The 114,824-nt window shown below is 54.0% G+C and carries 103 protein-coding genes, 2 tRNA genes, 2 pseudogenes and 1 riboswitch; of the genes and pseudogenes, 50 read left to right on the top strand and 57 right to left on the bottom strand.

All coding sequences use genetic code 11. The features are described from left to right. Window positions 1-206 precede the first annotated feature (206 nt). Together CKL79_RS08365 and CKL79_RS08360 are read left to right on the top strand one after the other, a co-directional pair. On the top strand, window positions 207-1,694 hold the full coding sequence (locus CKL79_RS08365) for a GAF domain-containing sensor histidine kinase (RefSeq protein ID WP_121969123.1): 1,488 nt from the start codon (window positions 207-209) through the stop codon (window positions 1,692-1,694). 14 nt (window positions 1,695-1,708) lie between these two features. After that, window positions 1,709-2,059 (top strand): annotated as a pseudogene (locus CKL79_RS08360) (transposase); the annotation flags it as partial. Between the two features lie 9 nt (window positions 2,060-2,068). On the opposite strand, the gene CKL79_RS08355 reads toward CKL79_RS08360, so the two are convergent. Beyond that, window positions 2,069-2,761 carry a DUF389 domain-containing protein gene (locus CKL79_RS08355; protein ID WP_121969122.1) on the bottom strand — a complete coding sequence of 231 codons (693 nt, stop codon included), beginning with the start codon at window positions 2,759-2,761 and terminating at the stop codon, window positions 2,069-2,071. Between the two features lie 204 nt (window positions 2,762-2,965). Here CKL79_RS08355 and CKL79_RS08350 point away from each other — a divergent pair, with 204 nt between their 5' ends. The 3 genes from CKL79_RS08350 to CKL79_RS08340 all read left to right on the top strand — a co-directional run bounded on the left by CKL79_RS08350 (window position 2,966) and on the right by CKL79_RS08340 (window position 7,930). Next, complete coding sequence (locus tag CKL79_RS08350) at window positions 2,966-3,796, top strand: MOSC N-terminal beta barrel domain-containing protein (RefSeq protein WP_121969121.1); 831 nt, start codon at window positions 2,966-2,968, stop codon at window positions 3,794-3,796. A gap of 126 nt (window positions 3,797-3,922) precedes the next feature. Continuing rightward, window positions 3,923-5,554 (top strand): alpha-D-glucose phosphate-specific phosphoglucomutase, encoded by a 1,632-nt coding sequence (locus CKL79_RS08345; protein WP_121969120.1) that lies wholly within the window; start codon window positions 3,923-3,925, stop codon window positions 5,552-5,554. A gap of 273 nt (window positions 5,555-5,827) precedes the next feature. Beyond that, window positions 5,828-7,930: a hypothetical protein gene (locus CKL79_RS08340; RefSeq protein WP_121969119.1), complete on the top strand. Its 2,103-nt coding sequence runs from the start codon at window positions 5,828-5,830 to the stop codon at window positions 7,928-7,930. Window positions 7,931-8,051: 121 nt separating this feature from the next. On the opposite strand, the gene CKL79_RS08335 is transcribed toward CKL79_RS08340, so the two are convergent. Next, window positions 8,052-8,351, bottom strand: a complete 300-nt coding sequence (locus CKL79_RS08335) for a hypothetical protein (protein WP_121969118.1) — start codon at window positions 8,349-8,351, stop codon at window positions 8,052-8,054. 155 nt (window positions 8,352-8,506) lie between these two features. On the opposite strand from CKL79_RS08335, the gene CKL79_RS08330 reads away from it, so the two are divergent. Then, entirely contained in the window at window positions 8,507-8,902 is a 396-nt protein-coding gene (locus CKL79_RS08330) for a VOC family protein (protein ID WP_121969117.1), read from the top strand. 12 nt (window positions 8,903-8,914) lie between these two features. On the opposite strand, the gene CKL79_RS08325 is transcribed toward CKL79_RS08330, so the two are convergent. Next, window positions 8,915-10,396, bottom strand: coding sequence for a leucyl aminopeptidase (locus CKL79_RS08325; protein ID WP_121969116.1), 1,482 nt, complete (start codon window positions 10,394-10,396; stop codon window positions 8,915-8,917). 295 nt (window positions 10,397-10,691) lie between these two features. Between CKL79_RS08325 and CKL79_RS08320 the strand changes: the two genes are divergently transcribed. From CKL79_RS08320 to tatC, 3 genes are all read left to right on the top strand, one after another. After that, the gene (locus tag CKL79_RS08320; protein ID WP_121969115.1) at window positions 10,692-12,914 is read left to right on the top strand and encodes a transglycosylase SLT domain-containing protein; all 2,223 of its coding nucleotides are present in this window, start codon (window positions 10,692-10,694) and stop codon (window positions 12,912-12,914) included. Window positions 12,915-13,279: 365 nt separating this feature from the next. Continuing rightward, window positions 13,280-14,800 carry a helix-turn-helix domain-containing protein gene (locus CKL79_RS08315; RefSeq protein WP_170944002.1) on the top strand — a complete coding sequence of 507 codons (1,521 nt, stop codon included), beginning with the start codon at window positions 13,280-13,282 and terminating at the stop codon, window positions 14,798-14,800. A gap of 178 nt (window positions 14,801-14,978) precedes the next feature. Further along, entirely contained in the window at window positions 14,979-15,767 is a 789-nt protein-coding gene (gene tatC / locus CKL79_RS08310; RefSeq protein WP_121969113.1) for a twin-arginine translocase subunit TatC, read from the top strand. Window positions 15,768-16,027: 260 nt separating this feature from the next. Here the strand turns inward: tatC and CKL79_RS08305 are convergent, their stop codons facing one another. Beyond that, window positions 16,028-16,261 carry a DUF2811 domain-containing protein gene (locus CKL79_RS08305; RefSeq protein WP_121969112.1) on the bottom strand — a complete coding sequence of 78 codons (234 nt, stop codon included), beginning with the start codon at window positions 16,259-16,261 and terminating at the stop codon, window positions 16,028-16,030. Between the two features lie 531 nt (window positions 16,262-16,792). Continuing rightward, a complete protein-coding gene (locus CKL79_RS08300) occupies window positions 16,793-17,266 on the bottom strand; it encodes a thioesterase family protein (protein ID WP_121969111.1) in 474 nt (157 codons plus the stop codon). 112 nt (window positions 17,267-17,378) lie between these two features. On the opposite strand from CKL79_RS08300, the gene CKL79_RS08295 reads away from it, so the two are divergent. Further along, complete coding sequence (locus CKL79_RS08295; RefSeq protein WP_121969147.1) at window positions 17,379-18,233, top strand: universal stress protein; 855 nt, start codon at window positions 17,379-17,381, stop codon at window positions 18,231-18,233. A gap of 26 nt (window positions 18,234-18,259) precedes the next feature. Here CKL79_RS08295 and aat read toward each other — a convergent pair whose 3' ends face one another. Further along, window positions 18,260-18,838 carry a leucyl/phenylalanyl-tRNA--protein transferase gene (gene aat / locus CKL79_RS08290; RefSeq protein ID WP_121969110.1) on the bottom strand — a complete coding sequence of 193 codons (579 nt, stop codon included), beginning with the start codon at window positions 18,836-18,838 and terminating at the stop codon, window positions 18,260-18,262. Window positions 18,839-19,090: 252 nt separating this feature from the next. Here aat and CKL79_RS08285 point away from each other — a divergent pair, with 252 nt between their 5' ends. Then, window positions 19,091-19,495: a hypothetical protein gene (locus CKL79_RS08285; RefSeq protein ID WP_121969146.1), complete on the top strand. Its 405-nt coding sequence runs from the start codon at window positions 19,091-19,093 to the stop codon at window positions 19,493-19,495. A 174-nt stretch (window positions 19,496-19,669) separates the two neighbouring features. Here the strand turns inward: CKL79_RS08285 and rpsN are convergent, their stop codons facing one another. The 6 genes from rpsN to CKL79_RS08255 all read right to left on the bottom strand — a co-directional run bounded on the left by rpsN (window position 19,670) and on the right by CKL79_RS08255 (window position 24,440). Beyond that, complete coding sequence (gene rpsN / locus CKL79_RS08280; protein ID WP_121969109.1) at window positions 19,670-19,972, bottom strand: 30S ribosomal protein S14; 303 nt, start codon at window positions 19,970-19,972, stop codon at window positions 19,670-19,672. An 81-nt stretch (window positions 19,973-20,053) separates the two neighbouring features. Beyond that, entirely contained in the window at window positions 20,054-20,833 is a 780-nt protein-coding gene (nth, locus tag CKL79_RS08275; protein WP_240518745.1) for an endonuclease III, read from the bottom strand. A 56-nt stretch (window positions 20,834-20,889) separates the two neighbouring features. Beyond that, window positions 20,890-21,981, bottom strand: a complete 1,092-nt coding sequence (gene rseP, locus CKL79_RS08270) for an RIP metalloprotease RseP (protein ID WP_121969107.1) — start codon at window positions 21,979-21,981, stop codon at window positions 20,890-20,892. 157 nt (window positions 21,982-22,138) lie between these two features. After that, on the bottom strand, window positions 22,139-23,428 hold the full coding sequence (serS, locus tag CKL79_RS08265; protein ID WP_121969106.1) for a serine--tRNA ligase: 1,290 nt from the start codon (window positions 23,426-23,428) through the stop codon (window positions 22,139-22,141). A gap of 135 nt (window positions 23,429-23,563) precedes the next feature. Beyond that, on the bottom strand, window positions 23,564-23,803 hold the full coding sequence (locus CKL79_RS08260) for a NifU family protein (RefSeq protein ID WP_121969105.1): 240 nt from the start codon (window positions 23,801-23,803) through the stop codon (window positions 23,564-23,566). An 82-nt stretch (window positions 23,804-23,885) separates the two neighbouring features. Next, a complete protein-coding gene (locus tag CKL79_RS08255; protein ID WP_121969104.1) occupies window positions 23,886-24,440 on the bottom strand; it encodes a peroxiredoxin in 555 nt (184 codons plus the stop codon). A gap of 35 nt (window positions 24,441-24,475) precedes the next feature. Here CKL79_RS08255 and CKL79_RS08250 point away from each other — a divergent pair, with 35 nt between their 5' ends. After that, window positions 24,476-25,279, top strand: a complete 804-nt coding sequence (locus CKL79_RS08250; RefSeq protein WP_121969103.1) for an ABC transporter permease — start codon at window positions 24,476-24,478, stop codon at window positions 25,277-25,279. Between the two features lie 44 nt (window positions 25,280-25,323). On the opposite strand, the gene CKL79_RS08245 is transcribed toward CKL79_RS08250, so the two are convergent. Beyond that, a complete protein-coding gene (locus CKL79_RS08245; RefSeq protein ID WP_121969102.1) occupies window positions 25,324-26,154 on the bottom strand; it encodes a CAP domain-containing protein in 831 nt (276 codons plus the stop codon). Window positions 26,155-26,794: 640 nt separating this feature from the next. On the opposite strand from CKL79_RS08245, the pseudogene msrA reads away from it, so the two are divergent. After that, window positions 26,795-27,109: pseudogene (msrA, locus tag CKL79_RS23800) on the top strand (peptide-methionine (S)-S-oxide reductase MsrA); the annotation flags it as partial. On the opposite strand, the gene CKL79_RS23795 reads toward msrA, so the two are convergent. After that, on the bottom strand, window positions 27,099-27,623 hold the full coding sequence (locus CKL79_RS23795) for a hypothetical protein (RefSeq protein WP_240518747.1): 525 nt from the start codon (window positions 27,621-27,623) through the stop codon (window positions 27,099-27,101). The pseudogene msrA and the gene CKL79_RS23795 overlap by 11 nt on opposite strands. Before the next feature lie 157 nt (window positions 27,624-27,780). Beyond that, window positions 27,781-28,026, bottom strand: coding sequence for a hypothetical protein (locus tag CKL79_RS08230; RefSeq protein WP_121969099.1), 246 nt, complete (start codon window positions 28,024-28,026; stop codon window positions 27,781-27,783). Window positions 28,027-28,291: 265 nt separating this feature from the next. On the opposite strand from CKL79_RS08230, the gene thrC reads away from it, so the two are divergent. Beyond that, entirely contained in the window at window positions 28,292-29,503 is a 1,212-nt protein-coding gene (gene thrC / locus CKL79_RS08225; RefSeq protein ID WP_240518744.1) for a threonine synthase, read from the top strand. Here the strand turns inward: thrC and CKL79_RS08220 are convergent. Then, on the bottom strand, window positions 29,500-29,946 hold the full coding sequence (locus tag CKL79_RS08220) for a hypothetical protein (protein ID WP_121969097.1): 447 nt from the start codon (window positions 29,944-29,946) through the stop codon (window positions 29,500-29,502). The genes thrC and CKL79_RS08220 overlap by 4 nt on opposite strands. Before the next feature lie 46 nt (window positions 29,947-29,992). Continuing rightward, window positions 29,993-31,567, bottom strand: a complete 1,575-nt coding sequence (locus CKL79_RS08215) for a site-2 protease family protein (RefSeq protein WP_121969096.1) — start codon at window positions 31,565-31,567, stop codon at window positions 29,993-29,995. Between the two features lie 280 nt (window positions 31,568-31,847). Here CKL79_RS08215 and CKL79_RS08210 point away from each other — a divergent pair, with 280 nt between their 5' ends. Beyond that, on the top strand, window positions 31,848-32,528 hold the full coding sequence (locus tag CKL79_RS08210) for an MBL fold metallo-hydrolase (RefSeq protein WP_121969095.1): 681 nt from the start codon (window positions 31,848-31,850) through the stop codon (window positions 32,526-32,528). A gap of 13 nt (window positions 32,529-32,541) precedes the next feature. Here the strand turns inward: CKL79_RS08210 and CKL79_RS08205 are convergent, their stop codons facing one another. After that, window positions 32,542-33,813, bottom strand: coding sequence for an HD domain-containing protein (locus CKL79_RS08205; protein ID WP_121969094.1), 1,272 nt, complete (start codon window positions 33,811-33,813; stop codon window positions 32,542-32,544). Between the two features lie 2 nt (window positions 33,814-33,815). After that, window positions 33,816-35,069: a carboxyl-terminal processing protease CtpA gene (ctpA, locus tag CKL79_RS08200; RefSeq protein ID WP_121969145.1), complete on the bottom strand. Its 1,254-nt coding sequence runs from the start codon at window positions 35,067-35,069 to the stop codon at window positions 33,816-33,818. A gap of 407 nt (window positions 35,070-35,476) precedes the next feature. Here ctpA and petB point away from each other — a divergent pair, with 407 nt between their 5' ends. The 6 genes from petB (at window position 35,477) to CKL79_RS08170 (ending at window position 40,444) form a co-directional block, all read left to right on the top strand. Beyond that, the gene (gene petB, locus CKL79_RS08195; RefSeq protein ID WP_121969093.1) at window positions 35,477-36,145 is read left to right on the top strand and encodes a cytochrome b6; all 669 of its coding nucleotides are present in this window, start codon (window positions 35,477-35,479) and stop codon (window positions 36,143-36,145) included. 253 nt (window positions 36,146-36,398) lie between these two features. After that, window positions 36,399-36,881 (top strand): cytochrome b6-f complex subunit IV, encoded by a 483-nt coding sequence (gene petD / locus CKL79_RS08190; protein ID WP_121969092.1) that lies wholly within the window; start codon window positions 36,399-36,401, stop codon window positions 36,879-36,881. 271 nt (window positions 36,882-37,152) lie between these two features. Further along, window positions 37,153-37,581: an anti-sigma regulatory factor gene (locus CKL79_RS08185; protein ID WP_121969091.1), complete on the top strand. Its 429-nt coding sequence runs from the start codon at window positions 37,153-37,155 to the stop codon at window positions 37,579-37,581. 86 nt (window positions 37,582-37,667) lie between these two features. Beyond that, the gene (locus tag CKL79_RS08180; RefSeq protein WP_121969090.1) at window positions 37,668-38,657 is read left to right on the top strand and encodes a GDP-mannose 4,6-dehydratase; all 990 of its coding nucleotides are present in this window, start codon (window positions 37,668-37,670) and stop codon (window positions 38,655-38,657) included. 49 nt (window positions 38,658-38,706) lie between these two features. After that, a complete protein-coding gene (locus CKL79_RS08175; RefSeq protein WP_121969089.1) occupies window positions 38,707-39,870 on the top strand; it encodes a glycosyltransferase in 1,164 nt (387 codons plus the stop codon). Between the two features lie 118 nt (window positions 39,871-39,988). Further along, a complete protein-coding gene (locus tag CKL79_RS08170; RefSeq protein WP_205879036.1) occupies window positions 39,989-40,444 on the top strand; it encodes a hypothetical protein in 456 nt (151 codons plus the stop codon). A 38-nt stretch (window positions 40,445-40,482) separates the two neighbouring features. Here the strand turns inward: CKL79_RS08170 and CKL79_RS08165 are convergent, their stop codons facing one another. Then, window positions 40,483-40,887: a hypothetical protein gene (locus CKL79_RS08165; protein ID WP_121969088.1), complete on the bottom strand. Its 405-nt coding sequence runs from the start codon at window positions 40,885-40,887 to the stop codon at window positions 40,483-40,485. A gap of 322 nt (window positions 40,888-41,209) precedes the next feature. Between CKL79_RS08165 and CKL79_RS08160 the strand changes: the two genes are divergently transcribed. Beyond that, a complete protein-coding gene (locus tag CKL79_RS08160) occupies window positions 41,210-41,650 on the top strand; it encodes a DUF565 domain-containing protein (RefSeq protein ID WP_121969087.1) in 441 nt (146 codons plus the stop codon). On the opposite strand, the gene CKL79_RS08155 is transcribed toward CKL79_RS08160, so the two are convergent. The 5 genes from CKL79_RS08155 to rpmI form a co-directional block, all read right to left on the bottom strand. Next, window positions 41,647-42,306 carry a bifunctional 4-hydroxy-2-oxoglutarate aldolase/2-dehydro-3-deoxy-phosphogluconate aldolase gene (locus CKL79_RS08155; RefSeq protein ID WP_121969086.1) on the bottom strand — a complete coding sequence of 220 codons (660 nt, stop codon included), beginning with the start codon at window positions 42,304-42,306 and terminating at the stop codon, window positions 41,647-41,649. The genes CKL79_RS08160 and CKL79_RS08155 overlap by 4 nt on opposite strands. 41 nt (window positions 42,307-42,347) lie before the next feature. Next, window positions 42,348-42,872, bottom strand: coding sequence for a tetratricopeptide repeat protein (locus CKL79_RS08150; protein WP_121969085.1), 525 nt, complete (start codon window positions 42,870-42,872; stop codon window positions 42,348-42,350). A gap of 75 nt (window positions 42,873-42,947) precedes the next feature. Continuing rightward, window positions 42,948-43,763, bottom strand: a complete 816-nt coding sequence (locus tag CKL79_RS08145) for a transporter substrate-binding domain-containing protein (protein ID WP_346427056.1) — start codon at window positions 43,761-43,763, stop codon at window positions 42,948-42,950. 76 nt (window positions 43,764-43,839) lie between these two features. Then, on the bottom strand, window positions 43,840-44,190 hold the full coding sequence (gene rplT / locus CKL79_RS08140) for a 50S ribosomal protein L20 (RefSeq protein WP_121969083.1): 351 nt from the start codon (window positions 44,188-44,190) through the stop codon (window positions 43,840-43,842). A gap of 56 nt (window positions 44,191-44,246) precedes the next feature. After that, window positions 44,247-44,444: a 50S ribosomal protein L35 gene (rpmI, locus tag CKL79_RS08135; RefSeq protein WP_121969082.1), complete on the bottom strand. Its 198-nt coding sequence runs from the start codon at window positions 44,442-44,444 to the stop codon at window positions 44,247-44,249. A 173-nt stretch (window positions 44,445-44,617) separates the two neighbouring features. On the opposite strand from rpmI, the gene CKL79_RS08130 reads away from it, so the two are divergent. Next, on the top strand, window positions 44,618-45,382 hold the full coding sequence (locus CKL79_RS08130; protein WP_121969081.1) for a DUF561 domain-containing protein: 765 nt from the start codon (window positions 44,618-44,620) through the stop codon (window positions 45,380-45,382). A gap of 1 nt (window position 45,383) precedes the next feature. Here CKL79_RS08130 and pyrE read toward each other — a convergent pair whose 3' ends face one another. After that, entirely contained in the window at window positions 45,384-45,980 is a 597-nt protein-coding gene (gene pyrE / locus CKL79_RS08125) for an orotate phosphoribosyltransferase (RefSeq protein WP_121969080.1), read from the bottom strand. Window positions 45,981-46,116: 136 nt separating this feature from the next. Here pyrE and CKL79_RS08120 point away from each other — a divergent pair, with 136 nt between their 5' ends. Beyond that, window positions 46,117-46,545 (top strand): hypothetical protein, encoded by a 429-nt coding sequence (locus CKL79_RS08120; protein WP_141242176.1) that lies wholly within the window; start codon window positions 46,117-46,119, stop codon window positions 46,543-46,545. Between the two features lie 143 nt (window positions 46,546-46,688). Here CKL79_RS08120 and CKL79_RS23135 read toward each other — a convergent pair. Continuing rightward, window positions 46,689-46,761 (bottom strand) — tRNA-Ile (locus CKL79_RS23135). A gap of 190 nt (window positions 46,762-46,951) precedes the next feature. On the opposite strand from CKL79_RS23135, the gene CKL79_RS08115 reads away from it, so the two are divergent. From CKL79_RS08115 to CKL79_RS08105, 3 genes are all read left to right on the top strand, one after another. Then, the gene (locus CKL79_RS08115; RefSeq protein ID WP_121969078.1) at window positions 46,952-47,200 is read left to right on the top strand and encodes a hypothetical protein; all 249 of its coding nucleotides are present in this window, start codon (window positions 46,952-46,954) and stop codon (window positions 47,198-47,200) included. 18 nt (window positions 47,201-47,218) lie between these two features. Then, entirely contained in the window at window positions 47,219-48,718 is a 1,500-nt protein-coding gene (locus CKL79_RS08110; RefSeq protein WP_240518742.1) for a hemolysin family protein, read from the top strand. Between the two features lie 440 nt (window positions 48,719-49,158). Continuing rightward, window positions 49,159-50,229: a Gfo/Idh/MocA family oxidoreductase gene (locus CKL79_RS08105; protein WP_121969077.1), complete on the top strand. Its 1,071-nt coding sequence runs from the start codon at window positions 49,159-49,161 to the stop codon at window positions 50,227-50,229. Window positions 50,230-50,245: 16 nt separating this feature from the next. Here CKL79_RS08105 and CKL79_RS08100 read toward each other — a convergent pair whose 3' ends face one another. Next, complete coding sequence (locus CKL79_RS08100) at window positions 50,246-51,187, bottom strand: SGNH/GDSL hydrolase family protein (RefSeq protein ID WP_121969076.1); 942 nt, start codon at window positions 51,185-51,187, stop codon at window positions 50,246-50,248. Between the two features lie 143 nt (window positions 51,188-51,330). On the opposite strand from CKL79_RS08100, the gene CKL79_RS08095 reads away from it, so the two are divergent. Further along, on the top strand, window positions 51,331-51,699 hold the full coding sequence (locus tag CKL79_RS08095; RefSeq protein WP_121969075.1) for a VOC family protein: 369 nt from the start codon (window positions 51,331-51,333) through the stop codon (window positions 51,697-51,699). Window positions 51,700-51,863: 164 nt separating this feature from the next. Beyond that, window positions 51,864-52,778 carry a response regulator gene (locus CKL79_RS08090; RefSeq protein WP_121969074.1) on the top strand — a complete coding sequence of 305 codons (915 nt, stop codon included), beginning with the start codon at window positions 51,864-51,866 and terminating at the stop codon, window positions 52,776-52,778. Window positions 52,779-52,822: 44 nt separating this feature from the next. Here CKL79_RS08090 and CKL79_RS08085 read toward each other — a convergent pair whose 3' ends face one another. Together CKL79_RS08085 and aspS are read right to left on the bottom strand one after the other, a co-directional pair. Further along, window positions 52,823-53,155, bottom strand: a complete 333-nt coding sequence (locus tag CKL79_RS08085; RefSeq protein WP_121969073.1) for a DUF6464 family protein — start codon at window positions 53,153-53,155, stop codon at window positions 52,823-52,825. Between the two features lie 129 nt (window positions 53,156-53,284). After that, on the bottom strand, window positions 53,285-55,084 hold the full coding sequence (gene aspS, locus CKL79_RS08080) for an aspartate--tRNA ligase (RefSeq protein ID WP_121969072.1): 1,800 nt from the start codon (window positions 55,082-55,084) through the stop codon (window positions 53,285-53,287). 231 nt (window positions 55,085-55,315) lie between these two features. Between aspS and CKL79_RS08075 the strand changes: the two genes are divergently transcribed. From CKL79_RS08075 to thiC, 3 genes are all read left to right on the top strand, one after another. Beyond that, complete coding sequence (locus CKL79_RS08075) at window positions 55,316-58,822, top strand: choice-of-anchor D domain-containing protein (RefSeq protein WP_121969071.1); 3,507 nt, start codon at window positions 55,316-55,318, stop codon at window positions 58,820-58,822. Between the two features lie 15 nt (window positions 58,823-58,837). Next, a riboswitch (TPP riboswitch) is annotated at window positions 58,838-58,930 on the top strand. A 54-nt stretch (window positions 58,931-58,984) separates the two neighbouring features. Continuing rightward, window positions 58,985-60,580 (top strand): Na+/proline symporter, encoded by a 1,596-nt coding sequence (locus CKL79_RS08070; RefSeq protein WP_121969070.1) that lies wholly within the window; start codon window positions 58,985-58,987, stop codon window positions 60,578-60,580. Between the two features lie 174 nt (window positions 60,581-60,754). Further along, window positions 60,755-62,125 carry a phosphomethylpyrimidine synthase gene (gene thiC / locus CKL79_RS08065; RefSeq protein WP_121969143.1) on the top strand — a complete coding sequence of 457 codons (1,371 nt, stop codon included), beginning with the start codon at window positions 60,755-60,757 and terminating at the stop codon, window positions 62,123-62,125. Window positions 62,126-62,257: 132 nt separating this feature from the next. Here the strand turns inward: thiC and CKL79_RS08060 are convergent, their stop codons facing one another. Together CKL79_RS08060 and CKL79_RS08055 are read right to left on the bottom strand one after the other, a co-directional pair. Then, entirely contained in the window at window positions 62,258-63,496 is a 1,239-nt protein-coding gene (locus tag CKL79_RS08060; protein WP_121969069.1) for a sensor histidine kinase, read from the bottom strand. 74 nt (window positions 63,497-63,570) lie between these two features. Next, window positions 63,571-67,698, bottom strand: coding sequence for a CheR family methyltransferase (locus tag CKL79_RS08055; RefSeq protein ID WP_121969068.1), 4,128 nt, complete (start codon window positions 67,696-67,698; stop codon window positions 63,571-63,573). A gap of 202 nt (window positions 67,699-67,900) precedes the next feature. Between CKL79_RS08055 and CKL79_RS08050 the strand changes: the two genes are divergently transcribed. Further along, the gene (locus tag CKL79_RS08050; RefSeq protein WP_240518741.1) at window positions 67,901-68,521 is read left to right on the top strand and encodes a DedA family protein; all 621 of its coding nucleotides are present in this window, start codon (window positions 67,901-67,903) and stop codon (window positions 68,519-68,521) included. Window positions 68,522-68,539: 18 nt separating this feature from the next. On the opposite strand, the gene CKL79_RS08045 is transcribed toward CKL79_RS08050, so the two are convergent. The 4 genes from CKL79_RS08045 to CKL79_RS08030 all read right to left on the bottom strand — a co-directional run bounded on the left by CKL79_RS08045 (window position 68,540) and on the right by CKL79_RS08030 (window position 75,195). Continuing rightward, window positions 68,540-68,977 carry a hypothetical protein gene (locus CKL79_RS08045; protein WP_121969067.1) on the bottom strand — a complete coding sequence of 146 codons (438 nt, stop codon included), beginning with the start codon at window positions 68,975-68,977 and terminating at the stop codon, window positions 68,540-68,542. Window positions 68,978-69,096: 119 nt separating this feature from the next. Further along, the gene (locus tag CKL79_RS08040; RefSeq protein WP_121969066.1) at window positions 69,097-70,710 is read right to left on the bottom strand and encodes a D-alanyl-D-alanine carboxypeptidase family protein; all 1,614 of its coding nucleotides are present in this window, start codon (window positions 70,708-70,710) and stop codon (window positions 69,097-69,099) included. A gap of 101 nt (window positions 70,711-70,811) precedes the next feature. Further along, complete coding sequence (locus CKL79_RS08035; RefSeq protein ID WP_121969065.1) at window positions 70,812-73,409, bottom strand: M1 family metallopeptidase; 2,598 nt, start codon at window positions 73,407-73,409, stop codon at window positions 70,812-70,814. 415 nt (window positions 73,410-73,824) lie between these two features. Continuing rightward, window positions 73,825-75,195, bottom strand: coding sequence for a hypothetical protein (locus CKL79_RS08030; protein WP_141242175.1), 1,371 nt, complete (start codon window positions 75,193-75,195; stop codon window positions 73,825-73,827). A gap of 441 nt (window positions 75,196-75,636) precedes the next feature. Between CKL79_RS08030 and CKL79_RS08025 the strand changes: the two genes are divergently transcribed. Beyond that, window positions 75,637-76,122 carry a hypothetical protein gene (locus CKL79_RS08025; protein ID WP_121969063.1) on the top strand — a complete coding sequence of 162 codons (486 nt, stop codon included), beginning with the start codon at window positions 75,637-75,639 and terminating at the stop codon, window positions 76,120-76,122. 4 nt (window positions 76,123-76,126) lie between these two features. Here the strand turns inward: CKL79_RS08025 and CKL79_RS08020 are convergent, their stop codons facing one another. Next, entirely contained in the window at window positions 76,127-76,750 is a 624-nt protein-coding gene (locus CKL79_RS08020) for a class I SAM-dependent methyltransferase (RefSeq protein ID WP_121969062.1), read from the bottom strand. Between the two features lie 148 nt (window positions 76,751-76,898). Here CKL79_RS08020 and argF point away from each other — a divergent pair, with 148 nt between their 5' ends. After that, a complete protein-coding gene (gene argF / locus CKL79_RS08015) occupies window positions 76,899-77,822 on the top strand; it encodes an ornithine carbamoyltransferase (RefSeq protein WP_121969061.1) in 924 nt (307 codons plus the stop codon). 9 nt (window positions 77,823-77,831) lie between these two features. Here the strand turns inward: argF and CKL79_RS08010 are convergent, their stop codons facing one another. Then, window positions 77,832-78,731: a type II CAAX endopeptidase family protein gene (locus CKL79_RS08010; RefSeq protein WP_121969060.1), complete on the bottom strand. Its 900-nt coding sequence runs from the start codon at window positions 78,729-78,731 to the stop codon at window positions 77,832-77,834. 36 nt (window positions 78,732-78,767) lie between these two features. Continuing rightward, on the bottom strand, window positions 78,768-79,064 hold the full coding sequence (clpS, locus tag CKL79_RS08005; RefSeq protein WP_121969141.1) for an ATP-dependent Clp protease adapter ClpS: 297 nt from the start codon (window positions 79,062-79,064) through the stop codon (window positions 78,768-78,770). A gap of 378 nt (window positions 79,065-79,442) precedes the next feature. Between clpS and CKL79_RS08000 the strand changes: the two genes are divergently transcribed. The 4 genes from CKL79_RS08000 (at window position 79,443) to CKL79_RS07985 (ending at window position 84,928) form a co-directional block, all read left to right on the top strand. Then, window positions 79,443-79,874: a hypothetical protein gene (locus tag CKL79_RS08000; RefSeq protein ID WP_121969059.1), complete on the top strand. Its 432-nt coding sequence runs from the start codon at window positions 79,443-79,445 to the stop codon at window positions 79,872-79,874. 1,071 nt (window positions 79,875-80,945) lie between these two features. Beyond that, window positions 80,946-81,269 carry an STAS domain-containing protein gene (locus CKL79_RS07995; protein ID WP_121969058.1) on the top strand — a complete coding sequence of 108 codons (324 nt, stop codon included), beginning with the start codon at window positions 80,946-80,948 and terminating at the stop codon, window positions 81,267-81,269. Between the two features lie 182 nt (window positions 81,270-81,451). After that, window positions 81,452-84,154, top strand: a complete 2,703-nt coding sequence (locus tag CKL79_RS07990) for a TIGR03960 family B12-binding radical SAM protein (protein WP_121969057.1) — start codon at window positions 81,452-81,454, stop codon at window positions 84,152-84,154. Window positions 84,155-84,271: 117 nt separating this feature from the next. Further along, entirely contained in the window at window positions 84,272-84,928 is a 657-nt protein-coding gene (locus CKL79_RS07985) for a hypothetical protein (protein ID WP_121969056.1), read from the top strand. Here the strand turns inward: CKL79_RS07985 and CKL79_RS07980 are convergent. The 6 genes from CKL79_RS07980 to leuB form a co-directional block, all read right to left on the bottom strand. Beyond that, on the bottom strand, window positions 84,915-86,087 hold the full coding sequence (locus tag CKL79_RS07980) for an extracellular solute-binding protein (protein ID WP_121969055.1): 1,173 nt from the start codon (window positions 86,085-86,087) through the stop codon (window positions 84,915-84,917). The genes CKL79_RS07985 and CKL79_RS07980 overlap by 14 nt on opposite strands. 160 nt (window positions 86,088-86,247) lie before the next feature. After that, window positions 86,248-86,733 carry a photosystem II cytochrome c-550 gene (gene psbV, locus CKL79_RS07975; RefSeq protein ID WP_346427055.1) on the bottom strand — a complete coding sequence of 162 codons (486 nt, stop codon included), beginning with the start codon at window positions 86,731-86,733 and terminating at the stop codon, window positions 86,248-86,250. Between the two features lie 245 nt (window positions 86,734-86,978). After that, window positions 86,979-87,962: an acetyl-CoA carboxylase, carboxyltransferase subunit beta gene (gene accD / locus CKL79_RS07970; protein WP_121969140.1), complete on the bottom strand. Its 984-nt coding sequence runs from the start codon at window positions 87,960-87,962 to the stop codon at window positions 86,979-86,981. Between the two features lie 184 nt (window positions 87,963-88,146). Next, the gene (locus CKL79_RS07965) at window positions 88,147-88,980 is read right to left on the bottom strand and encodes an A24 family peptidase (protein WP_121969053.1); all 834 of its coding nucleotides are present in this window, start codon (window positions 88,978-88,980) and stop codon (window positions 88,147-88,149) included. A 152-nt stretch (window positions 88,981-89,132) separates the two neighbouring features. Next, entirely contained in the window at window positions 89,133-89,384 is a 252-nt protein-coding gene (locus tag CKL79_RS07960) for a hypothetical protein (protein ID WP_121969139.1), read from the bottom strand. Between the two features lie 180 nt (window positions 89,385-89,564). Next, window positions 89,565-90,665, bottom strand: coding sequence for a 3-isopropylmalate dehydrogenase (leuB, locus tag CKL79_RS07955; RefSeq protein ID WP_121969052.1), 1,101 nt, complete (start codon window positions 90,663-90,665; stop codon window positions 89,565-89,567). Between the two features lie 66 nt (window positions 90,666-90,731). On the opposite strand from leuB, the gene CKL79_RS07950 reads away from it, so the two are divergent. Next, window positions 90,732-91,913 carry a histidinol-phosphate transaminase gene (locus CKL79_RS07950; protein WP_121969051.1) on the top strand — a complete coding sequence of 394 codons (1,182 nt, stop codon included), beginning with the start codon at window positions 90,732-90,734 and terminating at the stop codon, window positions 91,911-91,913. 24 nt (window positions 91,914-91,937) lie between these two features. Here the strand turns inward: CKL79_RS07950 and CKL79_RS23790 are convergent, their stop codons facing one another. Both CKL79_RS23790 and CKL79_RS07940 read right to left on the bottom strand, forming a co-directional pair. After that, window positions 91,938-92,702 (bottom strand): hypothetical protein, encoded by a 765-nt coding sequence (locus CKL79_RS23790; protein ID WP_240518738.1) that lies wholly within the window; start codon window positions 92,700-92,702, stop codon window positions 91,938-91,940. Window positions 92,703-92,929: 227 nt separating this feature from the next. Then, window positions 92,930-93,520 (bottom strand): GNAT family N-acetyltransferase, encoded by a 591-nt coding sequence (locus CKL79_RS07940; RefSeq protein ID WP_121969050.1) that lies wholly within the window; start codon window positions 93,518-93,520, stop codon window positions 92,930-92,932. A gap of 337 nt (window positions 93,521-93,857) precedes the next feature. On the opposite strand from CKL79_RS07940, the gene CKL79_RS07935 reads away from it, so the two are divergent. The 5 genes from CKL79_RS07935 to CKL79_RS07915 all read left to right on the top strand — a co-directional run bounded on the left by CKL79_RS07935 (window position 93,858) and on the right by CKL79_RS07915 (window position 100,139). Continuing rightward, window positions 93,858-97,241: a response regulator gene (locus CKL79_RS07935; protein WP_121969049.1), complete on the top strand. Its 3,384-nt coding sequence runs from the start codon at window positions 93,858-93,860 to the stop codon at window positions 97,239-97,241. 124 nt (window positions 97,242-97,365) lie between these two features. Then, the gene (locus CKL79_RS07930) at window positions 97,366-98,400 is read left to right on the top strand and encodes a hypothetical protein (RefSeq protein WP_121969048.1); all 1,035 of its coding nucleotides are present in this window, start codon (window positions 97,366-97,368) and stop codon (window positions 98,398-98,400) included. 70 nt (window positions 98,401-98,470) lie between these two features. Then, window positions 98,471-98,541 (top strand) — tRNA-Gly (locus CKL79_RS07925). Window positions 98,542-98,985: 444 nt separating this feature from the next. Continuing rightward, the gene (locus tag CKL79_RS07920; RefSeq protein ID WP_121969047.1) at window positions 98,986-99,675 is read left to right on the top strand and encodes a DUF5671 domain-containing protein; all 690 of its coding nucleotides are present in this window, start codon (window positions 98,986-98,988) and stop codon (window positions 99,673-99,675) included. Further along, entirely contained in the window at window positions 99,672-100,139 is a 468-nt protein-coding gene (locus CKL79_RS07915) for a hypothetical protein (protein ID WP_121969046.1), read from the top strand. The genes CKL79_RS07920 and CKL79_RS07915 overlap by 4 nt, the downstream gene beginning before the upstream one ends. A gap of 29 nt (window positions 100,140-100,168) precedes the next feature. Here CKL79_RS07915 and CKL79_RS07910 read toward each other — a convergent pair whose 3' ends face one another. Further along, window positions 100,169-100,774 carry a hypothetical protein gene (locus tag CKL79_RS07910; RefSeq protein WP_205879035.1) on the bottom strand — a complete coding sequence of 202 codons (606 nt, stop codon included), beginning with the start codon at window positions 100,772-100,774 and terminating at the stop codon, window positions 100,169-100,171. Between the two features lie 159 nt (window positions 100,775-100,933). Here CKL79_RS07910 and CKL79_RS07905 point away from each other — a divergent pair, with 159 nt between their 5' ends. Further along, window positions 100,934-101,713: a DUF475 domain-containing protein gene (locus tag CKL79_RS07905; protein WP_121969044.1), complete on the top strand. Its 780-nt coding sequence runs from the start codon at window positions 100,934-100,936 to the stop codon at window positions 101,711-101,713. A gap of 10 nt (window positions 101,714-101,723) precedes the next feature. Here the strand turns inward: CKL79_RS07905 and CKL79_RS07900 are convergent, their stop codons facing one another. The 7 genes from CKL79_RS07900 to CKL79_RS07870 all read right to left on the bottom strand — a co-directional run bounded on the left by CKL79_RS07900 (window position 101,724) and on the right by CKL79_RS07870 (window position 110,468). Beyond that, the gene (locus tag CKL79_RS07900; RefSeq protein WP_121969043.1) at window positions 101,724-102,125 is read right to left on the bottom strand and encodes a type II toxin-antitoxin system VapC family toxin; all 402 of its coding nucleotides are present in this window, start codon (window positions 102,123-102,125) and stop codon (window positions 101,724-101,726) included. Next, entirely contained in the window at window positions 102,113-102,340 is a 228-nt protein-coding gene (locus tag CKL79_RS07895; protein ID WP_121969042.1) for a hypothetical protein, read from the bottom strand. The genes CKL79_RS07900 and CKL79_RS07895 overlap by 13 nt, the downstream gene beginning before the upstream one ends. A 58-nt stretch (window positions 102,341-102,398) precedes the next feature. Beyond that, window positions 102,399-103,856, bottom strand: a complete 1,458-nt coding sequence (locus CKL79_RS07890) for a RecQ family ATP-dependent DNA helicase (protein ID WP_121969041.1) — start codon at window positions 103,854-103,856, stop codon at window positions 102,399-102,401. Between the two features lie 200 nt (window positions 103,857-104,056). Beyond that, entirely contained in the window at window positions 104,057-104,959 is a 903-nt protein-coding gene (locus tag CKL79_RS07885) for an outer membrane beta-barrel protein (RefSeq protein WP_121969040.1), read from the bottom strand. 271 nt (window positions 104,960-105,230) lie between these two features. Next, the gene (locus CKL79_RS07880; RefSeq protein ID WP_121969137.1) at window positions 105,231-107,357 is read right to left on the bottom strand and encodes a cation:proton antiporter; all 2,127 of its coding nucleotides are present in this window, start codon (window positions 107,355-107,357) and stop codon (window positions 105,231-105,233) included. 323 nt (window positions 107,358-107,680) lie between these two features. Beyond that, window positions 107,681-109,210, bottom strand: coding sequence for a YifB family Mg chelatase-like AAA ATPase (locus tag CKL79_RS07875; protein ID WP_121969039.1), 1,530 nt, complete (start codon window positions 109,208-109,210; stop codon window positions 107,681-107,683). After that, complete coding sequence (locus CKL79_RS07870; RefSeq protein WP_121969038.1) at window positions 109,170-110,468, bottom strand: hypothetical protein; 1,299 nt, start codon at window positions 110,466-110,468, stop codon at window positions 109,170-109,172. Before CKL79_RS07870 ends, CKL79_RS07875 begins: the two co-directional genes overlap by 41 nt. Window positions 110,469-110,833: 365 nt before the next feature. On the opposite strand from CKL79_RS07870, the gene CKL79_RS07865 reads away from it, so the two are divergent. The 4 genes from CKL79_RS07865 (at window position 110,834) to CKL79_RS07850 (ending at window position 113,781) form a co-directional block, all read left to right on the top strand. Further along, complete coding sequence (locus CKL79_RS07865) at window positions 110,834-111,457, top strand: PTPA-CTERM sorting domain-containing protein (protein ID WP_121969037.1); 624 nt, start codon at window positions 110,834-110,836, stop codon at window positions 111,455-111,457. Between the two features lie 142 nt (window positions 111,458-111,599). Beyond that, complete coding sequence (locus CKL79_RS07860) at window positions 111,600-112,244, top strand: HpsJ family protein (RefSeq protein ID WP_121969136.1); 645 nt, start codon at window positions 111,600-111,602, stop codon at window positions 112,242-112,244. Window positions 112,245-112,289: 45 nt separating this feature from the next. Continuing rightward, window positions 112,290-113,213 (top strand): cyanoexosortase C, encoded by a 924-nt coding sequence (gene crtC / locus CKL79_RS07855; RefSeq protein WP_121969036.1) that lies wholly within the window; start codon window positions 112,290-112,292, stop codon window positions 113,211-113,213. Between the two features lie 25 nt (window positions 113,214-113,238). Then, on the top strand, window positions 113,239-113,781 hold the full coding sequence (locus CKL79_RS07850; RefSeq protein ID WP_121969035.1) for a Uma2 family endonuclease: 543 nt from the start codon (window positions 113,239-113,241) through the stop codon (window positions 113,779-113,781). A 149-nt stretch (window positions 113,782-113,930) separates the two neighbouring features. Here the strand turns inward: CKL79_RS07850 and CKL79_RS07845 are convergent, their stop codons facing one another. After that, window positions 113,931-114,305: a hypothetical protein gene (locus CKL79_RS07845; RefSeq protein ID WP_121969034.1), complete on the bottom strand. Its 375-nt coding sequence runs from the start codon at window positions 114,303-114,305 to the stop codon at window positions 113,931-113,933. A gap of 117 nt (window positions 114,306-114,422) precedes the next feature. Further along, a partial coding sequence (locus CKL79_RS07840; RefSeq protein WP_240518737.1) for a transposase occupies window positions 114,423-114,824 on the bottom strand: 402 nt, incomplete at its 5' end.

Raw genomic sequence — 114,824 nt, 5'->3', positions numbered from 1 at the left:
GGCCCAGTCAGTTTGCGCCGGGCTGATTGGTCAGTTCGCACCATCAGTCTACTCTATGTTTTTACCGATAGGTGAGAGGCGTCAGCCACTCTGAGAACAGGCGGTAGAGCCTTTGTCCTGGCAGATTCTGTAAAGCTACGGGTTTATCTCTTTAGAGCCTCCGGGAATGCTGAATTCAGCTTATATCCCTATTCAGTGCGCAGCGCATGACTTACGGTACTTCTAAAATCACAGATCAGACCTCAGCTGGCGACAAAGCCATCCCCGTGAGGCTCTCTTGTCTCTTAGAAGGTCCTTCGCCCGAGCAGCGCGATCACAATCGCACCCGAGCCTTAATTCGCCTCAATTTACTAGGCAACGCTGCGATCCCGATCTTTGACGAAGCGACTCAGAGCATCTCCCGGCTGCTGGCCATGCCCATTTGCATACTCAGCGTCGTCGATGCCGAAATGCAGCGCTTCAAATCCGTTGTCGGGCTTTCCAGCCTCGGGCTGATGAACCAGCTTGCTGCCACCCGACGTCTTCCCCGATCAGAGTCTTTCTGTACCCAAGTGATCGACAGTGGCAAAGTTTTTGCCCTAGAAGATGCCACAGCCCACCCTGCCTTCTCCCGCAGTTTGCTGGTTCAGCAGTACGGCCTTCAGTCTTATCTAGGAGTGCCGCTAGTAACGACTGAAGGCTGCTGCATCGGCACGCTGTCCGTGATGGATCTACTCCCCCATCGGTTTACTCCACAAGAGATTGCCCTTTTGGAGCTAAGCGCTCGCTGGAGCATGAGCGAGTTTGAAAAGCAACAGGCGCTTACGGCCCTGGCAAAAGTTGCTTCTCCTTCGCACACAGCCGCTAACGCCCTAGAAAAATCGCTACTCTCAAAGATCAGTCGCGTTCGCTCTGACTTGGTGATTCAGCTCACGCAAGATCTGCACAATCCGTTGACTTCTATCGCTGGTATGGCCAATATGCTCAGCCGGGAAATCTATGGCCCTCTGAGCGAAAAGCAGCGAGAATATACCAAAATTGTTCTGAGCAGTAGTCAACAGCTGCTCAGCATAGTCGATGAAATTGTTGAGATTGGCAATCTCAACGAAGATAGCTATCAGCTGGTTTTGACTGCTGTAGACATTGAAATGCTTATTCAGCAGGTACTGGCTTCACTTGAAGAGCAAGCAAGCAAGCAAGACCTGAAGCTCAAACACACAGTAGAGCCCGGTTCTCGTATCTGGAATTTAGATAAGCGGATAGTCAAGCAGCTAATCTATCATCTGGTTTCAAGTTTGGCTGAAATGTCTACTGCCGGCAGTACTGTTCGCATGCATGTCTCTCGCAAAGAAGACAGTATCAATATTGCTTTTTGGGTTTCGAATCCCTGGCTAGGTGAGGATCTGCCTCAGGCAATCATGGCCTGGGAGCAAGGTAACTTTCTCACGCCGCTAGCCCGCCCGCCAGCAGCTTCTAAAATGACTTATGTCACCGCAGACGAAGGATTTGCAGACAGTGCGTTATCAAACGAGACAGCAGATGTCTGCGAAGCACCGGCCACTGTCAAAAAAGCAGATGTGTCTCGTCAAGAGTTGGGCCTTTTACTCAGTCGGCACTTAACCAAAATGCATGGTGGGGAGACATTTGTTCAAGGATCTGCGCCTACTGGCTATCGCTACATCATCAGCCTACCGGCTTTGGAATCGTTTAAGTAGGTGAAGATGCCTAATACGCTTTTTCACCCAAACTCGAACAAGCCTATACCCTGCGAGAGGAACTGACCGGGATCTTTGAGCAGGCTTACACCAAGCCGGGAGCAAAGTGCGCCATTCGGGCCTGGTGTAAGCGGGTGCGCAAGAGTGGGATAGAGGCATTTGGCACTTTCCTAGGCACGATTGAAACTCGGCTCGACCCAATCACCAACTACTTTCTTGAACGATTGACCAGTGGATTCGTTGAGGGATTTAACAATCGGGTGAAGGTGCTCAAGCGTCGATGCTACGGCATCTTTGATGTAGACCGACTTTTTCAACGGCTCACACTCGACACCAAGGGCTTTGAGTTATTCGGCTTTGCCTGAACGCTACATCTAGTGCCCACCACGGGAATTCCCGAAGAGCCCTGATTTTTCACTTCCAGCTATATCTGTCTGAACACTCGAATAAAACAGCAACAGGGTTGCAACGCCTGACGCCACAATCAAAGTGACATTTATGCCGAGGAGCGCAATGCCGCCCCATCCGCGAATAGGGTCGTGAGAGAGAAACGCGATCGCACCGGCTACTCCAGCCGGGACCAGTGCCAGAGCAGCAACCACGCCTACCAGCGTATCGGTTTTACGCTCAGTCAGCGCCACCATTCCGGCAATGCCCGCAGCAATTGCAGTGACGACGCTATACCAACCAGGACTGACTCGCTCCTGTAGCAGTGCTTTATTGAGCAGGCTAGTCTCTTCAGGTAGAACGTCAGTAACGTTTAGCAGCCAGGTAATGACTAGCGCTGCAGCCATCGCAATGCTCAAGCCCAGAATGGCAGAAATCGTCCCTTCAAGTGCTAGCCTCGGCTGACGGTTTACAACAGAAAATGAAATGAGGGCTAGAGGGGGAAGCGCTGGCGCAATCACCATCGAACCAATCAGTACCGGCACAGAATTAGTCAGTAGGGCGATCGCTGACAGCACCCCAGCGGTAGCCATTAGTACAATGTAGGAGGCATTGAACTCGCTGAGTTCAGCCACGTGTTGAACGGTTTCAGGCGCAACAATTTTGAGTCGAGAGGACATGTATACGAGGAGAAAGTAGCTTCCTCACTATAGGCTCTTTAACTTGTCTCCCTTTGAAACTTCTTAAGCTAGAGTGAGTCCTCATTTTGCATGATATCCCGTTTGAATTTTTTACCAATCCGCCCAGTATTCAACGGGTACAGGTCTAGAATGTGATGTCAGGTTGAAAAACAGATCCTGAGACCCTCTATAAGGAATCCTGCCATGATGGCCCTGACGTTAAGCGGCCTGTCTGTGTATCCGATCAAGTCGGCAGCCGGGATTGCTGTGAATGAGGCGCAAATGACGCCGCGCGGGTTGCAATATGACCGGCGATGGATGGTGGTAGACGATCAGGGTAAGTTCATCACTCAGCGGCGGTTTCCGCGCATGGCGCTGATTGGGGTAGCGATCGCCGATCAATTACAAATTACCGCGCCCGGCATGCCCGACCTATCGGTGCCGCTGACGGCAGAATCATCGGAGCGAGTGAAGGTAAAAGTGTGGGGAGACGGCTGTGAGGCGATCGCCCTTCCCCCAAAAACCAAACAATGGTTCACCCAGTTCATCGGTATCGACTGCCAGCTCGTGTACATGCCCGACAGTTCACACAGGCCCACCGATCACGGCAAATTTGGCAGCGAAAATTTGGTCAGCTTTGCCGACGCCTACCCTTACTTGCTCATTTCTGAAGCGTCTCTAGCAGGGCTGAATCGCAAACTATCAGAGCAGCGAAAGTCACTGGTTCCGATGAGCCGCTTTCGGCCCAACTTGGTGATTAAAGGCGACATTGCGCCTCACGCTGAAGACAGCTGGCAGCAGATACAGATGGGCGAGGCGGTGTTTGACTTGCCGAAGCTGTGTTCCCGCTGCTCGATTCCCAATGTAGATTTGCAAACCGGGCATCGCACCTCAGAACCCAGTCAAACTCTGGCTACCTACCGCGCCTGGGACAGAGGTATCTGGTTTGGCCAAAACTGCATTCAACAGGGCAACTCGGGCGTTACTTTGCGCATCGGCGACCCGGTAAAGGTATTACGGGCGATCGCAGATTAGGAGGTCACGTAGAATACTGAGAGAAATCTCCCATTCGTCTTAGAGTGCAGATACGGCAATATGAGATCATAGTCGCTAGCGCGTAGCGGCATTCATTCAGACGTAACCACTAAGAAATTATTCATAATGGCTATTCAAACGGTTTCCACCACTCCTTTTGACGACCAAAAGCCGGGCACCTCAGGTCTGCGTAAACAGGTACCCACCTTTCAAAAAGCCAACTATCTAGAAAATTTCGTTCAATCCACATTCAATAGCCTTGCCGACTATCAGGGCAAAACGCTGGTGCTCGGTGGCGATGGCCGCTACTTTAACCGCCCCGCCATTCAAACTATCTTAAAAATGGCCGCAGCCAACGGCGTGGGCAAAACTCTGGTCGGTCAGGGCGGCATTCTCTCTACACCCGCTGCCTCCTGCCTGATTCGCAAATACGACGCTTTCGGTGGCCTGATCCTCTCCGCCAGCCACAACCCCGGTGGCCCAGAAGGTGACTTTGGCGTCAAGTACAACGTTTCTAACGGCGGCCCGGCTCCCGAAAAAGTCACCAGCGCCATTTTTGAAAATACTAAATCCATCAGCGAATATAAGATCGTCGAGGCTGATGACGTTGATCTCGATACGCTGGGTAAGACTCAGCTCGGCGAAATGACTGTAGAGGTGGTCGATGCTGTTGCTGACTACGCTGATCTGATGGAAAAGCTATTCGACTTTGGCAAAATTCGTCAGCTCCTGAAAGGTGATTTCAGTATGTGTATGGATTCGCTCCATGCGGTCACTGGTCCCTATGCCAGGGCGATTTTTGAGCAGATGCTGGGCGCGAAAGCCGGTACCGTCACCAATGGCGAACCGCTAGAAGATTTTGGCGGCGGACACCCCGATCCAAACCTGGTGTATGCGCACGATTTGGTTGAGACTATGTTTTCGAGCAGTGCGCCTGACTTTGGGGCGGCTTCGGATGGGGACGGCGATCGCAACATGATCCTCGGCAACAATTTCTTCGTCAACCCCAGCGACAGCCTGGCGCTGATCGCCGCGAATGCCACCCTGGTACCGGGCTATAAAAACGGACTCTCCGGCGTTGCCCGCTCCATGCCGACCAGTCAAGCGGTTGACCGGGTAGCCGAAAAGCTAGATATAGACTGCTACGAAACGCCCACCGGATGGAAATTCTTCGGCAATCTGCTAGATGCGGATAAAATTACCATTTGCGGCGAAGAAAGCTTTGGCACGGGATCCAACCACGTCCGCGAAAAAGACGGGCTCTGGGCAGTGCTGTTCTGGCTGAATATTTTGGCGGAGCGTCAGCAGTCGGTTGAAGAAATCGTCACTGAGCACTGGAAAACTTACGGGCGCAACTTTTACTCGCGGCACGATTACGAAGGAGTCGATAGTGCTAAGGCGAATGAACTGATGGCGGGATTGCGATCGCAGCTCTCCGATCTCCCCGGCCAACCCCTCGGCGACTACACCGTGGACTACGCCGACGACTTCAGCTACACCGACCCCATTGACGGCAGCGTCAGCGACAAACAGGGTATTCGGATTGGCTTCACCGACGGCTCACGCATGGTCTTTCGCCTGTCGGGCACCGGCACCCAGGGGGCCACGCTGCGGCTGTATCTAGAAAGCTACGAACCAGACGAAGCCAAACACAGCCTCGATCCGCAAGAAGCGCTCAAACCGCTGATCGTCCTGGCCGATGAAGTCGCCAAAATTCAGGCCCTCACCGGACGTGACCAGCCTACGGTAATCACTTAGAGCAACTGCTTAGAATCGACGTTTTTTTAACCGGGTGAAGAGAAAGCTTACTTGAATCTCTTCGCCCGTTGGTGGCTTTAAACAGACAGCGATTATCCCGGAAAACTGCCAGATAACCGCCGCTCAACAGCGGTAGTGCGCGAGTGATTTTCGCAAATAGCGTGATGCGCCAAAATATGTCTGCTACGATTTCTCCTATACTGCTTGTTTAATAGATAAGTGACCTAAAGCTTTAGACAGCTTTGCTGCATTCTGGCCATCTGAGCGAGCGACATGAAATATTGGGAATTTCTGATCCAAAAAGAAGGCGACCAAACCTGGCTACCTCTGGCGTCCCAGCAGATTGATATTTTGGCCGGTCGCTACCGCGTGATTGCTCATACAGACCGCATCAGCGCCCCTTTAAGAATTCGGATCGCTCAGCTGCCCACAGACGATCTGTCTTCGCAACCAAAAATTCGCCAGCGAACAGATAAAACCAACGAGTCTGGGCTGGTCTTGGTGATGCCCTATGTCAATCTTCAGCCAGGCCAGTGGGCGCTGACGTGCAGCAGCCTCGGTCTGACCGGTGACACCGAGGCTGCAAGTGAAGACGGTTGGCAGTATGGCCTTAAGCTGCAGGTGTTTTCTGGAACTGATGAGGATGGGCCGATGGGATGGCCTGCTGGTTCGGCGGCGGCACACCGCAGCGCAGACTCTAATGGTTCAGCCATTCCCTTAGTTAATAGAGCTCTGCCCCTAGCTCAGGCTCAGCTGCACCAGCAGATGACTACCGCTGATTTTGCCCCGGCGAGTGAGATGACTAGCCCTAGCTACCGGGTTTCGCTCAGGCAGCAAGCCTATCTCGCTCAACAAAACCAGCCCATGACGATTATGGGACAGGTCAACGCGCTTTCGCAGCAGCATCAAGAAGATATTAGTGAGCTGTGGATTCGTCTCCAAGATCCGCAGACTGCAGCGGTGATCATGGAGGCGCATAGGCCGCTGAGCTTAGCCCGACTACCTGCCGACTTTAAGGTGCAGATACAGCTACCTGCCGAGGTGACAACGCAGCTGATCTTAGGTGAGGTCTCTCTTCGGGCCGCCGCCAACGCCGCAGGCAGTCCGTCCGTATTGGCGTCTACCGCTTTTACAATTACCGCAGGCATTGACCGACAGTTGGCGGCGATCGCCAGTCAAGATGCCGGCCCATTTGAAGAAGCCTCAGGCTTCTCAGATGCGACGCCACCGCTAGCCGAACAAAACAGCAGCGATGATATCTCCATACCTGCTCTAGATCCAACCCAAAGACCGAGTAATCCGGCCATCGGGGTTGTTCAACCGCCTGATCCAGATCGCAACTTTGGGCAACCGCCTCCCCTTCAGCCAGAGCTGCCCGACTTCGCTGCTTATCGTCCTGCTGCTGAACCGGCACCGTCTGGATCGCGCTCGTCTATGGTGTCGCAACCGGCTCAGTTTGTCGGTACCAGCATCGAGAACGACGATCTGGAGGCCGATGAGATTGCTGCTGTCTTAGAAGACATCGATCAGGATCTGCGCTTAGAAGATTCTGATCTAAATGCGTTCGAGCCGCCTGAAATAGATCTGCCTGCCGATCAGCCATCCGATACGTCTTTCGATCTGCCTGCCCCTGAGACAGAAAGCAAACCCTCTGGTCAACGGGCCAAGGCTCATATGGCCTTTCAATCGCTGAAGCTCAAAGATCATTTCTGGCAACGGCTCTCAGCGCTTACCCATGAGAGCCATCAAGAAGCCGCCAAGATCGCCGAGGGAATGGAGGCCGCTGGCATCAGCCGGCAGCGGTCAATTGATCTGCCGGTCACCTCAGAATTTTCCTTAGATGATGAAGTCGTTATCTATGACGATGAACCTACCGCGACTCAGTCAGCGGTAGCTGAGTCGCCTACTGTCCCCGTTGCCAACCGGCAGGAAAGCGTCCCAGCCTTCAATACTGATCGGTCTGTTCTGCCTAGTCCACCTGCTCAGACAGCTCAGTCATTTTCTCGATCTGATCAGCCTGAAATGGCGCTGCCCGTCATCAGTGTGCCAGTGGGAGATTTGGTGGCAGGAGAGTTGGTCACCGTTACAGTGCGAACTCGTCCGTCTGCCTATAAGCCTTTCATTAAGCTATGGATGGTAGATCGGCAGAGCCGCACGCTCGTGACCGAACCCCAGACGTTGACCGATTTGTTGCCCGATGCCCTCGGAGATTTGCAGTCAACGGCTCAATTGCAGGTACCAATGGACTGCTTAGATGTGCAGATTGCGGCGATCGCCATAGACATGGCCACTCGCGAGGAAAGTGGCAAAGCCGTCGTCAACCGGCACGTCGTTCCTGCTGGCCAATCATCGGGCAATAGCCGCTTCAGGCTTTAGGTCCAGGCTTTAGATCCAGACTTGAGCGATGCGACCAGGCCGCTGAGCCAGCCAGTAGCCCAAGGCAATGCCTGCTACGCTGCAGATCAGGTCTCCCATATCCAGGGTGCGATGGGGCGAACTACTGTAGCAGCTCTTCGGTAACGGTGAATAGGGTAAAGAGCCCGGGGAAACCCGGCAGTGAAATGCCCCCTAGCCAAGAAGAACCCTTGAAATGTTTTTGGCCACAGAGACGATGGCCCAGATAGCTCGCAGCGCAATACAGAACCACATGACCGACTTTATCGTAGTTAGGAAACTGAGCGAGCAGATCTAAGGGAAGGCGATCGCTATAGGCCGCCCACAGTACCCCCATAAAGCACAGACCGTAGCCCCCAGCTATAATCGCGATCTTCTTAGACGGACTAGCTGGTGCATTCATAAGGAAAGTTTGCAGACCTGAGGCTGCGGCGAGGGTTAGCCGGGCAAAACAGCGTAAAAGAAGGCTACAACCCGCAAAGAGGTCATTTCAGATATCATTTTGTAGTAACGCTGCTGATTGCCCAGCGGCCTGCCAAAACTCACCGCTAAGAATCTATGGACGTTCGATTTGCTCACACTCGCCTGTTTGTGTCTGATATTGCCACCTGCGCTGAGTTTTACCGCGATATCCTCAAGTTTAAGCCAGTGACCATTCAGATCGAAAAGGGCTACGCCGAGTTTGAAGTCGCCAATATGCGCCTTTCTCTCTTTCGCCAGCAGGAGATGTCGGAGATTTTGCGCACCAGTGACAAGCCCTACGCTGCCGACTGCCAGGATAAATTTGGCCTAATCTTTAGCGTCCACAACCTAGACGATATCTATCACGAACTGCGCCATGCTCAGATAGAGTTCGCAGAGCCGCCTACCCAAAATACCGAGTTTGCCCTCAAAGTAGCTTACTGCCGTGACCCCGAAGGCAATCTTATCGGTTTGTTTGAGCCGATGATGTAGCCCGGCTATCTATCACGATTGGCTATCTATCACCCATTGCACCAACAGTCTGACGCCGTAGCCGGTAGCGCCGGGGCTGTTGTAAGCATTTTCTTTCTCGGACCATACTGGGCCAGCAATATCTAGATGAGCCCAAGGCGTGTCTTTGACAAACTGCTTGAGGAATAGAGCAGCGGTGATTGATCCGCCAGCCCGAGGACCCGTGTTTTTCATATCAGCCACTACTGATTTGAGCCCTTCAAAGTATTTTTCTTCCATTGGCATTTGCCAGAGCTTTTCGCCAGAGAGCTTGGCCGCTGCTGTCAGCTTCCCAGAGAGGTCTTCATCCTGGCTAAAGAGCGCGCCGATGTCGTCGCCTAGCGCCACTACGCAAGCGCCGGTCAGGGTCGCCAGGTTGATCATGGCATCGACCCCAAGCTTGTCAGTAAATACCAGCGCATCGGCCAGCGTTAGTCGACCTTCGGCGTCGGTATTGTTGACCTCGATGGTTTTGCCGTTAGACGCAGTCAAAATGTCGCCGGGGCGCATGGCGTGACCGCTGATCATGTTTTCGGTCGCGGCGCTGATGAAGTGGACTTCGACATCGGGTTTGAGCTGGGCGATCGCCTTGGCCGCTCCCAGCACCGCCGCTGCACCGCCCATGTCGATTTTCATCATCTCAATGCCCGAGCCGCTGGGCTTGAGGTTCAGTCCGCCTGAGTCAAACGTCAGCCCTTTGCCAATGATGGCCAGTTTTCGCTGAGCGGTTTCAGCCGGTGAGTAGGTGAGGTGGATAAACTTGGGCGGCAAATCTGACGCCTGAGCTACGCCTAAGTAAGCGCCCATTCCCAGGGCTTCACACTGGTCGCGCTCTAACACCTCTAGCTTAAGGCCGTAATCGCGGGCCAGGTCAGCGGCAGTGTCGGCCAGCTTTGCGGGTGTAACGACGTTAGGCGGCGCAGCCACTAACTCACGAGCTAGAATCACGCCCTCGCAGATCATCTTGGCTTTTTGGATAGCTGCGTCTTCACCCGCAAAAGAGAGGAGCTCCACCTGGTCTAGCTCATTCGTGCTCTTGTCGGGTTCCGACTTAAAGCGCTGATCTCGGTTCATCGCCAAAATCATGCCTTCGGTAATTGCCTGAGCGGTCAGCGCCTGACTGTTGTTCCACACCGGAAAGCTGATGCCCAGGGTGCGGCATTTGGCTTTGGTAGCCGCCCGCGCTGCGATCGCAGCTCCCCGACGCAGCCCTTCTAGCTCCATCGCATCAGAACTGCCCAGGCCGACAACCCCAATCTTTTTGACCGGCGCATCCGGGCCTAATCGAGTGATAGCTGTAGTCCCGGCTTTGGCCTCAAACTCCTCTTCGTCAATCAGCGTTTGCAGCATCCCGGCTACCTTGTCGTTAAGCTCCGACAAGATTCCCGTCAGCGGCAGCGATTCTTCCGAGAGGCCGATTATCAGGCAATCTCCAGTCCAGTCCAGACAAGACCGATCCGACGCTATAAAATCCATTCCTTGGTTCATCAATTTAATATTCTCGTTCTATAGTATCCACTGATTCCGGGTGTTTTCCGAGCATTGCCTTTTTTTGCTGGGGTTTTGCTGAAGGTTGGCAGAGGCATTTTGCGACTTTCAACTCACCGCTATTCGAGTTTTCTGTTAAAACTTCAGAAGATAAGGACGTAAGGAAATCGATTTGAGGCCGACAGTAGGCAGCGCCAATTACTGTGTCAGCGTCGCCTGATCTCGACCGCAACCGCTGGGGTGGAACCCCCTTCACCCTTGAATATTTTTTTGAGAAGCAGATATGTTGAAAACGCTAAAGGATAGGCTGCCGCTGATAGCGCTTGTCGGCATCAGTGCCCTCTCGGTAGGGATGGCTGTCGCTTTTTTAAAGTCCACTGATGCCTTCAGCCCGCAGCGCGAGGTGGTTAGCTCAATATCACCTGAAGCAGCAGTGTCTTCGGCGGTGCTCAAGTTGGTTAATCAGCCTGCCGAAACCCGTAGCGCCGCGCTGCAGGCGATCGCTCAGCAGAAAGGCATAGAAGGCGATCGCGCCCGTTATCTGCTGGCGGTAGACCTGATAGATCAAGGCAAAGGCGGCAGCGCCCTGACCCTACTCGACAGCTTAGACAGCAGCTATGAGACTCTAGCGCCCTATGTCCTGCTCAAACGAGGACAGGCTGAAGCTGCTACCGGACAGGCCGAAGCTGTTCAAGCCATCTGGATGCAGCTCACCGAGCAGTACCCCGGCAACGCCGCTACCGCCGAAGCCCTCTATCAGCTAGGCGATCAGTCTGAAGAGTCGGCGGCTACCTACTGGAGTCCGCTGCTGCAAGATTTTCCTAGTCATCCCCGCAGCGTAGAGCTGGCCTTCAAACAGGTCTCGACCGCTGATCAGCCTGCTGCCAAAGTCGCTGAAACCGACGCCGGAGTTTTAGACTTCGATCAGCTGTCTTTGCTCAAACTCATTGCGCGTCACGGGCTGCATCACCCTGACTATGTGCAGATGCTGAACCGACTCACTGAGCAACACAGCAGCGCCCTCACGCCAGAAGACTGGGCCGCTGTCGGCTTTGGCTATTGGGAAACTCAAAACTACGGTCAGGCCGGTGAGGCTTACAGCAAGGCCCCGGCTACGCCGCTTAGCCAGTATCGCGCAGCCCGAGGCAAGGAGCTCAAAGGAAAAACAGTTGAGGCGATCGCTACCTACCGCCTGCTCAACCAGACCTTCCCAGACGCCCCAGAAACCGCCACCGGCCTGCTAAAGCTCGCTCAGCTTGTACCCAGATCAGATGCCGTCGCCACCCTCGACCAGGTGATCAATCGCTTCCCTGATCGGGCTGCCGAAGCTCTGGCCCAGCGGGCTGACTCACTCGATGCGCTCAAGAGTCCCGACTCTGCTAACCAGGCCAGGGCCTCCATTCTCTCTCAGTACAGCGACTCTGCCGCTGCCGCTAAGATTCGCCTGGCCAATGCTGAAGCCAATGCCAAAGCGGGTAACTATCCAGCGGCCATCGACTGGGCGCAGCAGCTGATCGCCGCCACCCCCGATGATGAACTAGCGGCTAAAGCGGGCTTCTGGCTAGGCAAATGGGCTCTCCAACAAAACCAGCCAGACGTTTCTCATCAAGCATTTGAGACTGTCATCCGCACTCATCCCGATTCATATTTTGCCTGGCGCTCAGCGGTTCATCTTGACTGGAATGTCGGCGACTTCGACACCGTTCGTAGCCTTGATACGCCTATTGCCCTGCCGCCTGAGCGATTGCCGCTACCGGCTGGCTCGGCTGCACTACAAGAGCTGCATTTGCTTGGCCAGGATCAGACAGCCTGGAGCCAGTGGCAGACTGAATTTGTCGATCAGCAGTCGCCTACCGTCGCTGAGCAGTTTACTGACGGCATATTACGGCTAGGCATAGGCGACAACCTGAACGGCATCTTTATGGCCTCTAGCCTGGCCTGGCGCGATCTGTCCGCAGAAAAAGACGAATACCTTCTCCTAAAAGAAAATCCGAGCTACTGGCAGGCCGTCTATCCGTTTCCCTTCTCGCAGCTGATCACCAGCTGGGCGCAGCTGCGGCAGCTCAATCCGCTGCTAGTCACCGCTTTAGTCCGGCAAGAATCCAGATTCCAGCCAGATATTCAGTCAGTCGTGGGGGCCACTGGTCTGATGCAGGTGATGCCAGAAACAGCCGCCTGGATCAGCGAGCAGCTAGGCGGAGAAAGCTACATTCTCGATCAGCCAGAGGACAATGTGAAACTAGGCACCTGGTACCTCGACTTTACCCATCAGCAGTACACCGACAACTCTCTATTTGCGGTTGCTAGCTATAACGCTGGCCCTGGCAGCGTTGCCGGCTGGATAGCAGAGGGCGGCTACGCCAATGCTGATGAGTTCGTAGCAAAAATTCCCTATCCAGAGACTAAAGACTACGTTGAATCTGTTTTCGGCGGCTATTGGAACTATCTGCGTCTGTATAATCCCGAAATTGCTGCTAAGGTTGCGGAATTACAAGCAGACCGCTGATGCCAAATTTCATGGCGGGGGACAAAGTCAAGGCTAGCTGGCGCTGATCTGCTGACCACACAATAGGCTCAGCCTGTCACAACTCAACCTGTCACAAACAGAGTCATAGGCTGTAAAATGCCTATCAACTAAGGATCTTTGGACAAGGGTCTTTGGATCGCTTAAGCGCTTGTAGGCTGAGTTACGCTCCGCCTATCCAATCATTGATAGGATAATCCTTGATACTATGATTAGGTAGACGTACGCAAACAGCAAAGATCTGGGTGCTATGTAAAAGCTCCGTAGGGATGGCGTCTGTGTTAATCTTTGGTCGTTGTTCAGGTATGTTGAAAGGCCCGTGGTAGTCGTTGGTTTCATGGAGTATCGTGACTAAATTTAGTGCCCCCCAGCAAAGTCAACTCGCACAAATTGGCGCTTTCCTGCGTGAAAATCGAGAAAAGCAGGAAAAGTCTCTAGAAGATATTGCCATTCGTACCTACATCAGACCGCAGCTGCTCAACGGCATCGAAAAAGGTGACCCAGACTTGCTGCCTGAGCCTATTTTCGTGCAGGGATTCATTCGTCGCTACGCCGAAGCCCTAGGTCTCAAAGGCACTGAGCTAGCTCAGCAATTTACCGTTACCTCGATTCCCTCTACCCCTCGGCCAGCTCAGCAGCCAGCACCGGCAAACTCAACGAGTACTCGGATCAGCCGCACGACGCCCAATCAGCCCCCCTCCCCTCAAAACAGCGCGACGACACCCATACTGAGCAAAGCAAGTTCGCCGCTCCCAAACGATCCTTTTTTCAATGGCAGTCAAATCAATGGCAGTCAAATCAATAGCAGTCAAAATCAACCTGATAGCAGCTCGTCGCCAGCAGCGGTAGCCCCGGCCTCAGAAGTCGAGAAAACAAAAGCAAAGGAGACTACAGAGCAAACTGTAGAAGTGCCGCCGGCCAAGCGTGAAGATTTACCGGCAGGCTCTTCTATAGTTACCAACGGTCGCAGTGCCGCCATCTCTCCAGAGACTAGCTCGTTCGATAACCTGCCAGAGACTGGCCCTTCAGGGAATGTCAATCTACTAGAGCAGATTGACGAGCAGCCTGACGAGCAGCAGCCTGACGAGCAGCAGCCTGTTAGCAACGGCGCTGCTCCGGCAGCGCTAGATACGCCGACTGAGCAGCACTCAGCGCCGATCGCCGCAGCAAATGCAGGCTCTGTGAGCGAGGTCGAGACCCCTGATACTTTTGATGAAGTCCTTTCAAACGGCACGCGCAGCTATCAGCCTGGCCCCGAAAGCAATGACTTTGACCGAGATCGCCCAGCGACGCCAACCACAGAGATGACGCCAGAGGCCGCACCTGTGCTGCCGGTCGGCCCGCTCGCTACCAATACAGGGCCGGTTGGTATAGAGCCTGTCGGCACAGAGCCTGGCAGCACAGGATATGAGAAGTCTTCTGCGCCTAATCTGAAGCCGTTTATTATCGGTGGGGTGGTCGCTGCACTCACAGCCGGGGTGGTAATTTTGGCGAGTCTGCTCGGGGTTGGCGATCGCCAACCGGAGACCAGCAGCAGTGTAGACACGACTGATCAGCCCGCTGACAGCACGCCCAATTCTGAAGCTTTTGGAGAAGATCCGGTAGAGGCCGAGCCGCCTGTCAGCACAGCGCCTGTATACGTTGAAGCCACGGCTACCGGTTCAGCCTGGATGAGCGTCATTGCCGATGGCAGCACCATTTTTGAGGGGACGCTCCAGCCCGGTGATACCCAGCTGTGGGAAGCTCAAGAAAATCTCAATATCTTTGCTGGTAACGCTGGGGCAGTCGAGCTAGCGCCTAATGGTGAGGCCGCCACCGTCATGGGTAGCAATGGCCAACAAGGCGAAAAGATTTTTACGCCTGAGTAGGCTATCGAGTAGGCTGATAGATTTTTGTGACTGAGCTGGCGATCGCCTCAGCAGAATTGATCCACTCAGCGAGCTAGTACAGCCGATACAATAAAATAGAAAACCGGGTAGTGTCCAGCGAGCTGATGCTGGCGACAGCTACTGGTTTACCGCTCACCTACTACCGTACGACCTGCTTATGACGCCTCCTGCTGATCTTGAGACGGCAACCGCCAACCTCTCGGTGCCAGATGAGCAGACCCGCGAGGTCTTCTTAGATGAGATTCCTGGTGATGTCGAGATGTCTCTGTTTGACCATCTTGACGAACTTAGGCAGCGGATTTTTCATGCGCTGATTGCGATCGTCATTGCCGTCGTCGGCTGCTTTACCAGCGTTCGGCAAATTGTCGAGCTGCTAGAGGTTCCGGCTCAGGGGGCAAAGTTTTTACAGCTTTCGCCCGGTGAATACTTTTTTGTATCGATCAAAGTAGCCGGCTACAGCGGCATTTTGCTAGCGAGTCCGTTCATTCTCTACCAGATTATTCAGTTCGTTTTACCAGGGCTGACTCGCCGCGAGCGTCGTCTGATTGCGCCGGTGGTGATCGGCTCTAGCGTCTTGTTTTTTGCTGGGCTGGGGTTCGCTTACATTGCCCTGGTGCCTGCGGCGCTCAACTTTTTTATCAACTACGGCGCTGATGTGGTTGAGCAGATGTGGTCAATTGATCGCTATTTTGAGTTTGTGCTGCTGCTGCTATTTAGCACGGGGCTAGCTTTTCAAATTCCTGTCATACAGCTGCTGCTAGGTCTCTTGGGCATCGTTGGCTCCAAGCAGATGCTCTCCGGTTGGCGCTATGTCTTATTGGGCGCTGCCATTCTAGGCGCGGTGCTGACGCCCTCTACCGATCCGATTACGCAAAGCCTGCTAGGGGGCGCAGTCCTCTTCCTTTATTTTGGCGGTATTGGGCTGGTGAAGGCGATCGGTCGGTAAGCGGTGGGCTATTGTCATCCGCCCATAAAAAGAAGCTGCTAGCCCTTCATCTCAATCGCAAACGGCTAACAGCTGTCTCTGTGAATTTAAGCTGAGTCAAATTTAAAAAAACGTCAACAGCACCTCAAGTCATTGATGATTGCGGGTGGTAGATACATTGAGCTGCTGGACTGTATAGGCTCTTTGATTGGCTTTTGGTCTAATGAATGGCTTTGCTTGTAATTTGCGATCGCCAACGGAAGCTGCTAGCCGCGACCGAGCTAGAATTTAGACCGAATCATTTCCTTATTGCTTTCGGGCTGCTGACCAAACAAGCTATCTAAGTAGATGCGGCTGACCTGACGCTGAGTCACCCCGTTCTGCATCAAAAATAGTGATATCGCGGCACAAAATAACCGATCCTGACTCCATCCAGAATGAACCTCTAAATAGTTCTGCACGGACGTGTGCAGGTCTTCAGGGATCTCAACCGATAAACTGACAGACTGCTGCATCGCAAAGGCTCCTCTCGCTAATCGCTTAACTATCTTTTGGCATGACAAACTCTCACGCTCTGTCTATCCTGAGTGGCTCGCAAACCAGGACAGACAGAGGGTTCGGCTGACGTGTTGTTCATTGTGGGACATGGCCTTAGAAATAGCAACGTGCCCGGTTGAGCTAGAGAGCTTTAGCAAAAATTCACGTTTGCTGGAAAGGTCTATTTCGCCCTACTTTTTGTTACATAAATTTACATTTAGTCCTTGATCACCGCACTCAGCAGTTCCTTTTTGATAATCCACAGAAATCGGTAGAATCCCCCACCCACGTTTTAGCCTGTGGAAAACCGCCCGGTGGCCTGTGGAAAACCTGTGGAAAGCCTGTGGAGAAAATCGCTGTAATACTAAGAATTGTAAACTTCTAAAATCTGTCTAATTTTGGTATTCGATCAAGTTTGCAAGTCCATTTTGTAGCAGGCGTTACAGCGATCCGGCACTACGGCGATTCGCTAGACCTTCGCAGCGGGCGCTTACCTCTAGCGTCACGGTTTAGGGTGCTTTTTCCACAGGCGCTATGGCCGGGTCCTCAAAGTAATCAGCAATCTGAGCGATCATGGCGGCGACTTCAGCAGGCAGGCGGCGCACTACTTTGCGATCGCGCATACTCACCGTCACTAGCGTCACCTGTCCGGTCAGACATAGCTGCGGCTGCGGGCCAACCGTCTCAATTTCGTATAGCCAGCTGAGGCGGATACCTGTCATCGGAGCCAAACGGGTTTTAACAATAGCTGACGTGCCCAGCGTCAGCGGCTGCCGGTAGCGAAGATCTAATGCCACCACTGGCAGGTCATATCCTAAGCTGACTAACTGCTCAAATGGGATGCCAACCGCTCGCAGGCACTCGATTCGCGCTGACTCTAGCCAGGTGACGTAAGTGCCATGCCAAACGACGCCCGCATAATCTGTATGGTGGGGCTGGACGCGAATTGGATATTCAAACCAGGCTGAAGGAGCAGGTGGCATAGACAGGTGTTTAAGTTTGTTTTGATGTTTAACAGTTTGTTTCTATCTGAGTGGGTTTTTATCGGTTTGTATCTAAGGTTTATACATGGGTTTATAAGGGACTTAAATGACTATGATTGAAAACATTTTGCTGGCTGACTCTGGCATTGGGAACACCCGAGACATGATGAAGGTGCTGATGCAGATACCCAGAATTAAGCGATCGCGCATCACCATTTTGCATGTGGTGCCCTCTCAAACCTCTGCATCAGCCATGACCGAGCGGTGGCAAACTGGCGGCAAGACCTTAGCTGAAGCAGTCAGTGAGCTGGATCTAGACCCCACCCGTGTCAACGCCCTACTGCGCGAAGGCGAGCCCAAAGACGTAGTGGGCAAAGTCGCCGATGAAATTAATGCCGATCTGATCGTCATGGGCTCTAGAGGGTTGAAAGGGCTGCAGGCGATTTTGGGTAACTCAGTTAGTCAGTACGTGTTTCAGCTCTCATCGCGACCCATGCTGCTGGTTAAAGACGATCTCTATGCCATTAAGCCGGTTAAGCGCATCCTGGTCGCGCTGGATAAATCTGACTCTGCCAAAGAGAGCTTGCGGGTCGCTATCGATCTTGCCCGTGACATTGAAGGCAGCGAGATTATTCTGGTCCACACCATTTCTAAGCTCAGCGGCAACCTGGAAGAAACCATTCGCGATCGCCCCGAAACCGATCCGGTGCTGGCCGACGCCGTTTCCAAAGTCCGTAGAATGGGTATCAACTACCGTTGCGAGGCCCCTGCCGGTAAGCCCGGTGCCCGCATTTGCGAACTCGCCGACGACCTCAATGTCGATCTGCTAATTTTGGGCTCGCCCGACCGCCGTCCGACGATTGCCAAAGCTATGCCCGACTTCGACCGGCTGCTGGGTGAATCCCTCTCTGACTACGTGCGCGTCTATGCCAGCTGTCCGGTCATGCTCACCCGCATTAATGCCTGACGGCTGCTCAGCCCTTTAGCGGCCTTCTAGACGAACTGACAGGGCCGCTGGATAGCGTCGTAAAGGGTGGCTTCGTAAACGGCCTGGTCTACTTCAAAAGCGCCGAACCGGGCCAGGTGAGGATTCATCATCTGCGCGTCGAACAGCAAGAAGTGGCGCGATCGCAAATGCGCTACCAGCATCACCATCGCCGCCTTTGATCCTTCGGGAATGCAATAAAACATCGATTCGCCAATGAACGCCCCGCCCAGCACGATGCCCAAAAACCCACCCGCTAGCTGGTCACCCTGCCAGGTTTCAAAGCTGTGAGCGTAGCCAGCCCGGTGCAGACGGAAGTAAACTTCCTTAAGCTCATCCGAAATCCAGGTAGTCTCCCGGTCGGCGCAGCCATCTACCACGGCTTCAAATGCCTGGTTGATGGCTGGCGTAAACTGCTGTTTATTCAGCACTCGTCGGAGGGATTTGGGATAGCGAAATCGCTCGTCTAAGGGCATCAGCGCTCGCTTTTTGCTGGAGTACCAGTTGAGCGTGTCGCTATCTTGCTCCGCCATCAAAAAATAGCCCTGAGCGTAGCACTGAAGAATTTGCGGAACGGAATAAACCATAGCGACCCAACCTGCCAACTAATTTAGCCAGCGACTTTAGCCAGCAACTACAGAGAGGGCTGGGGTAAGAGGTAAAGTAATTACAACTTTCACACCGCAGCTCGGCATAACCTTTTAGCCTGATAGCAATCGGCCTGCTTGCCTCCAACTGTTTTTTGACTTTTGGCAGCGATCGCCCCCACCACAGCAGTGAATGCTGACTCATATTGGCACTAAACAATAGACATGCCCGACCCTAAAGAGCCTGAATTTATTCAGCCTGATGCCACAGATCCTACCCCCAACGCTGAGTCCACTGGCACTGAGCCAGTTAGAGCTGTTAAGCTACCGCCGCCCGAAGACGCGGTTAAAGAAGGCCAGTGGCTCCAAACTACTCTGCACCAGTGGCTAGACAAAGAGTTCTTGCCAGAAATCATCAATGAGCATATCGCAGCTCGGGCTGCTCAGGTCTTTGTCCGCCAGCGCATGGAAGGCGAAAATGGCTTAAATGCCCTGGTGCTCGCCATTTTGACTGAAATGCAGGGCTACGACTTTTCCAAAAGCTTCTACAGCGAGTTTGCAGTGGCTAACGCCGTCGGTGACCTGCTGCTAGATAGCTTAGGAATCGAGCGCTGCTGCGGCAACACCGATAGCGACGATGAGACACCGGCTGGCTAAGTCAATCTGTCACCTCAGCATACAAAAAAGTACCCTACTCATCAGCAGGATACTTTTTTGCTTAGGATGCTTTTCTGCTACGACTTTTGTGCTGTAGAGGTAACTAGCAGCCAGGGATAGATTACCCGTGACTGAGTTGCCGGACTACAGTCTGAACACAGCTAGCCAGTAGAACTACCAGCTAGACTTGACGACGCCGGGCAGCAAGCCTTCGTGGGCCATACTGCGTAGCGCATTGCGGCACAGGCCGAAGTCGCGATAATAGCCCCGAGGACGGCCTGTCAGCCAGCATCGGTTGTTTAAACGAGTGGGAGCGCTGTTACGAGGCAGCTGCTGAATTTTGCGGTGGATTTCTAGCTTCTGTAGCTGATTGGGCGCTTCGTCAAACTCTTTGAGCAAAGCTTCCCGCTTAGCAGCGTACTTTTCAACTAGCTTTTGGCGCTTTTTCTCGCGCGCAACCATGCTTTTCTTAGCCATGAGGCAGGTTCTAGATTATTTATGACACAGTCTCTAATATTAGTAGATACTGCTGGTTTTGTGAACCCTCGCTTGCAAAGCTCAGGTGTCGGTGGGTTGAGCAGTCGGCTTTTTGGTTTTTTTAGCAGCTTTAGCTTTCATCCCTGGTGCAGCCTTGGCTTTGGCCGCCTTTGCTGCCGCTTCGCGAATTTTGGTCGCACCTGGGCAAATGTCTAGTAAATCGCATCGCATACACTGCGGGCTGCGCGCCGAGCAGATTGCCCGCCCGTGGTATACCAGCCGAATTGACCAGTTTTCCCAGTCGGGCTGAGGCAGCAGCTTCATCAAATCCTGCTCGATTTGTACCGGGTCAGTGTGCTTCGTCAGTCCTAGCCGCTCTGATATGCGCTTGACGTGAGTATCTACCGTGACGCCCTCATGCAAACCAAAGGCATGGGCCAAAACAACATTGGCTGTTTTGCGCGCTACGCCTGGCAGCGTCGTCAGCTCGGCCATCGTATGCGGCACTTCTCCGCCGTACTCGGTCGTAATTCTTTGGCAGGCCGCCTGAATATTTTTAGCCTTGTTGCGATAGAACCCGGTTGAGCGAATTAATTCTTCTAGTTCCGGTAGGTCAGCGGTGGCTAGCGCACCTGCATCCGGAAATCGCTCAAACAGGGCTGGCGTGACGATATTGACCCGGGCGTCAGTGCACTGCGCCGCTAGCATGGTGGCGACCATCAGCTGCACGGGCGAACTGTAGTCCAGAGAGCAGGGCGCTTCTGGATACATTGCCTTGAGCCGGGTGAGAATTTCTAGCGATCGCCCCTTCCTCGGCAGCTTTTGAAACGTCCTGAGCGGCGGCGGCGGTAGTCCTGGCAGCGGCAGCGGCACAGCCACGTAGCCATTCGCTTTACTAGGCGACTGACTCGAAGAACTCACTGCCGCAAATTTTGCAACACTTCAAGCTGGGTCGTATCGCGAATAATCAAGAAAATGCCCAGACCCAGCAGCAAAAAGATGCCCGTTTGCATCACGCTCTCTTGAAAGCGCATCGGCAGCGGTTTACCACGCAGCGCCTCAATCAGCAAAAAGGCAAGCTGACCACCATCGAGCGCAGGCAGCGGCAAAATGTTGATAATCGCCAGGTTAATGCTGATAATCGCGGCGAACGGAAACAGGCTTCTGCCATCGGCTTTAGCCAAACCTGCTCCCTGCTCGACGATCTTTACCGGGCTACCCACCTGCCCCGCCATCGAAGAGAAGTTGGTAAATAGGGCCACCATGCCGCCAGCCACTAGCTTAGTTTTGTCTTGAAATTCGCGAGCGGCGACGGTGAGCACCTCTACCGGATTTTTCGCCGGACGGTACTTAACAGTGCCGTTGGGCTGCAGCGCAACCCCAATCACCGCATCGCCAGTCGTCGGGCTAATCTGAGGTGTCACCGTGACTTCTAGCTCTCTATCAAACCGCTGCAGCGTCAGATCAACTGGCTGATTAGGGCTCGACTGAATGATTTTAATCAGCTCTTGCTGAACCGTATCTGCCTCACTCAAGCGCTGGTCATTAGCTGCCAAAATAATATCGCCAGCTTTAATGCCTGCTGCTGCCGCTGGCGTATCGGGCATCACCTCCGGAATGAAGACGCCCGGCTTGAGGTTGAAGCTGTCAGGCACGCCAATGCTGCCAAACTGCACTACAAACACCAGGTAGGCAAAGATCATATTGGCAATGACGCCAGCGCTAATCACGATCGCCCGATCTAGCACGGGGCGGTTGCGCAGCAAATTGGGGTCATCGGCAGGAATCTTGCTTTCCGGGTCGTCGTCGGGGAAGCCGACAAAGCCACCTAGCGGCACCGCTCGCAGCGCGTACTCCGTCTCGGGTCCCTGAAACTTCCACAAAATTGGCCCAAAGCCAATTGAGAAGCGGTTGACGTGAATGCCCTGTGCCCGAGCTGCCGTGAAGTGGCCAAGCTCGTGTACGAAGATCAAAAGGGCTAAAACTCCAATTACGGCCAGTACGGTCATAGAAGCGCTGCGTTAAGTTAACTTTTGTGATTGACTTTACTATTCTACAGGGCTAGCTAATGAATGCATGAGCCTAAGGATATGAAGGCGGTACGGTAAACCCATCCTCTATCTGTTTCTAGAGATTTGCTTCTAGAGATCAACTTCAGGCACCGACTCAGGCACCGATGACGGCTACGCCCATATATTTTTGGAGCACTTCCGGTACTTTTACTGTGCCGTCGGCCTGCTGGTAGTTTTCTAAAATGGCTGCCATTGTCCGCCCCACTGCCAGACCAGAGCCATTCAGCGTATGCACGTACTGCGTCCCTTTTTGACCCGATTCTTTGAAGCGAACGTTGGCCCGGCGACCCTGAAAATCTGTGCAGTTGGAGCAGCTAGAGATTTCTCGGTATTTGCCCGCAGAGGGTAGCCATACTTCCAAATCGTAGGTTTTAGCCGCGCTAAAGCCAATGTCACCGGTACAAAGCTCTAACACGCGGTAGGGCAGCTTAAGCTGCTGCAAAATATTTTCGGCGTCATGGGTGAGCTTTTCGAGTTCGTCAAAGGAGCTCCTCGGATGTACGAATTTGTACATCTCTACCTTGTTGAACTGATGCAGCCTGATCAGTCCTCGGGTATCGCGGCCATAGCTACCGGCTTCTCGGCGAAAGCAGGGAGTGTAGGCGCAGTAGTTAATTGGGATCTGGTCGGCGGTGAGAACTTCGTCGCGGTGCAGGTTGGTCAAAGGAACTTCGGCGGTGGGGGTGAGCCAGAGGTCATCGCGATCGCACTTAAACCCATCCTCGGCAAATTTAGGTAGCTGCCCTGAGCCCTGCATCGACTCAGAATTCACCAAAATCGGCGGCATCACTTCGGTATAGCCCGCCCCGGTATGGCGCTCTAGCATAAACGAAATCAAAGCTCGCTCCAGCGCCGCGCCGGCTCCCATCAGGGTGACAAACCGACTCTGCGCTATTTTTACAGAGCGCTCAAAATTCATGATGCCGAGCTTTTCGCCAATTTCGTAGTGAGGCAAATAGCCCTGGCGATCGCCCGCCGGAATCAGATCGTCACCCCAGCGCCGCACTTCGACATTGTCATCTTCGCTCTTACCCTCAGGCGTAGTCTCGCTAGGCAAGTTGGGAATCGTCAGTAAAATCGATTCAATCTGCGCCTTTAGCTCACGTTCGCGCGGCTCTAGTTCGCCAATCTGCTGCTTAATCTCGTTACCCTCAGCGCGCAAAGCTTTCACCTGCTCGCCATTAGGATCAGCGCCCTCGCGAATTTTTTGGCCAACAGACTTACCCACCTCATTACTGCGTGCCTGCAAGTCGGAGCGGGTTTTCTCGATTTCCCGCTGCTGAGCATCCAGCGCCAGCAGTGGCTGCAAGTCATAGGCACCTCGGCGCTCCAGGCTAGCCTGTACCTGAGAAGTCTGATCGCGAATTAGCTTGATGTCCAGCACGGTCTTGTTCCTTATTTTCTGGAGGGCTGCAGTATTCCCGTAGCCAGATTAACAGGCAAAGGGACGGCCAGGGTCACTGCCCCGCCGCCCCTTCATAGATTCGTTTTGCCTGAGCGTTTTACTTACCTAGAGCAACTACATGACCTGCTCAATCTCAGCGATTTCAGGAATAAATTCCCGCAGGCGACGCTCAATCCCCATGCGCAGGGTCATCGCCGAGCTGGGGCAGCTGCCGCAGGCACCTTGCAGACGGAGTTTTACAATAGGGCCATCGAGTTCTACGAGCTCTACGTTGCCGCCATCAGCCATCAGGTAAGGGCGCAGCTCATCAAGTATTTTTTCGACGTTCGGTTCGGTTAAGGCAAGCGTTGACATAGAGGAGTCTCCGGATAATATTTGGTCATTTGTCTAGTCTAGCGGTTCTGTCACCTATGTGGCCTGTCGTTCGTCCTGTAGTTTATCTAGCCTGCAGTTCATCTAGGCGGGCGAGCACTTCCTGGCTGTGAATGGCCGGGCGCACGCCTAAAAAGCGCTCTCTCAAAATGCCGTCCGGGTCAATTAGGTAAGTGTGCCGCCGGGACATTGGCTTGATCCAAGAGCCATAGACCCGGCTGACCTGCCCGTCAAGGTCAGAGAGCAGCGGAAAGACTAGCGCTTCGGCATCGCAAAATTCTGCGTGAGAGGCAACATCATCGGCACTGACGCCGATAACTTGCGCGTTGCGGGCCTGGTATTCTGGCAAGTCGCGCTGAAATCGCTGGGCTTCTAGCGTGCAGCCCGGGGTAAAGTCGCGGGGGTAAAAATATAGGACGACCCACTGACCGCTGTAGTCTGCTAAGGAAATTTCACCATCGCCATTATTGGTCGGTAAGGTAAATGAGGGCGCGGGCTGGTCGAGTGGGGGCTGCTGACCGCCGAGGGCATAGCTGATGGGCGTCAGGGGCGTCAGGGCCGCTACCAGGCTAAACAGTCCGCTTAAGCACAGTGCCAGAAATGAGCGACGAAACGTCATAAAACCGTTATTTACAGAACGCTTATTAAGTTTATATGCCAGCACTCCTGACCGGTTTGAAAAAATATTGGCGCGAAAGCTGCGCAGTGGCCCGGCGCATTCTGACCGAGCTGTTCCGCCGCCAGCGCAGTCTGATTTCCTGGATGATTTTCCCGGCGCTGATCTTGATGCTCAATGGGTTGATTACGGCTGAGCGCGCGGATACTACTGTGAGCACCGCCTTTGAAGTGGCTGCGCCACCGACGCTGGCAGGCGCGGCGCTGTTCTTTAGCTGTTTGGGAGGGGGAGTAGCCACAGTGGTCTCTGAGCGTGAGCAGCAGACACTCAAGCGGCTGTTTCTCTCACCGCTGAGCGGGGTGTCTTATTTTTTAGGAATCTTTTTGGCCCATAGCGTGATTGGCATTGGGCAGACGCTGGTAATTTTTGCGATCGCTATCTTCGCGGGGGCGACTTTCCCAGGCGCGGCCTGGCCGCTGGCCCTGCTGATTATCTGGCTAAGCATTTTGGCCTATGTCGGGCTAGGATTCATGCTGGGCACGCAGTTTGCCCGCCGGACTGAGGATGTCAGCGCTCTGATTGCCGCTTTTGGCGTCCCTCTCATGGTGCTGGGTGGGGCTTTTTTGCCAATCTCTCTGTTTCCAGACTCACTGCTGGATATCGCCCGGTTTAACCCGATCTATCACATGACAGAGGCGCTTAGCGATGCTTTACTTGATGCCGACGCTCCTTTGGGAGAGAACGGCGGTCACTTCTGGTTTTTGCTGGTTTTCGCTGCCGCGATGGTAGGCGTAGGCTGGCTTTCTTATCGGCGGATGCTGATGCTAGAGCGGCAGCTGTAGGAATGCACTATTTGTATCCGTGTCTGTCTGCTAGACAGATTCACTTAGCGGCGATGAGAGCGATCGCGCCACATGGCTACTCCCAGCGTCCCTAGCCCGAGTAGCAGGGCCGGTTCTGGTACGGATTCAGCCTGGCCGTTGCTGTTAACCGAGCTAACGACGCTGGCTGCGAGAGCCTCTATTGGAATCGAACCCTGACCTAATGGGAGCCTTGGGCGGGTTGCCTGCCTGACAAAAACGCCTGCCACCTGAGGCTGAACAGACTGGTCGGCGCTTGCCGTAAGTCCGCAGCTATCGGGAATGTAAGCCTCAGCGCGATGGCTGCCACTCTGAGGCTTGCCAAAGTTTTGCACCCAGTAGCGACCGTAGTCAGAGTTGCCAGTGGCATCGAATAGGCCAAAACCCACTTCAGTAAATTCTGACTGTAAAATATTCGCCCGGTGTCCGGGGCTGTTCATCCATCCCTGAAACACACTGTTGGCGCTCTGTTGCCCGGCAGCCAGATTTTCTCCGGCAGCAATAAACCGATAGCCCGAATCAGCCAGACGAGAGGGTAGCGTAGAGCCATCTTTACCCGTATGGCTAAAAAAGTTTTGCGTTGCCAGGTCTTCGGCGTAAGCCTGCGCAGATTGCCCTAACTCATACGAGAGATGCAGCTCACCAAGGCTTGCATTTTGACGAGCCTGATTAGTGAGGGTCAGGAGCTCTGAGAAAAAACCGCTGAGCTGAGCGCAGTCTCCCGACACGGCAACCACTGGCTGCGCTTTGAGAGAGTTGCTCATGACCGCTTTTTGGCCAGCTTCTTGGCCACTGTCGGCACAGCCAGTGGCAATTAGTCCGACTAGCGCAATACTCCACCAGGTAGTCCATTTCATGGAAAATACTCCTACGTCTAAATGACTTGCAAGGGCTCATCCACCTGCAGAACTGCACCACGACCTAGACAACCGGACACTCAGGTTCGTGCTCAAAGCGCAAAGCATTGAGCGCACCAAAGGAGGCTGATAAGCGTGGTAAACAGTAATGATTAAACGTTCAGGGGAACTTAGCCGTGATCGCTATTACAAGCACCCGTTCTGAACAGCAGCGGGCTAGCCAAGTGACGATAGTCGGAGCGATGCAAAACTTGTTGCTCAACCTTTGCGATCGCCCGGCCAACTCTATCAGCTAGTGCGCTTATAGCTTCATTAAATGTGAAGCGCCATACTTGGGTAGTAAGACCGCGAGCGGACTAGTTACTTAAGTAGATTGGCAAACTTATCAACACAAATTCATGACTCTGTTACAGACTTTAAGTGTTAGTAAAGCCGAATCACATCCGAATATGTAATGATTAATCAAAGAGACTTAATACAGGTATTAAACCCTACGTGCGCAGGTTGATGTACGGAGACCGAAAGACAGGCATACCCAAGTAAGCAACGCTTTCCTACGCTGTCAGTAAGTTAGAAATGTGGAATTTACTGACCTTTTTAGGCTTTAGTTTTCCCGCAATACTAATAACAAATTAACTTGATGAATGAACCGATAAAAGGCGTCATGGCCACTTTTGGCGCGGGCTGTTTTTGGCAAGCTGAAGCAGCTTTTGCTCAGCACCTGGGCATACTCAAAACTTCGGTAGGCTACATGGGCGGTCATTTTGCTAACCCTAGCTATCTCGATGTGCTCGCTCGGATTACTGGCCATGCCGAAGTCGCTCAAATCCACTACGAGCAGGCTACCGTCCGCTATGAAACGCTGCTAAATATCTTTTGGCGCTGCCACGATCCGACGACGCTAAACCGGCAAGGGCCTGACCGTGGTGAGCAATATCGCTCGGTCATTGGCTATCTGCGGCCCAGCGTTCCCGCCAGCGCTGCCAGCGCACTCTGTTGGCGATATACCAGGGCCAGCGATGATACTCCGCTAGCAGCCAGCCAGCCATCAGAACGTGAAACAGCAAAGTCAGCCCTGTCCATATCAGCGGAAAGCCAGAACTCTCCAAAGGAGGGAAAACATAGTTAGAAAGCGCAATCATCGTCACCGGCACCACAGTTAGCCCGCTGCAAAAGATCCACACTAGGTAGGCAGAGGTGTCTCGCTGATAGGCCGTGCGCCACTGGCCGCCGTTCCAATACCAGGCCCTTGGCTGAGTGCTGTCGGCTAGCTGCACCGATTGCGTTTGCAAGTTAGCCGTAAACATATGCCGACAAAAGTCACAGGCAAATACGTCCATCAGGGCGATCGCACTGAGTTGACCGCTGCCACAAGCCGGGCAGCGATAGGTCTGATCGTAGGCCAGCCCTACCTCTTGGTGCCGGGCGATCGCTTCCCCTTGATCCTGACTATATCTAAATTTACCCATACCAACCGGCGCTTGATTGCGCCAACTTATACGCTGAACTTCCCACCTTAAAGTAAGCAAGCCAAACTTGCACAGGTCGGTAAATTTATGTAGCGCAGAAGGCAAAGCCTGGGAACACCAAGGACACCGCTACCAGAACATTGTTGGTACAGGCATATCACTGAGCAGATAGCTTGGCCTGCTGCACCTGCTGTTTCTGTCCGGCTGCCTGCAGCTTAATAATGAGCGCATCGGCCTCAGCCTGAAGATGCAGCAGCTCAACCTGGTGGTCGGGTTGATAGGGATAGTGCTTAACCTCAATCCAGCAAACGCTGGCATTATCAGCGGCGCTACCGCTTGCTCGCGCAGAATTTTTTATAGAAGCCGGGACCGCTGCCGGATGCTTTTGTTCAATTACAGGCATAGTCACACTTACAATCCTTAGATCAACCCTTTCGTTATCAGCAGATGAGAAAAGCTATGGAGGTCCCATAAGCCTATATGAAGTGAGCCCCGCAGCCACAGCCATCAGTAAATCGCTAACAATGTCTCTAGTGATTTCTACTCATCTAGAAGCAGTGGCATTGTAACTCATATGACAAACTTGATATTAGCCAACTCAAAATTACCTCTATATAGATAGCTGTTATATAGAGAGCTGTGTCGGTTCGCCAGGTGACCGTACTGCTATGTCATCATCGCTCAATGTAGCGGGAGGCTTCGAGGTAAACTTAATAGGCTATGCTTTCCCATCGATGCGGTATCTGGAAAATATTGTGACTCTGAGCCTCAACAAATCCGACTCTCAAGCAGTTGCCGAGCGGCCTTTAGCGACTGCGCCCAACCAGCATAGAGGTTGGCCAGGGCTGATAGAGACCTATCGCCAGTACTTGCCAGTTAGCGAGGCGACTCCGGTTGTTACCCTGCACGAGGGCAATACGCCTTTGATTCCGGCACCGGCGATCGCTCAGCGCATCGGCAAATCCGTTCAGGTTTTTGTGAAGTATGACGGTCTCAATCCGACCGGCAGCTTTAAAGATCGGGGCATGACAATGGCTATCTCCAAAGCCAAAGAAGCCGGAGCTGAAGCCGTTATCTGTGCGAGCACTGGCAATACCTCAGCGGCGGCGGCTGCCTATGCCAGACGAGGCGGCTTACGCGCTTACGTGGTCATTCCCGATGGCTATGTGGCAATGGGTAAGCTGGCCCAAGCGCTCCTCTACGGCGCAGAGGTTCTGGCGATTAAAGGCAATTTTGACCAGGCCCTCAGCTCGGTACGGGCAGTGGCTGATCGCTGCCCCGTCACGCTGGTCAACTCAGTTAATCCCTACCGGATCGAAGGGCAAAAAACCGGTGCGTTTGAAATTGTCGATGTCTTAGGCAAAGCTCCCGATTGGCTTTGCATCCCTGTTGGCAATGCGGGCAACATCACCGCTTACTGGCAAGGGTTTAAGGAATATCACCAGGCGGGCCTCTGCCAACTGCCGCAGATGATGGGTTTCCAGGCGGCAGGTGCTGCGCCTCTGGTGTCAGGCCAGCGGGTTGAATCTCCTGATACTTTTGCCACGGCGATTCGAATTGGCAACCCGGCCAGTTGGGACAAGGCGATCGCTGCTCAAACCGAAAGCGGCGGCGCTTTTAACGCGGTCACCGATGACGAAATTGCAGCGGCCTACAGCCTACTGGCAGCCGAAGAAGGCATCTTTTGTGAGCCTGCCAGTGCTGCATCGGTAGCCGGTTTGCTCAAGGTTAAGCAGCAGGTCCCCGCTGGTGCCACCATCGTCTGCGTACTCACCGGCAACGGCCTCAAAGACCCCGAAGCGGCCATTGAGCGCAGCGGCAAGTTTAAGGCGGGTCTATCGCCTGATGCCGAAAACCTTGCTGAGGTGATGGGCTTCTAGGCGTCTCTGCCGGTCAAACGCTCTTTGGCCAGTAGATCAACCGCGTCACCCAGAGCAGCCGTTAAGCTTTCTCGGGTCTGGGCATGCTGCGTCTGCTCGGCTGTGAGCATGGCTTTAAGCTGAAAATGCTGCTTTTTGGCGTCGGCTAGCTGTGCCTGAAGCTGTTCTACCGAAAGGCGCTGCTGGGCGTCGGTATCTGGCATTGTCGTCGCCCCCAAGTCTGCCGACGCTAAAAACTGCAGCTCGGCGATGTCTTGCTGCAGCCGTTCAATTTTGCTGGCGGCGGTAGCGGCCTCTCGGCGGCGCTGCTGGGCCTCAGCTTCGTATAGATTGCGCCAGTTGTCGGCGCTGGCATAGGCTTGGTCGCTCTCCTGCTGTAGCTCAGCAATCTGACGCTGCAGCGATCGCACTTCAGCCACCCACTGGGTTACATCTTGAGACATTGCCATTCTCCTGACGATTTAGCCTGACGATTTGGATGGGAGGCCCTCAAAACAGCATCTGCGACAGGGCCGCCGGCGCGGGTAAAATAATCAGCAGCAGCAGCGTCAGCGACAGCAACCCCAAAAAGTCTCGGGGCGCGTTGAGTTCGCTCACATCGTTGAGGGCAGGCTCAGCCGCTGGAATAAACAGCAGCAAGATTGCCCACAAAAAGAACTCCTGATACACAAAGGAAAATATCAGCATCAGCAAGCGGGCTACCTGGCTGACCACAGTTGCCGTCCGCTGGCCGTACATCGCATGGACAATATGGCCCCCATCTAGCTGGCCGACAGGCATCAGATTGAGCGCAGTGACAATCAAACCCAAACAGCCCGATATCGCTACCGGATGTAGATTGATGGCGCTGCCTGCCTGTAGCGTATTGCCCAGCGCTAGCTTACTCAGCGCCAGTAAAATCACTGACCGGCTTGGGTCCAATGTTTCAAAGGTGAATAGCTGAGACTGCTCACCCAGCGGAACCACCGTAGAATGTGCTAACCCCCACAGTAATATAGGCAAGCTGACTATCAGCCCGGACAGCGGCCCCGCAATGCCGACATCGAAGAGGGCGCGGCGATTGGGAATGGGCGATCGCATCTGAATAAAAGCCCCAAACGTCCCTAAAAAGAAAGGGATCGGGATGAAATAGGGCAGCGTCGATTTGAGCTGATGATAGCGGGTTGCCAGGTAGTGACCGCTCTCGTGAACGCCCAAAATAAACATGAGCGAAAGGCCATAGGCCAGCCCCTGTTTCAGGAGTGTCGGATCTGCTCCCAGCGCCTGAGGATTGTCTACCCCGCCAATAAAAGCAACTCCGGCAAAGGTAGTCGTTGCCAGCGTGGTAATTGCCAGTGCGATCGCCAAGCCGGGCCGAGTCAGCGGGGTCTGATGTAATCGCCGAAATCGTGCTGCTTGAGCCGGTTTCATCGACTCGCTCGGCGTTTTGTCAGTCGTTTTGTCAGTTTTGGCCTGAGGATTGGGCACCAGCGCAAAAAACGGCGTGCCGTTTAGCCCCTCTTGAAAGAGCACTAGGAAGCGATCGCCGAAACTGCTCTCCACATTTTTTTGCACTGCTTGATAAGCTTCTCCGGGCGAGGCTTTCAGCTTGCCCTTGCAGATCATCGCCTGAGGGCGGTATTCGATATTTTGTAGGTAGTAAATCGACCAGGGAAAACACCGCTGCAGCAATGTTTCCTCATCTCGCGTGATCGGCTTGGTAGGAACCTTAGGCTGCTTACTCGCCGCCAGCAGCTTCGATTGGGCGCTTGACTGAGTGGTTGACGGGGCCTCGGATTGATCCGATTTCTCCTTTTGGCTACCTTTTGGGCCTTTTTGGCCCGACGCACCCATGACAATCATCGCCGCGTACAGCAGCGGGCAGAGCACCAGCAGGCCGTAGATCAAAACCGGTGGCGGCGGCTCTTCACCCTTGATGAGCATCCACAGCGTCAGTACCAGCACAGGGGTCATCATCACCAGCCAGAGCAGCCAGATAGGCGTCGTGGTGATATTGGTGAAGCTACGGCTAATCACTAGGTATGTGACCAGTCCCAAAAATAGCGCGAGTAAAACAAGGGGCATGAACAGTTGCCAGTCTTTAAAGGCGGATAAATCTAAAAATTTTCTGATGCTTTAGCGGCCTTGTACAGCCTGTCTATTTGCCATTGTAATTCAGCCATCCATAATCTTTTAGCTGCCGTTGTAAATATCCAAACCCAGCAAAACAGTCCCTCCGAAATAGTCAGTTCAATTCAGCCTGGCTTTTGATAGCTTGAGAAGCTGATAAGTTGAGAAGCCAACTGATCTCTCCCCCTTTCCCCAAAAACTCATCTCTCAACGCCTCACCTCAGGTTATCTACTCATGCCAGCTTCAGCCAAAGTTCCTCAAGCCGTTTTTGACACTATTTTTGCTTTCCCGCCCAACCGCGAAACCTTAGGCGGAACGGCCTATCTCATTTTGGAAAAAGACGCTGCTGGGCAGAGCGCTAATATTTTGGTTGATTGTCCGGCTTTCAGCGAAGCGCATCAAGCTTTCATCACTGAGCAAGGGGGCATTGATACCCTGTTTATCACTCATCGGGGCGGCATGGCTCAAGTCAGCGAGTTTCAATCTGCCTTTAATGCCCAAGTTCTAATCCAAGAGCAAGAGGCTTATTTGCTGCCGACGGTGACTACTCAGACGTTTCGGCGTGATCGCACCCTCAGCCCAATCAGCCGAGTCTTCTGGAGCGCAGGTCACTCCCCAGGCTCAGCCTGCCTCTACCACAGCTGCTACGGTGGCGTACTCTTTACAGGTCGCCATTTGTTGCCCGACCGTGACGGTGCGCCCAGACCACTCAGACGCTCTAAAACCTTTCACTGGCCTCGCCAGCTGCGCAACGCCCAACAGCTCCTCACTGACTTCACTCCCGATACGCTCAGCTACGTCTGCCCAGGAGGCAGCACTGGCTTTTTGCGCGGTGAGAAAAAAATTTCTCATGCCTACAGCCAGCTCCAGACGGCTGACTGGGAGGCACTAGCCCAAGCTAAACCAGAACTCTAATCGTCAAAAAAACTCACACCGGGCTCGCCGTGTCTCTTCGGGGCAGTGGACAGAGACCTACTGTTACATCCCGAGGATAGATTAGCCAGGTACGCTGAGCAGGCTGACTCAGCGTCTGAACCAGGGGAGAGATCTGCTTGATATCTTGCAGGCCCTGTGGGGTCTTGATTTTGATGCCCTTCTGGTAGATGCTGTAGCCTTTGCTCCAAATGTGGCGAAGGCCGCTATAGCGATGGGCCTCAATCCCGGCTGCAGTTAGCTGTTGCTGCACACCGGATAGCAAGCTCTCCTGCTCAGCGGGTGTGGCGTAGGTGATTTCTAGTGTCTTCAGCAACCTGCGGTCGAGGTAGCGGCGGCAAAAATCGGCCAGCGTCGGGTCAGCGTGATGCTGCCAGCACTGCAAGTGATAGGTAAAGACAATATCATCGCCTGCTAAGTAGCGCTCTAGAGACAACTGGTCAACTGGCCCCTGTAGCCAGGCAGTTACCGTGGCATCGGCAGTCAGCTCTCCGCCTTCAAGCAAATCGCGCGCTCTGTTAAAAGCCTGCTCCAAAATCCAGGTAGCCGTGAGATTTTTGGGATGGTTGTAGATCTGGGCGTGCATAAAAGAGCGCACCACCAGATAGTGCTCAATGGCTGCGAGACCTTTGCCTTCTACAATCAGCTGCTGGCTGAGCGGATCGTAGTTCAGCGCTAGCAAAATCCGATCTAGATCTAGCTGACCATACGAAGCGCCTGTAAAGTAGCTGTCTCGCATCAGGTAATCAATCCGATCGCAATCTAGCTGACTGGATACTAGCTGCCAAATGCAAGGGATCGGATGGCTATGTTGGTAGACCTGAATGACTGATTGCCACAGGTCGGCGTCAAATTGGTTTAGCCGCGCCCTAACCTCCGGCAGCTTTTCAACGATCGCTATTGTCCAGTGCTCATGGTGACTGCCAAATATCTCTTCTGCTGTGTGGCTAAACGGGCCGTGGCCAATGTCGTGGAGGAGCGCCGCGCAAAGAACTGTGGCCCGGTGCGATCGCAGCTCCTTATGCAAACCTGCCAACCGATCAAACGCTCGCCTGGCGATCGCCATCACCCCCAGCGAGTGCGTAAAGCGCGAGGTTTCCGCCCCGTGAAAGGTCAGGCTAGCAGGCCCGAGCTGACGAATCCGCCGCAGCCGCTGAAAGGCACTCGTCTCAATGAGATCGGTCAGCAGCGCCTCTACCGGATCGTCGCTATTTAGCGTAATCGCCCCGTGTAGCGGATCGTGGTAGGTGCGCGTTTTACCCGTCATGCTTACCGCTGCGCTGTCGCAAAAGACTGGGCCAGGAGAGCCGTTGCAGCCTTGTACTGCTCATCGGCCTCGGTGCCAAACTGCCTGCGCTGCTCAGTAGAGCTAGTCACCACCTGATCTGGGTTAATGCCTAGCTTGTTGATATCGCGATGACTGGGCGTTTCATACTTGGCGATGGTGACTGCTAGCCCTGCGCCGTTCGGCAGGTCAAACAGTGACTGAATCAAACCTTTACCGAAGGTCGTCTCTCCCACTAGCTGAGCCCGGCCATTATCCTGCAAGGCTCCCGCCAAAATCTCACTGGCACTAGCCGTTCCTTTGTTGACCAACACCACTAGCGGATCAGCGGTAATGGCCTTCCCAATCGCGTCGTAATTTCCTAAATACCCTTGACGGTTGACGGTATAGACCACTGTGCCCTCATCCAGCCACATTCTGGCAATTTCAATACCAGCTTGCAGCAGCCCGCCCGGATTATTACGCAGATCTAATATGTAGGCATCTGCTCCCTGCTGCTCTAAATCCTCCAAGGCGGTTTTAAGCTCAGCAACGGCATTGCCATTAAACTGACCTAGCCGCAAATAGCCCAGCTTCGGCAGTCCAGATTCTGTCCGTAGCTCAGCCGAAACTGGGTTAATGGTAATGCGATCGCGCTGCACATTTACCTCAAACGGATCGCGGTCAGTCCGACTTACCTTCAGCGTCACCTGGCTACCAATCGCCCCGCGCATCCGGGCCGCTGCCTCATCTAGCGTCAGCGAGCTTGTAGAGGTTCCATTGATTTCTAAAATTTCATCTAGCGGGAGCAGGCCAGCCGCCTCCGCTGGCGACCCTTCAATAGGTGTGATTACTCGCAGCGGGCTCACTTCCTCCTCTTTGGCAATTTGCAGCCCGACGCCCAGCAGCTCGCCGTTGGTATTGGTCTGCAGGCTCTGATATTGAGACGGCGGCAAAAAGCGAGTGTAGGGGTCTTCTAATACCGCCAGCATCTCTTGAATAGCCTGGTAGGTTGCTGGCCAGTTAGGCAACTGCTGCCGCAATACCCGCTGCCGCACAAACCACCAGTTTTGATGATTGAACGTCTCATCTAAATAGCTGCGGTTGACGATGCGCCACACCTCCATGACCATCTGCTGCTGGTTAGTAAAGGCCAGCGCCGCCGGGATATTGCCGCTGATATGAGCGGGCCCCACACCCAGCCAGAGGGCGATCGCTAGCCCCACCGCTATCACCGCCCGAAAAGTCCGTTCTCTCATAAGCTCAGAAAATACCCCTAGCAACACAAAGCAAAATTGATAGCTCATAGCCCTGCTTAGCAGCCAGCCAGCCTAGCGGTCAGATACAAAGCCCGACTTGCCATCTAAAAACCGGCTGGACGGTCTTTCTTAAGATACCGCTTGCTCAGTCATCAGCCAGAAACGCGGATGCCAGCCAGGACTCCGTATGTAAAGCTATGTAAATTATATGAAATATTCGCTTTTCTTAAACTTTCCTCAGAGTAAATCCCTGATAAAGCCCCGCAGCCGAAATTTCCGGGACGGCTCTTGGCGCTAAAGTTCACCGTCTCTGGCCATTTGCCCCAATTCTCTGAGTTTAGTTCCCCACCGGTTGTGTTACATTTTTTAGTATTGGAATACACCCTTCAGACGCAGATTTTTGCTTCATGTTTACTAAGCAAGTCACCGATTCTAAGCCTTATAAATGGTTCGACGAACGGCTGGAAATCCAGGCACTCGCCGACGATATTTCCAATAAGTACGTTCCTCCTCACGTCAACATTTTCTACTGCCTTGGCGGCATCACCCTCACTTGCTTCATCATCCAGTTCGCCACTGGATTTGCGATGACCTTCTACTACAGACCGACTGTGACAGATGCCTTCGCATCCGTGCAGTACCTGATGACCGACGTTAACTTTGGCTGGCTGATCCGCTCCGTCCACCGCTGGTCTGCCAGCATGATGGTGCTGGTGATGATCCTACACACCTTCCGGGTATACCTGACAGGTGGCTTCAAAAAGCCCCGTGAACTCACCTGGGTAACCGGCGTTATCTTGGCTGTCATCACTGTTTCCTTTGGTGTGACCGGCTACTCTCTGCCTTGGGACCAGGTTGGCTATTGGGCGGTGAAGATTGTGTCGGGTGTGCCTGGCGCGATTCCGGTAGTCGGTAGCACTATCGTTGAGCTAATGCGAGGGAGCGAGAGCGTAGGACAAGCTACCCTGACTCGCTTCTACAGCTTGCACACCTTTGTGTTGCCCTGGCTGATTGCAGTCTTCATGCTGCTGCACTTCATCATGATTCGTAAGCAAGGCATTTCAGGTCCTTTGTAAGCGCCGCGCAAATTCCTTGCCGCCGCCCCCTTCTGCTAGCAGCTTGGATTCACACCGATATCGGGCTGCTAGCATTGCCTCAACCGCCTTTATCACGTTCCGCCCTGAGCTTTCTTCAGCTGATTTGCCTCAGTTTGGAGCGGGTCTCAAGCCGACGTTTTCGGAGAATGTCTCCTAAGGACGTGGTTGCGGGGGACTGCTCAGGTTAAAATGCTTATTAGCTGTTGGTGTCATTATTTTAGGAAGTTAATCAATGTCAATCCTTAAGAAGCCAGATCTCAGCGATCCGATGCTGAGAGAGAAGCTTAAAAAGGGCATGGGCCATAACTACTACGGTGAGCCCGCCTGGCCCAACGACCTTCTCTACGTTTTCCCTGTTGTCATCATGGGAACAATTGCCTGCTGTGTGGCTTTAGCCGTTCTCGACCCGGCTTTGGTGGGTGAACCTGCTAACCCATTCGCAACGCCGCTAGAAATTTTGCCTGAGTGGTATCTATACCCCACTTTCCAAATGCTGCGGGTCTTGCCCAACAAGCTTTTGGGAATTGCTGCGATGACTGCAATCCCCATAGGGCTTTGCCTAGTTCCCTTCATTGAGAACGTCAACAAGTTTCAAAACCCTTTCCGTCGCCCGGTAGCTACCGCTGTCTTCCTGTTTGGTACAGCTGTTACGCTATGGCTCGGTATCGGCGCTACCTTCCCTATTGATGAGTCTCTAACGCTGGGCCTTTTCTAAGGCTGAATCAGCGCAAAAGCTACTCACTGATTTGTTTAGGGAAAGCTCAGTTAGCGATATTTAGCTCCCCTCAATCGCTCAGATCCGTCAGGGTCTGGGCGATTTGATTGATGCATTGAGATCTTATGATCTTTTATTGCCGGCTGCGGAATGCCCGAACTCTGCGGATATAAATTCAGCTTGGGCAACGCTATAGGTAGCCAAGCGAAGTGGTAAATTTGATGAATGGGTGGTTTTTTGAGTATGCGGTCAAGCCGGAGCTGAATTAAAAATGCCTAAACAAGCTCATCTGACTGTCAGCAGTCAACTAGAGGAGCTGTCGGCGGTTCAGCAGTGGTTTCAGACGCTGATTGCAGGGTTCGCAGTAGATACGCCCTGGGTTGACGAGCAGTTCGACCAGCTCAATTTGGCTCTGGCAGAAGGTTTTACCAACGCCGTGCGTCATGCTCATGCCAATTTGCCAGGTACCACACCGATTGATATCGAGCTCTCATTACAGCCTGAAACCATTGAGATCCGTATCTTTGATCGGGGTGCTCCTTTTGATCCTAACAGCCTTACCGAACCGCAGCCAGGGTCTTTACGAGAAGGTGGCTACGGCTGGTTTTTGCTCAGGCGGTTGGCTGACCGGGTTACTTATGACTGTGAGCGAGACCAGCGAAACTGTCTACGGATCGTAAAGACTTCAAAAACTGTATGAACTCTGAGGCTGAGCCACTCCGCTCAAACAGCTTTAGTTGCTAGGATGTGCGACAGCGATGGATCTTGTCATGACTAGAGAGACTTATGACTAAAACCGCACTGATTACAGGGATAACTGGGCAGGATGGCTATTATCTCAGCCACTTGCTGTTAGGTAAGGGCTATCGCGTGGTCGGTTTGGTTCCCCCTGAAAGACAGAGCAGCGTTGCTAAGCTAGACGACCTAGCCGAGCAGGTAGAAATTTACTCAGTCAATCTTACCAGCGCTGAAGCGCTCACTCAGGCAGTAGAGCAATTACAGCCTGCAGAAATCTATAATCTGGCTGCGCCTAGCTTTGTCCCGGCATCGTGGGATGATCCGCTGGGTACGCTCGATCTGATTACGGGCACTGCCACCCGTCTCCTTAGCGCCACTCGCCTGCTGGGGCTACCTACCCGGTTTTACCAGGCTAGCTCTTCGGAGATCTTTGGTGAAGTCCGCTCTGCCCCACAAACTGCAGAAACCCCTTTCCGACCGAAAAATCCTTACGGTGCTGCTAAGCTTCATGCGCATTGGACGATGGTGCATCACCGCGATCGCTACGGCCTATTTGCCTGCAGCGGTATTTTGTACAACCACGAGTCTCCCAGAAGGCCGCCGCAGTTTGTTACTCGCAAGATTGCCCTGGCAGCGGCGGCGATCAAGTTGGGGCTACGCGATCGCCTATCGATTGGAAATCTTGAGGCTAAACGAGACTGGGGTTTTGCTGGAGACCATGTAGAAGCGATGTGGCGCATGCTGCAGGCTGACACCGCTGAAGACTACGTCATCGGCACTGGCGTGCTACATACCGTCCGCAACCTGGTAGAGACTGCCTTTAGCTGCGTAGACTTAGACTGGCAAAAATATGTAGAGACTGACCCTACGCTAGTGCGCGAAGATGAGCACTTTCAGCTCGTAGCTGACCCCACTAAAGCGAAGAACAATCTTCATTGGGAGCCGCAGGTGAGCTTTGAGCAGCTGATCGAGACTATGGTGAAGACAGACATAGAGCGGCTAAAAGCAGGCGCTGTTGCTGCAATGGGAGCCAGTTGAACAGTATAGACAGTCGAATAGCCAAGGCCATCACCTGAGAAGAACTCTCATGAGACATGCGTTCGTATTTATTGAAGTATTTGGCTGTGAAGGGGGCATTCAGTCCTACATTCAAGATGTGCTCAGAGCCTATAGCCAGCTCGCCAGTCAACCTGATCGGTCCGCTATGGCTGCCGACGTATTTTTGCTCAGAGATAGCCCGGGTGACCATCCCCTCAAAGATAGCTGCTTTACTTACCACTACTTTAAAGGTGAGTCACAGCAATCTTCCGCAGGCGAGGCTCCGCTAGCGCATCCTATGATCCAGCGGGTTCGCCTAACCCTGGCACTCGCAACTTATTTAATTCGCCACCGGCCTGACCACGTTTTTTGCGGGCATATCAACCTGTCTGCTATGGTCGCTCAGCTCTGTCGCTCACTCAAAATTCCCTACACCATACTGACCTACGGCAAAGAAGTCTGGTACAAGCTACCGCCGAAAGAGAAGCAGGCACTTGCCCGCGCTGATCGCATTTGGACGATTAGCCGTTACAGTCGCGACCTGGCCCATCAGGCTAACCAGCTTCCCAAAGCGAGGTTTGACATGCTGCCCTGCGTCGTGGATGGTGGCATTTTTACCCCAGGGCCACCCGCGCCCGAACTGGTCGAATGCTACGGTCTACAAAACTCGCGCGTGCTCACAACGGTAGCCCGGCTATGGCCCGGCGATATCTATAAAGGCGTAGATGTCACTATTCGCGCCCTACCTGAAATTGCTAAAGCCTTTCCGACGGTGAAGTATGTGGTCATTGGTCGAGGCGATGATCAGCCTCGTCTAGCTGAGCTAGCTGCCGATTTGGGCGTTGCTGAGCGAGTCATCTTTGCCGGATTTGTGCCCGATGATGCGCTGATCGACCACTACCGCTTGGCCGATGTGTACGTCATGCCCTCCAAAGAAGGCTTCGGTATTGTCTACTTGGAGGCTATGGCCTGCGGCGTACCGGTGATCGCCGGCGACGATGATGGCTCAGCCGATCCTTTGCAGGATGGCCGTATGGGCTGGCAGGTCCCGCACCGGAACCCAGAGGCGGTGGCGATCGCCTGCATCGAAGCGCTCAGCGGCAAAGATCAGCGGTGCGACGCACCGTGGCTACGACAAGAGAGTCTAGCTAGCTTCAGCGCGCCGGCTCTGGCCACTCGCTTGGGTGAATTGTTAAAGATTTCAGCAGCGTGATCGACAGTCAGCGCGCATTGAGTGGTGGTACGGTTTGCCAGCTTTGCGCTAGCCATGCTTAGCACTACGATAGAAGAAATGCCCGGTAGAGGGCGCTCACTCGCGGGGTACCACCACAGTGAACCAAAATTTCAATCAACTGCAAGTTCGCTTTCCTGGCTTAGGATGCTGGGTATTTATTCTGGGCACCGTCTGGCTGCTTGGGGCCATCGGTCTTAGCGGCATCGTCAAATCAATTTTTGTCTTGATGCTGTTTATTTTGATTGCGCCAGTACTGGCCTTTTTTGCCCTGCAGTTTTGGATAAAGCGCAACTTGGTACAGGGCAATTGCCCTGTTTGCGAGCAGCCGCTGACCAGCCTGAAGAATTTGAAAATGCCCTGTCCTAACTGCGGCACGGAGCTATCGGTGACAGGTGAGGGCTTTGAGCGATTTGCAGCAGATGGTGTAATTGATGTGCAGGCCGTAGATATGCAGGCAATGGATACACGAACTGGCCTAGCAGACGCTTCGGAGGCAGATCCTCCTCCTACGATTGATGTAGACGTGCAGCGGCTGCCTGAGGGCGATACCTAGCGGGTATCGCTCTCTCAAAGCTCTCTTGGAACCGATAGCTATTGACTGATAGAGAGGGTGTAGGGGTGGCTCTCGCCTCGGCGATCGCCTACATGCACCTGATACTCACCTTGATTGAGCAAACCAGGCGCTTGAATCACACCGCCATCGTAGTTATGCGCGAATACGCACTCTCTAAAACCACCGGGACCAGTAATCAGCAGCGTGTAGTCACCCTGGCTTTGAACTTTAAAGTCTAAGGAAGCAAACGGCTCGGTAATTCGCACGACCTGACCCGCCGCCGGGTTAATATTGCCACAGGTAGAGCTTTCGGGCCCGCCTGTCTGACCGGTCAGCTCAACCGGGGCTGACAGCGGCATGCGGGTAACTGACTGGGCTTGCGCGGCTGATCCGACAGTAAGCACGGCAGCTAACGCCAAAAATAGGGGAGAAAAACGTCGCATGGAGACCCTCTTAAAAAGTGAAACAAGTGAGCGGCTACGCTATCAGTGAAGAGTCAAAAAGCAGCGCTAACCTTTTGTCTACAAGGCGTATTTATGTTTAAAGCGTAGCTCTACGCTGTGGGCATCGGAGATGAAAGCTGTGACAGTTCATAGAACGGCGTCAGGAAGGTGATGCCCTTGTAACGGTACTTGCAACAGTGCCTGAGCAGCCGCTGGTACGGATACGCACTATCCTAAACTGAGCTAGCCACTACCCATTCGCTTCGCCTTGATCGGCCTCTATCGCATCAGGCGTTTCCTTGAACTGTTCACAGCAATTCACATGCAACGAACTCGACTCAATACGCTGGTTAATCAGACTACTCTGCGCTTTCGGCAGTGGGTGTTTAACCCCTGGCGGCGGCTGGCGCTAGTGGTCATGAGCCTGCTGTTTGGTAATTTTTTTGCGACGGCTATTTCGGCAACAGCGGGGCAAACTGCCAGACTAGATGTCGTGGTAGCGGGCGTTTTGGTTGTTTTCGTGGAGCTCATTAGCTGGCTGTACCACCGCTTTACGCCCCGCCGCAGGCAGGCCATCCGGGCGAATCAGCAGGTGACTTCGTCCGCAGTGATTTCGCCTTTAGATGATGCCAATGCCCTTATTTCTCCGGGGTTAGATCCGGGGCCAGTGCGCTCGCGCTCCACAGTTGTAGAGTCACTCAATGCCTTTAAGCTAGGCATGGTTTACGGTCTGTTTGTAGAAGCCTTTAAATTGGGCAGCTAAGGCTTCTTGAGCAGCGTTAGCAGGTAGCGAGACCTGGTCTCAATCGCCCCCCAGTCTGATTGAGCTACTTCAGTTTTGGGAAATAGCGCTGTCGATAGGCCAACGGCGATCGCCCCGGCTGCAATCAAGTCGGGCGCACTCTCGCTGGTTACCCCGCCGGTAGGCACGAGCGGAATTGGCCCTAGCGGACCTAGCACACTGCGAATGTAGTCTCCATTGCCCAAAGCAGCGATCGGAAATACTTTGACGCTAGCAGCGCCCGCTCGCCAGGCCGTGATAATTTCGGTAGGCGTCATTGCCCCGGCAATCATCGGCAGACTGTGGGTCTGAGCAAGACGAATCAGCTGGCAATCGGTGTGAGGCGTAAAGCAAAACTGGGCTTGGGCGGCGATCGCGCCTGTCAAATCTTCTGCACTTAGCACTGTGCCCACGCCCACCACACAGTCGGGCAAAGCCTGCCGAATCGCCGCCATCATCGCCGCTGGCTGGGCATTATTCCAGGCTACCTCAATCAGGCCAAATCCGCCCGCTGCTGCTGCCTTTGCCATCATCAGCCCGATTTTTACGTCTGGTGCGCGGATGATGGCGATCGCCCGATAGCGCACCAGCAAGGCTAGCCATTGGGCTCTGACGCGGTCCCCACTCTTAGCACCCACTTCTCAAACCCCGTCGTCGATCAATCCTACAAACAAAAGGTCTATGCCAGCCGCTTACGCAATGACTCAGCTCGCCGTTGGGCCGTAGCGTTGGTTGGCTCAGCGGCTAAAGACTTCTCGTAGGTTTCCAGCGCTTGGGGCATGAGCTGCTTACGCTCATAGGAGTGGGCCAAATTATTCAGCGCCGTTACGTAGTCAGGTCTAATTTTGAGCGCCTCGTTGTACTGACGAATGGCCAGATCAAACTGCTCCTGTGCGAAGTATGCGTATCCAAGAGCATTGTGCACCAAGACAGAATTCTCGACTTCGTCGTCGGGCAGCTCTTTGAGCGCTTTTTTCAGATAGGTAGAGGCTTGCGCAAATAGCTTTTTATCCAACAGCAAGCTGCCCAGTTCGTAATACTCCAAGGCATTGCCTTTTTGCTGACTGACCTTGGTTTGTAAATCTGAAAGTGTCACTTCCACTCGCCGGGTGACCCAAACCTGTCTGACTACAAAGAAGGTCGCGACGCTCAAGAGGGCAAGCAAAATTCCTAAATAAACAACCAGATAGCTGCTATTTTCCATGGGATCCCTTCATCTGTTAAGGCTCTTTTCTTCTTGCCCCATCTTATAGTAATGGGTATAGCAAGGGTTCAGGCGCTAGTCAAAAAGACGACCTGACTCAGCGGGCAGCACTGGCGGCGAGGCCGGTGCCAGATCGAGAAACTGCGACGATTCTGCAGGTAACCCCCAGTAAGCAGCCCGCTCCTGCAGCCATCCTTCTGTATACCAGCGCCGAATGGCCTGATTAATAGCGGTCCTCAAAGGGTTGTACTGCACGCCCTTGGGGATGACCACCGACAGGGGATCGGCTGACAGCAAGTTTGGTAGCAATCGGTATTCGGCGGTGGCCTCTGACTGTAACCACCCTGCTAGCACCGAGGCGTCGCCTGCAAAGGCCTCTACTGCGCCCGCTTCCAGCAGCCTTTGCCCTTCTAAGTAAGAACTCACCCCCACGAGCTGAGCACCCGGCAAGATATAGCGGACATGGGGCACGCTACTAGCCCGGTCTAAAAGAGCAATCCTGCCAACGCGCAGATCTCGCAGCCGCTGAATAGTGGGTCGGTTGGTGATAAAAGCAGTGCCGTCGAGGTAGTAAGGATCGCTGAAGCTGACGATGCGACGACGCGGCTCGGTCAGGGTGACAGCAGCGATCGCAATATCTACCCGGTCTTCCAGCACCGCATTTAGACGATCTACGTTGCGCACCGCGACCAGTCTCACTGCCGTTTCATCCTCTAATAGTTCTGCTGCCAACCGCCGGGCAATATCTATCTCAAATCCACTGAGATTGCCGGTTCCATCGACAAATCCTAGCGGAGCCCGGTCGTCTTTAACGGCCACGATTAAGTAACCGCGATCGCGAATATCTGCCAGTTCAGCAGCAGCAGTAGGCTTTACAAAAGACAATGTCACAAAAATTGGGGACAGCAATATCTGCGTCCCCAAAATCCAGCTTAGCCTTGCCAGTGCCCCGCGCATGCAAACGCCGCTATTGTCCGGTCGCTTGCGCTACAACTTTGGTAAAGCTGCCGGGGTCTAGCACTGCCATCTGAGCCAGCATCTTGCGGTTGATTTGAATATCGGTCTTCTTCAGGTCGCCTATCAAGCGGCTGTAGGTCGTGCCATTGAGGCGGGCGGCAGCGTTGATCCGAGCAATCCACAGGCGGCGAAAATCGCGCTTGCGACGGCGGCGATCGCGATAGGCATTACGCAATGCCTTCATCACCTGCTGGTTAGCAATCCGAAATAGCTTAGAGTGAGAACCCCGGAAGCCTTTGGCCAACTTAAGAACTTTCTTGCGGCGTTTGCGAGCTACATTACCGCGCTTAACACGTGCCATGGTCTAATTTTCCTTGTCTAGTTTGTCTGATACCTAGTTTTTCTGAACGTTAAGCCCTAGAGATAAGGCATCATCAGCTCTACATTAGGCACGTCGGTCTCGTGTACCGTCGTCATCTTGGAGAGCTTGCGCTTGCGATCCTGGCCTTTATGATCCAGCAGGTGATTTTTAAAGGCTTTGCGGCGCATGATTTTGCCACTTCCACTGCGGCGGAACCGCTTGGCGGCAGCGCGACGAGTTTTGAGCTTAGGCATAGTTTTAACAGGTCGTTACATCTTTGTTCGCAGTCTTTGATGATACTACGCGCTAGAAGGAGTGACAAGCCTCTTAAGCGCAACGGCCTGATTCCAGGTCGATTTTAGGAATGGAGCCCATCAGGCAACTTTCTGGCAAAATGGTATTCGCAAGCTCACCTTATTAGAGATTTATGACTCTTTCTAGCTCACAGTGGACTCACTTTCAGCGTGCTTTAGCCAATGCTTCTGCGCTCAAAATTATCAGCGGCCTGACCAATCTAGACTCCGACAATGTAGTCAACGTGGTCAAAGCCGCTCAGCAAGGCGGCGCGACGTTTGTCGATATTGCGGCGGATGCCGATCTGGTGCGGCTGGTGCGGAGCCTGATTGATCTGCCCATTTGTGTATCGGCGGTAGAGCCTCAGCATCTGGTCACGGCAGTAGCAGCCGGCGCTGATCTCGTTGAGATTGGTAACTTTGATGCTTTTTATGCTCAGGGCCGACGGTTTGAGGGGCCTGAGGTGTTGGCGCTGACATTGGAGACGCGATCGCTGCTTCCCCACATCACCCTATCGGTCACCGTTCCCCATATTCTTACGCTCGATGCTCAAGTGCAGCTGGCCGAAGACCTCGTTGCCGCTGGCGCAGATATCATCCAAACCGAAGGCGGCACCAGCAGCAGTCCAACCCATAGCGGCATCCTCGGCCTGATCGAAAAAGCCGCGCCGACCCTGGCAGCCGCTCACGCCATTGCTCATGCGGTGTCTGTACCCGTACTCTGCGCCTCGGGCATTTCTGATGTGACTGCGCCAATGGCGATCGCCGCTGGCGCAGCCGGCGTCGGCGTCGGTTCAGCGGTGAATAAGCTCAATGACCCGCTGGCGATGGTTGCTGTCGTTCGTCGCCTGGTAGAAGCCATGCAGACTGCAAAATCTGGCGCTGGCTTACCGGTCTGATCTACTGCTGCGCCCGCCAGTGGGTTTGGAGCTCGGCAATGGTGAAAATAGGCCGAAAATTGAGGCCCTCTGATTGGTACAGGGCCTGACCGCCCTGCTGCCGGTCTACCAGAGCCAAAACGTCATTGACTTGGTAGCCTGCCTGCCGCAGTCGCTCTACCGCTTGCAGAGCAGATGCGCCCGTAGTTACAACGTCTTCGATAATGACGATGGCGCTGCCTGCCGGTAGCTCTGGGCCTTCAATGTAGGCGCGAGTACCATGCCCTTTGGCCTCTTTGCGAATAATTAGTGGCGTCACCGGGCGGTTTTCATAGGCTCCGGCAATGCTGATGGCGCTCACCATAGGGTCGGCTCCTAAGGTCAGCCCGCCAACGCCTGCGGTGCCTGGTGGCAGCATATCTAGCAGCAGCCGGGCTACCATCAGCCCTCCCTGCGCATGCAGAGTCACCTGTTTACCGTTGATGTAGTAGTCGCTTTTTTTGCCAGAGGAAAGGGTAAAGTCGCCCTCTTTGTAAGCGACCTGACAGATCAAATCCAGCAGGGCCTGGCGAATCGTACTCAGATCGGCAGTCGGCACATCGGTTAGGGGAATTGGCATAGATTTTAAAGCTGAGAGGATGAGCGTTGAGACGCTTAAAGTCTAGATAGCTTGATCGGGGTGCAGGGTGTCAAGATTGTTTTTTAGATGGGTATTATGAAAAGGCAGGTTCAGAGCCACTTTTTGAGGAGAGCTGATGATCATGGCTATTGGGTTTAGGGGTATGGCAATCGGCGGTCTTTTAGGTGTTGCTGGGGCGATCGCCACCGCTACAGCCTTTACACCTGCTGCTAGCGCGCAAGAACCTGAGACGGTTTTAGACGCACTGGAAAATATTGCCGAGAATCGATCAGGCGACTACTACGCCCGGCGCTCTATCTTCCGTCAGCTCGAATTTATCACCGGGATTGGCGGCTTCCCAGACCAGCGGATTAACCGAGATGCCGCCGCCATCTCAGAAGCTTACGAAGCGTTGATGATGTTACAGAACCAAAATACGGCAACGGTGCGCGTACCTGACTTGCCTAATCCTTACACCACCTCAGTACAGCTACTGCCTGCCTCACAGTTCGGCAGTCGGGTCGTCGGCAGTGAGCTTAACTTCGAGCCTTTACCTCGCCGGTAGCGATTAAGGCTCTAATATTTTTGCTCAATTTACTCTCTGCTCAATTCACTGGTTGCGTCAGAAAACTCATCAAAAGCGTAGAAGGGATGACTCAAAAGAGGACATCCCTTCTGCGTTGCTTGACCTTGTTCGGCTCAGAAAAATCCAGGGTGCAGGAGTTGAACCTGCCTGGGGCGAATTATGAGTTCGCTGCCTAATCCGCTCGGCCAACCCTGGTCGTTGCTACTATACTATCTTGATCGGTTTATCATCTACATAGTCTCACCGTTTTTTAGATGAAACTTCGTAACCCAGCTTTGCGAACCCAATGCTGTAAATCGAACTTTGTAAACAGAGCCGCATTTAATCGCTCTAAGATCGGGCAGACTCCCAAAGTACTATTCCTCACCTATCGCTGCTGCTTGCTATGAGAATTAATCCAGCTGTCGCCTTTACGTTAATTTTGCTGACGCTGATGTGTGGCGCTGGTATTGTCAGTTCTTCCTGGGGATATGCCTTAGGCAGGCAGGCGTTAACAGGGGTTCGTCAGCCCGAGACTCGCCCCTCTAATGCGGCGGCTGCCAATCGGAGCGGCGAGACGCGTCACGAGCTAGTGCTGCTAGATGAAGACAAAATTATTGAAGATGTTAAGACCCGCATCGACAGCAATAACTAAGCAAAGCACCGCAGTTCTGTGGTTTTGTTCGTTCATCTGTCGTCGCCTGTTGTCCCGCTAGCCATCACCTTGCCTGCTATTCTCAATCCGGCTATATCAGCTTTTCTCATCATTCCCTCACCATTGTCTGGGCCGGAGATAGCCGCACGTATCCTATCGGTGGTGACTCTGATCGGGCTGAATGCGTTTTTTGTCACCGTAGAGTTTTCGATTGTATCGGTGCGGCGATCGCGCATCAATCAGCTTGTATCCACTGGCGACTTGCAAGCCAAGACCGTCCAAAAACTACAGCAGAAGCTCAGCCGCCTGCTCTCTACTACCCAGCTAGGCATTACGCTCTCTAGCCTGGCGCTGGGCTGGATTGGCGAACACACTATGGCCGCGCTGATCAAGCACTGGCTTAGCCGGCTGCCCGTATCGGCAGACACCGCTCAGTTTTTGTCGCACTCAGTGTCCCTACCGGCCGCTTTTTTGCTCCTGGCCTATCTGCAGATTGTGCTTGGTGAGCTGTGCCCCAAATCAGTAGCTCTGATCTATTCAGAGCAGCTCGCCCGCGTACTCGGCCCGCCGAGTCTGACGATTGCCCGGCTGCTCAATCCTTTTGTCTGGCTGCTTAACCAATCAACCCGGCTGCTGCTGTCACTGGTAGGCATTAAAGACAGCGGCTCAGGGCACTACGGCAGAGTTACCCCAGAAGAACTGCGGCTGCTAATCACAACCACCACAGAGATTCCAGAGCTAGACAAAGAAGAGCGGGCCATTCTCAGCAATGTTTTTGAATTTCGGGGCGCTACCGTAGAAGAAGTGATGGTGCCTCGAACCAGCATCGCTGCTTTACCTCAATCGGCAACTTTTCAAGACTTACTCGATGAAATCGTCGTGTCAGGCCACTCCCGCTATCCGGTGATAGGCGAATCACTAGACGACATCCTCGGCATTATTCACTTCAATGACCTGGCCATTCCCCTTTCCAAAGGCGAACTTCAGCCTGATACCCTGATTGCATCCTGGCTGCTACCGGCGCGGGTCGTACCAGAGTCACTTCCCCTGAATGAACTGCTCACGCAAATGCAGCAGTCGGCAAGGGAGATGGTGATTGTCGTGGATGAATATGGCGGCACTGAGGGTTTGGTCACCCTGCGCGATATCACTGCTGAAATCATCGGCGACATTGCCGACAGTTCTCCAGAAGCGCAGATTATCTCTAAAGATAGCCACACTGTTGTCTTCCCAGCCCAAACCGATTTAGAAGATGTCAACGATCGGCTGTCACTAGCACTGCCCACCAGTGACGAATATTTCACCCTAGGTGGCTTTGTGCTCTTTGAAATGCAAAAAATTCCTCAGGTTAATGAGCAGCTAGTCTACCGAGATTTGGAATTTACCATAGTTTCGATGGAGGGGCCGAAACTGTGTAAAGTTCAGATCCGCAGGCCCATCAGACCGCTCACTCTGACGAACGCCCTAGCGCCAGCTACGGTAAGAAAGCTCAACGAAAACCCCCGCTGCACCTGCTGACAGGCCTGATCGGCCTGATCGAAGAAGCTCGCTACGCCAGCAACAAAAGCAGCGCTAGGGTCGCTCAGGGTGAGGGTCAGCCATCAAAATTGTCACATTCGCACTGTTGTCACTGTGCTATCAAAGTTTTACTGCCAATAGAGGCTCTAGGGTGACCTCTAAGATAGCGGGATCAGCCAGTCAGAGGCCGTCAAGGCTCGTCACATTAATTATGATTTCTATAGTACTGTTTACATAGCGGCAATCCTCATGAGAAATACCGCTAATTCTTATGATTCCGGCGATGTTAAAGCATTCGAGAGGTGAAAGCCTCTAAGTCAACTCGTCTGAGTTTTCAGCCCATAGGTCTGGCTACAGGTGTGGCCATCAGTCTGGCAACATACGGTCATGCCGTAGTTCTACTGTGAGAGAGGTGTGATAACGTGCAAAGCCAACCTTTGATGCTAGCTGACGCTAAGCCCTACAGCCGCAATCGGCCTGAGCCGGTCAAGATTGGGGTGATCGGGGTTGGTAATATGGGCCAGCATCACGCCCGAGTACTCTCCAGGCTCAAGGATGTACAGCTTATAGGCGTCTCTGATATCAATGCCGAACTGGGGATAGAAACGGCCAGTAAGTATCAGGTTCACTATTTTGAGGAGTACCAAAAGCTGCTAAAGCACGTAGATGCGGTCTGCGTGGCGGTTCCTACCCGGCTGCATCACCCGGTTGGCATGACTTGCCTGAGAGCTGGCGTCCACGTCCTGATCGAAAAACCGATCGCGGCCAGTATTGCTGAGGCCGAATCGCTGGTCAACGCCGCCGCAGACCTCAACTGCATTTTGCAGGTAGGCCATATTGAGCGGTTTAATCCAGCGTTTAAAGAGCTGCGCAATGTGCTGAGAACTGAGGATATGCTGGCGCTAGAGGCGCGGCGCATGAGCCCCTACTCGAAACGGGCCAGCGATGTCTCAGTCGTACTGGATCTGATGATTCACGACATTGATTTGATTCTAGAACTGGCTGTTTCGCCGGTGGTCAAGCTTACAGCTAACGGCAGCAGAGGCACCGATTCGCCCTATCTAGACTATGTGACGGCGACGCTAGGATTTGCCAATGGCATTGTCGCGACGGTCACTGCTAGCAAGGTGACTCACCGTAAAATTAGAACGATCTCGGCTCACTGTCGCAATTCGCTGACAGAAGCTGACTTTTTAAACAATAAAATTTTGATCCACCGGCAGACGACGGAAAACTGCATGGCTGACTATGGCCAGGTGCTTTACCGGCAGGATGGGCTAATTGAGCAGGTATATACCAGCAATACTGAGCCGCTGCACGCTGAGCTAGAGCACTTTGTTAACTGTGTGCGCGGCGGTGACCAGCCTTCTGTCGGTGGCGAGCAGGCACTCAAGGCGCTGCGCCTGGCTAGCGTGATTGAGCAAATGGCGCTAGACGGCCAGGTATGGAAATCGCAGGATGAACTGCGGCTGGTGCTAGAGCCGATGACGACGGTAGCGGCGATCAGGTAGTTTTGGGTTCAGGCTGCTATGGATTGGGCGCAGAGGTGATGATGATTTGAGAAATCGCTCCGCTCACCAGTTCATTGCCCGCCGGACTTAGGTGAATATGATCCCGGTACAGACCGTCAGGATCGGCGTGCTGCTGAAAAGTCGCCAGCAGATCGAGATAGCGGACATCGGCAGCGATCGCCCAATCCTTTAAGCGCTGACGAGCCACCAGTTCGTAATCTCGGGGGCCGGGCAGCTCGCGCTTGAGGGGTGAGAGAACTAAGACAAACTGACCGCCGCTAGCCGTGACCTGTTGATAAATGCCGTCAACCGCTGCGAGGTTTTTGCCGACGCGATCGCCCCCTTCAGACTGAATCTCTTTCAGACCAGGAATGGCCGATTGTTTCTGCGCGTAGCGACTGAATACTTCTGCGAGGGCCAGCGGTGGCTTGCGGTCGGGGTAGTTGCGATCGCGCCCAACCGGCAAAGGCGTAGGCTGAGTGCCAAAGAGATCGTCAGTATTGAGCAGTAGGACGAGTACCGCCGAGCCAAAAGTACCGTAGCGCTGCAGGTAAGCAAGCTGATTGCGCGGTCCCCAAGAGTTGGCAGAGGCATTCAGCGCTTCTACCTGGCTGTAGCCTTGGGGCAGAGCCTCTTGCAAATGACGGGCAATCAGCGCTGAGAGAATATCGGGCTGATCGGTCCACCAGTTACCGTTGGCAAGAGAATCTCCCAGCAAAAACAGTCGCAGCGTGCCGTCAGCCGGTAGCGGGGTAATGGCCGCTGACCGCATAGAATATTCATTGATGTGAATACGATTGCCAAAGCGACGCAGATGCTGATTGGGTGCTAGCTGATAGCCAATCTTGTCATCGGCTAAATAGAGAGGCGGATTGCCAAAGCCAAAGCCTAGCCGGAGCCCGATTTCAGCCAGCAGCAGCGCGGCGGCGATCGCCCCTAGCAATATCAATAATTTCATAGACAAAGAGCTACCGACAGGCCAGCAGGCAAACGCATCGTCTCACCGACTGTCACCTCACTTGATGAACCTGTAGATAATAAGGTGAATTGACCCTTTACAGGGCTAAGGGCTTAACCTTTGATAGCAAAAACTTAAACATTATGGCAGACATTTTATATCCGCTGCATGTAGCCGTACAGGTTAGCGATCTGGCTAGGGCAGAGGCGTTTTACTCACAGGTAATTGGGCTAAAGCAGGTAGAGCGATCGCTCACCTTTGCAGGCACCTGGTATCAGGTTGGCGATTTTCAGCTGCATCTGATCGTCAGTGAGTGGGCAAGCAACCCTGTTCGCGAGGAGAAATGGGGACGGCATCCTCACATTACCTTTGCCATTCGAGATTTAGAGGCGGTTAAGCAGTCTCTCCGCGAACAGGGTATGCCTTTTCAGATGAGTTCGTCTGGCAGAGCGGCGCTCTTTGTCAAAGACCCAGATGGCAACGTGGTAGAGCTACTGCAAGTGAACAGCTAACCTGAACAGCTAACCTGTCTGAGCGCTAGAACTTCTGATAGTTACCGAGGTTATTTTTGCCGGGTGGTCGGGTTTACTGAAGGGAGAAGCCCCCGTGCGTCTATAGGCAGCCCTGTTGCACTCATTATCTCGTTTACTTTCTCGCTGAAAGCCACTTATAAAGCATGAGCACTATCAGTCCGCTAACCCTGGCTAGCTTCAAACCGTCTAAAAAGCCTCGGATGCTTGTTGTCGATGACGAGCCCGATAATCTGGATTTGCTGTATCGCACTTTTCGACGTGACTTTCAGGTGCTGCGGGCAGAAAGTGGCATTGAGGCGCTCAAGGTGCTCTCTAGCGAGGGCGAAGTCGCGGTGATTATCTCTGACCAGCGCATGCCGGAGATGAAGGGCACCGAGTTTTTGAGCAAGACGGTACCCGATTTCCCGGATACCGTGCGGATTATCCTCACCGGCTTTACCGATGTCGAAGATTTGGTAGAAGCCATCAATGCCGGGCAGGTATACCGCTACATTACCAAACCCTGGGATCCGGACGAGCTCAAGCATGTCGTCGAGCGCGCCTCAGAAACCTACGACGTGCTCAAACGCCAAAATGAACAGCTACACCGGGCCGAAAAGCAAACCAAGCTGATGGTGACGGTCGGTCAATTGGCTGCGCAGACGATGCCAGCTAGCGATGCCCTGCAGTTTTTGGCGGATGGCTTTGGTCAGATTTTGGCAGCCGATGCCTGCACGCTGCTGCTGTCAGAAGATCGTGGCAGCAGTTGTTATGGCCCGGCAGAGGTCGCCGCTGTTGCCGCTAGTGAATTAGTTGCAGCAGCGATCTCCACTCAGACCACCCAGTCAGCTGTGAATATTCAGGCGGCGCGTCAGTCCGACCAGGCAGCAGCGAGCGATGCGCTCTATGCCAGCGGCACAGAATGTCATGTCGTTACCCCCATTGTCTATCAGGGTGAACCCCTGGCGGTGCTGTCTCTCCAGTGGGACAGGGCCTACGACACTGTAGAGGACGTCACTCAGCTACTCGATGTCATCGGCCCTCAGGTCGCGCTGTTTTTAAAGGCGGCGATGCTGTAATCCGCAGCGCCTTAGCTAAAACACCCGGTACAGACATCAAAAAATCAATCGTATTCTCTGCCTTCGTATTCGCGGCAGCCTTTGCAGGGGCCAGATGGATTGGCAGCGCAGCGAATGTAGGGAGAGCGAGCATTGAGCTGGCAGGTAATATCGCCAATCACCAGGCCCATGCCATCGACGTAGTGTTCGTCAGGATGGCGGGTGCGGGTAGAGAGGCGGCGGATTCGTTCGGTAGCGACCTGGTCAGTCGCTAAGAGAAAATTTTGCTGAAACTGCCGGTTGATAGGCGGTGTCGCTTCTCTGGCGCATCGCCACCCAACTAAAAGTGAGACAGTAGCCGGAATCAGGCCAATGACGATAATCAGAGCGATGAGCATGAAAAAACTGACAGGAGACTGCTGCTGATCCTAACCCAGTTGACCGGCGAAAGGATGAGATTTCATGCCTGGGCATTAGATTTTGCGAGCCTGCGCTTGAGGCAAAGGCAGGCGATCACTCCATTCTCCTCAGCTTGGATTTTCCTTAGCCTTCGGCTTAAAGGTAGAGGTGACGTGCAGGTCTTTGAGCTGGCTGGCATCTACAGAGGAGGGCGCATTGGTTAGCAGATCGCGGGCCTGCTGGGTTTTTGGGAAGGCGATCGCATCGCGAATTGACTGCTCTCCGGCCAGCAGCATCACCAGTCGATCCAAACCATAGGCGATGCCCCCATGAGGCGGTGTCCCAAACTCAAAGGCTTCGAGCAAGAAGCCAAACTTATCTTGCGCTTCTGCCTCAGATAGACCAATAGTTTCAAACACTTTGGCCTGCACATCGGGTTGGTAGATCCGCAGACTGCCGCCGCCGATTTCGTAGCCGTTGTAGACAATGTCGTAGGCGATCGCCCTGGCGTTCGTTAGCTCGTCATCCTCGGGATTGGGCGCAGTAAAAGGATGGTGCAGCGCTTCGTAGCGGTTTTCGTCGGCATTCCACTCAAACATGGGGAAGTCGGTGACCCAGAGCAGGTTGGTTTTGCTCTCGTCAATTAAGCCGAGTTCCTGAGCTACTGCCTGCCGCAGCCGGTCTAGTGTGGCATTGACGGTGCTGACATCGCCTGCGCCAAACAGCAGCAGATGGCCCGGCTGCGCCCCAGTGCGCTCTAGCAGCGTTTGCTTTTGCTCAGCGGTGAGATTGTCTTTAATTGCACCAATGGTGTCAATTTCGCCGTTTTCTCGCACGCGGATGTAGGCTACCCCGCGCACGCCCGCATCGGTCGCCACTTTAAACAGGTCACCGCCCGGCTTAATCCGCACGTTAGAAATGGCGTCATTACCGCCGGGAATCGGCAGCACCTTCACCTGACCGCCGCTGGCTACTGAACCTGAAAACACCTTAAAGCCAGAGTCTTTGACAATATCTGAGACGTTGACCAGCTCCAGGGCATAGCGCGTGTCGGGCTTATCGCAGCCGTAGCGATCTATGGCTTCAGCATAGGTGAGCCGGGGCAGGGGTAACGGCAGCTCAATTCCTTTGACGGTTTTGAAAATGTGAGCCATCAGCCGTTCATTCAGGGCGAGAATTTCTTCTTCGTCCATAAAGCTCATTTCCATATCGAGCTGAGTGAATTCGGGCTGACGGTCAGCGCGCAAATCTTCATCGCGAAAGCAGCGGGCAATTTGGTAGTAGCGATCCATGCCTGCCACCATCAAAATTTGCTTAAAGAGCTGCGGCGACTGCGGCAGGGCAAACCACTCCCCCTCGTTGACCCGTGAGGGCAAGATAAAATCTCTAGCCCCTTCGGGTGTAGAGCGGGTCAGAATGGGCGTTTCTACCTCAATAAAGTCTTCGGTATCTTCTAAAAAGCGACGAATGGCTTTGATCACCTCATGCCGCAGGCGCATATTGCGGGCCATGCGATCGCGCCGTAAATCTAGATAGCGATACTTTAGCCGCAGCTCTTCGCGCACATTTTCGTCGTCGGCAGTAGACACTTGAAAAGGCATCTGCTTACGCACAGCGTTGAGAATGATCAGCTCGTCCGCGTAAACCTCTACCTGCCCGGTCGGTAGCTTGTCATTGAGCGATTCGGTTGGGCGCTGAGTCACCCGGCCCACGACTTTGACGACATATTCATTCCGTACTTCTTCAGCCACCGGATACGAAGCCGGGGTGCGCTCGGGATCGCTGACAATTTGTACGGTACCAGTGCGATCGCGCAAATCCAAAAACACCACCCCGCCATGATCCCGGCGACGATCTACCCAGCCATAGAGCGTGACCGTCTTTTCTATGTGCTCAGCTCGGAGTTGACCGCAATAAAGGCTACGCATGGCGAGAAGGAGGTAGGGAATACCAAAGATAAAACCTTTACATTATGGATGAATGCAGGTAACTATGGCGCACAATGTTCGTCTGATTTGATTCGGAGCCTTTGAATCCGCCACCGCTAGCTATGGCAGGTGAAGAATTGCGCTAGCAGAATCCGACGATGAGACATTACTGGTCTATGTTTGAAGAGAAGTAAATTTGACCAGTGGCGAGATTAGCGCAGGCTCGACGCGATGACTGAGGGCAATACTCAAAATATCTATGCCAGGCGGATTGCGGTAGCGCTAAATGGGGTATTGGGCGATCGCCCGCTAACTGCGAAGGTGGGGGTGCGCCAGCGCGAGAATTTGCTGTACATAGCGCTCGTGCCGACCGGGGGCAGTGAACCCGGCGCGCCGCCTGCCTATGCTGCACTGCTAGACGCTGAGCCTTTGCTAGCGATATTTCAGCAGACGCTGACAGACTTTAAAGCGAATCTGGGCCTGGGGTGGCTCAAGCTGGTGAAAGTGAGCGCTCATCTGCCCGCTCAGCGCGTACCGCTATGGCAAGAAGAGCTGCTGTTTCGCTCGTCGGTAGCGATCGCCCGCACCCTGATGCAGCCACAGCCCACTCTGAGCCCGCCAGCGCTATCTACCCGCGTCAACCTCACAGAGGGAGATCGGCGCGATGCGGCAGGCGATGTGACTGTGCAGATTAGCGGCGACCTCACTGGCCAGCTGATTGTAGGCGACCACAACCGCCAGGAGTATCACAGCTACATCCATAACGTAGCTCACGGCGGTGTGCTCAATGTAGCGGCTGCGCCGGTTGTGCAGCCCCGGCCCCTGCCTTTAGACTTGCGGCCCCGCCCCTTTGCTGAGTTGTTAGATCGGCAGACGGTGCTGCCTCTGGTGCGAGATGCTCTGAAATCTTTACTCACTGTAGAGATCTATGGAGAAGCAGGTTTTGGTAAGACGGCACTGATAAGACATCTGGCTCATGAAAGCCAGGTCGTAGCAGGATTTTCTGCTGGCATTGTCTATCTATCTGCTCACGGCCAGCCGTCGGCAGATTTGCTGCAGTCTCTATACGACATATTTTATGAGGCTAACCCGCCCTTTAAACCTAGTTACGGTCAGGTACAGCAGGCGCTAAAAGAGCGGCGGGCACTGATTATCTTGAACGGCCTCACGCTAGATAAAGCTGAGATGGAATGGCTGCTAGCGGCGCTGCCGGGCTGCACGTTTGTACTGGTCTCTGACGCTCGCTTTTACTGGCAGGAAGGGGAGGCGATCGCCCTTAAAGGACTCCCCTTTCCCGAGTCGGTTAAGCTCATGCAAAAAGAGCTGGGGTATGCCCTTTCAGAGCCTGAGCAAGCCGCTGCAAAAACGCTATGGACAGCTCTCTCAGGTAATCCACTCCAGCTCAGGCGCGCTGCTGCTCAGGCCCGCGCTGCTGACCAATCTTTAGTAGATCTGACGCAGTCTCTGCAAACTGCCTCGGCACAGACTATTTCTGGGCGATCGCTGTTTCAAAAAATAGTCGATTGGCTCTCTCCCGACCAGCGTCATGTGCTGGCCCTGATGTCGGCGATGGGCGGTGTGCTCTTGAGCGCCGAGCAGGTGCAGGCGATAACGCGCTTGCCCAAGGCTGCTGACATCCTAAAAGAGCTGACTGCGATGCGGTTGTTAGAGTCTGCTGAGCGTAGCCCGCAGGGTCGTGAGCTAACGGGTGGCTACTATCAGCTCAGTGCTGACCTGATAGAGAGCGTGCTGCCAGGGTTTGATCCGCCATCCTGGTTGAGTCAGGCGACTGAGTACTTTACCGCTGAAGTGGCAGCCCAAGGGATGCTTCCGGCTAAAAGTGTCGATGCTGCGATGCATCTGGTGGAGTGGACGCAGCGCACGGGCCGCTGGCAAGAGTGTGTGGCGTTGATTCGTGGCTTGGACCAGACGCTAGCGCTCGGTGGCCGGTGGGAGCGGTGGCAGCAGGTGCTGATCTATGGCCTGCGAGCAGCAGAACAGCTAGGCGATGGTGCAACACAGGCATGGTCGCTGCATCAGCTGGGAACGCGGTCACTGGCGCTGGGCGAAATCGGGCGGGCTGAAGCCTGGCTAGGAAGGGCGGTGCGGCAGCGCGAGCGACTCGGTGACTACGCGGGTGCGGCGGTGACTCGCCATAACCTGGGGCTGATCATGCCCCCTCTCGTCGGAGGCGTGACTGCTGCGCCTGATCGCCTGCTCAGACGAGGCGGGATGCGCCGCCGCTGGCCCTTAGCCGTGATTGCTGGCAGCCTCCTGCTAGGCGTGTTGAGCAGCGGGCTACTGTTAGCTCAGCGCTATCTGAGTCAGTCGTCAGGACAGCTCAACGCCCGGGCCAGGCTGAGTGAAACAGCGATCGCCTTTGGTACGCAGACATTAGCACTTACGAGCGCGCCCCAAGCCGTCACCCTGACCAATCAGGGCAAAGCCCCCCTGCAAATTCGCCAACTGACGCTGTCGGGCGATGAGGACTTTGCTCTGGCCCAGCCGGGAGACTGCCGCGTCGAGCTGGTGCTAACCCCGGGAATGGACTGTGCCATTACAGCGGTCTTTACACCGACAGTGACTGGCGATCGCAGCGCTCAGATTCGGCTGGTCACCAGCCTGGCAGATGGCATAACCAGCAGCGCCGGAAAACCTAAATCACACACCGTTTTACTCAGCGGCATGGGCACCCCTCAGCCGGTTCCTAATGTAGCGTTTGGGGTGACGATGGTTGATTTTGAAAAGGCTTTTCTTAAAGAGAGGCAGCGCCAGTCTTTTACCATTACTAACAGCGGCAGCGCGCCGCTGAGTATTGCCGCTTTTGACATCGTTGGCAGGCAGGGCAGAGAGTTTGGGCTAGTTGACCAGAGCTGTACGACGGCTACGTTAGCGCCGCAGGAGATCTGTGAAGTGGAGCTGTGGTTTGAGCCGACGGCGGCGGGCGATCGCACGGCGCGGCTGGTGGTAAAAAGCAATGCCGATACTGACAGCATGCTCTCTTTGAAGGGAATCGGGGTCAGTCGCAGTGGCCCGCAGGGGCCTGACGAGGACTTGCCTGCAGAAACACCGACTGAGAGCCCACCTGCCGGGGAGCCTGATCGCTCGCCTGCGGCTACCCCGCCTGCCGAGAGTCTCTCTATCCAGGCGAATAACGACAGTGCTACCGTAGCGGCAGAGTCATCAGTTGTGATCGACGTGTTGAAGAATGACCGGGCTTCAGCCGGTAGTCAGCTCACCATTGTTGAAGTGAGTCCGGGCGAATCGGGGCAGACAGCAACTGACGGTAGGCAGATCACCTATTCTCATACTGGCAGCGGATCGAGCGATCGCTTCACCTACCGGGTGCGTGACGCGGCAGGCCAAATCGCGACAGCCACAGTCAATATCACCGTCGCAGCCGACGGTCCGCCACAGGCAGTCAATCGAAACCCGGTGGCTATCGATCACTACTTTGAGACACGACCGGGTGAACCCCTGACGATTGATCTGTTGCAAGGTGCCTATGATCCTGACCCTAACGATGTCGTCAGTTTGTTGGAGATAGCGGCGCTCTCCGGTAGCGGCCAGATAGAAGACAATGGGGATGGCACGGTCACTTACAGACCTTCTCAGACTGGGGCAAACGGAACATCGGGTACTTATCGCAGCAGCTTTAAATATACGGTTACCGATGGCAGCGGGGGCGTGGGGCAGGGCACTGTTTTTATCACAGTGGTTGTGCCGACTGTTAACTAAGTGATACTATGAGCGCCTAATCGCTAGGGGTGCCCGCAAGGGCTGAGAACATACCCTTTGAACCTGAGCCTGGGTAATGCCAGCAGAGGAAAGCTTGAAAGTTTTGAATGTGATCAATACTAGCTGCGGCTACGACATGCTCTCTGACGGGAGGGCGCGGCTATGTCTGTAGGAGCAGTGGCGCTAATTGTGATGCTAGCGGCAGCGGCGACGTTTGCCCTGGTAGGTATTTCACAGCTAGGGCGGCAATCAGGGCAGGCTATCGATTTAGAAGACTACATGGTGAGCCGTAACCAAGTTGGCGGCCCGATGGCGCTCGCAACGGTGACGGCGTCGGCTCTGGGTGCCTGGATTTTATTCAGTCCACCAGAGGCTGGGTCGGCTTTTGGCGGGCTGACGGCGATCTTGGGCTACTGTGTGGGGTCGGCTGCGGCTGTCTTGACGTTTGTCTTTGTGGGGCCGAGGCTGCGGCAGATTATGCCGTGGGGTCACTCGCTCAATGAGTATGTGCGCTATCGCTTTGGGGCGGTGCCGTTGGGCCTCAGTCAGGCTGGCAGTCAGGCTGGCAGTCAATCGGGTGGTCAGACTGGCGGGTCGATTGGCAAGGCGATGTACTGGCTGACGGTGGTCGTGATGCTGCTGTATATGTTTGTGTATTTGGCAGCAGAGCTCACGGCGATCGCCCAAGTCCTTCAGCTAGTGGCCGATGTGCCACTACTGGTGACCTCGCTGGTGGTGATTACGGCAGTTTTTCTCTATACCGCTTACGGTGGCCTCAAGGTCACCATCATCACAGATGCCCTACAGTTTGCGCTGATTGTGCCGCTGCTGCTGATTTGCTTTGGCATGACAATTGCGCTGTTGGGTGGGTTTGGCGCTGCTTTTGGTCCGGTGGCGGAAAAACTGCCAGAGCTACTCTCGCTAGGCAACATCGACGGGCTGCGGTTTGGCGCAACGCTGATCATTGCTGTAGTCGCTGCCGAACTGTTCAACCAGGGCAACTGGCAGCGGGTGTATGCCTGTCGCAGCGATCAGACGGTGCGCCGTTCTTTTCTCGGGTCGGCTTTGGTGATATTGCCGCTGTTGTTTCTCTCGGGGCTGCTGGGTCTGATTGCGGCTGGCTTTGACCTGAGCGGTACGACGGCTTTCTTCGATTTACTGCAAAGTCTAAACATTCCTCTTTGGTTGCTGGGGGCGGTGATTTTACTGGCGATGGCGCTGGTAATGAGCAGTATGGATACGCTGCTAAACGGCATTAGCGCTGTCTTTACTGGCGATTTGCTCAGGCTCTCGAATCAGCCAAGTCGGGTGCTGCTAATTTCGCGGCTGCTGACGGTAGCGGTTGGGATTCCGGCGGTGGCGATCGCCTCACAAGGCTACAGCGTTCTCTATCTGTTCTTTATTGCCGACTTGCTCTGCGCGGCGCTGCTGTTCCCGGTTGTTTTTAGCTTTTATAGCCGCTATCAGACGGCGAGTAATGCCTTCTGGAGTTCTCTTGCTGGCATCGCAGTCGGGGTGTTGTTCTTTCCTAAGCCCGACTTTAGTCCGCTGGTCAATGTGCCGGGCGGCGGTGATTTGCTCAACAGCTTTGCGGCTGCCCTGCTGACTTCGATGGCGATCTCCCTACTGTGGAATGCAGTCAGTAAAAGTAAAGCTGCCAAGAGCAAAACTGCGTCCTTTAACTATGGCGATCTTAAGAACGTGCGGTCTTACACCGCGAGTTCTCAGCCCTCAGAGGCCACGCCATCCGGGCGCTGACAGTCGTCAGTCAGCGCTCAAAGTTGTTCAAATTATCTGCTAATTCGAGTACTCATGTGCTCTGGCAGACCCTATTCGAGGCCCTATTCAAGGTATCAACTCATGACTTCACTCAATCTCTCTCCAACCCCAGCTTCACCCGCAACTAAATCAGCGCAGACTGCATCAACTGCTCTGCGCACGGCATGGATTGCTAAACGTCAGGGACAGCCTAATGTGTCTCAGATGCACTATGCCCGGCAGGGCGTGATAACTGAAGAAATGGAGTATGTGGCCCGGCGAGAAAATTTGCCTGCCGACCTGATCAAAGACGAAGTGGCTCGCGGTCGGATGATTATTCCTGCCAATATTAACCATCCGAATCTGGAGCCGATGGCAATTGGCATTGCCAGTAAGTGCAAAGTAAATGCCAATATCGGCGCATCGCCTAACTCTTCTGATATCAATGAAGAGATCGATAAACTGCGAATGGCGATTAAGTACGGCGCAGATACGCTGATGGATCTCTCTACCGGCGGCGGCAATCTTGATGAGATTCGCACGGCGGTGATCAACAACTCGCCGATTCCGATTGGTACGGTGCCAATTTACCAGGCGCTAGAGAGTGTACATGGCAGTATTGAAAATTTGGACGCGCAAGACTTTTTGCACATTATCGAAAAGCACGCGCAGCAAGGGGTGGACTATATGACTATCCATGCGGGCATTTTGATTGAGCACTTGCCGCTGGTGAAAGACCGGCTGACGGGCATTGTCTCTCGGGGCGGCGGCATTATGGCGCAGTGGATGCTGCATCATCACAAGCAAAATCCGTTGTTTAGCCACTACGATGACATTATCGAAATCTTTAAGCGCTACGATGTCTCTTTTAGTTTGGGGGACTCTTTGCGGCCTGGCTGTCAGCACGATGCTTCTGATGCGGCGCAGCTAGCAGAGCTGAAGACACTAGGGCAGCTAACTCGCCGCGCTTGGCAGCACGATGTGCAGGTGATGGTCGAAGGGCCGGGGCATGTGCCGATGGACCAAATCGAATTCAACGTGAAAAAGCAGATGGAAGAGTGCTCAGAAGCGCCTTTTTATGTGCTGGGGCCGCTGGTGACTGATATTGCGCCGGGTTATGACCATATCACGTCGGCAATTGGGGCGGCGATGGCGGGCTGGTATGGAACGGCGATGCTCTGCTACGTGACGCCAAAGGAGCATTTGGGTCTGCCCGACGCAGAAGATGTGCGCAACGGCCTGATCGCCTACAAGATTGCAGCACATGCGGCAGATATTGCTCGCCATCGACCGGGGGCACGCGATCGCGATGACGAACTCTCCCGCGCCCGCTACAACTTCGACTGGAACAAACAGTTCGATCTCTCGCTTGATCCGGAACGCGCCCGCGAATATCACGATCAGACGCTGCCAGCGGACATTTATAAAACGGCTGAATTTTGTTCGATGTGCGGGCCTAAGTTTTGCCCAATGCAGACTAAGGTAGATGCTGATAAGCTGAGCGAATTAGAGGAGTTTTTGGCGAAGGAGGGGAGCAGTGTTTAGGGGAGAGTTTGCGTAAGTAGAACACTTTAGGGGGTAGGCAGTGGGCAGTGGGTAGTAGGCAGTAATCAGTAGCCGGGAACTACCTTCAGTCTTCCGTCTACTGACCCCTATCTCCTATCTTCTGTCTTCCGTCTACTGACCCCTGTCTCCTATCTTCTGTATCTTATCTCCTGTATCCCCTTCCATTTCAACCGGCAAAAAAACCGTAAATGTTGATCCCTCGCCGACTGCTGAGACCAGCTCAATTCTCCCCTGTAAGAGCCGCACAAGCTTATTGACGATGGTCAGCCCTAAGCCGCTGCTTTCGGGGGCGTAGCTGCCTTCGCCGCCAGCGCGGAAGTAAGGCTCAAAGATCTGAGCGTGCTGCTCGGGGCTGATGCCTCTGCCGGTGTCGCGAACGGCGATCGCCCACTGCCCGCCCTCGACTTCGTAACAGGTTACGTCAACTGAGCCGCTATCGGTGTAGCGAATGGCGTTGCTGATTAAATTAGTGAGAACCTGCTGCAGCCGCAGGGCATCGGTAGTGATCTGCTGGGGAGCGCGATCGCAATTTGCGGCCAGAGTGAGTGCTTTTAACTGAGCAGTGGGAGCCAGGGTCTCAATCACGGCCTGCACCAGGTCGGGTACGGGCACTAATTCCATCGTCAGGACTATCTGTTGAGACTCCTGACGGGAGGCTTCTAGCGTGTTGTTGATCAGGCGCAGCAGTTGTCTGCCGTTGCTGATCACCCGCTCAATTTGCTTTATCTCCATAGACGAGCCGGCTTCTGGGGTGAGCTGCTTTCTTTGCTTGCGCAGCAAAATTGAGGAGAACCCTAGCATGGCGTTCAGCGGATTTTTTAGCTCGTGGGCCAGGTGAGACAGATTGTCTTTTTGGCTCTGCACCAGGCGGGTTAGCTCCTGATTGGTGAGCAGTAGCTGCCCTTGCATCTGCTCTAGCGTATCGAAGCGATGTTTGATGTAGCTGTCTAGCGATATCAAAACTGCGCTGTCGAGTATATGGTCAATCTTACGGACGGCAGTGAGCGCTTGTTTAACCGTGCCTGAACTTAATTCAGGTTCTAATACCATTAAAATAACATTGCGTAAAACTCGGTATTCTCGGACGATTTCAGCGGTGTCAAAGCCTTGCTGGGCGCGGACGGTGCCGTGTTCTAGGGCGGTGTCTTTAAACGCTTGATCTTGGTCGTCTAGCGGGCTGGGAGTGAGCAGCGTGGCCATCGCCTGCAACATGCCTGGCAGCCCGTCACGAATCTCTATGTAGGTCAGTTCTTGGGTGCTATCGATGTCGATATCGCGGCGAACTTCTTTTATCCAGGCATCGATGATAATGTCAACCTTGTCGAGCAGTGCCTGACCGGGATCTTTCATAGTTGCTTCACCCCGATGAGCTTAAAGAATCACTCCCTAGCTTAGCAGGAGTTACTGCCCTCATACAGTTGCGTCTAAACCAAATTTACGATGGTAACCATGAGTTCATCGGTGTTGATGGGCTTGACCAGATGGGCCTGAAAGCCCGCCTTCAATGTGCTTTCGGTATGTTCGCTGCCAGCATAGCCGGTGAGGGCGATCGCAGGCAAATCGCCGCCCTGCTCGGGAGCGCGCGATCGCACCCAGTCAATCAGCTCAAACCCATCTCGGCCTGGCAAGTTAATATCGCTAATCAGCAGGTCGGGTGTCTCTTCGTCAGTGAGTTGTTCGATGGCGGCAGCAACAGAGCTGGCCGGGATGACAGTGGCTGCTTGCTCTTCTAAGACGATGGTCAAGATCTCTCGATTATCGGCGTCATCTTCAACAATCAATATGCGCAAACCTGACAGCAGATCGTCGCCGGGCGGCAGCGGTACGGCGGTTTGAACTGGGGCGATCGCTGCTGTCAGCGGCAGCACCACCGTCAGCGTTGTGCCCATGCCAATGCCGGGGCTGCTGATACGGACAGTGCCATTGTGCGCTTCAACAAAGGTTTTGACAATCGTTAGCCCAATGCCCAGACCGCCATATTCGCGAGCACTTGAGCTGTTTGCCTGCCGAAACCGATCAAACACATGCGGTAAAAAGTCAGCATCAATGCCTCGGCCTGTATCGGTGATTTGTACCTGAGCTTGATCGACGCTGTAGGTGAGCCGGGTGGTGATCTGCCCGTCTCTGGGCGTAAACTTAATCGCGTTAGCAAGGGCGTTGCTAAAAACCTGCTGCAAACGGTCAGGATCAAAGTAAAAATAGTCGGGGGGTTCGTCGAGCATGGCAATGAGCTGAATGCCGGCTTTCTCGGCGGTAGGCAGCATACTCTCCACCACCGCCTTGACCAGATCGCTCAGATTCACAGCCTGCCGCTGCAATTCCATTTGGCCTTGAATAATCCGTGATACCTGCAAAAGATCTTCAATAATGCGGGTTTGGGTGCGGGCGCTGCGCTCAATGCTGGTGAGGGCGCGGTGGAGCAGCGTCGGGTCGGGCTCGGTGCGGCTCAAAAGGATGCTAATCCAGCCGATGATGGCGCTGAGCGGCGTGCGCAGCTCATGAGAGAGCACTGACAAAAATTCGTCTTTGCTGGCGTTGGCAGATTCGGCCTCGACCCGGGCGGTACGCTCTTGCGTCAGCTGCATCCGCTGCGCCTCGGCCCGCTTGCGCTTGGTAATATCTTCAATGGAGAGTAGAATCAGTCGCTCTGCCGGGGGTTGTTCTATCTCACGAGCGTTGAGCAGCATAATTTTGCGGCCAATCTGATCAAACTCGTGGTCAATCTCGAAGTCTTGCACTTGTAAGCTGTCGGCCAAGAGCGTTTCTAAGACAGCTCGCAGTACAGGGATGTCCCACTGGCCGTTGCCTAGCTCAAACAGTTCTCGTCCCTCAGTTTCGGATAGAGAGACTTGAAAGGTTTCATAAAAGGCGTAGTTGGCGGTCTTCACCTGGAGGTCGGCAGTGAGTACGACGAGGGGCGATCGCACCGTTTCAACAATGCGCTCAGCGTACAGCCGCGACATTTCTAGCTGCTGGAGCGTGCGCTTCATAGCGTCAATATCGACCAGGGCGATCACCGCCCCGTCGATCTGGTTGTCAGCCGTGCGATAAGGGCGAATGCGCAGCCGGTACCAGTGGCCTTCATTGTCTTGCACCTCTAGATCTTGCGTATCGAGCGTGCCAATCACTTCTGAAATCAGCGATTCCAGGTTGTCGATGTCAATATCGATGCGAATGTCGCTAACAGGCCGACCCACATCGGTCGGGATCAGGTTAAACAGCCGCTGAGCGGTGGGCGTAAATCGCCGAATCCGCAGATCGTCAGAGAGCATGACGATCGGAATGTTGACATTGTTGAGCAGGTTGAGCAGATCGTCGTTAGTAGAGCGCGCATCGGCGTTACGGCTTTGCAGTTCTTCGTTAGTGGTTGTAAGTTCTTCGTTAGCAGCCTGTATTTCTTCCTTAGCGGTTTGCAATTCTTCGTTAGTGCTTTGCAACTCTTCGTTGCTCGATAAGATTTCTTCGTTAGCCGTCGTCAGTTGCTGATTCGTCGCGTCGTGTTCTTCGATAGTGGCCTGCAAATAAGCCTGAGTATCGAGCAGTTCTTGCCTGGCGGCGGCTAGCTCTTGCTTGAACCGGGCGATTTCGGCGCTAGCCGGGGGAGAGGGTTCGCCGCCCGGTTCAGAGGGCTCAGCGGCCACAGATGCAATCAGCGCGCCTTCTTCAAAAAGGACCAGATAGCTGCGCTCTTTGGAGAGCGGATTGCGAATTGGCGTCACCTCAATATGGATATATCGCGGGTTGTTTTCAATTTGCAATCTCTCTCGGCGCGAGGCAACTCGCTGCGTCTTCGCCTCGTCTATGGCAGATCGCAGTTCGAGCAATAGGCCTGGCTGTACCATTTTGAGCAGGCTAAAGCTGGGTTCGCCGGGAGCAGGTCGCAGGTAGGCGCTGGTATCGCCGCGAAAATGCAGGATATCGAGCTGTTCGTTGATGACGATGCCGACCGGGGCGTAGCGGCTAAGCACAATCTGATCGGCCTGACGCTGCACGTTAGAGTGGCTAGAGGCGGCTGCTGCAGGCTCACCTTTGGCGGTGGCGGTGGCGGTGAGGGCGCTATAGTCGCTAGTGACAAAGTCAAAGTTAATTTGGTTGGCAGCCGTGTCACGGCTGTAGACTTTGTGCTTTTTATCAACGACAGCAAACAGCTTAGAGGTTTCGCCGACGCTCTCAGAGCTGCCCAGCCAGAGCTGCCCGCCAGCATTCAGGCTGTAATGAAAAACGGCTAGCACGCGCTGCTGCAAAGCGGGCGCAAAGTAGATCATGACGTTGCGACAGCTAATCAGATCGATGTTAGAAAACGGCGGATCGTTGCCCAGGGTTTGGCGGGCAAAGACACAAAGCTCGCGCACGGCTTTGCTGATCTGATAGCGCCCCTCGGTCTGGGTGAAAAAGCGCTGTAGTCGCTCGGGTGAAACGCCGGCCACCTGATTTTCAGCGTAGATGCCCTGACGAGCGATACTGATCGCTTCTTCGCTGACATCTGTGCCAAAGATTTGAATGGAGAGATTGAGGTTTTGCTCAGAGAGATATTCAAACAGGGCGATCGCAATCGAATAGCACTCTTGACCGGTAGAGCAGCCCGCCACCCAAATGCGAATAGAAGACTCCAGCCCCTTTTGCTCAATCAGCGAAGGAAAGACCGTCTCTTGCAAAAAGACAAACGCCTCCGGATCGCGAAAAAAGCTGGTCACCGTAATCAGCACATCGTGGTAAAGCGCTTTAACCTCAGCCGGGTGGTCTTGCAGATACTCAGCGTAGGCTTCAACCGTATTCAGCCGGTGCAGCGCCATCCGTCGGGCCATCCGCCGCTCAAAGGTGGCGCGTTTGTACTGGCTAAAGTCAATGCCAGTCGCAGCTCGCAGCAAAGCATAAACCGCTGACAGACCGGCTTCAGCAGAGGAGTCGCTTTCTATAGACGGAAATGCCTGCGGCACTGGCCGAGAGACATAAGGGTGCTGAGCGATGCTCGTCAGCTGGCGGGCAATCTCAACCGGCGACAGGATGAAATCCACCAGGCCAGTTTCAACCGCAGAGTTAGGCATGCTACCATACTGGGCCGTATTTTGCGTTTGGGTAAAGGCAATGCCGTCCGCTTGCTTAATCGCTTTTAGCCCCTGAGCGCCGTCGCCATCTAGCCCCGACAAGACAATGCCAATCGCCCGATTGTCGCCGTCTTCAGCGAGAGACTTAAAGAAGATATCAATCGACTTAAACTGCTTTGGGCCAGACGGTCTCGGCGCGAGCTGAAGCCGCCCATCAGCGATAGTCATCTGTTTATTGGGCGGGATCACATAGACGTGATCGGGCTCTACCTCTACATCTTGCGTAGCTTCAGCCACAGGCATCGCCGTTACCCGACCCAAAATTTGGCTCAACATGCTGGGCGAATCGGGAGCCAAATGCTGAATGATGACAAATCCCATGCCCGTATCGACTGGCAGCGCCCGCAGCAGATCTGAGCAGGCTGCTATGCCCCCTGCCGACGCGCCAATACTGACAATCGGAAAACCGCTGTCAGTCGGTGGCTGTAAATCGTCATTTTGAGACATGGCAGCGTGTTGAGTACGAAAAAGTTGCTAAGTTACCCTATTAAATCATCAGTAGAGCATCTGTTCATCCATGTCTTCATCATCTTATGTCTTTTTATGTCTTTATGCGGTGAGTGGGGCGCAAAATGCGCTTGTCGGCAGATGACATCGCCCGAAGTCAGGTCGTATAGTCCTGTATTGTCTACCCACCTAAACACTTACCTTGAATATCTCTGACTACATCACGACCGCAATCACCAGCTTTGGCTACTGGGGCATCGCCTTTCTGATGCTGTTAGAAAACGTCATTCCCCCGATTCCGTCAGAGCTGATTATGCCGCTGGCTGGGTTTGCTGCGGCTCAAGGTGAGATGAATCTGGTGAGTGCGATCGCTGCTGGTACCTTCGGGTCTGTTCTGGGCGCGCTGGTCTGGTACTACGTCGGCAAATGGCTGGGGCTCACTCGCATTTGCAACCTGGCCGACCGCCACGGCAAATGGCTAGGGATATCCAGCCAGGAAGTGATGTCAGTGCAGGGGTGGTTTTCCCGGCGCGGTGGCTATTGGGCAGTGGGCTTGGGGCGACTCATTCCCGGCATTCGCACCTATATCTCAGTGCCCCCTGGCATCGCCAACATGCCGATGCTCGGCTTTTTGTTTTACTCCACCGTCGGATCGCTCGGCTGGATTACGCTGCTGACGCTAGCCGGGTTTTGGCTCGGGGCCAGCTATGACAAAGTCGCCGCTTTTTTGGGGCCAGTCGGCAAAGTTGTTCTTGTCTTGCTAGTCGTTCTCTTGGTAGGTTGGGTGGTATATCAGCAGCGTAAGAACAGTGAGATACCTTAATGCGGGCAAGCGATCGCGCTACAGCAGCTCACGCAGCGTCAGCCAATCACCCGTTTTGACCAGCCAGGGCAGCACCGGCACCTTTTTAGTAATGCCGCCATCGTCAATATAGATGTGCCGGCTATCCGCCTTAACCACATCCCAAGACTCAAAGGTATAGCGCCGGGTAGGCATACCAAACAGGCCATAAACCGTGAGCTGATGCGGCTCTAGCAAAAAATAGGGGCGGCGCAAACACACCCAGCCCAGCAAAGATACCAAAACGCCAATAGCCGCTAGAGTCGAAACTTGATGAGCCTGCACTCCTGCCGACAGGCCAAACACCGTACATAGGCCGCCGCCCGCCAGCAAAGAGCCGCCCACCGCTGTTTTGAAATAAGCCGTCAGATGCCGTGGGTCAGGCTGATTAGGTTGTGATGACGCCTCAGGAACTTTTCTGAAAAGGTTGCGCTGCATGAAGATTGAGTCCCATCAAAAGTTCGATCTAATCGCTAATAATCGGAGCGTATCACCGAACTCCCAGTCAGGTTGGTAGTGTTACAGACAGTTCACTAACCTTTGAGGCTAGCGATCGCCTAGCTTTGCGAATTGCCCCCGTATCGCCAGTGCCAGGGCTCTGAACCGATGCCAAACAGCCCTTTTTTAGGCGAAGACTGCGCAAATCCGTAGTCCTGCGCGTTTTGTTGGAGCCAGCGAAAGGCGTCTGTCTGCGCAAAGCTGGCCTGCTGGTCTGTCGTTGAGTCGGCCCCACCAATATCGAGCGCATAGCCACTGGCATAATCTGCTGATGGCGCAGCGTCTGAGCTGGCGGCGTAGCCTGCGAGCGGATAGAGATCAACATCTGCCTCTCGGGCGGCGACTACCATTTGCCAGAAGGCTTCGGCGGCATCGGGCCTGAGTAAAATGCTGCCATCTGCCAGTAGCGGCGTCAGATCTTGAGGCGTCGCGGCGGCTTCTGGAGCATCGGCTTTGACGCTGTCAGTCTTGAAGAAGTCGGCGGGTTTGGGAAGAGAAATATGAGAATCTTTCCAGGTTTGCCAGGTCTGGGGCCAAGTCTGAGGCCAGGTTTGAGATAGCTGGCTGAGCCGGTATTCGCTCCACTGGTAGGCTTTGACGCTCATGCCTATGGCGAGTAAGACGGCGAGACTGCGGGTTGTGAATTTCAGGATGGAGCGGATGGGGAGTTTGGTGGGTTGGCTTTGGGATGAGGGGGGGAATGGGGAAGGGGAATGGGAGAAGGAGGAAGGGGAAAAGGGGGAGTTTGGGGGAGCGGGTTGAGTAGGGCGGCGGTGTTGGCCGGGGGCGGCGATGACGGTGGGCAGGCGGCTGTCGTGGGCGATTTGGTGGCGGTTGCTTTCTACTTCTAGCGTGATTAGCGCTTCGTGAGCGTTGGCGAAGCGATCTTGCCAGCGGTGACGTACCAGCCGGTCGATAAATTCGGCCAGGGGCAGGCTGACTTCGGTTTGCTGCCGCCATAGGAGGCGATCGCTCCCCGGATCGTAAGTAAAGTCTTGATGCCGCTGGCCGGTCAGCGCTTCAATGGCAATCAGGCCGAGGGCGTAGAGATCGCTGGCAGGTCGGGGTGAAGACGACTGCATCTGCTCGGGGGCAGCATAGGGCTGGGGCGCAACGAGAATGGGGCTGTTTTGGATATTATTGGCGGCGATCGCCCCCTTCGCTAGCTGCGACATTGCGCCAAACTGAGTCAAAAAAACCTGACCGTCGCTGGCCCGCCGGATCAGGTAACGAGGATGCAGGTTTTGGTGAACTGCGTTCTGCTGATGGACAAAGGCGAGGGCGGTGAGCAGATCTTGCAACAGCTTAATCACATAGCTTTCGCTGAGCGGCTTAGAGAGGGCGATCTCTTCGCTCAGCGGATGGCCCACAATTTGATCTTGAACAAGATAGAAGACTTTTAGAGAAGATTCAGTGAGTTGTTTTTTGGGCTGGGGCGGATGAAAGTAAGCCAGCAGCTCAGGAACCTGGGGATGATGACCCAAGCACTCTAGCATTCGCGCTTCTTGTTCTAAGCGACGATGAATCTCTGGCTGAGAATAGCTAATCGCTGTTATTCGGCAGAGCGGCCTGTGCGGGTTGTGGCGATCGCTTGCCAAATACACCGTACTAAAGTCAGTTCGGCTGAGCTGTTGTTTAATCTCAAAGCGATCTGCAAGTACCTGGCTACTCATGCGCAACAGTTAAGAACAATAGAAATTCACAACAATCCTGCCGAACTCACGATAGACTTCAGCCTCAACTTTTGTTTTTCCGGTTAGATCTTGCCTGGCAGCTATGACTTTGCCTTCGCCTCCAAGTTTTCCAGACGGCTCTTGAGATCTTTATTCGTCTGTTTTACCTCGTCAAGCTCCTGACGCAAATCGGCTAATGCCTGATCTGAGCCAATCTTCTTCTGCACCTTCTGCGCCGCTTCATCAGCCCGGCGCTTCACCCGACCATCCGGACTGTGTTCAGCTAGCCCGCGCAAGATCGAGACTGCCCCGCGCACTTCCATTTTTGCCAGCGCCCCGACGGTCGCTATCTGCGTTAAGAAAAAGTCTTCTCTAGCAAGCGCTTCTAACCGGTCTAAGATGCGATCAACGGCAGTTTTTTCCTGCCCGGTAGAGATTGCCCCCAGGGCATAAATGGCCGACAGGCGCAGCGGTTGAGGGATGCCTAGCTCGGTGTAGGGCAGCAGCAAATCTAGAGCAGCGGCTGAAGATTTGAACTGGCTGAGTCCCGAAATCGCCCCGCCTCTGACGACTTCATTCCATCCGGCCCGCTCTTTGAGCACGGTGTCTAGTACTTTTAGCGTCTTTTTCTCTCGGGACTTGCCCTCTAGGGTGGCGGTGCCGACTTTGCCCAGCGATCGCACTGCTGCCGACTCCACGTAGTAGCTCTCATCGCCTTTATCCACAACGCTCTTGAGTGCCTTGTAGCTCTCTATTGTCTTCACGCCACCCAAGGCTTCTACCACCGCCCGTCTGACCTTGGGGTGAGCATCTTTCAGCCCGGCAATCAGCGCGGCTTCTGCCTGAGCGAGCTGTACTGAGCCAAGCTGTTCGGCAACTTCGGCCCGTACGGCCCAGAAGGGATCGGTTTTAAGGGCAGTTTCTAAGGCGGCGATCGCTTCCAAACTTCCTTTTTTAGCCAGGGCTTCAGCGGCGAACAGCCGAGAAATGGGGTCGGGGTCGTGAGCGAGCTGCGCTTTGAGTTCGGCCACCGGATAGGTCAGCTCTACGGTCTTGAGCAGATGGTTGCCGACATCAAAGCTGACGAAATCGGGCTTATTCTCCAGCGGGAAATACAGCGCCTGCTCTCGCTCATGCACTCTCACCTTAAAGGTCTTGACCTCAGCTTTGCCTTCTTTCACATAGCCAAACCCAATCGGCACCTTCAGATCAAACAGCCCTTCTTGCACCTGCGATTTGCCGTCTTCTACCTGCGTTTGGGTGACCGTTAGCTTGGCCAGATGGCTCTCCCCATCCCAGCTATAGCCCAGCTTATAGTCTGGGTGCCCGCCCCGATACACGTACTGATCAAACAAAAACCGCAGATTGCGCCCGGTCGCCTGGTCAATTGCCCGCAGCAGGTCAATGGTTTCGACGGTGCCGTGAGCGTGCTTTTCTAAAAGGGTGCGCAGCGATCGCGTAAACAGTTCATCGCCCAGCTCCGTGCGAATCATGTGATACACACAAGACCCTTTCTCATAGATATGCCGGTCGTACAGCTCGATTGCTTCCCGGTAAATGTGAGTGACTAGCGGTCTGCGGTAGCGGCTTTTATCTTCACTGAGATAGGCGCGGGCGTGGTTGAGATGGTAGTACAGCGCCTCTTCTTTACCCAGCGTTTCTTCTAGCCAGAGCACTTCTGAGTAAGTAGCCGCGCCCTCTTTTACCCAAGCCTGAGACCAGTGATTGATCACAATCAAATCGCCAAACCACTGGTGAGCCAGCTCATGGGCAACCAGCGTTTCAGACCGCTGATTGTCAATGGCGGCGCGCTGATCAATCAGGCAGCGGTCGGTTAGCAGAGTAGTGGTGGTATTTTCCATGCCGCCAAAGATAAAATCGCTGACGCACACCTGGTCATAGTTAGAAAACGGATAGGGATAGCCAAACCACTTGCTCAAGGCATCCATCATCTGCGGCGTTTTGCCCATAGTCAGCTTGGCTTCAGCCTTGTGCCCTTTTTCAAAGTAGTAGCTGACCGGCTTGCCCTGCCACTCGTCTTTAATCTCATCAAAGCTGCCAATGGCCAGCGTCATCAGATAGCTAGGATGGACTTTTTCTAGCTTCCAGTGATAGATTTTGTCGCTGCCTTCGGTCTCTGTGCTGACCAGCTCACCATTGGAAACGGCGGTATATTTTTTGGGCACGCGCACCCGAATCTCTGAAGTTGCGAGCTGACCAGGATAGTCAAAGCAGGGAAACCAGAAGCGAGAGTCTTCATCTTCGCCCTGTGTCCATACCTGCACAGGCTTATCGGGGTAGTGCTCAGTGGGGCCGACAAAGTAGATGCCGCGCTGCGGATTTTCGACAGCGTAATCAATTGTCAGGGTGAAGGGTTTGCCCGACTGCATCGGGCTTTTGAGCGTGACTTGCAGTTGCTCGCCGTCATAGTCAAAAGTCTGCTTAGTGTTGCCAACTTTGACCGCCTTGATCTGCAAATCTACCGCGTCGAGCGTTAGCCGCTCAAGGCCATCTACTACAGGCGCGATTCGCACTTTGCAGGTGCCGCTGTAGCGCTTATGCGGAATATCAAAGACCAGATCCAGCGCGATATGTTCGACCTGGCCGGGCCGGTCAGGATTGTAGTGAGGATACGCGCCCGGCAGCTCAAAAGACTTGCGGTTGATCTGATCAAAGAGAGACGAAGAGACGCTTGCCATAGGAATAAAAATATAGAAGGTGCGCGCCCAAAGGCGACGAAGCCAAGCTTCAAGTCTAGATTAACGCTTTCTTTCGGGTTCTTATCGCCGAGCTGACCCTATAGCCTGGCTGGAGCTGTGCCTGTGCCAGACTAGCCGCAAAAAAAAGAGCCCGATAAAAATCGAGCCCGAGGGTTCCATGAATGATTAAATGTAGGATCTAAAGTTGCCTTTAAGTAGCGTATTTAAGAGCCAAGAGGGCGTTGAGCCTCTCTTAGAAAGCTTTCTTCAGCTAGCGTGTGAGGTCATCACGTAGCGCTGGAGCAGCGCTATCTAGCTCAAGAATTGATGTCAATATAGTGGCCCTATCTAATCGTGGCTGTGCTCTATGCAACACTTTTGGGCTATCTGCGGTTTTTTCTCTCAGGACGTTTTTTCACGGCTTGTTTGGCTGACCTTCTAGCAATCGATCTAAGAGCTCGTCTGGCGGTAGCTCTGAGGGGGGTGCTGGCGGCGGCGCTGCCTGAGCGGGCGGCGTCAGGGCCGAGCGGATCTGGGGATGGTTGGCTAGCTGGATGGCGATCGCTGCTGCCCCCTCTTGATTGACATGGCTAGGATCGGCAAATAAAGCGGGCTGCGCCTGCCATTGGGTGAGCAAATCGATCACAGCAAAGCCCTGAGTCTGGCTTTGAGCCTGTAAAAATTGCTGAAACTGCCGCTCATGCGTCAGACGAAAGTCATCTAAGTAGCTCCCGCTCAGTGGCAAATTGACAAAGATCAGCTGAGAATTTTGGCCGGTGACAAAGCGGGCAAGCTGCCCGAGCACCGTACTTTGATTGCCATTTAGGGTAAAGGGCACATAGGCTCCGTCATTGCGGCCATTCACTTTAGGAAACTGCTGATAGTAGGTTGGGGGATCGAAGCGATCGCTCACCGCCAAAAAACCGAGCGCATCCAACCCATCCAGCTTCGGATTCAGCGGAGAACGGGCCGTGACAATATTCACCGGGCGATCAGTCGTCGGGGCCGCTAACTGCTCTAGCAGTGAGGTCGCTGGTAGGGTGCCCCCGTGAATGACCTGGTAGCCGGGAGAAGCCGCTAAGCTTTCCCAGGTGCGATCGCGCCGACCGTCATTAAAAGCGCGTGACCCATCTCCCCAGATAATCACCGGGGGCAGCGGCGCGGGCAGCAGTTCGCTCAGCACAAAGTTCACCACCTGGGCAGTGGCCCCATTCACGCTGAAGTTAAACACGCGCTGGTCGGGCAGGCCCTTAGCCGCTAGCGTCTGCTGCAAAGCTGCCGGGTCGATGCCCTGGAGCGATCTCGAGCTACCCACAATCAAAATATCGGGCGGGCCAACCGTGGCGACATACGACAGGTAGCCTGCTAGCTGATCGTCAAACACAGCGCTGCCCAAGCTCGGAATGCCAGTGACCGGACTGGCCTGCTCGGTGCGCTGCTGCGCCGTTAACAGTTGCTGTAAGTAGCCGCGCAGTCGCCTTTGGGCTAAGATGCGCGCTGGGCTCTCAGGGGGGATTGCTTGGGCGAGGGCGATCGCCTCTAGCCAGGTAGCCGCCACCCGATCCCAATCGGCGGCTGAGGTCGCTGTTTGCGTTAGCAATTCGGCCTGGGTCGCTTGATCGGCAGCAAGCTGCAAACTATCGGCAGCGGCAGAATTCTCCGAGGCAGAATCCGCCGCTGGCATCTGAGCGGGTTCGTCAGGTAAGGTCTCCGGCAAGCTATCAGGGGCGGCATCAGGCAATCTATCAGCGACTGCCTCTAGCGAATGATTTAAGTTGACTACCATCAGACCCAAGACGGCGAGACCTGAAACGGTCAGCCCAGAAATGACCAGTCCTAAGCGGCCGCTTAAATGCCGAAACCGCCGAAGATGGCTTGTAGCCGTAGCGTTAGTTCGATTCACAAGCCATTCACAAGACACATTCTGACGACAGCATTCCCGAGCATAGGCCGCTAGCTGCCGCTACCAATTTTATAGAGCAGCTCTCCTGATCAAACACCCCGTTAATGGGTTTTAATCAACTGGTTGCATTGCCGGTTGTATTGCCGGTTGCATTGCCGGTTGTGTTGCCAGCTGTATTGATAGTTGCACTGAAGCGCAAAAAGGCTTAGAAAAAAGGCGTAGCCTGTATCACTCTGTTAACTGGTTTGACGACTGCTCTAGCGGCCAGTTCCCAAATGCGACTCTACCTTCTAAGATGACAATACAAACATACTACTTGTGATCATGGTTCAATATACGCTTGCCCAAAGCCCCGAAGTTTTCATTGATGTGCCAGGTCGTGATTCTAATAAAGCGCGTGAGAAGGCGATGGATCAGCTGGTGTCTTTGATGGATGATGGCGATCTGCCCACCGAACTGGACGATGGTTTTAATCCCAAGGATTTTATCGAAGTGAAAGAGCCCAAGACAGACCCGTCTGCTGAAGAAAACGCAGTCGTCGAGGCAGTCCAAACCCTCAGCAACTTAGCCAAGCTCAAGGTCAAAGTGCAGGGCTCTCGCGAAGAGGCGCTAAAAGTGCGCGAATTAGTCGATCTGCTGTTTACCGATGAAGTGATCGAAGAAGAACAAATCGAAGAACTCAACAGCGGCTTTAAGACCCTGAAGACCTTCGCTCAGACCAATCTGCGCTACCGCGATGCCAAAGACGAAGCCGAGTCAGCTCGCGAAACGCTAGACGCCGCTCTCAATCCACCCGGCAAGAAAAAGTAAAGGTTCAGTCAGTTGGGCTTTTGACGGCCACCCCCTGATAAAAATATCCCATTACCTTAGGCAAGTCTGGCGCGTAAAACTCGGTTACCTGCACCTGATCAAAAACGGTCTTCACCAGCTGATCCATCGGGCGGTTGAGGTGACAGCCATCGGCCACGACCCGCTGCACAGGCGTCAGCCAATTCTGCCAGGTTTGAATGCCGGGTTCGTCGCTTAGACCGTGCTCAATGAAGAAAAATCTGCCGCCTGGTTTAAGTACCCGGTAAGCCTCGCTCAGCGCCTTTTGGGCATTGGGAATGCTGCACAGCGTCCAGGTGCAGACCACATCGTCAAAGCGTTCATCGGCAAAGGGCAGATCTTCACCGCTGGCCAGTTGAGTCGTGACGGAGATCGGACTCTTGGCAATGCGGCTTTGGGCGATCGCATCCATCCCCTCATTCGGATCGAGCGTCGTCAGCGACGTAACGGTCTTCGGATAGTGCGGCAAATTTAGCCCGGTGCCAAAGCCAATTTCTAGCACGTCGCCCCGCACCTCGCTCAGTAGCTGTTTGCGGTAAGCCGTCATTGACTCTGAAGACATCGATAGCTCCAGCAGCCGAGGAAATATTAAGCGCGAATAGAGTCCCATCTGTGAGCTGTCCCGATTGAGCAATTATTTAAGATGCTAGCGCTTACTCCGCTGTGCCTATTCCCTATTTTTAGAACTTCTGGTAGCGTTTTACTTTGCGCTAGCACCGGTCGGTTCACCTCAAGTCACACTTCACAGGGAAAAATCTATGGCAGCACTCAAAGGGCGAAATCTTCTGAGCCTGGCAGACCTCACGACAGATGAAATCACCCATCTGCTGGCGATCGCTGCCCAGATCAAATCAGGAGAAATCAACCCGCAGTGCCCGCAAAAAATATTGGGACTGGTGTTTAAAAAAGCCTCTACCCGCACCCGCGTCAGCTTTTCTGCCGCTATGTACAAGCTCGGCGGCCAGGTGATCGATCTCAATGCCAACCTCACTCAAATTGGCCGGGGCGAACCCACTGCCGACACCGCCCGAGTGCTAGATCGCTACCTCGACGTGCTCGCCATCCGCACCTATGAACAAGCCGAAGTAGAAGCCTTTGCCCACCACGCCCAGATCCCGGTGATCAATGCCCTGACAGACCTGGAGCATCCCTGCCAAATTTTGGCCGACTTACTCACCGTGCAAGAAGAATTTGGCAGCTGTGAGGGGCTGACCATGACCTATCTCGGCGACGGCAACAACGTGGCCCATTCGCTTATTTTAGGCTGCGCGCTAGTCGGGATGAATGTACGAGTCGCCACTCCCCTCAGCTACGAGCCGGATGCCGCCATTTTAGAAAAAGCCAAAGCTATCAGCCAGGGACGCAGTGAAGTGGTCATTACCAACGATCCCAAAGCCGGGCTAGAAGGGTCTCACGTTCTCTATACCGATGTCTGGGCGAGTATGGGACAAGAAGACTTTGCCGATACTCGCATTCCCGTTTTTGAACCGTATCGAATTAATCAGGCGGCGCTGGAATTGGCAGATCCGAAGGTGATTGTACTGCACTGCTTACCGGCTCATCGCGGTGAAGAGATTACCGAAGAAGTGATGGAGGGCGATCGCTCCCGCATTTGGAATCAGGCCGAAAACCGGATGCACGCTCAGCAGGCGCTGCTAGCCGAAGTTCTCGGTGCGACCTGACGGAGAGTGTCAAGTCTTAGGCTGAGCAGTTCGAGCAAATTGACTGGCGATCGCACTGAGCAACATCACACCCAAAAGCCCAGCCAGCGGATTGCTGTCAATGCCTGTTACCCAGGTGGGTACCCGCGCTGTATACTCACTCAGCCCACCGACGTCAACCATGTAATAGCCCCAAATCAGCCCAGCATGGAGGCCTATCGGGTAGCCTAGCCGACTGCGGGGTGCTTGCTCAGCCGTAGCAAATCGTTTGCTAATGGTGGGTCTGCCAGTGGGCGATCGCCTTGCCCAGACCAGCGCCATGCCCAATATCACCAGCCCCAAAAACTGGGGAAAAGTGCGAATAATTTCCGGCAGCGGCTTAATGAAATGGGTGGCCGCAAAAAACAGCGCGTTCATCATCAGCGCGGGGGTGGAGCGGTAAGTGGTCTCCAGCTCTGCCAGCAGCCAGCCCCGAAACAGCATCTCCTCGGCAAAGCCTACCGCCAGTGCCATCAGCAGCCCTTCTAGCATAAACCTGACGAACTTAGGGCTGGGCGCCACGGGTGTAGCCCAACCCAGCAATGTCTCTAGCCCAAAAAGAGCGAATACGCCGAAAACGCCAATGATTAGCGCCAGCAGTAAATCGCGCCCGGTCTGAGCTTGAAAAAGCAAACCACAGCGCTCCAAAGGTCGCCGCCAGCGATGAATTCGGTTGCCCCAGCGCGGCAACCCCCACAAAAAGCCACCGTACAGCAGCGCCAGGGCCACAATCTCAGCCGTGCCCGACCGGTCAAACTGGTCGCCCAGCCAGTACAGCAGCGCCGCTAGCGGCAGCCAGGCGATCGCCAGCAGCAGCAAAAATACAAAAATTCGGGGCCAGGCTCCTCGGTGGCTGACCCAGTTCTCAGCTCGCTTTACAGCGTTGCTCACAGCCGCTGACCAGCCCTTTCAGCCAGGCTCCTCGCCCTATTCATCCGGCTCAATCGTGCTAACGAGTCCTTTGTTACAGAGAGACTCGCAGTAAAACTCAGCATGCTCTAGCTCACAGATAATTACCAGGCCAGTGCCCGCGTTGTGAGCCTGCATCATAATGTCAATCGCCTGTGGGGTCGTAAGCGATGGCACGGTCTGCAAGAGACATTCAACGACGTACTCCATGCCATTGAAGTCGTCATTGTGAAGCAAAACTCGGTATCTCGGGGCGAGCTTGCGAACGGTTGAAATAGCGGGCTTTTCAATGGTTCCAACAGAAGGATTAGGCATGGGTTTAATCTGCGCATCTCTGACTTGACACATCTGATATTTACGGCTCTGAGCGGTGCCATCCTGACAGCAGCCGTGGCTCAGACTCTATCTTCTAGCAATCTTGTCACCTGTCGTCAGTCATTGAGTCATTCGTCAATACTGACATTATAAGAAAACTGAAATCACCCTCCCTGAGTGGTAATATGAGCGTGTTTCTTAATATATCTTAGCTAAAACCAAGTCTCAGCAACTAAAGCCTAACGGTTATCCGTTTGCACCTTCGCCGCATAAACTCATCTGTTCTGCGGCAGGTGTTCTCTAGGTCTAAGCGGGCCGATATCTAAGCAGGCCGACGGTTTCGCAAATACAGCATTTTTTTAAATACCCCTCGTTGCCATGAGCGTTGTTCCCTCCCAGATTCTTTACCTAGAGCACGGCTCATCGCGGCTATATGCTGAAGCGATTCAGGTGATCGATACCCGCCATCTCTGCTGGGCCAGGCCAACGCTACTGATTCAGGGCTTACCCGAAGACGAAGGGCAGGGGGCGCGTCAGGAGATGATTTCGGCAGCGGCGATCGCCCCTAATCTATCCTCTCTCCAGCTCTATGACCTGGAGGACTGTCCTGACTTGATCTGGCCGCTGACGCTGTTTCAAATTGCCTGCGACGTTGACTTTTTCTCTCTATTGATTCAGCTGAAGATCAATCCTAACGATATGGCGCTACGCCGTAGCAGTGGCCAGCTAAACGAATTTATTCGCAGCTTCTGGCACAAGCACATGAGTGTTTTTCAGACCCTAACTCAGGCAAATGAGCTCTCTTCTTAGGATGGTCCGATCTTTCTATAAACCTTCTTGCTGTGGGCAAACTGAATACACCAGAAGCGCTGCTGCCACTATTCAGACATCTTTGCTCAACCAGTGTGCCTGTATTTGATGTGGCTACCCATTGGCGGTGAGTAGTTATGAATCCTTTACGGTTTCGATGTTCGTTTCTTTGCTCGGCTCAGTCCACTTGCTGATGGGTGGTCTGTATGAGTGAGCGATCATCTCTAAAAACGACTGATACATTTTTGGAGTGTGAAGCGTCTTCTCGAATCAATCTATCTGAGGGATGAAGTTAACAGCAATCATCCCGTTCTAGAGAGATTTTCGAGTTATCAAAGTACTCCTTAAGTTAAGGGACGATTATAAAAACAACCTGCGCTCCTTAAATTAGTCTTGCAGCTGCCAGCAGTTCATTCTTGCAGTTTCTATAGCAAAGCGTACTCAAGAAAAATGTGTATTTGTATCAGTCAATACCGCTGGCCCTGAATGTCTCGTCCCTGATTAAACGTTAAGGTCAAAAAGTAATAAATGATACGGTCTAAATCGAAATTCGTGGGGAACAAAAGCTGTCTGTATGCATCTATAAGAGGGTGTTTAACCTTGAATTTCTTGCGAATCAGTCGCTTAGGAATGTATTCTTCGTTCTTTAGTGGTTGGGTAGCTAGAGGTTTAATAGTCGAAGAGTTGATGGTTTCGCTTTAGCTCGCTGAGCACTTTGTGAGTTGAATCACCTGTAGAAAATGAGGATGCGAAAACATCTGAATAAACGTGGGCATGCTTTGTAGCAAAGCACACGGATTTTCTAGATAAGGTTGAAGTTAAGTAGTGTCACTTACCTAAAACTTTAAACAAGAGATGATACAGGTCAAGATTCAGCAAACATGCTGCTGCACCTTGCGCCATTCGAATTCATCACCGGTAAGTTTATGAGCATAGGATTTGTTCGTGAGTCCGGTTTGCGAATTATTTTCGAATTATCAGTGGCAGCGCTTGTCCGAAGCGTCTCGTTGGCATTGATGCAGTTCCCGTAATTGATAGTTCATTAGAATCTGATCTGAGGAAAGAGTTAATATGGCAATTCCTAATTCACCGATGACTGTAATTTGTCCTTTTGGCATTCTCAATGCTGAGAGCGCTAACTGGTTTGAGCAGCAGCTAGTCTCTGCCATCAACAGTGACTGCCCGTCTGAGCTGCTAGTTGATATGAGTAAAGTCGAATCTTTGGATAATGCGGGGCTGGTTTCTTTGATGTCGGTCCTGAATGCGGCCAAGTCTAGAAGCAAGCGCCTCAGCATCTGCTCTGCTCCGCCCGCTATTCGCATTGTTTTTGAGATGACTCAGCTCGACCGGGTCTTCACCATGATCGATCAGGTTCCCGCTGCGATCGCCGCCTAGCGCCGCCTGCCAAATCTGCCTAATACTTGTCTGCCTAATAAAGTCTGCCTAATACTTGTGTGACGGGCGTTCTCCTGAGTAGGGAGGGCGCTTTTTTATGCGTGCCTCCTATAAGCTAAGTCCAGCTTTGGGCTCAGGACGTTTGCGATATAGTGAAGGTCTAGATTTTTGCGAGATTCACTGTGACGACTACTGCACCGATTGCGATCGCCGACCTGATTAACGCTGATATCTCTCGGCCTGCTCGCTACCTGGGAAACGAGCGCGGCGCGGTACGTCAGCCCTGGGCAGCGGCTGATATTCGCTGGGTGCTGACCTATCCTGAGATTTATGAAGTGGGTGCCTCTAATCTTGGGCACATCATTTTATACAGCATTTTGAACGCTCAGCCCCGACAGCTGTGCGATCGCGCTTACCTCCCTGCTGCTGACCTCACCCAAAAGCTGCGAGAGAGCCAGACGCCCCTATTCGCCGTGGAGTCTCGCCGCTCTCTGAGTGAGTTTGACATCTTAGGCTTTAGCCTGAGCTACGAGCTGGGGGCAACTAATATCTTAGAAATGCTTTCTCTCGCTCAAGTACCCCTCACCTGGCAGGCGCGTAGCGCAGAAGGCCCCTGGAATGTAGAAGCCGGCAGCTGGCCGCTGATTTTTGCGGGCGGGCAGACGGCCACCTCTAACCCCGAACCCTACGCCGAATTTCTCGACTTTGTCGCCTTAGGTGATGGCGAAGAACTGCTGCCCGAAATTGGCTTAGTAGTAGAAGAAGGCAAAGCCGCTGGCCTTAGCCGAGAGCAGCTCTTGCTCGATCTCGCTCAGGTGCCGGGCGTCTATGTGCCCCGCTTTTATGACATGGCGGCTGATGGCTCGGTACAGCCTAACCGCCCCGATGTGCCTGCGCGGGTGCTGCGTCGAGTCGCGCCGCCCATGCCGGAGTACTCAATTGGCCTGGTGCCCTACGTCGAGACCGTACATGACCGGCTGACGGTTGAAATTCGGCGGGGCTGCACCCGAGGCTGTCGCTTTTGCCAGCCGGGTATGCTGACTCGCCCGGCGCGAGACGTGCCGCCTGAGCAGGTGATTGACACGATTGAGCGCGGTATGCGAGAGACCGGCTACAGCGAATTTTCACTGTTGTCTCTGAGCTGCTCAGACTATTTGGCGCTGCCAGCGGTGGGCGTCGAAATCAAAAATCGGCTCAAAGACGAGAATATTAACCTCTCGCTGCCCAGCCAGCGGGTAGATCGGTTTGATGAAAACATTGCGAACATTGTCGGCGGCCTGCGGCAGACAGGGTTGACCTTTGCTCCTGAGGCCGGTACGCAGCGAATGCGCGATATCATCAACAAAGGGCTCACGAATGAAGAACTGCTGCGCGGGGTAAAAATTGCCTATGAGCAGGGCTGGGAGCGGGTAAAACTGTACTTTATGATCGGCCTGCCGGGCGAAACCGATATAGACGTATTAGGCATTGCAGAAACGGTGCGCTGGCTGCGGCGAGAGTGCTTTGAAAAGGGGCGGCGATCGCTCAAGTTCAATATCACTATCTCTAACCTGACGCCTAAGCCCCACACGCCGTTTCAATGGCACTCGGTCTCTACTGACGAATTTAAGCGTAAGCAGGCACTCTTGCAGGCCGAGTTCAACCAGATTCGCGGCGTCAAGGTCAACTTTACCGACGTGCGAATTTCGGCGATGGAAGACTTTGTCGGGCGGGGCGATCGCCGTCTTTCTGCCGTCGTGCGCCGGGCCTGGGAGCTAGGCGCAGGAATGGACGCCTGGTGGGAGAGCTTAGAAAAAGCATATGGGGCCTGGACTGAGGCGATCGCCGATGCCGGTCTCGACTGGAAATATCGTCAGGTCGAGAGCGGTGAATGGAGCCTGGATGACAATATTGCGACTGCAGAACGGGAGGGTCAGGCCGTAGACGAGGCCATGACCGCCATGCTAGATCGCCCGCTCCCCTGGGATCACATCGACACCGGCATTGAGAAGCAGTGGTTGCAAGACGACCTCAAGCGAGCGCTTGCGGCGGCTACTGTGCCCGACTGCTCTTTTGAAGGCTGCTCTCACTGCGGCATCTGCGGGCCAGACTTTGGCCATAACATAGTCGTGCCGCCACTGGCGATTCCTCAGTTTGCTGGGCACTTTCAGCCCAACCAGACCCGCGCTCAGCGGCTGCGCGTCACCCTCGGCAAGCTCGGTGATATGGCGCTAATTGGCCACCTGGACTTTGCCAGGCTGATGGACCGGGCCATTCGCCGGGCCGCGCTGCCGATTGCCTTTACCGGTGGCTATCATCCGGGGCCGCGAATTTCTCCGGCTAATGCGCTGCCTTTGGGGCTGACCAGCACAGGTGAAATCATTGATTTTGAGCTGACAGAAGTGATTGACCCAGCTGATTTCAGCGCCCGGCTGCAAGCGCAACTGCCTGAAAGCGTGCCGATCTATCAGACAGCCGCCATCTCGCTAGAGACGCCCTCTGCCACCAAGTGCCTCGATCAGGCTGAATATCTACTCGCTGTCGATACCCAAGACGGGACGGGCGACTGGGCGCAGTGGGTGCAGCAGGTGCTTGCTGCTGAGCAGATTATGCAGACCAAAACGACTAAGTCAGGCAAAACTAAGGAAGTGGATTTGCGATCGCGTCTCTTCACCCTGGCGCTAGCTGAAGCCGATATCCTGATGGATTTGCCAGCGGCGGTGCGCGATCGCCTGAGCCCAGTAGAGACCACTGGACAGGTCATCCGATATACCGGCAGCTGCCGCAATGACGGCACCTTACTGCGGCCTCAAGCAGTTGTCACCATGCTGGAGTCGGTCAGTGACCAGGAAATTGTGCTAGGTCATATCCATCGGGTGCGGCTAATCTTGAGCGCGCCTGAGTAAACCCGTCCGGGCGATCGCCGCTAGGTGAGGATAAAATGAGAGCACGATCAGTCAGGCCAGTGAAGCAGGCCAGTGAAGCGCAAAATGGCACAACCTCGCTCAAAGCGAATAAAACAAATGGTTGGCACTGTGCTCGCGGCCCTAGTGCTGAGCGGGCTATTTAGCCGGGCGGTAGGGGCTCAGCCCTCGGCGGTACAGGCCCAGCTATCAGATTTAGGTCAGTTTCCGCTACTTCTGCCGGCTGCTCAGGGAACCCTCGTCGCGGCTGATGACCGGCTTTCCCCCGTGCGGTTTAGCCAACCGAGCCTAACCTGGATGCGCGATCAGGTGAGTGCGCGCTATGGCAGCGATCGCCTGGTTGAGCACTGGCGCGCCTATCAAGTTGACAATGGTCCTAACTACGTCGATATCATCGTTAATGAGCAGATCTGGAGCTTGCTCAACTACTTTGAGCGCTATGCGTTTGTCTCGCAGTTTGGCACCGCTGCCGAAGATTACGGCTACAGCGTGCGGGTGTTTCACACGGGTGATGTCGCTGCTGTTAACGATGTCAGAGCCAATAGAAGAGCCAGTGAAGGCACCAGTAGAAGTGCCAGTAGAATCTTCAGCAGCCGGGCGGGCGTCGTGCTGCGAGGCGGGCACTTTTGCGATTTTAGTCAGGCCGCCGGGCAGCTCAGTCCGTCAGTGGTGGCAAAGCTGCCCTGTACAATCGTGCTGGATGACGCCAGCAGCAGCCGTATCCGCCGACCTAACCTTAGCCCTAGCCCGTTCTAACCTGCTGCCACAGGTTCAAATACGCAGTCTGTACGGCTGCCGGTAAAGGCAACAGCGGTTCACTATTTTGGATGGCTGTTATAGATAGCGGGCTATCTTCTAATGCACCGGGCAAGCTAACGCCCCGGTCGAGAAAGATCGGCGATAGGCCCTTGCCAGCGATCGAAATCTGGGTGGCCGGGCCGGTCTGCCAGCAAAACGCTATCCATTTTTTGGCGGCAGCGCTCATGTCTGCGCCTTTGGGCCGCACCCACATATCAGCCGACAGTAGCGAGCCCTCTGCTGGAATGACGACCTTCAGCTCACGGTACTGCTGTAGGGCCGCCATCACATCGCCCGACCAGCCGACGACTGCGGCGACATCCTGATTAACCAGCGCCTTCAGTGAGGTATCGGAGTCATAGGTTCTCACCTGCTGATTGAGCTGAGTAAAAGGCTCAATGAGTGAGTCAGTCAGCTGCGCGGCTGAAGCGCTGTCGGCAGGCATTTCAAAACTGGGATTAAAGCTGCCGCTCTGCATTTTTTGCAGCAGGCCCAAGACGATTCGAGGATGGTCGGGTAAGGCTAGCTGACGGCGCAGCTGAGGCTGGAGCAGATCACGCCAGGTCTTAAAGGGCGAGCGTGACCCTGCCTGCGGAAACTGATCCGGGCGATAGGCGATCACCAGTGTCTGTACCTTGTAGGGAGCGGCCCAGAGTGCATTTGCGGCTATCTGATCACTGCCCGAACGGGCCTCGCGGCTGACAAACTGCTGCCAGGCCACCGGTAGCTTTTCTAAGGTCTCAGTGGGCAGGTCTAGCGGCTCGATCAGGTCTTGAGCGATCGCTTCAGCCAGCCAATAGTCGCCCAGGCTAACCAAATTGCTGGTAGCTGGGCGGGGCGCGCCCTGAGCCCAGGGTAAACGCCGCAGTGAAAAAGTCGGTGCCTTCGGCGGTAGCTGCCAGCGCTGTAGCTGTTGAAACACCGTCTCTAGCTGAGTAATCATCTGAAAATCAACCGGGCTTTCCGCCTGCTGGCGAAACCGCTTTAAAACCTCAGCTGGCACCGAACCTTCTAGCAGCGTCACGCGCAGAGCATTAGCGGTAGCTCCGCAGCCCGTGAGCAGACTGCTGAGAGCGAGCCCAGCGGTTCCAAAAAGCAGCGTTCTTCGATTGATCATAGATTCTGTGCTATCGCCTTGTGTCTCATCGCTGTGATCCGGTTGGCTATAACCGTAGCAAAGCGCAGCAGAGACAGCTCTCTCCTGCGCTAAAGTCTAGCTCTTAAAGTTCGATTTGAGTCCTAGGTCTATGCCTGCTGATCTAGGTCTGAAAACAAATCTACAGCGTCTTGGTCTTACCGGCTCCCCATTTATCTCCCAAGATCTTAGGCATTAGGAGAATGTGAGCAGAAATAGCTTCCAGGTCATCTTCAGTGAGGTTACGCATCTTCGGATAGACATCAGTACTCTTCGTGCTCGGATGTAGTTCCGAAATTTCGACGAGCCCATCGTAAGTCGTTGGGTTGTGCAAGTAGTCTACCAGAGCAGCCAAATTGTCCCGAGCGGGAAAAGCGCCTGCTAGCGTCTCAGTATCGAGGCCGACGTTGGGGTTCGTCTTGGTAACGCCCGCAACGTGGCAAGTAGCGCAGGCCACGTTAAACTTGCGGCGGCCTCGGGTAAACTCTTCGACTGAGAGGGTGACGGTATCGCCCTGCTCATTGGCCTTGATGGTTCGGGTTGAGGCATCTAGATCAGCGGCGATCGCACTTCCTCCCAACCAGCCAGCCCCAGACAGACTGGCCATAAAAAATACAGCGGCGACCATCAGTCCGGTGCATCTCTTAAACAAATTTCTCATTTTTTATGCTCGCTTCTCAGACACGCAACACAGCAGTAATTCAATTTTAGATTGAATAAAATTGTCTCCTTATCATGCCATGAATGGGGCGACAGGGGGACAAGATACCCCCAGAAGACCTGAAGAAAAACCAGCGACTGCCAGCGTCTCCTCAGATTATTTACACTTCTTGACAAAAAACAGCCTCTCAGTCATCTGCGCCTATCTACAACTCAACCCTCGTGTTCAAGGGTGTTTAACACCGTCTCTACGTGCTTAGCGTCTACGTGCTTAGCGTCTACATGTTCAGCGTCTACATGCTTAGCGTCTATGGGCTTAGCGTTGATCGCAACCTTATTAGCGGGCTGATGCAGGCGAATCAGCTGAGCCAACGTTTGCTTGAGCTGCGGGCGCGGCACAATTTTATCGATAAAGCCGTGACGCAACAGATACTCAGCCGTTTGAAAGCCCTCGGGTAGCTTTTCGCGAACGGTTTGCTCTACCACCCGGCGACCGGCAAAGCCAATCGTCGCCTCCGGTTCAGCCAGAATGATATCGCCCAGCATGGCGAAGCTTGCAGTCACCCCGCCGGTTGTTGGGTGGGTAAGCACCGGCATGTAGAGCAGCCGGGCGGCTCGATGACGCTCCAGGGCCGCTGAAATTTTTGCCATCTGCATCAGGCTGAGCATGCCCTCCTGCATCCGTGCCCCGCCAGAAGCACAGACAATCACTACCGGCAGCCGTTCAGCGCTGCTGCGCTCAATCAGCCGGGTCAGCTTTTCGCCCACGACAGAGCCCATGCTGCCGCCCATAAAGCGAAAGTCCATCACGCCTAGGGCGACTTGCTCACCGTCGATTTTGCCCATGCCCGTCTGTACGCCATCGACCAGTTTGGTCTTAGCCTGAGTGTCGCGAATGCGGTCGGCATAGGCTTTGCGATCGCGAAACCGCAGCGGATCTTTGGGTGAGATCTGAGTATCTATCGGCGTCCAGGTATCAGCGTCAATCAGCTGTTCGATACGCGCTGTACTAAAAATGCGATGGTGGTAGCCGCACTCAGGGCACACCTGCTGATTGGCCCACAGGTCTTTTGTGTAGGTGAGCACGTCACAGCGCTCGCACTTGGTCCACAGACCATCGGCAATTTCCCGCTCGTGCCGATCATGGCTAATCAGCCCTGTCTTCTTACGATTTGCAAACCAGTCAAACAGTGACATCTTTCCGCTCATCAATCCCGCCCTCAGTCGCTGCTTCAAAACGTCAGCCACCTGAGTCGGTAAAAGACCCAAAGATAGCCGAATGCGCAGCTTTGAAAGCGGCAAATTCCTTATTTATCCTACTGGGTTGCCCCCCCCAGTGGCGAATCTAGTAAGAGATTTGCATCGGCAATCTCGCCGAGCGCTACAGCCCCGGCGGAAAGAAAACAGCCACATAGGCGCTGATCAGCTGATCGCCGTAAAACAGCGTCAGCACCGCGCCCAGTGCTAGATAAGGCCCAAAGGGAATGTGCTGCTTGGGGCCGAGCGCCCCGATTGCGATCGCCCCGCCGCCAATCACTGCGCCCATCGTCGCCGCCAAAAAAGTTGCGAGCAGCAGCCCCGGCCCGCCCAACCACGCGGCCATCATTGCCGCTAGCTTGGCATCACCACCGCCCATCGCGGGCTGGCCAAATGCCTGACTCCCCGCTATTCCAATCAGCTCAAATAGCCATAGCCCAAAGATGCTGACGGCGATCGCTGAAATCAGTCCGCTGACTACATGGCTGAGCGTCGGCACTTCCAAATAGCTCAGCCAGCCCCGAAAGCCCCAGCCCAGCAAGAGCCCCGAAGCCGTCAGGCTGTTGGGCAAAATCATCGTATCTAAATCAATCAGCGCCAGCGCCAGTAGCCAGCACACAAAAACCCAGTGGCCAGGGGTCTGCCAGGTAGTGCCAAAGGTCGCAAACACCGACACAAACAGACAGCCCGTCACAAATTCTACGATTGGGTAGCGGGCCGCAATCGGCATTCGGCAGGTGCGGCAGCGTCCTTTGAGCCAAAGCCAGCCAAATACCGGCACATTGTCATAAGACTTGAGCCGGGTCAGGCAGCGCGGGCAGCGCGAGGGCGGATGTATCAGCGACAGCCCTGCGGGCAACCGATAGACCACCACATTTAAGAAGCTGCCTACTGCCGCGCCTAACGTAAAAATAATCAGAACCGGAACCACAGTATCCACTAAGTCAGACACTCTCATAGGGCTGAAGCTTGGCTTAAGATGCCCAGCCCATCACGTAGAGTTGATACGGTGAATAGAGACAGCACTCCTCATCTAAAAATCATCCGCGCTGACTGTTCGCTGACTGTTCGCTGATGCTGATTTTAGTCGCGCCGTTCTTAACGTCGTTCTTAGATCAGGCCCGGCTCTATTTGGCTAAAGGGAATGAAGCATTCTTGCGGCAGTAAGACAGGCTTATCGCCAAATACCAGTTTGCCCCGGTGGTTCAGTCGGCCAATGGCAACGCCGATCGGGCGCTGCATGACTGCTGGGTGGACTTCGTAAAAGGTGCGATAAATATGCCGCGCTGCCTTGATAAGCTCCGGGTCTAGCAGGGCTGAATTACCGCCAAAGGCGAGTCGGTCAGTATTTTGGGGGTGCATAGGCGGGCGCATCGCTTGTGAGGCAGTGGATGATGTCATATTCCTTGTTGCTGATTTTACCGGTTCTCTGGCTGCTTTAAAGGCTCCATTCATCTCAATTGATTCCCCGCTAACTACAGATTTTCAGGTGTTCGTTCTCCAAGCCTTCTCCAAGCCTTCTCCAAGCCTCAGTTCAGCGCGCTAGCTGGCACTCAGCGCCTTTTCGAGCGCTTGCCCCATGCCCTCACAGCCCACCGCTGTCATCCCATCCGACATAATATCGCCGGTGCGATAACCCTGGTCGAGTACAGTGAGCACAGCCTGCTCAAGGCGGTCAGCGGCGGCAGGTAGGCTTAGTCCGTAACGCAGCATCATTGCCGCACTCAGCACCTGCGCCAGCGGATTAGCCTTATCTTGCCCGGCAATATCAGGCGCTGAGCCATGCACCGGTTCAAACACGCCAGGGCCGCTCTCGCCCAGACTGGCAGATGGTAGCATACCGATGCTGCCGGTAAGCATCGCCGCTGCATCGGATAAGATATCGCCAAACAAATTGCCGGTGACAATCGTGTCAAACTGCTTGGGCTGACGGACGAGCTGCATGGCGGCATTGTCTACATACAGGTGCGAGAGGTCAACGTCACTGTATTCGGCATGGAGAGCAGTGATGCGATCGCGCCACAGCTGCGAAACTTCCAGCACATTAGCCTTATCGACCGAGCACAGCCGCCCCTGCCGCTTGCGAGCCGTTTCATAAGCGACTCGCCCAATCCGATCAATTTCACCAGTGGTGTAGGCCATCGTGTTGACGCCCCGCTGCTGGCCGTCTTCTGTCTCAAAAATACCTCTGGGCTGACCGAAGTAAATGCCCCCGGTGAGTTCGCGCACCACCATAATATCGACCCCTTCTACCACTTCTGGCTTCAGCGAAGAGGCGCTGAGCAACTGCGGCAAAATCACAGCGGGCCGCAGATTGGCAAATAGGCCCAGTCCTGAGCGCAGTCCGAGCAGGCCGGTTTCAGGGCGCTGCGATCGCGGCAACGTATCCCACTTATAGCCCCCAATCGAGGCGAGCAAAACCGCGTCGCTCTGGCGGCAGGCGGTCAGGGTAGCTTCAGGCAGCGGTGAACCCGTCGCATCAATCGCCGCGCCGCCAATTAGCGCTTCGGCAAAGTCAAACTGAAGATTTTGCTGCTGGCCCACCTGCTTGAGGACGGCCACCGCTACGGCGATGATTTCGGGGCCGATACCGTCTCCAGGCAGTAGCGTAATGCGGAAGGGTGCTGTCGGGGTCGCAGGCATAGTCGCAGAGTGAGGGGGACGGGTGCCATAATACCTGAACCCGCTGGTTATTCTCTTACTATATCTATGTCTTTTCTCCGCGCTGACCTGGCCCAGCTAGCTGCCTATCAATCGCCTCACCCCAGCGCTCAATCAGAGGCCGCGCCGCCCGTTTTAGACCCGCTAGATACCAATGAAAGCCCGATTGACCTGCCTGCGGCGATCAAAGCGACCCTGGCAAGTCAGTATCAGGAAGCGATCGCCGCCAATCGCTACCCTGACGGCAGCCAGCTAGCGCTCAAACAGGCCGTTATTGCCTATGCTGCCCGCTCCGGAAAGGTCCCGCCAGAGACGCTCAGCGTAGAAAATGTCACCTTGGGAAACGGCTCCGACGAGCTGATTCGCTCCGTCCTGATGGCGACCTGTCTGGGCGGTCACGGCTCTATTCTGGTGGCCGAACCGACATTCTCGATGTATGCGATTTTGGCAAATACGCTGGGTATCACGGTGCGTAGCGTCACCCGTCGAGACAGCTTTGAAGTAGATATTGCCGCCGCTCAGTCAGCCATTGAGCAGGCCGCGACTACCTCCCTCCCGGTTCGCGCTGTCTTTATGGTGCATCCCAACTCGCCCACGGGCAATGCCCTCACCCAGCGCGAGCTAACTTGGCTCAAGCAGCTGCCAGACAGTATTTTGGCCGTCGTTGATGAAGCCTACTTCGAGTTTAGTGGCCACACCACGCTAGCAGAGGCGCTGAGTCGCCCCAACTGGATTGTTTTACGGACCTTCTCTAAAGCCTTTCGGTTAGCAGCCCACCGGGTAGGCTATGGGATCGCCCATCCTACGGTGATTGCAGCCCTAGAAAAGCTCAGACTGCCCTACAACCTGCCCAGCTTCTCTCAGGCAGCTGCGCAAACCGCTTTGGCGCATAGTGAGGAGCTGCTCAGTCAAATTCCTCCCGTCTTAGCCGAGCGTCGTCAAATGCTTCAGGCACTCGCTGACCATCCCTATCTGCAGGTATGGCCCAGTGCCGGTAACTTTGTGTATGTGCGATTAAGTGATCGCGGCCTATTAGCGCTAGCCGTCACCGAGCAGGCAGCTGGCTTGGCAAAACTATTCAAATTGCTGCGGTCTCAAGGCACGCTCATTCGGCACACGGGCGGCGGATTGCGCATCAGCATTGGCACCGCCGCCGAAAATCAGCGCACCCTGGCTAATCTGCAGCAGGTATTAGGACTCAACATAGCTACCCAAAAAGTTGCCAGCTAGATCTCCTGCAGCTCAGCAGCGCTATCAAACAAAGCCCGATCTGACTCGACGAATCGTCTGGGGCAGCACGCCTACTAACATGGCAAAGGCCATATCGGGCACCCGGTCTACTGTCATCTGGTCAAAGTAGGTCTTAAACTGCTCTAAAATCATCCACGCCCGGTCCTCGGGGTTGGGCTGGTCAGTAAAGTTTTGCGTGAGCCGAATCCACTGCAGGCGAATTTTAATCGCGTTCTGATGGGCCTCCTGCGAATCGGGTGCTAGCAGAGATAGATTGCCGATGGGGATGACTTTAACAATGTCTTTATCGAGATCGCCGCCTACCGCTGCGCCGGGACCTGCAAACTCAGCATGGAATTCTCGTAGTACGATCAGACCGTTACGGCGACGGCTGTTGACCACCCAGAGCCTGCCACTGTCCATCTTTTCAACCACTTCGTCAACTTTCAGATTCTGATTCACGGTCGCGCCAAAAAAATTCCAGTCTCCTGCTTTGGGTACCTGCAAGACGGCTGAGTCTGAGCGGGCACTACCGCTCTCGCCTTTCTCCCGGCTACCGGCAGGTTTTCTGACAGATACGGGCTGTCTTGGGTGGTTAGCGTTGTTTTGCGCTTGACTCCGAGCTGGGTTCTGAGCTTGACCCATCTGAGCTTGACTTCCCTGGATCTGTCCCATCTGAGCGCGCGGCTGCGAGCTGATATTAGCAGAGCGGTCTACCGACTCACAAGCAGGCACTTGCGGCGACAGGGCTGGCTTGGCAACTGCCTCAACGGTAGGCTTAAGATCCATATCTATGTTACGGGAGTATTCACTCAGCGTGTTGGGCCGTGTCGGTGGATGATATCTGTTACTGTGATACGAATTTCCGCTAAATAACTAAAGAACAAATAGTTTTTATTCATTCTTTATAACTGGGCAATTAGTCCTTCACATATAGCCATAAAACTACCTGCAGCGGCTGAGTGCGTCCGTACATATCGCTAAATACGCCTAATCCGAAACGAAGAATACAAAAGCTAATGCACGTGTTTTGAAAGCAGCAAGCGCCGAGGTCTGAGGCCTAGCCCAGAGAGAATGGGATTGCTGACTTCGCTGGGCTGATAGCCAGCCTGGACGTAGAGCGCATAAGCCGCCGGGTTATCGGCCATAACATGCAGGTAAATGCGGTGAAAGCCCCAGCTAAGGGCGATGCTTTCTGTGGTGAGCAGGAGCTGATGCGCTGCGCCCTGACGCCGATGGGCTGGGCTAATAGCCAGGTTAGACAGATAAGCTCGCTTAGTCGGAAAGAGCTGCCAGGCTTCGCAAGGGCGCTGGGAAATCTCAATCGTACCGATCACCGCGCCCGACTGAGCTGACTCGGGCTGAATAGTAGTGGCGACCAGGCAGGTATATTGGCTAGCTGGAGATCTAAGGCGAGTTTTGATGTCTTCTTGAATGCCGATTCGCATCAGCCAGTATAGCCAGCGGGTGGCTTTGGCCTGAGGGTAAAAGCTGGCCAGTAAGACCCCGGTGATAGCCGGGAGATCTTTGGGCTGGGCGGCTCGAATGCGGAAGGGCGATCGCCGATCAGCGGGAGAAAGGGCGGGCTCAGCATTGGCCTGCGACATAGTAAAAACTCGAAAGAGGGTGGGCACTTTAGGTAAGACGTTACACAGCTACCTCAGCCGGGCGATTTTTCTCAGGCGATTTTTCTCGGGTAATCTTTCTCGGGCAATTTTCTATAGAGGGTTTTGGCGGGGCTTGGTATCGAGCTGTTTTAGCCAGCAGCGCTCGTTTAGGTTCACAGAGAGACTTTTTTCTCAGTGATTTGCCTACAAAGATGCGCTGAAATCCAGCCAGATAAGTCTGTTGCCCTGAATTAAGGTACTACAGAGAGACACTTATGGATTGTAACGAACCTCCGGCATAGACATGTCATTTTCGGTCTAGATGAGAGATAGATACATGGCAGTTAGAGAGCGTAGCAGGCGGACAAGCGCATCTAAGCACAAAATTTTGGTGGTGGATGATGAGCCCGATAACTTAGATTTGCTCTACCGGACATTCTATCGAGATTTTCAGGTAATTAAGGCGCAGAGCGGTCATGACGCGCTGCAAATGCTCGCTAAGGAAGGTGATATTGCCGTCATCATCTCTGACCAGCGGATGCCGGGCATGAGCGGTACAGAGCTGCTACGGCTGACAGCAGATCGCTATCCCAATTCGATTCGGGTGATGCTGACAGGCTATACCGATGTTGAAGACCTCGTCGAGGCGATCAATGAAGGCAAGGTCTTTAAGTATGTAACTAAGCCCTGGGAGGAGGCAGATCTCAGAACTATTGTGAGCCAGGCAATTGACACCCACAGTCTGCTAGAGTCGCGGACGCAAGAACTCAATCGGGTAGTGCGGCAGGAAACGCTGCTGAATGCGATTACCAATACGATTCGCAGCGCTCAGACTTCTCAGGAGATGCTGAAGACAATTATCGAGACGCTGGGGAAAGCCTTTGAACTCGATTATGGGATTGTCAAGCCGCTGGCGGGTGCGGAGATGAATTCTCCAGCGTTTCACTACATAGGTACGGCGGTGCCAGCCGAGAGGCGATCGCCAGATGACTTAGCCTTGCTAGACAAAACCGTCTGGCAGCCCCCCCTGACTCAGCACCTAGAAACCGCTGAAGAGGTGGCCGCCGCCGCGCCCACAGCAGACTGCGTGGCCGCCTACACAGCTCTGGATATTCATGCCAGTCTGCTGATCCCGTTGACCTGTAAGCAAGATACTTTAGCCGTCTTAGCGCTGCACAAGTGCTCTTACCAAAAGCCCTGGGAAGCTAGCGAAATCAAGCTGCTGACGACCCTGGCTGACCAGGCGGCGCTGGCGCTTTCACAGACGTGGACTTATGAGCGAGTGCAGGCGCTAGCTCAGCGCGAGGTGCTGATTAACACGATCACGCAGGCGCTTCACGCTAGTTTAGAGCCCGCTGAGATCTTTGCGGCGATTACCCAAAAACTAGGGCAGGCGCTGTATGCCGACAGCTGCACGCTATCGCTATGGAGCGAGACCCATTCTCAATGTGTAGGCCGCTATGATGCCACCGTTGAGACGGTGCCCACGCTGCCCGAGATGAAGACGCTGATTGCCGCCGATGAAATATTGGCTCAGCTACTGGCGACTAAGCAGCCAGTGCTGGTGAATACAGCGGGCGGGGCAGCTTTAGAAGCCGCCGAGTTGTCGGGCATAACGGCGCTACTAGCGGTACCGTTGCTGGCCGATGCGACCGTAACGGGCTGTATTGTGCTGCAGCAGATACACGGCGATCGCCGATGGCAGCGCGATGAAGTTAATCTGGCCCAGGCCGTCGCTAATCAGTCGGCGATCGCCGTACAGCAGGCCAACCTTTACCAAAAAACCCGCCAGCAGGCCGACCAACTGCTGGCGCTAGACCAGCAAAAGACCACTTTTTTCCAAAATATTTCTCACGAGTTTCGCACGCCGCTGACGCTGACCATTGGCCCGCTGGAGACGGCAGTCGAACGGGGAGAAGGCCTAAACGCGGAGCAGTCGGTGATCGCCCTGCGTAACTCTCGGCGGCTGCTGCGATTGGTCAACCAGCTTTTAGACTTGCAGCGGCTAGACGCTGGTAAAATGCAGCCCACCTTCCGGCCCTGTGACCTGGCTACCTTTACCGACGAGGTGGTAGAGGCGTTTCAAACTTACTGCGAGCGCAAGCAGATTACGCTCAGCACAGATATTACCGCCTGCTCACCGGTCTACTTAGACCTGGAAAAATTTGACAAGGTGCTTTACAACTTGCTTTCTAACGCGATGAAATTTACCCCGGCGGGTAAGTCAATTGTCGTGCGGCTCAAGGAAGCTAACGGTAAGGCTCAGCTACAGGTGCAAGATCAGGGCATCGGTATTCGCGCTGACCAACTGCCCTGTTTATTCGAGCGGTTTCGGCAGGCTGATGGCTCGGCCAACCGTAGCTACGAGGGCACCGGACTGGGGCTGTCGCTGGTGAAAGAACTCTCGGCGCTACATGGGGGCCAGGTGACGGTACAGTCGGTCTATGGCGAGGGCACTACGTTTACTATTGACCTGCCGTTGGGCGCTGGCCATCTGCCCCCGAGCCAGGTGATTGAGCAGATGCTATCGGCTGAAAAGGGCCGCGCCGCTGTTGAGCTTTCGGATGTAGAGATGGTGTCAGCGTCGGCTGATCAGGCTGTCAGCTTGCCACCAGAAGCCGCCGGGAGCCAGACGGAGCGCGCGACTTTTGCCGGGGCTCAAGTTTTAGTCGTTGATGACAACCCCGATCTGCGGACCTATGTGTCTAGTGTGCTGCAGCGTCAGGGCTATCAGGTGCGTACGGCTGAGCAAGGCGCAGCCGGGCTGGAGATGGCGACGGCCTACAATCCTGACTTGATTATTACCGATCTGATGATGCCTGGAGTTTCTGGGCTGGAGATGATTGAGCGAATTCGTAAGGATACGATCTTGCAGGGGACGCCAGTGATCTTGCTGACGGCTAAGGTGGATGATGAAACGCGCCTGGAAGGGATGGAGCAGGGAGCCGACGCTTATCTGTCTAAGCCTTTTAACGACCGGGAGCTGCTAGCTGAAGTCCGTAATCTGCTGGCGCTAAAAGCAAATGAGCGCAAAGTCGCTCAGCTCAATGAGTATCTGACGGAGTCGGTATTGCAGCGCTTTTTGCCGCCGTCTCTGGTACAAAAAGCGAAGGAAGGCACCCTACAGCTTGACCTGCGGCCTGAGCCTCGCCTGGTAACTATTTTGTTTAGTGACATTGTCGGCTTTACTCAGCTTTCAAATACGTTGCGATCGCGCCGGGTGGCCGAGCTGCTCAATGAGTACTTAGAGACCATGACCCGCGCCATTTTTAACAATGGGGGCACGGTGGATAAGTTTATGGGTGACGCGGTGCTGGCGCTGTTTGGCGCGCCGGAAGAAATGAGCCCGAATGAGCAAGTAAAGCGGGCGATCGCCTCTGCCCGCCAGATGTATAAAGACCTGGAGGGACTCAATCAGCGCTGGGCGACGCAGGGCATTGGCCCGGTCCAGTTTCGATGCGGCATTCACCAGGGCACCGCAGTCGTCGGCATGTTTGGCAGCGCCGAGCGCTCAGACTACACGGCAATTGGCCCCAGCGTTAATATTGCCGCGCGGATTCAGGAAGCGGCGACGGCTGAGACGATTTTGGTGTCGGCAGCTGTTGCTGATTATCTCGATGAGCAAGAAATTGTCAAATTTGAGCCGCTGCAGCTCAAGGGCGTTGATGAAACGGTCTTGACCTTTGGTGTGAAGACTAGCCTGGAGGCGAGGTCTCACTAATCAGAGTGTGCTGCTTTGAAGAGGAGGGTGAGCGAGCCGCTGCTACCTTTTCACCACAGGGGTCGCCTTCGAGTGCTAGCCTACAGTCTGGCTGGGTAGTGCCTAGATCCTGGCGACGCAATTCATGGTCTCTCCTCTACAAACCTGGCACCATTCGCAGCCTCGATACCTCTGGCCGGTATTGGGGGGGCTCTCGGTACTGACCCATGTCGGTTTGCTGGGGCTGAGTTTGCCCTATGTGCTAGAGCTGATGCAGCCCAATGGAGACCGTTCGGCGGCGATCGCTACCCCTGTTGAGCTGGTAGTCGTTGACCCAGCAGATGACCCCATCACCCAACCATCGTCTGCGGCTAGTGAAGAGACTGCAGATAACCTGACGGAGACAGCGCCTGAAGCTTCTAGCGGCGTCGAACAGACACCACCAGCCGAGAGTAATTCTGCTAGTGCTGGGCTGTCTGACTCCGAGAGCCCTACCCCCGATCCGGTAGAAAGTCGCCCTAGCCCTAATCGCTCAGAGCCAGAGCCCGCCGGTCCCGATGACTCAGACATATCAGAGAGCGATGGGTCGGCAGAATCTTCCGATGATCGGCCCTCTCCAGACCAACCGGTGTCAGACCAAGCCCCTTCAGAGGATCAAGCCTCTTTAGGGAATCAAGCCTCTTCAGAAGATCAAGGCGAAGCTGATGCACCGGCGCAAGTCGACGAACCTTCAGGGCCAGCGACGATATCTGGAGACCAGCCGCTTGAGTCGCCTGATCGCTCAGCGGGTACTGAGAGTGAGCAAGCCGCCGCGCTCAGCATTGTTTCCCACCAGCAGGTACCCGAACAGTTCCAGTTCGATATTACCGATACGCCGCCCGTACCCCTGTACGACGCGGCTCCGACCGCTGTGACGCTGCGACCCAGTGAGTCCCAATGTCAGCGGATAGCGTTTCCTCAGCCGCTAGCGACCTATCGAGTAGCGATTCGCCCGGATGGCACAATGGCGCGAGCAACCCCCTGGACGGAAGGGGAAAGCCGGGATTTGAGTGATTCGGAAAAAGCGATCGCCTGTCTGCTAGAGTCAGCGGGGTTTGCCTTTGAACCGGCGCGAATTGAGGGCGAGCCAATCCTCAATGACAACCTGCTATTGACGGTAGAAGTGACTGAATCGAGGTGAGCGCGTCTGGGCGTAAAGCTGGCCCTGCGTGATAGAGTATCTAAGCTAATATGAGATAGCGTCACCACGAGCGGGTGTAGTTTAGTGGTAAAACCTTAGCCTTCCAAGCTAATGATGGGGGTTCGATTCCGCCCACCCGCTTTAAGTCTGAAAGCAGTGAAAGTAAAGTTCTGAATACGGCTTTGTTTCGCAAGAACCTGGTCGTTGGTGCTGTGAGATTAAGCAGGATTGATTCGGATGATGGATCGCGCTGTCCCGATGGCGGCGGCGATTGAGTGCTTTCTTAGGTCAGACTAGCGAAAATTATTTACCTTCTATTTTTGTGCTGAATCGCGGGCCTCAAAAGGATTGAGGATTGCAACATCTGCTCGCTCAAAGTCTGTAACGTGGCGGGTAACAACACATAGATCGCAGTAGAGGCTGAATCGATTTATGAGTCCTGAAAATATTATGGGTCTCAAATTAAGAATTAGGTAACCGATGTTACAGAATAAATAGACAGCAATCCTAACGCAAAACTGTCTACTCGATAGATTGTGTTGATAAATCGCGTGCTAGCGTCGAGCCAAGAGTTTTGTGTTTGCTATGGCTGACTTAACTGAGAATCCGCCGCCGCCAGGGACTCCAGGAGAGGCTTCAGAGATCGTCGCCTTTATTGAACGGGCGCGCGATCGCGGCGCATCTGACGAATTTATCACCTACTTACTCCGGCGCTTCGGCTGGCCTGAGCGCAACATTGAGCGGGCCTTTTTTGAAGTATACGAACGGCTGACCGGCTATCCTATGCCAGCGCCGCCCCTGGGCGGTGGCGAATCGGCCAAAGATGCCTTTTCTTACCTGCTCGCTTTTGCCATGTTGGGCCTGTGGTCGCAGGCGCTCGGGCAGATTGCCTTTGTGGTGATTAATCAGGCTCTGCCGGATGCCACCCAAACGAGCTACGGCGCTTATTACGAACTGGCCTTTAGTCTGGCCCGGCTAATTGTGGCTTATCCGGTCTACCTGTGGGTGATGCGTCTGCTCAATCGGGAGCTGGCCCGTCATCGTGAAAAGCACTTTTCGGGCGTACGCAAGTGGTTAACATACCTGACGCTGCTGATCGTCGCCCTGATCGGAATTGGGACGCTGATCGCCTTTCTCACGTCCTTTTTACGCGGCGAGCTGACGACCCGGTTTGTGCTAAAAGTGCTGACTGTGCTGGTGATTGATGGCGGCATTTTCCTTTACTACCTCAACTGGCTACAGCGATCACCCACTAACGTCAGGACAAGACGATGAGCAAAACAAGCAACCGATTAATAGATCGAGCCTTTGTGATTGCGTCTTTGCTTCTGGTGATAGCGGGTATTGGTGCTGGCTTCGGCATGCTCGGTTCTCCTAGTCAGCAGCGGCGAGTTTCTTTAGATGAAGAGCGGGTGCAAGATCTTGATAACATCGCCCGGCAGCTGAGAATGCGAGAGCAGGGAGTCAGCGAACCCGAGGGCAAACTGCCAGAGCAGCTTTCCGAAGAGTTTCAGTTCGATAAAGATCCAGTTACCGGCGATCCTTATGAGTACCAGCGGCTGAGTGACACTACCTACGAGCTATGCGCCACCTTTGCTACCGACTCTAGCGAGTATGCCAGAGACCAGTCGTGGTTTGACAATCAGTGGCGGCATCCAGCCGGGCGGCATTGCTATCAGCTAGATACAGCCTCAGAAGGGCCACTGCCCGAATCGTTACCGCCTGTACCGCTCGAATAAGGTGTAGCGGTCGGTCTGGCTAAGGACAGCTATTGCTCTTCCAGGTATAGTAAAAAGCTCATCAGCTCTTCATCAGTGAGCTGAGTGCGCGATCGCTTGCCATAGGTCTTCTCCAGATACTCCCGGCCCTGAACGCTGGTCCAGCCGAGCCGCCTTAGCTCCACATCAGTTTGGGCAATCACGTCGGATAGATCGACAGGTAGGGCACTGGCGTTGAAATTTTCCAGGGCGATCGCCGCTGCAGACGGCTGAGCAGGCGTCACCGGGCTCTCTTCAATCGCGTCAATGGGTGGTCCCATATCTTCTTCTGGTTGCTCAATTTCTGAGAACTCCTCATCTGTAGGCGGTGTAGAAGGTGCTTCAGCAGTAGGGAGACTGGTCGTCGCGCCGTTGGCTAACGCGGAAGGAAGGGCGTCATTATCGGCCAAAATGCCTAAGACGGCGAGGGCGCGATCGCGGGCTCTATCTTCAGCGATCTGAATATCGATGCTCGCAGCTAGACCGGTTGCCAGCGTTGCGCCCTGGTTCATAACGGCGGCACGCACCACATATTGACCGTCATACATAGAGACCAGATCTGCAGTTAGACAGCCTTCCGGATAGCGGATTCTAAATTTTTCAAGGGGCGTGACCACAGGCGGCTCTAGGTGACGGTATTCCGAAACGGTGTAGCTTTTGGCTTTCGTCTATTCTAGATAGGAGAGGGCAGACATGGCTTCATCTTGCTACAAAGGAGGATAGTTCTTGCCTGTCCTGGGTTTCATCTAAGAGGAATTACTCCTCATACTTAATACATGTTAGATCGCTTGCTCGATATGTCTCCTACGCTAGGGGGAGATACGCTACTGCTGCTACCCGTGCTGATTATGCTGGAGCTGGTGCTCTCAGCAGACAATGCGATCGCGCTGGCGGCGATCGCTCAGGGACTCCAGACAGAAGCCTTACAGAAAAAAGCGCTCGATATTGGCTTAGTCGCGGCTTTCGTCTTGCGAATCACGCTGATTTTGGCTGCTAGCTGGGTGCTCAACTACTGGCAGTTTGAAGTGGCCGGAGCCGCTTATTTGCTGTGGCTGGTCTATCAGCACTTTATGACCGGTAGCGACGATGACGAGTCTCGCGGCCCAAGATTCAACTCTCTATGGCAGGCAATTCCGACGATTGCCCTGACTGATTTGGCCTTTTCGCTAGATAGCGTGACAACGGCGATCGCCCTTTCTAAAGACGTTTTGATTGTCATGTTAGGCGGCACTATCGGCATTGTCGCCCTGCGCTTCATGGCCGGTCTCTTTATCCGCTGGCTAGACATTTACGTTCGCTTAGAAGACGCCGGTTTTGTCACCGTTGCCCTAGTCGGTATTCGCCTTTTGGTGCGAGTGATTAATCCCGATTGGGTGCCGCCTGAGTGGGTGATGATCAGTCTTATATTTGCTCTATTTGCCTGGGGCTTTTCTAAACGGGCAGAAGACGATACCGCCGATACGGTCACAATTCCTGACCTGTCTGGCGAAGTCACCGACGCAGCGGATGAATCGCTAGCTGTCGCCAGTGAAGATAAGCAGCCTGAGAAGATTTAGGCGTCATCATTTATCTCATCAGGCAATCGGCTAGCTCGGCATACTGTAGAAACAAACGATCTACGCTCGCTAGCTTTGCACCATAGCTCAGGGCTGTGGCAATAATCATACGGTCAAACGGATCTCTATGAACGGGTGATAAACTGACCGCTCGGCAAGTCACCTCAGCGGTCAAAGGAAATAGTTTGATGCCAACAGCGTCAAGCGCTGCGTCGAACCATTCTTGGGCCAAGGCGGGTAAAACCAGTCGTCCTTTTTGATGAGCTAGAGCAATCTCATAGCAAGATACCGGGGAAATCCCGACTTGTTCAGCAGCTTCTATTCTTTCTATCCACCCTGGCGGAATTCTATCGAGGTTGCCGTTGATAAACCAAAGCCAAATATGGGTATCTAGAATGATTATTTCAGACATTCCCAGTCATCTTCGTCAACGATAGGGCCAACAATATCTCCTAAAATCTTGACCTTCCCGGCTAGAGCTGCAGGTGGTGACCGCCGCCTAATAGCCTTTGTAGGAAGGCTTTCTTCTAAGACGGTGACAATGATGCGGGCTGAACTCACATCGGGCTTTTCAGTTAGCCACTTTACCTGACCCGCTTCATAGATAGCTTCGTAACTTTTGAACATAGCTGCCTTAACCTTGTCTAAATGCTTCCGTTCTAACTCAATTTTACCGCTTGCTAGGCTAACGGCAGCGATCGCACTGCCCGCAGCGCATGCCCTTGGCCTCTTGGGTAAAGCCAAATTCTTCTAGCAGCACCTGCCAGCGACACCGCCGGGTAAACAGATAGCGTTTCATCACGCTCGCGGCTGATGCCTGATGTTTTAACGGGGCTGGTTTATGGGTCTCTAGCTGGTAGGTAAAGGGATCTAGCCAGCGCAGCTGACCCCGGCGGTGCAGCAGGGCCAATGCCTGATCGCCCTCCTGAAACTGCCTGCGAACCTCGTTAATATGACCTTCAGCCGGAAGCTGACGCACTAATTTCAGCGCAACCTGCTCTAACTGCTGAGCCTTCCGCTCAAAAAACTGCCAGCGCTGCTTGTCTTCGGGTGCTAACAGGCCAGTTGGCTCACTCACAAAAGACAGCGCCTGAGCCGGCTGACCGTCGCGCCCTCCACGGCCTACTTCCTGCACGTATTCTGCGATCAGGCTGGGCACTTCGTAGTGCGCCACAAACCGACAGTCAGGCTTATTAATGCCCATGCCAAAGGCAGAGGTGCAGACCACAAACTGACAGTTGCCGCTGATCCACTGCGCCTCTATCTCCCGCCGCTGGGGAGCTGCTAGCCCGCCGTGATAGGCCCGCACAGCGTAGCCCTGACTGACGAACCATTGCGCCAATGCCTCAGCCCCTCGGCGGGTACGGGCGTATACCAGTCCTGGCTGCTTGCCCTGACGCTGAATAAAATTGAGCAGCGCGCGCTTGCGACCACGCGGCGTCCAGACCGTCTGCACAGACAGGTGCAAATTGCTGCGGTAGGGGTTGAGACGGATAATCTGAGGGTGCTGTAGCTGGAGAACGGTCTTGAGGGCTTGCTGAGTAGTGGGATCGGCGGTGGCCGTGAAAGCAGCGATCGCAATTTTCTCTCCCGCAGGCTTACAGGCTAGCAGCGCCGGGCGCACGGCTCCTAAACGGCGGTAAGTGGGCCGGAAGCGATCGCCCCACTGAGTCAGGCAGTGCGCTTCATCGAGCACTAGCGCATTGATCTTCACCTGAGGCTGACAGAGGACTTGCCAGACAGGTTCGCTCAGCAGCGTTTCGGGCGATAGATAAAGGAGACGCAAGCGGTTGTTTTGGAGCGCTCTCAATACTCGCCAATGCACCTGACTATCTAGCTCACTGTGTAGGGCGGCGGCGGGTAACTGCCGGTCTCTGAGCTCCTGCACCTGATTTTCCATCAGGGCCACTAGCGGCGATATCACCAGGCTCACCCCCGTTTTGAGCAGCGCCGGTAGCTGAAAACAAACCGACTTGCCGCCACCCGTTGGCATCACCGTGATCGTATCTCGGCCCTTTAAAAGCGCCAGGGCAATCTCCCCCTGCGGCGAGCGAAAGTCCTCGTAGCCCCACACCTTTTTAAAAGTTTCCCGCAGACGAGCTATATCGGCTGCCCAGCTCGGGTTTTCTGTAGACTCAGCCATTTTTCTGGCACCCAAATTCTCTGTCTTCAGCGTTCCCCGCTAACCGCGACAGATACTGCTGGCATGACGGTTAATCAGACCTCATCTGCAACGACATAGCAAAGGCATAGCAAAAGCGACTGAATGACTATTCACTCAGTCGCCTTTCATATTTCTGGCTAACGCACTGTGTGCGCTGCGCTGCCGGCTAGTCAATCACTCTAGCGGAATCCGCCAAAGTTGTAGCCCACACCGATTGTCACACCAAAGTTGTCACTATCGCTAAACAGCCCTGAGTAGTTGGCTTGAGCGTTGGCTGTAAATTGTCGAGCGACCGGAACATCTACGCCAGCTGACAGCAGCAGTCCAAAGTTGGAATCATTACCACCGACATAAGACGCCCCGACACCGGCGTAGGGAAGAATTCGAAAGCTCTCAACGTTAGTTGTGAACCGGCTGAACTCATAGGTAACCGGCACCAGAACCGCAAAGTCATTGCCGACTAATACAGAAGGGCGCACAGCAATTTGGTCGCTAAGAGAAAGTTTGCTGATAACCGCAAATGAAACATCGTCTGCTGTCCCAAAGTCAGCGCCGATACCGATAAAGTCCGAGCTGCCGCTAACAGCGTTCCGGGTGCGGCGGCGGGCCTGGGCAATCTCGGCAGGGTCTTCAGCTGTGGGATAAGTCAGTTCGGTAGCGTCTGCAGTCGGCAGAACCGGCGTAGCCCCTTCACCGAGCGCTAGACTGTCTGCTGACAAGTTCTCAGGTGAAAAGTTTTCAGGCTGCGTAGCCTCAAGCTCAGCTTCATCAAAAATGGCCTCGGCGGTCATTGCAGGAAGCTCATTGCTGCTATCAGCTAGCTCACCTATGGCAGGCTCTTCAGCGCTTAGCTCGTCTGTCATCAGCTCGTCTGTCATCGCCTCAGCCGGCTTAGACTTATTAGCATTCAATTCATCTTGCTCTAGCTCACGGACGCCGTTGATAGGCTGCTCCTCTGTCGGCGCTGACTCAGCTACCGGATTTAAGCTCTCAAGCACAGTCTGCGCTCTAACGGGCAGCTGAGCCCCCGTAACCAGCAGCAATAAACCCATCGACCCTAACAAAACCTTCTTTGCAGACATGTCAAACCACTCCTCAGAAATTTGTAAATACGGTTCACGCAATCCGTATCTCAAGATTACTGCGAATCCTATTAACTTGTTTCTATCTAAATAGAGAAGAATCCTGCTTTAGAAGTGCTCAGGCTCAGTTTTCTACAAAAAACGCTCGTCAAAATACGTAGCAAGCATATTTCTTGGTATATATTATGACGATTGCTTGATTGGTATAGCTAGCTTACGGTAAATCGAAGGGATTTAGGGCCGAAGGAATTTAGGGCGTGAAGCTGTCTCTTTAGCGAGCTGCTGATAGCCGAGGTGACGGCATTGGGGAACGTACCGGTTGACGAAGTAGCTGGGGGTGGGGTTCACCCACCAAAATCGTAGATCCTGGCAGTTGCTCCAGTAAAGGTGTTGTGTTTGCACCCATAGTCAGACCGTTACTGCTGCGACGGCGCTGCGATCGCACAATGACCAGATCATAGCTACGGGCTGCTTTAGCAATAGCCGAGACCACATTCTCCCGAACTAGCAGCTCAATATTGATAGAGCGACTGCCAGGTGGCAAACGATCTACTAAAATCTCCAACTGTTTCTTTAAGCGGGTTCGGTGAATTTCTGAGGTGCGTGGGCTACATACGTGCAGCAGCGTGATTTTGGCCTGGTTGGCGATCGCCAGCACCTGAGCAAATCGCAGCACGCGCAGCGTCATCACCGACGGGTTTTCGATGGGGATCAAAATCGTTTTAAAGGTAGCCGGGGGGTTGAGCAGCTTGGCTACCACCACGGGGCAGTGGGCCGCTCTCATCACCTCGTCTTGAATACTGTTAAATAGCTGCCTGCCAATTCTCGACTGCCGGGCCAATCCTAGAACAATCAGGTTTGCGCTTTCTTCGCGGCTAATGTGAGAGATGGCCTGAGCCACGCTATAGTCAATTCGCAGTCTGGGATCGATGGTAGTTTCAAACTCATCGCCAATTGCCTGGGCCTCTTCTAAGCGCTGACGGCTGCGGGTCACTGCTTTTGTCAGCTGCGGTGAATCCATCTCCGGCTGAGCTAGGGCAACGGCCAGCGGAATTACCCGTCCATTGGCGTACTGAGCAACAGCAGCGGCGAGTTCGATCAGCGATCGCTCGTTTTCGGGGTTATAAACCGGTACCACTACCGCAAAAGAATCCGGCACGTCGCTAGGCGGCGGTAGCCAGTCTACTGAGTCAGAATCATCAAAGGTCTTCTGGAGCGCCAGTTGCCCGGCGGCGTAAGTCGTGACCAGGGGGCCTAAGATAGCCGTCACCAGCATCAGCAAAATAACGCTGTTGAATACTTCGGTATTAATGATCTCTGCCTGGTAGCCCACTAACGCGGCTGCCAGCGTTGCCGCAACCTGAGGTATCGACAGCGACCACATTGCCCAAGTTTGTATCCAGCTGTACTGATATAGCTGCCGGGCCGCAAGTGCCGCGAGCAGCTTGGTAGCCAGCAGCATACCGACAATTAATAGTGGCAGGCCAATCGACGCCAGAATGTCGCCAAACGCCTCAAGGTCGAGCAGTAGGCCCATATTGACAAAAAACATAGGGATAAACAGAACGCTGCCCAGAAATTCTGTTTTTTCCTTGACTGGCCCATCGCCGACGACGCTGTTGATAGCCAGCCCGGCTAAGAATGCACCAATAATATTTTCAACGCCGATCAGCTGCGCCACTACTGCTGATAGAAAAACAGACAGCAGCACAAACAAGAACCGGTTGGCTTCATCTTTGCCAACTTTGCGAAAGAAGAGTTTGCCTAGCTGCTTGAGGCCAATAAGGACGGCGATCGCATACAGCCCTAACGACCCTAACAGCGTCAGCAGCTTGACTGCTGAAAAATCACCCTGGTTAATGCCCAGACAAATGGCCAGCACCAACAGCGAGCCAATATCTGTGAAGATGGTCGCCCCAACTGTCACCGTGACTGCTTCATCATCGACTACGCCCAGCCTCTGGATAATGGGATAGGCCAAAAGCGTATGCGAAGCCAGCAGAGAGCCGATCAACACGGCAGCGAGCCAGCCAAAGCCAAACAGCAGCCCGACGCCGATACCGCCCGCTAGGGGAATAGCGAACGTCAGAAATCCGTAGCCCATCGAGCGATCGCGCGTTCGCTGAAACAAAATCAGATCAATTTCCAGCCCAGCGACAAACATCAGATAGATTTTGCCAATCTCTGAAAGCAGCTTCATCGTATCTGAGTCAGCATTTAGCCAGCCCAGCCCACTGCCGCCAAAAACAACGCCAGCTGCAATCAGCCCGACCAGTCCGGGCAGCTTCACCCGCTCAAATAATGGCGGCGTTATTAGCACAATTGCCAGCAGCAGTACGAAAGTAGCAATGGGCGCTTGCAGCGTCTCAGCAGCAGGTTCCATTAAAAATAAAAACATGGCCATTTCTCCCTATAGAGAAGGCTAGAGACACAGTGTCCCTAGCCATTGATGCTTATGAATAACCAAAAAAAGCTCGATTATAGCTATCCATAATCGAGCTTTTTTTTAGATCTGTCTCTATATCACAAGAGAGAGGTTGAAAGGTTGTTACGTAAAGCTGAGTAAGCCCAACGTAGCGATGCGGCAATGGCAAGGCTATGGCCGAAAATTCCAAAAGAGTCTCAATATCACGGCCTCAATAGTTTTGTGAGTGGTTTTGTGAATGGTTTTATGTGAATGCAGGGTGAAGCCAACTGCAAACTCCGTCGGTACAGTCAGGTTTACTGCATCCGATCAATGGTTCTGTATTGAATGGCTTCTGCTACGTGATGAATTTGAATCTCAGGGTCGCCCGCCAGGTCAGCGATGGTGCGGGCTACTTTGAGAATCCGATCAGTGGCCCGCGCTGATAGACCAAGCTTGCGTATAGCGCCTTCAATCAGGCTGCGAGTGGCTTCGTCAAAGGGGCACCACTGGCGAATGTGACGGCTCTCCATATCGGCGTTGCACTGTAGGGCGGGTTCTTCAGCAAACCGGGACTGGGCACGATGGCGGGCGGCTTCTACTCGCGCTCTGACCGTGGCTGACGCTTCACCTTCGGGTTGACGGGTGACTTCTTCGGGCTTGAGCCGACCGACGATCACCTGCAGGTCAATGCGATCCATCAGCGGGCCAGAAAGCTTGGCCCAGTACTGCTCGCGGTTGCGCGGGGTGCAGGTGCAGGGCTGAACGGTATCGCCAAAGTAGCCGCAGGGACAGGGGTTGGTGCTAGATACCAGGGTGAACTGGGCGGGAAACTCTACCGATTGGCGGGTTCTAGAGATGGTGACTTTGCCGTCTTCTAAGGGCTGGCGCAAAAATTCGAGGACGCTGCGCTTGAATTCTGTTAGTTCATCTAGGAAAAGTGTGCCCCGGTGAGCTAAGGAAATTTCGCCGGGTTTGGGAAAGCTGCCGCCACCGACGAGGGAGGGGCCAGAAGCAGAATGATGAGGACTGCGAAAGGGCCGCTGATTAATCAGGCGGCCTTTTTCTTTCAGCAATCCGGCGACAGAATGAATCTGAGTGACTTCTAGCGCCTCAGCAAAGGTGAGAGGCGGCAGAATGCCTGGCAATCGCTTGGCTAACATCGTCTTGCCGCTGCCCGGCGGCCCAATCAGGCAGAGGTTATGTCCTCCTGCGGCGGCAATCTCTAGGGCGCGGCGAGCTTGAGCCTGACCTTTTACATCACGCAGGTCTGGACCGGCGGTCGGCGCTTCTAATAAAGCTAACGACTCATGACTACTGACCGGCTGGTGGTTTTCGGGGCAATTTAGGAAATCGACAACGTCGCTGAGATGTCTGAAGCCATAAACCTTGATGCCTGGGACGATGGCGGCTTCTTGAGCATTGCCCTCAGGCAAGATCAGCCCTTTGAGACCGAGCTTTTGGGTGGCTGCTGCGATCGCTACCACCCCTGCTACTGGCCGTAGCGTTCCATCCAAAGACATCTCACCCAGCAACAGATAGTCATTTAGCAGCGTGCCATCTACTGACTCCGAAGCTGCCAAAATACCAATCGCAATCGGCAAATCATAAATCGGCCCCTCTTTACGCACATCTGCCGGGGTCAGGTTGATCACTACCTTGCGCATTGGGAAAGCAAAGCCCGCATTTTTGAGCGCCGCTCGCACCCGTTCTCGCGATTCTTGCACAGCCGTATCCGGCAATCCCACGACGACGACTCCTGGCAATCCGCCTGAAAGATCGACTTCTACACCCACTTTTAGCGCATCAATTCCAATCAGTGAAGCACTCCAGATTCTCGCCAGCATGGTGCGTCTTCGCCTCTAAGTTATCGCGCTCCCTATCGTGCCCAAGGTGCTTAGCAGACAATCGAAAAGAACGATCCGCTAAATAGGTGATTTTGTCTGTCTTCCCTTCTAAGCCTGTTGATTGCCAGTACCAGAAAGCTACTGCTAGTGGCAGGATGTATTTATCCCACGGATAAGCCTTGATCATGAGTAGGCTGTTGAATAGAACAATGAAAAACATGAGGTTGGGCTGAGAAAACCGCAGGCAGGCTAGTAAAGAGAGGCCATAGAGCACGCTCATCTGTAGAGCACGATTAGGCAGCAGATCTAGGAGATTCATCAGGTTGCCGTGGGCTTCCATCTGCGGCGGAAATGCGGCATACGCTATCAGTAGGGCTACTGCAATCAGCGCGGCTTTTCTCCAGCGTTGTCTTAAGCGCCGGAGCTTGGAGAGTGGCTGAAATAGAACAAACTCTGGAATGACGATGTATAGGCCAATATAGGCTAGAAAATTAATGGCTGTATTAGGTGCGAAAGCCCAGGTTGTTTCTTGAACGGTAGGAACGCTGCGAGTGGCTACTGCGATTTCGGGGGCTAGCCCTTGAAATAGGTAAATCCACCCGAAGATAGAGAGCGTTGCGACTAGAGGTGCTATCCACCGCTTTTGCTCGACCAGGCTAATACTGTGAAAATATCGAATGTTGATGATCGCAACTATGAATTCGTAGGTGGCGATCGCCGCTGGAAACGGCAGCATGTATTGGCGGGAGGCGATCGCTAAAATAAAAGCAAGGCTGCTGAGAATATGGCGATTGTGGACATAGCTCACCAGCCCCATTAGCATCCAAAAGCAGGCGATCATTTCGGTGTAGATGCGCCCGCTCAAAAACAGATAGTACGGGCAAAAGAATAAGCCAATCACACATAGAATAGCTCTGCCGCGCTTGTCTCGGCTAGGCCAGCCGATAATCAAGACCATGCTGATAGATAAAACAAAATTTAGCAGTCGGCCTGCAAATATGCCCTGATGGAAGAGATGTTCTATCGCGCCGAAGATGATAAATGGTAAAGGGGTGTTGAGTTCGCCGTAGTTTCTTAAATCATTAAGGCTGGGAATCAGGCGATCGCTAAACTGTAAGATGGTTTCCCAATAGGTCTTTTCGTCCCATAGCTTAGGCCCCTTTAAAAAATCGAGCCAGACTAATAGCGCGATGTAAGTGGCTGTGATACCCAGTATAAAAAGAAACTTTTGCTGGGAGCGGCTAAATTGAACATTCATCAGCAGTGAGGAGCCAGCTATAGACTGGTCTCTAGATTCTGTCTGCTGCGGCCTGTATCAGGAAGGTTTCAGTGAACTGAACTACTTTGATAAGATTCTACTGCCAAAGTTTAGGCCGAATAAAGGGCGCGGTGCTTTAGCCAAGATGGCTAGGAGCCCTTAAAAAAATAGGGGGTGAAATTACTTTATATCCGGACCCTCTATCTATTACCAGAATATTTAGGTTAGGGAGTGCTGTCTGAGCGGTTCAGGTTCTTGTCTGATTTGTTTAGATGCAAGAGAAACTAAACGAGCTCTTTGGAAATTCAATCACTGTATCTATCCGATCACTGTATCCAAATTACTTCAACCGACGGTAAAAAACAATGATGCTCAAAACATTCGCTCTTGGCGCAGCTACGGCAGCTAGTGTCATGGCAGGTGTCGCTCTAGATACCGCTCCCGCGATCGCTGCTACGGCTAAGTTCACAGTTGGCGGCAATGTCGATTTCACTAATCCTGCCAGTGGAGACACGACTCTGAAGTTTCGGAACGCAACACCTGTTGAAGGTTTCGATTCCGCTTTCACCTTCATGCCAGGCTTAAAGGTTAACGACTTGACGCTAACAGGGATAGCACCTACCTTCAACGCAACCTCTTCGCCTGTATTCCCGTTTATCACCGGCTTTCAGTTTAAGGGCAATGATGCGGTACTCAACCTCAATGCCGGAGAAAACCTGGTCAAGGCAGCAATTGGGGCTAACGGCGGCGGCACTTTTAGCACGGATCTACCGCTGATTGGTACGATCAGAAGAGTTGGCAGCAATGATTTGCTGGCCAACTTTACAGCTTCTATTGCTGCTGTCGAAACTCCCCTTAACAACAACTTCTCTTTTGATGTGGATGCTACCGAAATTCCTACGCCAGCTCTTTTGCCAGGGCTAGTGGGTATCGGCGTTGCTACACTGCGCAAGCGGAAAGCGGAAGCTTCGAATTCTGTTGATGCTTAAATAATTTGACAAGAGGGTCGCATCTGGCCCTCTTTCGCTGTCTTTAGCTATTTTTAATGAGCTGAAAGGAAAGGCGCTGTAGTGAAGCGGTATGGAGTTTTTCTTTTTAAGCTTTGATTACTCTTCTCTATCAGTTTTTAGTATGACCAGTATTCGTAGACCGCAAGCCTCGTACGCTAACCAGCCTAAGAGCGAAAATGATTCCCCCTATAATGCTAAGCAGGTTTGTCTGATTGTAGGGCTCACCTGTCTGGCTGGTTTTTGTATTGATACGTTGACTTTGGGCTTGCCGCCTAGTCCGTTCAATCTGCAGTGGCGGGTTAACTTTTTGCAGCAGGTGGGCGATCGCAGCATCATTCTTTTGTTTGGATCTGCATTGCTGCTCTATAGTCAGCTCGGCAACCGGCGGCTCACAAGGCCGCTATCACTAATTTGTCTGGGCGTTGGCGTTGCCTTTATGCTGTCGTGCATTTTGATAATTCGCGATAGCTTAATTTTGCAGGAGCAGGCGGTTGGCAATATCACTACTCAGGCGGAGCAGCTTCAGGCGCAGATTGAGGAGAGTAAGGGCAGTCCTGAGCTGCTGGCTGAAGTTACCCCAGAGCAAATTGCGCAGGCCGAGCAGCAATTGACGAGTCAGGCGGAGCAATTGAAGCAAAATGCCCAGACTGGGATCACTAAGGCAGGGCTAGCAAGTATCGGTAATTTGATCGCTGTAGGCGCTGGTCTAGTTGGACTAGGTCGGTTTGGGCTGACGAGTGCTCGACGAATGGCTAGTGGCCGATGAGTCAATTCATAGAAATACTACCGCTTTTAGAAGAGGTTGCATAAAATGGTTCGTCTCCGGCAGGTAGGGAAGGCATCGGTTCTGTCTGGGCTGCGAAGCTGTACTAGGAGTCTTCAGGGCTGGCTAACTTTGCTGGGGCTGTCGGTGGGGCTTTGGTATCTTCCGGCCTGGGTAAGCGGCTTAGTAAATCGCGGCCCGCAAAGTACCGATGGGTTTACGCTGGCGGCTTGCTTTGTAGGGCTGAGCGGTTATCTTTTGTGGAAACAACACAAGCGGCTGACTTCATTAGAGGCTTCTGAAGAAGATCGCTTACTGGGCCATGTCCTCATTCTTTGCGGAGTGGGTTTGTTTCCTCTTTGTCGGTTTGCAATATGGCCTCAAGCCTTGCTATGGGGCCTAATTTTAGCAGGTATAGCCTGTAGTCATTGGGGGCTGAAGTTTTTTGCGGAGCAAAAGATGCTGGCTATGTCAGTTTTTCTGACGCTATATCCTCAGCCAGCGGTGACGGCGCGACTGCTGTGGGAGGCGGTAACCCCCTACCAGTTTTTAGAAAGGCTGATGGCGCAGGCTGGCGCTTTATCACTGAGCGGGTTGGGGTGGCAGGCGTCGGCAGCAGACTCGTTCGTGACTTTCCCGGAGGGCGCGGTGGATGTTTATTGGGGTTGCAATGGGTTTGATATGGCGCTGACGATGGCAGTAGCCGGGCTGTTCATGGGTCTGTTTTTGAAGCAGAGTTGGCTGCGGATTTTAGGGTTTATTGCGATTGGGATTGTGGCATCGCTGATTTTTAATGTGCCGAGGGTGATGCTATTGGCGGTGGCTTCGGTGTATTGGGGACATGGCTGGTTTCAGTTTTGGCACGGGCCTTGGGGCGGGCAGTTGTTTTCGGGGGTGCTGTTTACGGTTTATTATTATTTGGTGATGTGGTTGGCGAACCGTTGGTCTCAAGCGAGTTCTTCAGTAACGTGATGGTTGTTGCCTTATGTAGGTAGAGATGCGATCAATCGGCCCTCACGTTCGCGGAGCGTCTCCGAAGGAGATAGAAGTGATCGCCTTGATTCGCGGAAAGCTAGATTTTGAGATTGAGCGCTTAAGCCTGCCTTACTTGATCCCACAGTCTTGCTTGGTGAAGCCCTATAGAGAGACGGAGGGCTACCTGCCGGATATTATCGTTTTAGATAGAGAAAAAGTAAAGGAAGATCCGTACTGGCAAAAGTACTCCAGCATTTCAACCGGTGACCCGGTTAAGCTAATTGTTGAGGTTGTTAGCACCAACTGGCAAGACGATTATCTGACCAAGTTAGCCGAGTACGAGAAATTAGGTGTGCCCGAATACTGGGTGGCTGACTATCGCGCGTTGGGCGGCGTTCGGTTTATTGGCTCCCCAAAGACGCCAACTGTGTGGGTTTGTGAGCTAGAGCGCGAAGAATACCAGGCGGGAAAGGCATTCCAGCAAGGGCAGTCGCTAGCGTCTTTGACTTTTCCGGAGCAGGCGTTGGCTGTTGATCAGATTGTCGCTATCGGACAGCGGTCGTAGAGCTGTAGACAGGTGAAGTTGCGTTGGTCGCTTGGCTGAAGCACAGTATTACAAGTGGACCTTTGTATAACAATAGGCTAAATGACTAGCGGCATGCGAATTTATCCGCACGCCGCTATGTTGACTGACAGAGCACTTCTTATCTGTAGCTACACCAATGCAGGAGCCGGTTTATCTGCTGCTAACCGTCGTGATCGCCGTCGCTCTGATTTGCGCGTGCCGCCTGCCATTTCATATTCGCTGCTGTTTTTGCCAAATTGGGCGGCGACACCTGTTAACATGCGATCGCACATATCGGCTAGAGATTTTTCGAGATCTTTGAAGTCGTTGTAAGCCTGATCGATTGCTGAGAGCTGGGTGTTGTATGTCTTGAGGGCTTCGCGGGTTTCTTCTAGAAGCTGATCGTAGGCATCGGTGGTGAGGCTGTTGCCAAAGTCTAGTTCGGGCGAGATTGACAGCAGGGCGGCTTGGCGAGACTGGGCTTTATCGATGATGAGCGAGCGTTGCTTTTTTCTACGTGGCATGGTTGTTATCCTCCGAGAGATAGCACTAACGTAGTTGCGGACGTGGCTGGCTGATAACCGTAATTTTAAGGATTTATGGCAATAGCTCAATAACCGCTGGTAGAAGGCAAGCTTGTTTTAGCTTGCAACAAAACAAGCCGACTCAGCAGGCAGGGCCTGAGCCGTTGCCTGAGCCGCTCTTTGTCTAATGACATCAGGCAACAAGGGAACAGTGTCATCGTGTTTGAGCCTGGAGGTCAAATATTGCCAGAACGAAAAGCCCAGCTTGCGACAGGTTTTTTTGAGGCCGACAAAGGTGTCACGCGCCTGCCTGCCCAAGTCATGGCGAGTGGTGCCACTAATCTTACGACGAGTGACCATCTCGCGAATATCAGATTCAGCGGCATTGGTATGCAAAGGCAGCGCTGGCATCTCCAGGACGCGCAGGAGTTCTGCCTTGTGGTTGGTAAACTGCTTGAGCACCGCGTTTAAGGGCGCATTGTCCTCGAAGGTCTGTGCAAAGATGGCATCAAAGCCTCG

The sequence above is a fragment of the Leptolyngbya sp. BC1307 genome, from assembly GCF_002286735.1.
Taxonomy (GTDB): domain Bacteria; phylum Cyanobacteriota; class Cyanobacteriia; order Phormidesmidales; family Phormidesmidaceae; genus Phormidesmis.
Note: the sequence above shows the minus strand (reverse complement) of the source record. Positions and strands in the feature narration are given on the sequence as shown.

Coding starts and splice junctions, on each gene's coding strand:
- CKL79_RS08365 (WP_121969123.1), top strand. CDS start 207: ATGACTTACGGTACTTCTAAAATCACAGATCAGACCTCAGCTGGCGAC.
- CKL79_RS08355 (WP_121969122.1), bottom strand. CDS start 2,761: ATGTCCTCTCGACTCAAAATTGTTGCGCCTGAAACCGTTCAACACGTG.
- CKL79_RS08350 (WP_121969121.1), top strand. CDS start 2,966: ATGATGGCCCTGACGTTAAGCGGCCTGTCTGTGTATCCGATCAAGTCG.
- CKL79_RS08345 (WP_121969120.1), top strand. CDS start 3,923: ATGGCTATTCAAACGGTTTCCACCACTCCTTTTGACGACCAAAAGCCG.
- CKL79_RS08340 (WP_121969119.1), top strand. CDS start 5,828: ATGAAATATTGGGAATTTCTGATCCAAAAAGAAGGCGACCAAACCTGG.
- CKL79_RS08335 (WP_121969118.1), bottom strand. CDS start 8,351: ATGAATGCACCAGCTAGTCCGTCTAAGAAGATCGCGATTATAGCTGGG.
- CKL79_RS08330 (WP_121969117.1), top strand. CDS start 8,507: ATGGACGTTCGATTTGCTCACACTCGCCTGTTTGTGTCTGATATTGCC.
- CKL79_RS08325 (WP_121969116.1), bottom strand. CDS start 10,396: ATGGATTTTATAGCGTCGGATCGGTCTTGTCTGGACTGGACTGGAGAT.
- CKL79_RS08320 (WP_121969115.1), top strand. CDS start 10,692: ATGTTGAAAACGCTAAAGGATAGGCTGCCGCTGATAGCGCTTGTCGGC.
- tatC (WP_121969113.1), top strand. CDS start 14,979: ATGACGCCTCCTGCTGATCTTGAGACGGCAACCGCCAACCTCTCGGTG.
- CKL79_RS08305 (WP_121969112.1), bottom strand. CDS start 16,261: ATGCAGCAGTCTGTCAGTTTATCGGTTGAGATCCCTGAAGACCTGCAC.
- CKL79_RS08300 (WP_121969111.1), bottom strand. CDS start 17,266: ATGCCACCTGCTCCTTCAGCCTGGTTTGAATATCCAATTCGCGTCCAG.
- CKL79_RS08295 (WP_121969147.1), top strand. CDS start 17,379: ATGATTGAAAACATTTTGCTGGCTGACTCTGGCATTGGGAACACCCGA.
- aat (WP_121969110.1), bottom strand. CDS start 18,838: ATGGTTTATTCCGTTCCGCAAATTCTTCAGTGCTACGCTCAGGGCTAT.
- rpsN (WP_121969109.1), bottom strand. CDS start 19,972: ATGGCTAAGAAAAGCATGGTTGCGCGCGAGAAAAAGCGCCAAAAGCTA.
- rseP (WP_121969107.1), bottom strand. CDS start 21,981: ATGACCGTACTGGCCGTAATTGGAGTTTTAGCCCTTTTGATCTTCGTA.
- CKL79_RS08260 (WP_121969105.1), bottom strand. CDS start 23,803: ATGTCAACGCTTGCCTTAACCGAACCGAACGTCGAAAAAATACTTGAT.
- CKL79_RS08255 (WP_121969104.1), bottom strand. CDS start 24,440: ATGACGTTTCGTCGCTCATTTCTGGCACTGTGCTTAAGCGGACTGTTT.
- CKL79_RS08250 (WP_121969103.1), top strand. CDS start 24,476: ATGCCAGCACTCCTGACCGGTTTGAAAAAATATTGGCGCGAAAGCTGC.
- CKL79_RS08245 (WP_121969102.1), bottom strand. CDS start 26,154: ATGAAATGGACTACCTGGTGGAGTATTGCGCTAGTCGGACTAATTGCC.
- CKL79_RS23795 (WP_240518747.1), bottom strand. CDS start 27,623: ATGGGTAAATTTAGATATAGTCAGGATCAAGGGGAAGCGATCGCCCGG.
- CKL79_RS08230 (WP_121969099.1), bottom strand. CDS start 28,026: ATGCCTGTAATTGAACAAAAGCATCCGGCAGCGGTCCCGGCTTCTATA.
- thrC (WP_240518744.1), top strand. CDS start 28,292: ATGTCATCATCGCTCAATGTAGCGGGAGGCTTCGAGGTAAACTTAATA.
- CKL79_RS08220 (WP_121969097.1), bottom strand. CDS start 29,946: ATGTCTCAAGATGTAACCCAGTGGGTGGCTGAAGTGCGATCGCTGCAG.
- CKL79_RS08215 (WP_121969096.1), bottom strand. CDS start 31,567: ATGCCCCTTGTTTTACTCGCGCTATTTTTGGGACTGGTCACATACCTA.
- CKL79_RS08210 (WP_121969095.1), top strand. CDS start 31,848: ATGCCAGCTTCAGCCAAAGTTCCTCAAGCCGTTTTTGACACTATTTTT.
- CKL79_RS08205 (WP_121969094.1), bottom strand. CDS start 33,813: ATGACGGGTAAAACGCGCACCTACCACGATCCGCTACACGGGGCGATT.
- ctpA (WP_121969145.1), bottom strand. CDS start 35,069: ATGAGAGAACGGACTTTTCGGGCGGTGATAGCGGTGGGGCTAGCGATC.
- petB (WP_121969093.1), top strand. CDS start 35,477: ATGTTTACTAAGCAAGTCACCGATTCTAAGCCTTATAAATGGTTCGAC.
- petD (WP_121969092.1), top strand. CDS start 36,399: ATGTCAATCCTTAAGAAGCCAGATCTCAGCGATCCGATGCTGAGAGAG.
- CKL79_RS08185 (WP_121969091.1), top strand. CDS start 37,153: ATGCCTAAACAAGCTCATCTGACTGTCAGCAGTCAACTAGAGGAGCTG.
- CKL79_RS08180 (WP_121969090.1), top strand. CDS start 37,668: ATGACTAAAACCGCACTGATTACAGGGATAACTGGGCAGGATGGCTAT.
- CKL79_RS08175 (WP_121969089.1), top strand. CDS start 38,707: ATGAGACATGCGTTCGTATTTATTGAAGTATTTGGCTGTGAAGGGGGC.
- CKL79_RS08165 (WP_121969088.1), bottom strand. CDS start 40,887: ATGCGACGTTTTTCTCCCCTATTTTTGGCGTTAGCTGCCGTGCTTACT.
- CKL79_RS08160 (WP_121969087.1), top strand. CDS start 41,210: ATGCAACGAACTCGACTCAATACGCTGGTTAATCAGACTACTCTGCGC.
- CKL79_RS08150 (WP_121969085.1), bottom strand. CDS start 42,872: ATGGAAAATAGCAGCTATCTGGTTGTTTATTTAGGAATTTTGCTTGCC.
- rplT (WP_121969083.1), bottom strand. CDS start 44,190: ATGGCACGTGTTAAGCGCGGTAATGTAGCTCGCAAACGCCGCAAGAAA.
- rpmI (WP_121969082.1), bottom strand. CDS start 44,444: ATGCCTAAGCTCAAAACTCGTCGCGCTGCCGCCAAGCGGTTCCGCCGC.
- CKL79_RS08130 (WP_121969081.1), top strand. CDS start 44,618: ATGACTCTTTCTAGCTCACAGTGGACTCACTTTCAGCGTGCTTTAGCC.
- pyrE (WP_121969080.1), bottom strand. CDS start 45,980: ATGCCAATTCCCCTAACCGATGTGCCGACTGCCGATCTGAGTACGATT.
- CKL79_RS08120 (WP_141242176.1), top strand. CDS start 46,117: ATGATCATGGCTATTGGGTTTAGGGGTATGGCAATCGGCGGTCTTTTA.
- CKL79_RS08115 (WP_121969078.1), top strand. CDS start 46,952: ATGAGAATTAATCCAGCTGTCGCCTTTACGTTAATTTTGCTGACGCTG.
- CKL79_RS08105 (WP_121969077.1), top strand. CDS start 49,159: ATGCTAGCTGACGCTAAGCCCTACAGCCGCAATCGGCCTGAGCCGGTC.
- CKL79_RS08100 (WP_121969076.1), bottom strand. CDS start 51,187: ATGAAATTATTGATATTGCTAGGGGCGATCGCCGCCGCGCTGCTGCTG.
- CKL79_RS08095 (WP_121969075.1), top strand. CDS start 51,331: ATGGCAGACATTTTATATCCGCTGCATGTAGCCGTACAGGTTAGCGAT.
- CKL79_RS08090 (WP_121969074.1), top strand. CDS start 51,864: ATGAGCACTATCAGTCCGCTAACCCTGGCTAGCTTCAAACCGTCTAAA.
- CKL79_RS08085 (WP_121969073.1), bottom strand. CDS start 53,155: ATGCTCATCGCTCTGATTATCGTCATTGGCCTGATTCCGGCTACTGTC.
- aspS (WP_121969072.1), bottom strand. CDS start 55,084: ATGCGTAGCCTTTATTGCGGTCAACTCCGAGCTGAGCACATAGAAAAG.
- CKL79_RS08075 (WP_121969071.1), top strand. CDS start 55,316: ATGACTGAGGGCAATACTCAAAATATCTATGCCAGGCGGATTGCGGTA.
- CKL79_RS08070 (WP_121969070.1), top strand. CDS start 58,985: ATGTCTGTAGGAGCAGTGGCGCTAATTGTGATGCTAGCGGCAGCGGCG.
- CKL79_RS08060 (WP_121969069.1), bottom strand. CDS start 63,496: ATGAAAGATCCCGGTCAGGCACTGCTCGACAAGGTTGACATTATCATC.
- CKL79_RS08055 (WP_121969068.1), bottom strand. CDS start 67,698: ATGTCTCAAAATGACGATTTACAGCCACCGACTGACAGCGGTTTTCCG.
- CKL79_RS08045 (WP_121969067.1), bottom strand. CDS start 68,977: ATGCAGCGCAACCTTTTCAGAAAAGTTCCTGAGGCGTCATCACAACCT.
- CKL79_RS08040 (WP_121969066.1), bottom strand. CDS start 70,710: ATGAGTAGCCAGGTACTTGCAGATCGCTTTGAGATTAAACAACAGCTC.
- CKL79_RS08035 (WP_121969065.1), bottom strand. CDS start 73,409: ATGGCAAGCGTCTCTTCGTCTCTCTTTGATCAGATCAACCGCAAGTCT.
- CKL79_RS08030 (WP_141242175.1), bottom strand. CDS start 75,195: ATGGTAGTCAACTTAAATCATTCGCTAGAGGCAGTCGCTGATAGATTG.
- CKL79_RS08025 (WP_121969063.1), top strand. CDS start 75,637: ATGGTTCAATATACGCTTGCCCAAAGCCCCGAAGTTTTCATTGATGTG.
- CKL79_RS08020 (WP_121969062.1), bottom strand. CDS start 76,750: ATGGGACTCTATTCGCGCTTAATATTTCCTCGGCTGCTGGAGCTATCG.
- argF (WP_121969061.1), top strand. CDS start 76,899: ATGGCAGCACTCAAAGGGCGAAATCTTCTGAGCCTGGCAGACCTCACG.
- clpS (WP_121969141.1), bottom strand. CDS start 79,064: ATGCCTAATCCTTCTGTTGGAACCATTGAAAAGCCCGCTATTTCAACC.
- CKL79_RS08000 (WP_121969059.1), top strand. CDS start 79,443: ATGAGCGTTGTTCCCTCCCAGATTCTTTACCTAGAGCACGGCTCATCG.
- CKL79_RS07995 (WP_121969058.1), top strand. CDS start 80,946: ATGGCAATTCCTAATTCACCGATGACTGTAATTTGTCCTTTTGGCATT.
- CKL79_RS07985 (WP_121969056.1), top strand. CDS start 84,272: ATGGTTGGCACTGTGCTCGCGGCCCTAGTGCTGAGCGGGCTATTTAGC.
- CKL79_RS07980 (WP_121969055.1), bottom strand. CDS start 86,087: ATGATCAATCGAAGAACGCTGCTTTTTGGAACCGCTGGGCTCGCTCTC.
- psbV (WP_346427055.1), bottom strand. CDS start 86,733: ATGGTCGCCGCTGTATTTTTTATGGCCAGTCTGTCTGGGGCTGGCTGG.
- accD (WP_121969140.1), bottom strand. CDS start 87,962: ATGTCACTGTTTGACTGGTTTGCAAATCGTAAGAAGACAGGGCTGATT.
- CKL79_RS07965 (WP_121969053.1), bottom strand. CDS start 88,980: ATGAGAGTGTCTGACTTAGTGGATACTGTGGTTCCGGTTCTGATTATT.
- CKL79_RS07960 (WP_121969139.1), bottom strand. CDS start 89,384: ATGCACCCCCAAAATACTGACCGACTCGCCTTTGGCGGTAATTCAGCC.
- leuB (WP_121969052.1), bottom strand. CDS start 90,665: ATGCCTGCGACCCCGACAGCACCCTTCCGCATTACGCTACTGCCTGGA.
- CKL79_RS07950 (WP_121969051.1), top strand. CDS start 90,732: ATGTCTTTTCTCCGCGCTGACCTGGCCCAGCTAGCTGCCTATCAATCG.
- CKL79_RS23790 (WP_240518738.1), bottom strand. CDS start 92,702: ATGGATCTTAAGCCTACCGTTGAGGCAGTTGCCAAGCCAGCCCTGTCG.
- CKL79_RS07940 (WP_121969050.1), bottom strand. CDS start 93,520: ATGTCGCAGGCCAATGCTGAGCCCGCCCTTTCTCCCGCTGATCGGCGA.
- CKL79_RS07935 (WP_121969049.1), top strand. CDS start 93,858: ATGGCAGTTAGAGAGCGTAGCAGGCGGACAAGCGCATCTAAGCACAAA.
- CKL79_RS07930 (WP_121969048.1), top strand. CDS start 97,366: ATGGTCTCTCCTCTACAAACCTGGCACCATTCGCAGCCTCGATACCTC.
- CKL79_RS07920 (WP_121969047.1), top strand. CDS start 98,986: ATGGCTGACTTAACTGAGAATCCGCCGCCGCCAGGGACTCCAGGAGAG.
- CKL79_RS07915 (WP_121969046.1), top strand. CDS start 99,672: ATGAGCAAAACAAGCAACCGATTAATAGATCGAGCCTTTGTGATTGCG.
- CKL79_RS07905 (WP_121969044.1), top strand. CDS start 100,934: ATGTTAGATCGCTTGCTCGATATGTCTCCTACGCTAGGGGGAGATACG.
- CKL79_RS07900 (WP_121969043.1), bottom strand. CDS start 102,125: ATGTCTGAAATAATCATTCTAGATACCCATATTTGGCTTTGGTTTATC.
- CKL79_RS07895 (WP_121969042.1), bottom strand. CDS start 102,340: ATGTTCAAAAGTTACGAAGCTATCTATGAAGCGGGTCAGGTAAAGTGG.
- CKL79_RS07890 (WP_121969041.1), bottom strand. CDS start 103,856: ATGGCTGAGTCTACAGAAAACCCGAGCTGGGCAGCCGATATAGCTCGT.
- CKL79_RS07885 (WP_121969040.1), bottom strand. CDS start 104,959: ATGTCTGCAAAGAAGGTTTTGTTAGGGTCGATGGGTTTATTGCTGCTG.
- CKL79_RS07880 (WP_121969137.1), bottom strand. CDS start 107,357: ATGTTTTTATTTTTAATGGAACCTGCTGCTGAGACGCTGCAAGCGCCC.
- CKL79_RS07875 (WP_121969039.1), bottom strand. CDS start 109,210: ATGCTGGCGAGAATCTGGAGTGCTTCACTGATTGGAATTGATGCGCTA.
- CKL79_RS07870 (WP_121969038.1), bottom strand. CDS start 110,468: ATGAATGTTCAATTTAGCCGCTCCCAGCAAAAGTTTCTTTTTATACTG.
- CKL79_RS07865 (WP_121969037.1), top strand. CDS start 110,834: ATGATGCTCAAAACATTCGCTCTTGGCGCAGCTACGGCAGCTAGTGTC.
- CKL79_RS07860 (WP_121969136.1), top strand. CDS start 111,600: ATGACCAGTATTCGTAGACCGCAAGCCTCGTACGCTAACCAGCCTAAG.
- crtC (WP_121969036.1), top strand. CDS start 112,290: ATGGTTCGTCTCCGGCAGGTAGGGAAGGCATCGGTTCTGTCTGGGCTG.
- CKL79_RS07850 (WP_121969035.1), top strand. CDS start 113,239: ATGCGATCAATCGGCCCTCACGTTCGCGGAGCGTCTCCGAAGGAGATA.
- CKL79_RS07845 (WP_121969034.1), bottom strand. CDS start 114,305: ATGCCACGTAGAAAAAAGCAACGCTCGCTCATCATCGATAAAGCCCAG.